The sequence below is a fragment of the uncultured Rothia sp. genome (assembly GCF_963544205.1).
Taxonomy (GTDB): Bacteria; Actinomycetota; Actinomycetes; order Actinomycetales; family Micrococcaceae; genus Rothia.
Genome location: NZ_CAUUDY010000004.1, coordinates 57,672 through 150,319, shown reverse-complemented (window position 1 = coordinate 150,319; position 92,648 = coordinate 57,672). Strand labels below are relative to the sequence as shown.

General features: G+C 60.2%; 75 protein-coding genes and 1 tRNA gene (1 of these 76 only partly in view). 24 read left to right on the top strand and 52 right to left on the bottom strand.

Annotation, left to right across the window (positions count from 1 at the left end; all coding sequences use genetic code 11):
- Positions 1–230: 230 nt before the first annotated feature.
- Complete coding sequence (locus tag RWZ58_RS04025; protein WP_005506080.1) at positions 231–458, bottom strand: hypothetical protein; 228 nt, start codon at positions 456–458, stop codon at positions 231–233.
- Between the two features lie 286 nt (positions 459–744).
- On the opposite strand from RWZ58_RS04025, the gene RWZ58_RS04020 reads away from it, so the two are divergent.
- From RWZ58_RS04020 to RWZ58_RS03995, 6 genes are all read left to right on the top strand, one after another.
- Positions 745–1,461: a beta-ketoacyl-ACP reductase gene (locus tag RWZ58_RS04020; protein ID WP_005509097.1), complete on the top strand. Its 717-nt coding sequence runs from the start codon at positions 745–747 to the stop codon at positions 1,459–1,461.
- Positions 1,462–1,533: 72 nt separating this feature from the next.
- Positions 1,534–2,277: an SDR family oxidoreductase gene (locus tag RWZ58_RS04015; RefSeq protein WP_303972357.1), complete on the top strand. Its 744-nt coding sequence runs from the start codon at positions 1,534–1,536 to the stop codon at positions 2,275–2,277.
- Positions 2,278–2,468: 191 nt separating this feature from the next.
- Positions 2,469–3,257, top strand: coding sequence for an ABC transporter ATP-binding protein (locus tag RWZ58_RS04010; RefSeq protein ID WP_314657586.1), 789 nt, complete (start codon positions 2,469–2,471; stop codon positions 3,255–3,257).
- Complete coding sequence (locus tag RWZ58_RS04005) at positions 3,254–4,132, top strand: RNA methyltransferase (RefSeq protein ID WP_314657584.1); 879 nt, start codon at positions 3,254–3,256, stop codon at positions 4,130–4,132. The genes RWZ58_RS04010 and RWZ58_RS04005 overlap by 4 nt, the downstream gene beginning before the upstream one ends.
- A 240-nt stretch (positions 4,133–4,372) precedes the next feature.
- Complete coding sequence (locus tag RWZ58_RS04000) at positions 4,373–4,627, top strand: type B 50S ribosomal protein L31 (protein ID WP_070688056.1); 255 nt, start codon at positions 4,373–4,375, stop codon at positions 4,625–4,627.
- A gap of 326 nt (positions 4,628–4,953) precedes the next feature.
- Positions 4,954–6,159: an LCP family protein gene (locus RWZ58_RS03995; protein ID WP_314657582.1), complete on the top strand. Its 1,206-nt coding sequence runs from the start codon at positions 4,954–4,956 to the stop codon at positions 6,157–6,159.
- A gap of 233 nt (positions 6,160–6,392) precedes the next feature.
- Here the strand turns inward: RWZ58_RS03995 and RWZ58_RS03990 are convergent, their stop codons facing one another.
- Positions 6,393–7,652, bottom strand: coding sequence for a hypothetical protein (locus RWZ58_RS03990; protein WP_303936914.1), 1,260 nt, complete (start codon positions 7,650–7,652; stop codon positions 6,393–6,395).
- 392 nt (positions 7,653–8,044) lie between these two features.
- On the bottom strand, positions 8,045–10,717 hold the full coding sequence (pepN, locus tag RWZ58_RS03985) for an aminopeptidase N (RefSeq protein WP_314657578.1): 2,673 nt from the start codon (positions 10,715–10,717) through the stop codon (positions 8,045–8,047).
- 219 nt (positions 10,718–10,936) lie between these two features.
- Here pepN and RWZ58_RS03980 point away from each other — a divergent pair.
- Positions 10,937–11,022: transfer RNA gene (locus tag RWZ58_RS03980), tRNA-Leu, on the top strand.
- 168 nt (positions 11,023–11,190) lie between these two features.
- Here the strand turns inward: RWZ58_RS03980 and RWZ58_RS03975 are convergent.
- The gene (locus RWZ58_RS03975; protein ID WP_313988129.1) at positions 11,191–12,276 is read right to left on the bottom strand and encodes a 2,3-butanediol dehydrogenase; all 1,086 of its coding nucleotides are present in this window, start codon (positions 12,274–12,276) and stop codon (positions 11,191–11,193) included.
- Between the two features lie 339 nt (positions 12,277–12,615).
- On the opposite strand from RWZ58_RS03975, the gene RWZ58_RS03970 reads away from it, so the two are divergent.
- From RWZ58_RS03970 to RWZ58_RS03945, 6 genes are all read left to right on the top strand, one after another.
- Positions 12,616–14,178: an amidohydrolase gene (locus RWZ58_RS03970; RefSeq protein WP_314657576.1), complete on the top strand. Its 1,563-nt coding sequence runs from the start codon at positions 12,616–12,618 to the stop codon at positions 14,176–14,178.
- 277 nt (positions 14,179–14,455) lie between these two features.
- A complete protein-coding gene (locus tag RWZ58_RS03965) occupies positions 14,456–15,415 on the top strand; it encodes an L-lactate dehydrogenase (protein ID WP_314657574.1) in 960 nt (319 codons plus the stop codon).
- A 272-nt stretch (positions 15,416–15,687) separates the two neighbouring features.
- Complete coding sequence (locus tag RWZ58_RS03960; RefSeq protein ID WP_049354637.1) at positions 15,688–15,963, top strand: hypothetical protein; 276 nt, start codon at positions 15,688–15,690, stop codon at positions 15,961–15,963.
- Positions 15,964–16,164: 201 nt separating this feature from the next.
- Entirely contained in the window at positions 16,165–17,022 is an 858-nt protein-coding gene (gene recO, locus RWZ58_RS03955) for a DNA repair protein RecO (RefSeq protein ID WP_314657572.1), read from the top strand.
- Between the two features lie 177 nt (positions 17,023–17,199).
- A complete protein-coding gene (locus RWZ58_RS03950; protein ID WP_070691585.1) occupies positions 17,200–17,991 on the top strand; it encodes an isoprenyl transferase in 792 nt (263 codons plus the stop codon).
- 64 nt (positions 17,992–18,055) lie between these two features.
- Positions 18,056–19,144: a quinone-dependent dihydroorotate dehydrogenase gene (locus tag RWZ58_RS03945; protein WP_314657569.1), complete on the top strand. Its 1,089-nt coding sequence runs from the start codon at positions 18,056–18,058 to the stop codon at positions 19,142–19,144.
- Positions 19,145–19,379: 235 nt separating this feature from the next.
- Here RWZ58_RS03945 and RWZ58_RS03940 read toward each other — a convergent pair whose 3' ends face one another.
- The gene (locus RWZ58_RS03940; protein WP_314657568.1) at positions 19,380–21,362 is read right to left on the bottom strand and encodes a hypothetical protein; all 1,983 of its coding nucleotides are present in this window, start codon (positions 21,360–21,362) and stop codon (positions 19,380–19,382) included.
- Positions 21,363–21,632: 270 nt separating this feature from the next.
- Here RWZ58_RS03940 and RWZ58_RS03935 point away from each other — a divergent pair, with 270 nt between their 5' ends.
- On the top strand, positions 21,633–22,286 hold the full coding sequence (locus tag RWZ58_RS03935; RefSeq protein ID WP_314657566.1) for a DUF6318 family protein: 654 nt from the start codon (positions 21,633–21,635) through the stop codon (positions 22,284–22,286).
- A 235-nt stretch (positions 22,287–22,521) separates the two neighbouring features.
- On the opposite strand, the gene RWZ58_RS03930 is transcribed toward RWZ58_RS03935, so the two are convergent.
- Positions 22,522–23,151 (bottom strand): DUF3043 domain-containing protein, encoded by a 630-nt coding sequence (locus RWZ58_RS03930; protein WP_294644656.1) that lies wholly within the window; start codon positions 23,149–23,151, stop codon positions 22,522–22,524.
- A gap of 115 nt (positions 23,152–23,266) precedes the next feature.
- Between RWZ58_RS03930 and RWZ58_RS03925 the strand changes: the two genes are divergently transcribed.
- The 6 genes from RWZ58_RS03925 to RWZ58_RS03900 all read left to right on the top strand — a co-directional run bounded on the left by RWZ58_RS03925 (position 23,267) and on the right by RWZ58_RS03900 (position 29,094).
- A complete protein-coding gene (locus RWZ58_RS03925; protein WP_314657564.1) occupies positions 23,267–24,661 on the top strand; it encodes a M20/M25/M40 family metallo-hydrolase in 1,395 nt (464 codons plus the stop codon).
- Positions 24,662–24,964: 303 nt separating this feature from the next.
- Entirely contained in the window at positions 24,965–25,318 is a 354-nt protein-coding gene (locus RWZ58_RS03920; RefSeq protein WP_070738423.1) for an iron-sulfur cluster assembly accessory protein, read from the top strand.
- Between the two features lie 114 nt (positions 25,319–25,432).
- Positions 25,433–26,506, top strand: coding sequence for an anthranilate phosphoribosyltransferase (gene trpD / locus RWZ58_RS03915; protein WP_314657563.1), 1,074 nt, complete (start codon positions 25,433–25,435; stop codon positions 26,504–26,506).
- Between the two features lie 534 nt (positions 26,507–27,040).
- On the top strand, positions 27,041–27,490 hold the full coding sequence (locus tag RWZ58_RS03910) for an NfeD family protein (RefSeq protein ID WP_314657561.1): 450 nt from the start codon (positions 27,041–27,043) through the stop codon (positions 27,488–27,490).
- An 80-nt stretch (positions 27,491–27,570) separates the two neighbouring features.
- Positions 27,571–28,566 (top strand): SPFH domain-containing protein, encoded by a 996-nt coding sequence (locus RWZ58_RS03905; protein ID WP_314657558.1) that lies wholly within the window; start codon positions 27,571–27,573, stop codon positions 28,564–28,566.
- 189 nt (positions 28,567–28,755) lie between these two features.
- Entirely contained in the window at positions 28,756–29,094 is a 339-nt protein-coding gene (locus tag RWZ58_RS03900; protein ID WP_005506034.1) for an RNA polymerase-binding protein RbpA, read from the top strand.
- Positions 29,095–29,283: 189 nt separating this feature from the next.
- Here RWZ58_RS03900 and RWZ58_RS03895 read toward each other — a convergent pair whose 3' ends face one another.
- From RWZ58_RS03895 to dnaJ, 24 genes are all read right to left on the bottom strand, one after another.
- The gene (locus tag RWZ58_RS03895) at positions 29,284–30,018 is read right to left on the bottom strand and encodes a polyprenol monophosphomannose synthase (protein WP_314657556.1); all 735 of its coding nucleotides are present in this window, start codon (positions 30,016–30,018) and stop codon (positions 29,284–29,286) included.
- A gap of 134 nt (positions 30,019–30,152) precedes the next feature.
- Positions 30,153–31,331, bottom strand: a complete 1,179-nt coding sequence (locus RWZ58_RS03890; RefSeq protein WP_314657554.1) for an amidohydrolase — start codon at positions 31,329–31,331, stop codon at positions 30,153–30,155.
- Positions 31,332–31,541: 210 nt separating this feature from the next.
- Positions 31,542–34,580 carry a DEAD/DEAH box helicase gene (locus RWZ58_RS03885; RefSeq protein WP_314657552.1) on the bottom strand — a complete coding sequence of 1,013 codons (3,039 nt, stop codon included), beginning with the start codon at positions 34,578–34,580 and terminating at the stop codon, positions 31,542–31,544.
- Positions 34,581–34,832: 252 nt separating this feature from the next.
- Positions 34,833–35,714 (bottom strand): twin-arginine translocase subunit TatC, encoded by an 882-nt coding sequence (gene tatC, locus RWZ58_RS03880; RefSeq protein WP_314657550.1) that lies wholly within the window; start codon positions 35,712–35,714, stop codon positions 34,833–34,835.
- A gap of 133 nt (positions 35,715–35,847) precedes the next feature.
- A complete protein-coding gene (gene tatA, locus RWZ58_RS03875; protein WP_005506024.1) occupies positions 35,848–36,093 on the bottom strand; it encodes a Sec-independent protein translocase subunit TatA in 246 nt (81 codons plus the stop codon).
- 437 nt (positions 36,094–36,530) lie between these two features.
- Positions 36,531–38,846 (bottom strand): WYL domain-containing protein, encoded by a 2,316-nt coding sequence (locus RWZ58_RS03870; protein WP_314657548.1) that lies wholly within the window; start codon positions 38,844–38,846, stop codon positions 36,531–36,533.
- Between the two features lie 199 nt (positions 38,847–39,045).
- Positions 39,046–39,441 (bottom strand): FKBP-type peptidyl-prolyl cis-trans isomerase, encoded by a 396-nt coding sequence (locus RWZ58_RS03865; protein WP_005508667.1) that lies wholly within the window; start codon positions 39,439–39,441, stop codon positions 39,046–39,048.
- Between the two features lie 114 nt (positions 39,442–39,555).
- Positions 39,556–40,617, bottom strand: a complete 1,062-nt coding sequence (locus RWZ58_RS03860; protein WP_314657545.1) for an FKBP-type peptidyl-prolyl cis-trans isomerase — start codon at positions 40,615–40,617, stop codon at positions 39,556–39,558.
- 160 nt (positions 40,618–40,777) lie between these two features.
- The gene (pafA, locus tag RWZ58_RS03855) at positions 40,778–42,250 is read right to left on the bottom strand and encodes a Pup--protein ligase (RefSeq protein WP_314657543.1); all 1,473 of its coding nucleotides are present in this window, start codon (positions 42,248–42,250) and stop codon (positions 40,778–40,780) included.
- A 27-nt stretch (positions 42,251–42,277) separates the two neighbouring features.
- A complete protein-coding gene (locus RWZ58_RS03850) occupies positions 42,278–42,472 on the bottom strand; it encodes a ubiquitin-like protein Pup (RefSeq protein WP_005506016.1) in 195 nt (64 codons plus the stop codon).
- Positions 42,473–42,766: 294 nt separating this feature from the next.
- Positions 42,767–44,593 carry a depupylase/deamidase Dop gene (dop, locus tag RWZ58_RS03845; RefSeq protein WP_314657541.1) on the bottom strand — a complete coding sequence of 609 codons (1,827 nt, stop codon included), beginning with the start codon at positions 44,591–44,593 and terminating at the stop codon, positions 42,767–42,769.
- A 77-nt stretch (positions 44,594–44,670) separates the two neighbouring features.
- Positions 44,671–46,497: a proteasome ATPase gene (gene arc, locus RWZ58_RS03840; protein WP_314657539.1), complete on the bottom strand. Its 1,827-nt coding sequence runs from the start codon at positions 46,495–46,497 to the stop codon at positions 44,671–44,673.
- 134 nt (positions 46,498–46,631) lie between these two features.
- Entirely contained in the window at positions 46,632–47,705 is a 1,074-nt protein-coding gene (locus RWZ58_RS03835) for a tRNA (adenine-N1)-methyltransferase (RefSeq protein ID WP_314657537.1), read from the bottom strand.
- A 273-nt stretch (positions 47,706–47,978) separates the two neighbouring features.
- Complete coding sequence (gene mshC / locus RWZ58_RS03830; RefSeq protein ID WP_314657535.1) at positions 47,979–49,295, bottom strand: cysteine--1-D-myo-inosityl 2-amino-2-deoxy-alpha-D-glucopyranoside ligase; 1,317 nt, start codon at positions 49,293–49,295, stop codon at positions 47,979–47,981.
- A gap of 158 nt (positions 49,296–49,453) precedes the next feature.
- The gene (locus tag RWZ58_RS03825) at positions 49,454–50,302 is read right to left on the bottom strand and encodes an undecaprenyl-diphosphate phosphatase (protein WP_314657533.1); all 849 of its coding nucleotides are present in this window, start codon (positions 50,300–50,302) and stop codon (positions 49,454–49,456) included.
- A 176-nt stretch (positions 50,303–50,478) separates the two neighbouring features.
- Complete coding sequence (locus tag RWZ58_RS03820; protein WP_303986498.1) at positions 50,479–51,381, bottom strand: hypothetical protein; 903 nt, start codon at positions 51,379–51,381, stop codon at positions 50,479–50,481.
- A 201-nt stretch (positions 51,382–51,582) separates the two neighbouring features.
- Complete coding sequence (gene leuA / locus RWZ58_RS03815) at positions 51,583–53,331, bottom strand: 2-isopropylmalate synthase (protein ID WP_314657589.1); 1,749 nt, start codon at positions 53,329–53,331, stop codon at positions 51,583–51,585.
- A gap of 446 nt (positions 53,332–53,777) precedes the next feature.
- Positions 53,778–55,217 (bottom strand): LCP family protein, encoded by a 1,440-nt coding sequence (locus tag RWZ58_RS03810; RefSeq protein ID WP_314657530.1) that lies wholly within the window; start codon positions 55,215–55,217, stop codon positions 53,778–53,780.
- 187 nt (positions 55,218–55,404) lie between these two features.
- Positions 55,405–56,550: a GTPase Era gene (locus RWZ58_RS03805; RefSeq protein WP_314657528.1), complete on the bottom strand. Its 1,146-nt coding sequence runs from the start codon at positions 56,548–56,550 to the stop codon at positions 55,405–55,407.
- A gap of 126 nt (positions 56,551–56,676) precedes the next feature.
- Entirely contained in the window at positions 56,677–58,131 is a 1,455-nt protein-coding gene (locus tag RWZ58_RS03800) for a hemolysin family protein (RefSeq protein WP_314657526.1), read from the bottom strand.
- Between the two features lie 9 nt (positions 58,132–58,140).
- Positions 58,141–58,662, bottom strand: coding sequence for an rRNA maturation RNase YbeY (gene ybeY / locus RWZ58_RS03795; protein ID WP_314657524.1), 522 nt, complete (start codon positions 58,660–58,662; stop codon positions 58,141–58,143).
- A gap of 3 nt (positions 58,663–58,665) precedes the next feature.
- A complete protein-coding gene (locus RWZ58_RS03790; protein ID WP_314657522.1) occupies positions 58,666–59,802 on the bottom strand; it encodes a PhoH family protein in 1,137 nt (378 codons plus the stop codon).
- Positions 59,803–59,928: 126 nt separating this feature from the next.
- A complete protein-coding gene (locus RWZ58_RS03785) occupies positions 59,929–60,702 on the bottom strand; it encodes a 16S rRNA (uracil(1498)-N(3))-methyltransferase (protein ID WP_314657520.1) in 774 nt (257 codons plus the stop codon).
- 171 nt (positions 60,703–60,873) lie between these two features.
- Positions 60,874–62,010 carry a molecular chaperone DnaJ gene (dnaJ, locus tag RWZ58_RS03780; protein ID WP_314657518.1) on the bottom strand — a complete coding sequence of 379 codons (1,137 nt, stop codon included), beginning with the start codon at positions 62,008–62,010 and terminating at the stop codon, positions 60,874–60,876.
- Between the two features lie 229 nt (positions 62,011–62,239).
- Here dnaJ and RWZ58_RS03775 point away from each other — a divergent pair, with 229 nt between their 5' ends.
- Positions 62,240–63,109, top strand: coding sequence for a DUF3097 domain-containing protein (locus tag RWZ58_RS03775; protein WP_314657516.1), 870 nt, complete (start codon positions 62,240–62,242; stop codon positions 63,107–63,109).
- Positions 63,110–63,371: 262 nt separating this feature from the next.
- Positions 63,372–63,791 (top strand): DUF4870 domain-containing protein, encoded by a 420-nt coding sequence (locus tag RWZ58_RS03770; protein WP_005508694.1) that lies wholly within the window; start codon positions 63,372–63,374, stop codon positions 63,789–63,791.
- Between the two features lie 642 nt (positions 63,792–64,433).
- Here RWZ58_RS03770 and hemW read toward each other — a convergent pair.
- The 3 genes from hemW to RWZ58_RS03755 form a co-directional block, all read right to left on the bottom strand.
- The gene (gene hemW, locus RWZ58_RS03765) at positions 64,434–65,720 is read right to left on the bottom strand and encodes a radical SAM family heme chaperone HemW (protein ID WP_314657514.1); all 1,287 of its coding nucleotides are present in this window, start codon (positions 65,718–65,720) and stop codon (positions 64,434–64,436) included.
- A gap of 210 nt (positions 65,721–65,930) precedes the next feature.
- Entirely contained in the window at positions 65,931–67,772 is a 1,842-nt protein-coding gene (lepA, locus tag RWZ58_RS03760; RefSeq protein ID WP_399549459.1) for a translation elongation factor 4, read from the bottom strand.
- A gap of 96 nt (positions 67,773–67,868) precedes the next feature.
- A complete protein-coding gene (locus RWZ58_RS03755) occupies positions 67,869–68,894 on the bottom strand; it encodes a PAC2 family protein (RefSeq protein WP_314657510.1) in 1,026 nt (341 codons plus the stop codon).
- Positions 68,895–69,205: 311 nt separating this feature from the next.
- Here RWZ58_RS03755 and RWZ58_RS03750 point away from each other — a divergent pair, with 311 nt between their 5' ends.
- Both RWZ58_RS03750 and RWZ58_RS03745 read left to right on the top strand, forming a co-directional pair.
- Positions 69,206–69,811, top strand: a complete 606-nt coding sequence (locus RWZ58_RS03750; protein WP_314657508.1) for a hypothetical protein — start codon at positions 69,206–69,208, stop codon at positions 69,809–69,811.
- A gap of 356 nt (positions 69,812–70,167) precedes the next feature.
- The gene (locus RWZ58_RS03745) at positions 70,168–70,722 is read left to right on the top strand and encodes a hypothetical protein (protein WP_314657507.1); all 555 of its coding nucleotides are present in this window, start codon (positions 70,168–70,170) and stop codon (positions 70,720–70,722) included.
- Between the two features lie 298 nt (positions 70,723–71,020).
- Here the strand turns inward: RWZ58_RS03745 and RWZ58_RS03740 are convergent, their stop codons facing one another.
- From RWZ58_RS03740 to RWZ58_RS03650, 19 genes are all read right to left on the bottom strand, one after another.
- Positions 71,021–71,356 carry a hypothetical protein gene (locus RWZ58_RS03740; protein ID WP_314657504.1) on the bottom strand — a complete coding sequence of 112 codons (336 nt, stop codon included), beginning with the start codon at positions 71,354–71,356 and terminating at the stop codon, positions 71,021–71,023.
- 297 nt (positions 71,357–71,653) lie between these two features.
- The gene (gene rpsT, locus RWZ58_RS03735) at positions 71,654–71,917 is read right to left on the bottom strand and encodes a 30S ribosomal protein S20 (protein ID WP_294651538.1); all 264 of its coding nucleotides are present in this window, start codon (positions 71,915–71,917) and stop codon (positions 71,654–71,656) included.
- 261 nt (positions 71,918–72,178) lie between these two features.
- Positions 72,179–72,826 (bottom strand): type II toxin-antitoxin system PemK/MazF family toxin, encoded by a 648-nt coding sequence (locus RWZ58_RS03730; RefSeq protein WP_314657502.1) that lies wholly within the window; start codon positions 72,824–72,826, stop codon positions 72,179–72,181.
- Between the two features lie 15 nt (positions 72,827–72,841).
- Positions 72,842–73,876 carry a DNA polymerase III subunit delta gene (holA, locus tag RWZ58_RS03725; RefSeq protein ID WP_314657500.1) on the bottom strand — a complete coding sequence of 345 codons (1,035 nt, stop codon included), beginning with the start codon at positions 73,874–73,876 and terminating at the stop codon, positions 72,842–72,844.
- A 183-nt stretch (positions 73,877–74,059) separates the two neighbouring features.
- Positions 74,060–76,183, bottom strand: coding sequence for a ComEC/Rec2 family competence protein (locus RWZ58_RS03720; protein ID WP_314657498.1), 2,124 nt, complete (start codon positions 76,181–76,183; stop codon positions 74,060–74,062).
- Positions 76,183–77,436 carry a ComEA family DNA-binding protein gene (locus RWZ58_RS03715; RefSeq protein WP_314657496.1) on the bottom strand — a complete coding sequence of 418 codons (1,254 nt, stop codon included), beginning with the start codon at positions 77,434–77,436 and terminating at the stop codon, positions 76,183–76,185. The genes RWZ58_RS03720 and RWZ58_RS03715 overlap by 1 nt, the downstream gene beginning before the upstream one ends.
- A gap of 221 nt (positions 77,437–77,657) precedes the next feature.
- Positions 77,658–78,623, bottom strand: a complete 966-nt coding sequence (gene whiA / locus RWZ58_RS03710) for a DNA-binding protein WhiA (protein ID WP_005505961.1) — start codon at positions 78,621–78,623, stop codon at positions 77,658–77,660.
- A gap of 146 nt (positions 78,624–78,769) precedes the next feature.
- On the bottom strand, positions 78,770–79,822 hold the full coding sequence (gene yvcK / locus RWZ58_RS03705) for a uridine diphosphate-N-acetylglucosamine-binding protein YvcK (RefSeq protein ID WP_070690807.1): 1,053 nt from the start codon (positions 79,820–79,822) through the stop codon (positions 78,770–78,772).
- Positions 79,823–79,931: 109 nt separating this feature from the next.
- On the bottom strand, positions 79,932–80,846 hold the full coding sequence (rapZ, locus tag RWZ58_RS03700; protein ID WP_049362661.1) for an RNase adapter RapZ: 915 nt from the start codon (positions 80,844–80,846) through the stop codon (positions 79,932–79,934).
- Positions 80,847–81,257: 411 nt separating this feature from the next.
- Positions 81,258–82,682, bottom strand: coding sequence for a phosphopantothenate--cysteine ligase family flavoprotein (locus RWZ58_RS03695; protein WP_297605084.1), 1,425 nt, complete (start codon positions 82,680–82,682; stop codon positions 81,258–81,260).
- Between the two features lie 31 nt (positions 82,683–82,713).
- Positions 82,714–83,172, bottom strand: coding sequence for a DNA-directed RNA polymerase subunit omega (rpoZ, locus tag RWZ58_RS03690; RefSeq protein ID WP_005505953.1), 459 nt, complete (start codon positions 83,170–83,172; stop codon positions 82,714–82,716).
- Between the two features lie 278 nt (positions 83,173–83,450).
- Complete coding sequence (gene gmk, locus RWZ58_RS03685) at positions 83,451–84,008, bottom strand: guanylate kinase (protein WP_012903499.1); 558 nt, start codon at positions 84,006–84,008, stop codon at positions 83,451–83,453.
- A 41-nt stretch (positions 84,009–84,049) separates the two neighbouring features.
- Complete coding sequence (gene mihF / locus RWZ58_RS03680) at positions 84,050–84,430, bottom strand: integration host factor, actinobacterial type (RefSeq protein ID WP_303975523.1); 381 nt, start codon at positions 84,428–84,430, stop codon at positions 84,050–84,052.
- Positions 84,431–84,885: 455 nt separating this feature from the next.
- Complete coding sequence (gene pyrF, locus RWZ58_RS03675; RefSeq protein ID WP_311468109.1) at positions 84,886–85,743, bottom strand: orotidine-5'-phosphate decarboxylase; 858 nt, start codon at positions 85,741–85,743, stop codon at positions 84,886–84,888.
- Complete coding sequence (gene carB, locus RWZ58_RS03670) at positions 85,743–89,063, bottom strand: carbamoyl-phosphate synthase large subunit (protein WP_314657493.1); 3,321 nt, start codon at positions 89,061–89,063, stop codon at positions 85,743–85,745. The genes pyrF and carB overlap by 1 nt, the downstream gene beginning before the upstream one ends.
- The gene (gene carA / locus RWZ58_RS03665; protein ID WP_049358368.1) at positions 89,064–90,251 is read right to left on the bottom strand and encodes a glutamine-hydrolyzing carbamoyl-phosphate synthase small subunit; all 1,188 of its coding nucleotides are present in this window, start codon (positions 90,249–90,251) and stop codon (positions 89,064–89,066) included.
- A gap of 170 nt (positions 90,252–90,421) precedes the next feature.
- Positions 90,422–90,961: a hypothetical protein gene (locus RWZ58_RS03660; protein WP_005508722.1), complete on the bottom strand. Its 540-nt coding sequence runs from the start codon at positions 90,959–90,961 to the stop codon at positions 90,422–90,424.
- A 218-nt stretch (positions 90,962–91,179) separates the two neighbouring features.
- On the bottom strand, positions 91,180–92,481 hold the full coding sequence (locus tag RWZ58_RS03655; protein WP_314657490.1) for a dihydroorotase: 1,302 nt from the start codon (positions 92,479–92,481) through the stop codon (positions 91,180–91,182).
- A 30-nt stretch (positions 92,482–92,511) separates the two neighbouring features.
- On the bottom strand, positions 92,512–92,648 hold the 3' end of the coding sequence (locus tag RWZ58_RS03650; RefSeq protein WP_314657488.1) for an aspartate carbamoyltransferase catalytic subunit. The gene runs 865 nt beyond the window's last position; only the last 137 of its 1,002 coding nucleotides appear in the window; its start codon lies beyond the right edge, outside the window; it ends in the stop codon at positions 92,512–92,514.

Sequence of the window (92,648 nt, the reverse complement as noted above, 5' to 3'; positions counted from 1 at the left end):
AGCCAGCCAGCTGCGGCGCTGACGGTGTGCGAATAGCCCATCATGGGGAGGTGCCTCCTTGAATGCGATTGCTCAGCGAGTGTGATTGCCCTGCGAGTGTGGTTGCCTGGGTGCCGGGATGTTCACTCGAACTAATTAGAATAAATATAGCATATATCGAAATTACTTTCGATAGGCTGGGTTATCCCTCAAGCGGCACCACCTCAAGCGGCGTCACCTCTCAAGTGGCACTATCCCTCAAACGGCAGAGTCTGCTTCCAGAACTCGCGCTCACGCAGGTAGTTCTCCAGCCATCCCACGTGCTCGGAGCATGCCAGCCAAATCTTGCGGCGCTCGGGGGTGTGAACCTTCGGGTTGTTCCAGAGCAGCTGAAATTCTGCCGCCTGCTGGCAGCCCTTGCGGGAGCACTTGGCGTACTCGGGCTGTGCATCCTGTGAGAGTGAACCGAGCAGATCCATATCTTCTAATCCTTACTATTGCGCCTCGACGTGCGGTGTTATTCCGTGCCCGCGCAACCCCGCAGAAAAGGGGTGCGGGCAGTTCCGCTTCAGCTAGTGTACGCGCCCGATGAGGCATGTAAAAGAAGGGGAGCAGGTGCTCAGCGTTCAAGAGTGGAGTGTAGCCTGCGGCACCTTCGCCCTAAAACGCGGTAAAATAAGGTTCGACTGTCCATCCGTCCACACCCCGACCGCGGAGCCGCTGCATCGGCTCCGATTGCGAGGGGTCGACTCATCAAGGAAGCTCATGAGCGAGAACACTCCCAAGACCGTGCTGGTCACCGGCGGCAACCGAGGCATCGGCTACGAAATTGCCAAGGAATTCCAGGCAGCAGGCCACAACGTCTGCATCACCTACCGCAGCGGTGAAGCCCCCGAAGAATTTTTCGCCGTCAAGGCAGATGTACGCGATGCCGACAGCATTAACGAAGCTTTCAAGGAAATTGAAGCAGAATTCGGCCCCGTGGAGGTGCTGGTCGCCAACGCAGGTATCACCCGCGACATGCTGCTGATGCGCATGAAGGAATCCGACTTCACCGACGTTGTCGACACCAACCTCACCGGTTCGTTCCGCGTGGTTCAGCGCGCTATCAAGGGCATGCTGAAGCTCAAGCGCGGCCGCATTATCCTCGTTTCCTCCGTGGTGGGTCTGTACGGTTCCCCCGGCCAGGTCAACTACTCCGCATCTAAGGCGGCATTGGTTGGTATGGCACGCTCCATCACCCGCGAGCTGGGTGGCCGCAACATCACCGCGAACGTGGTGGCACCGGGCTTCATTAACACCGCAATGACTGAGGTTCTGCCCGAGGAAACCAAGAAGAACTACCTCGCATCCATCCCGGCTGGCCGTTTCGCGGAGGCTGAAGAGGTTGCTCGCGTGATTCGCTGGCTCGCATCCGATGAGGCTAGCTACATTTCTGGCGCTGTCATCCCCGTTGATGGCGGCCTGGGCATGGGTCACTAACCCCACCCCGTACGGACTGCATGAAGCGCCCGAGCGTGGGCGCACCCTTTCTAAACCTAAGGACATAAAACTATGGCACAGCTGACCGGCAAGACCATTATCATCACCGGCTCCTCCCGCGGCGTTGGCGCAGACACCGCACAGATTCTCGCCGCTGAGGGCGCGAACATCGTGGTGAACTACCGCTCCAAGGCACCGCGTGCGAACAAGATCGTCAAGGCTATTGAAGAGGCTGGCGGCAAGGCAATTGCGGTGCAGGCTGACGTGACCAACAGCGATGACCTGCAGAACCTCGTCAACACCGCTGTTGAGACTTTCGGCTCCCTGGACTACCTGATCCTGAACGCTTCGGGCGGCATGGAGACCGGCATGGGCGAGGACTACGCAATGCGCCTGAACCGTGACGCACAGCTGAACCTGGCACGCCTGGCTGCAGAGAAGATGCCCGAGGGCGCACGCATCGTGTTCGTGACCAGCCACCAGGCACACTTCATCCGCGAAGTTGAGACCATGGACGAGTACAAGCCCGTCGCAGAGTCCAAGCGCGCTGGCGAAGACGCACTGATCGCCGAGATTCCCGCACTCTCCGAGAAGGGCATCTCCCTGGTCGTGGTCTCCGCTGACATGATTGAAGGCACCGTCACCGCAACCCTGCTGAACCGCCTGCACCCCGGCGCTATCGAGCAGCGCCGCGAGACCGCCGGCAAGCTCTACACCGTCAACGAGTTCGCGCAGGAAATCGCGAAGATGGTCACCGCAGACGTTGAGACCGGCCACGTTGAGCTGGTCGGTGGCGCACGCGGCTTCATCGACTAATAACTCTGTTGCTTCAGGTGCCGTTACGGATGCGCTCACGCCTTCCGTGGCGGCACCTGTAGCCCCTCTATTCTTTGCGTGAGGAACCCAATGTGGGGTACCCGCGCACTATGCGCCAACCGCTCCGATAACCCGGCACGGGTTGCGGGGTGGGGCGCATCCCATCCATCTAACTCACTGGAAGAAGAACCATGAGCACCGTACTCAACCTTCAGAATGTCTCCGTGATTCGCGGCGGCCGCAAGATTCTCAACGACGTTTCCTGGACTGTGAACGAAGGTGAACGCTGGGTTGTTCTGGGCCCGAACGGCGCCGGTAAGTCCACTCTGCTGTCGATTGCGGCAGCTCGCCTGCACCCGACCAGCGGCGAGGTTGAAATCCTTGACGAGACCCTCGGCGCTGTTGATGTCTTTGACCTGCGCCCGCGCATTGGTCTGTCCTCCGGTGCTTCGGCAAACCAGATTCCCGCCACCGAGAAGGTTTCCGACGTTGTCGTGACCGCAGCGTACGCTGTGTCCGGCCGTTGGAAGGAAGAATACGACGTTATGGACGACGAGCGTGCCACCGAACTGCTGGCTGACTGGGGCGTTGACACCCTCGCCGACCGCACCTTCGGCTCCCTCTCCGACGGCGAGCGCAAGCGTGCACTGATTGCCCGCGCACTGATGACCGACCCCGAGCTGCTGCTGCTGGACGAGCCCGGCGCAGGTATGGACATTTCCGGTCGTGAGGACCTGGTCGAGCGCCTGACCGCGCTTGCCGCTGACCCCTACGCACCGGCTACCGTGCTCATCACCCACCACCTCGAGGAAATCCCGGCTGGCTTCACCCACGCCCTGCTGGTCCGTGACGGTGGCGTGGTTGCTGCAGGCCCGATTCTGTCCACCATTACCGAGGCTAACCTCGCCGCAACCTACGACATGGACCTGGCTCTGACTGCCACCCCCGCGGGTCGTTACTCCGCATTCAAGCGCGCATGAGCCGACGCCCGAAGCAGCTGAGCGCCGAACAGATTGCTGAGCGCGCCGAGCGGGTCTACGCTATCGAGTCGGTCACGGCTCTGGAGCAAGCACCCGAGCAGGCTCTGCGCTACTACACGCAGCTGACCGATGTGAAGCTCCGTAGCGCCGTGGAACCGCAGTGGGGTATCTACATTGCGGAGTCCTCGAAGGTGATTCGTCGTGCGCTCGCTGCCGGTCATCAGCCCGTTTCTTTCCTGATGAGTGAGAAATGGGCTGATGATTTGGCGGATGTTCTGTGCGCCCATCCTGCCACTCCCGCGTATGTGGGTAGTGAGGAACAGCTGGAGCAGGTGACCGGTTTTCATCTGCATCGTGGCGCGTTGGCGGCGATGGCTCGCCCGGCGCCGCAACCCCTGGAGCAGTTGTTGCAGGGGGCGTCTCGCGTGGCGATTTTGGAAGATATTGTGGACCACACGAATGTGGGCGCTATTTTCCGTTCGGCTGCCGCGCTGGACGTGGATGCTGTGCTGGTGACTCCGCGATGCGCCGATCCGCTGTATCGCCGTTCGATTCGCGTGTCGATGGGTACTGTTTTTCAGGTGCCGTGGGCTCGTCTGGAGTCGTGGCCTGCTGACCTGCAGACTCTGCATGAGCTGGGCTTTAAGAGCGCAGCGCTTGCACTGGAAGAGGACTCTCTGACTCTGGAGGAGCTGTCTGCTCGTCGGGATGAGAAGCTGGCGCTGATTCTGGGTACGGAGGGGCACGGACTGTCGCCCCGGACCCTGGCTGCGTGTGACGATACGGTGATGATTCCGATGTCGCACGGCGTGGATTCTTTGAATGTTGCGGCGGCGAGCGCCGTGGCGTTCTGGGAGACTCGTCCGCGTTCTTAACCCGATTCTTACCCCGCGTGAGCGTCTTCTTCGAGTGCTCTTGCGGCAGCTAGGTTGGTGCCTGTGAGGGAACGTACTGGGATTTAATCCGTGAAGGTGGTACCCTTAATGGGTTGTGTGCGCCCTATGCGTGCACAATGGTGATGCGCTCTGAGATTTTCTCGATAGCTGCACATCGAAAAACCTACTCCATCTATATAAGGGCTACTGGCAAAATCCAGTAGCAGAAGAAGGTAATCAATGAAGGCAGAAATCCACCCGGACTACAACCTGGTTCTGTTCCGCGACCTCGCATCCGGCAAGGTCTTCCTGACCCGTTCCACCATGACCTCGGACAAGACCGAGAAGTGGGAAGACGGCAACGAGTACCCGATCGTCGAGGTTGAAATCTCGTCCGAGTCGCACCCGTTCTACACCGGTAAGCAGCGCATCATGGACTCCGCAGGTCGCGTCGAGCGCTTCAACGCACGCTTCGCAAACTTCGGCAAGAAGTAAATCTTCTTTCCAGGTTTTGCTTTATAGCGAAATCAATGCCCCGTTCTCCTTGGTTTTCAAGGAGGCGGGGCATTGTGCGTTCTATGGCGTGTAGCTGATTGGTTCGCGCGAACGTGAGGAAAGTTGTAGTGTAAAACCTTTTGTTCGCCAGTGCGTAGACCAGCTGACGGCGTTACAATGGGAAAGTATTTTGCGAGCTGTGCATTTTCTGTGCCTTCCAGCCCTGCCCCATATCGGCGGGTTATTTTCCGGCTCTCTGTATTCTAGAGACTTCGCTGGATGCGCTACGCACCTCGCGTATCACCACCTCAAACAAAGGACATCCTATGAGCGACGCTCACTCTGAACCGTCGCAGAAGAAGAAATGGGTCAAGCGTATTCTGCTGATCCTGCTGATTCTTCTGCTGGTTATTACCCTCGGTATTGGTTTCTTCATCTGGCGTGCTGGCCACACCTGGGATAGCAAGACCGAGAAGTTCGACTCCATCACTAAGGTGGACGAAGATCAAGCCAAAATTAAGGAGCAGCTTGGCGAGGCTAAGAAGCTCAACGTGACGGAGCTGAAGGCTCCGATCGTGACTAACTCGGATACTGGTAAGAACGGCACTAACGGTAGCAATGGTTCCGCAGATGGCGGTTCGGATGCTGCGGCGGCTCTTGCGGCGAACGCCAGCGAGCACGATAAGGACGGCGACGGCATCCTGGATGACGGTTACAGCTACGATGTCGTGAAGGGCCCCGGTAAGAACATTCTGCTGCTCGGTAGTGACACCCGTTCCGGTTCTGAAGCTGCTCAGGTGAGCGGCTCCCGTGCGGACAGCATCATGCTCATGCACATCCCGGCTGACGGCAAGGGCGTGTACCTGGTCTCGATTATGCGTGATACCTGGGTGAACATCCCCGGTTACGGTTCGGCAAAGATTAACGCGGCGCTGAACTACGGTGGTATTTCTCTGCAGGTGGCAACCGTTGAGAACCTGCTGGGCATCAAGATTGATCACGTGGCTGAGATTGAGTTCGAGGGCTTCAAGGCTCTGGTGAACTCCGTTGGTGGCGTGGACGTTCAGGTCCCCTTCAACTTTGATATCAACATTTGGTCCTTCAAGCAGGGTATGCAGCACATGGATGGTGGCGCGGCACTTGCGTTCGTGCGTGCTCGTTACCAGTTCGCTGATGGTGACTACCAGCGTGTTCGTAACCAGCGTGCGTTCCTGCGCGGCCTGTACAACACGATGAAGGCGAAGGGCGCGTTGAGCAACGTGGGTTCGTTCCAGTCTGCTGTTGAGTCTATTGCAGGTTACATGCGTGTGGACTCCGGTCTGGATGCGGCGCAGATCGCTCAGATTGCGGCTCCGGTGCTGACCAGTGGTGACACCACGATGCGTATGACCACCCTGCCGAACGCGGGTCCGGGTTGGTCTTACGACGGCCAATCGATTGTTATCGTGAACCAGGCTGCGAACGCTAACCTGTCCTATGCTTTGCAGCATGACAGCATGGATCAGTTCATGGCGACTTACGGTCAGGACTAAGGTCTGACTCCTTGCGGGGGTGAAAGCTGATGAGGCTTTCACCCCCGCTGGTTTTTAACCGATTCCGGAAAGTCCCGGAATGTGGGCCACCCGGAGGGGCTTTCGTTAGCGTGTAGGAACCGTTTATGAGAGCCGCTGGACGCACAAAAGGGGCGGCTACCTCACCGTGATGGTAAGGTAGCCGCCCCTTTTGTATCTTTGCGTTGTATCTTTACGCTCTGTCGTGGAGGAGTTTATGCCTTCGAATCTGCTTCTTCTTCAGACTCGTCGGTCTCTTCGTAGTCTTCTTCGTACTCGTCGTAGGCTTCGTAGTCACCGTAGTAGGGCTGACGACCAAAGTAGAAGGCAACTGCCGCGACAGCGCCACCCAGAATCGCGATGAGGATGCCGAGCATCGGGGTCCATAGCATCGAAATCAGGCCGGCGACCAGAACTGCGAGGCCTGCACCCTTGACCAGGTTCAGAAGACGTTCGCGCTCGGAGGGTTCGTAGTATTCCTCTTCCTCAATGCTGTACTCGATAATCGGCTTCTCCGCGGCAGGTTCGCTGCGGGTCGGCTCGGGCGCGGAGGAGCCACCGGTCAGGGAGCTCATGAAACCGCGACGCTTCTTCGGAGCCTGCTGTGCAGAGGACTCCAGGTAATGGCGTTCACCTTCGGTGGGTACGAATGCCGGGGACACCTCGTAGTCTTCACCAACGGGCAGTAGAGCCGGAACGTTGTTGGGCAGAGTCTCGTACCATTCCTGCGGAATATCTGCTGGGCGTGCAGCCTGAACGGTCAGCGAAAGTTCGAGGGTGTTACCGCGAATGGTGCCCCACGCGCTGGTGAGGCGGTCGTTCTCGAACGCGTAACGAATCACGGGGGTGAGCTGCTCAGACATTTGGGTGCTCAGGCGACCGACGAGCTTACGGTCGTGGCGCACCTCCACACTGTCAACCACGCGGCCGTCGGAGGTCTTCAGCTGGTTTGCTTCCAGGGTCAGGATCACGCGGCCTTCACCGCTGGGCGGCAGGATGCTGTGCAGGTATTCGGAGTGCTCTTTCTCGTCGAGCACCTTCATAGAGGGGCCCTGGGGCAGTAGGGTCGCGCGGGTCGGTGCATCGTTGAGGGGGAAGAGAGAGCTAGGCGCGGACAGGGAGAGCACACCGGTGCTCTTCACTCGCATTCCACCGCTTTCAGCACGCACAGCAACAGCAGAAAGCTGCAGATGCGCGATGGGCTCGTAGCCGGAGGCAACCACGCGGGTAATGGATTCCCAGTACGCAGCAGAGTCCTCCACACTCATACGGCCTACCTTGAACTCGTCAATGTAGACGGCAATGCTGTTGGGCTCGTAAGGGTTATCCGGTTCGGGAACAAGACGAGCTTCACCGTACCAGATCCGTTCACGGTCGATGTGCAGTTCCTCAAAGATTTGGAGGGTTTCTGCTTCGTAGTAATCATCGGTGACAATGTCAACGCTACCGCGGTCACCGAGTGCGTAATCGACCACTGAAAACTCCTTCTGATATGTATGTCTAAGCGAGCGGATACCTAGTCTATTCTCTCATGCTTTCAGTGTGGACAGCTCACAAAAACGGGTGACATTTATCTGTCTTTTAGCACCGGGTGCATATAGTTTTGTGCCCTGGTGAAACTGCCCGGGTAATGAGTGCCCACGTCAGTGTGTGAACCGCCGCATGAGGGAAATATTTGGACGGCATACCGCCGCTGTGAATTCTATAGATGAGTCAGAAAAAGACCACCGCCCGGCACGTCCCGGTGCGTTACCGGGAGCGTGCCGAACGGCAGTCTCTCACAGCGGATTGAGAACCTAGCGGGGGAGAGCGGAACCTAGTCTAGATGCTGGCTCACATCCCGCCACAAGCCCTTAAACCATGCAGTTTAGTCCTGCAGGGAAGCGTTGAACTTCTGAGCCACGATCGAACGGTGGCCGTGATCCTGAGCCTCCAGAACCAGACGACGCAGAGCCGAAGGAGCGTCGGGGTTCGCCTCCAGCCACTTCTGAGCCAGCGCCACGGAGGGGTTACCCTCAACACCCAGACCCTCGGTGGAGCCGGTGTTGTACGGAGCCTTCGGGTACAGGCCACGCACAATGCGGGTCGCCATACCAATCGAACGGGACGCCCAGAGGGGCAGCAGAGCCTCGAAGTAGGAGTCGTAGTAGGACTCACGCAGCTCAACCGGACCGCGAGCAAAACCGTTAATGGTCGAAGCCAGAGCGTCGTTCGACAGCGACTCGTCTTCCATGATGGTCTTGTACGCGGCAGCCTTACGCTTAGCAGAGGGCAGAGCAGCAATCGCGTACGCGTAACCATTCGAAGAAATCGAGGAGGGGCTGTACTTAGCCGCACGGTCCAGATCCTCAACAGTCACCAGGTTACGGCTTGCGAGCGCACCCAGTGCACTCCAACCCAGGTTCTGGTCGTAAGGAATACCGGTTGCGTCAGCAATATCGCCGGTAGTGTCCTCGAACGCACCGCGGGCAATATCGCGGCAGAGCTCTTCACCCTTGGTCGCGTTGGTGGAGACCGAAATCAGACCGCGCAGCAGAATCAGCTGCTCGTCGGAGCCGGGCTTAGCCTGTGCCAGTGCGGCTGCGAATGCGTCGTAGAGAGCGTCGTAGAGGCGCTCGCGGCCGGTGGGTGCGGAGAAGGTTGCGATAGCGACCTGTGCGTTGTTGACCATGGTGCCCAGCAGGGATGCGCTCGGCTCCTTGGAGACATTGCGGACCACTGCGTCGACGTAGGTGGTGACGGGCAGGCGTGCATCGCGCACGTTCTCCCAGAGGGAGCCCCAGATGAGGCCGCGGGAGAGTGCGGACTCGAGGGTGGAGACACCTTCGATAGCTGCCTGCAGGCCGTCTTCGTCGGTCAGGGCAACCTTGGCGTAGGTGTGGTCTTCTGCGTTGAGCATGAGCAGGTCAGCTTCGCCAACGAGCTTCTTCTGCTCGTCGGTGAGCTCTACGCGGTGCTCGGAGACGGGCTCTGCCGGGTACTCGAGGGAGAGCAGGCCGGTGGAGACGAGCTTGCCGTCGGTCAGTGCGAAGGTTTCCAGCTTTGCCACGTGGGGGCGGCCCAGACCTGCGGGCTGCTGTGCGGGCAGTTCCTGGGTGAGGATCAGATCGGTGAGCTGACCGTCTTCGCCGTAGACGCGCTTGGTGCCCAGTGCGGACACGCCGGAGGTCTGCAGCCATGCGTTAGCCCATGCCTGCATGTCGCGGCCGGAGACCTCGTTGAGTACCTGCAGGAAGTCGTTCAGGGAGGTGTTGCCCCACTCGAAGCGCTTGAAGTACACGCGTGCTGCTTCGATGAAGGTGTCGAAGCCGACGTAGGCGACCAGCTGCTTGAGCACAGATGCGCCCTTTGCGTAGGTGATACCGTCGAAGTTCTGCGATGCTGCTTCCAGGTGGGGGATGTCAGCGACGATGGGGTGGGTGGTGGGCAGCTGGTCCTGCATGTATGCCCATGCCTTGCGGTTGTTCGCGAAGGTGACCCATGCGTCGTTGAAGTTGTTGGCTTCCTTAGCGCCGAGGGTGCCCATGAAGTCTGCGAAGGATTCCTTGAGCCACAGGTCGTCCCACCACTTCATGGTGACGAGGTCGCCGAACCACATGTGTGCCATTTCGTGGCAGATGGTGTTGGTGCGGCCTTCGAGGTCGTCCTCGGTTGCGCCGGAGACGAAGATGTAGTCTTCGGTGAAGGTGACCAGGCCGGGGTTCTCCATTGCGCCGATGTTGTATTCGGGCACGAATGCCTGCTCGTACTTGGGGTACGGGTAGGGGTAGTCGAAGAGGTCCTGGAAGAAGTCCAGGCCGTTTTCGGTGACCTTGAAGATGTGGTCGTAGTCGAAGTGCGGCTTGAGAGACTGGCGGCAGTAGACGACCAGGGGAATGTCACCGCTGTTGACCTTGCTCTTGGGCTTGTAGGTGGTGGTTGCGGTGAAGTATTCGCCGGCAACGATTGCGGTGATGTAGGTGGAGATCTTTGCGGTGGGGGAGAAGACGCGCTTGGTGATGGAGTCGTCGGTGGGGTCTACGACCTGGGATTCGAGTACGCCGTTGGAGCTGACAACCCAGTCCTTGGGTGCGGTGATGCGGAAGTTGAAGACTGCCTTCAGGTCAGGCTGCTCGAAGTTCGGGAAGACTCGGCGGCAGTCGGAGGGCTCGTACTGGGTGTACAGGTAGACGCGACCGTCGGAGGGGTCGAAGTAGCGGTGCAGGCCTTCGCCGGAGCGGGAGTAGTAGGAGCGACCGTGGATGGTGAGCACGTTTTCTGCCTGCAGGTTGGGCAGGGTGATGCGTGCGCCGTTGACGACATCTGCCAGGTTCAGTTCGGTGCCGTTGAGCTTAACGGAGTCGACGCTGTGGTGGATGTAGTCGATGAAGGTTTCTGCGCCGGGGGTGTTGCAGGAGAATCGGACGGTGGTGACGGTGGGGTAGGACTTGAATTCGGGGTCCTTGGCGTTAGTCAGGTCGACATGCACGTCGTAGGTGTCGACACTGATGAGAGCCGAACGTTCTGCGGCTTCTTCGCGGGAGAGGTTCTCATTATTCATGCTTTTTATTCTAGTCGGTGTGACCGGAAATCTGACAGTTGAACGGGCGTGCCCGTCATATTAGTTGGGGCGTGAGGGGCTGCGACGCGGTTTGAGATAAACGATACTCAATATGTGACACAGAACATACTCTTTCGATTTGCGGAGTATCCAGAAAGCCCGTATAGTATTACGTGTTGCTTCGAACGGCACCGAAAGGAAAACGTTCGAAAGTCACCTGCGCGGGTGGCGGAATAGGCAGACGCGCTAGCTTGAGGTGCTAGTCCTCGTATTAGAGGGTGGGGGTTCAAGTCCCCCCTCGCGCACAGATAATCCCCGGTTCTTCGGAACCGGGGATTTTTGTATGCCCGGTTTTGTATGCCCAGTAAAAAGCACACAAAAAAGTAGTGGGGTGAGGCTCCTTGAAAGGAACCTCACCCCACACTAGCTACGCTAAGGAAGCTAGAAGAGCAGTTGCATCAGCTGAAACTGAATTACTCAGCCAGACGCTCCGGGTCGGTGGTGACCAGAATCTTCACAGCGGTCTCGTTGTGGTGAATCAGGGTGTCGAAGCCCTTGTCAATCAGGTCTTCCACAGCAATCTTGCCGGTGATGAAGGGCTTGAGGTCAATCTTGCCGGACTCAACCAGCTTGATGGTCTCCGGGTGGGAGTTCACGTATGCGATGGTGCCGCGGATATCGAGCTCCTTGAGCACAACCTTCTGAACGTCCAGCGAAGCGGGCTTGCCCCAAATGGAGACGATGACGACCTTACCGGTGGGCTTGAGGGCATCCAGAATCAGGTCCAGTGCGGGCTGAACGGAGGTGCACTCGAACGCGATGTCAGCGCCACGGCCGTCGGTCAGCTTGTGAATCTCAGCCAGAACGTCAGTCTCTGCGGGGGAGAAAGCGTAGTCAGCAACGCCGGAGTCCAGAGCCTTCTGGCGGCGCAGCGGGGACAGCTCGGAGATGATGACCTTAGCGCCCTTAGCCTTCAGAACTGCGGAGGTCAGCAGACCGATGGGGCCAGCACCGGTAACCAGTGCGAATGCGCCCTCTTCGAACTCGCCTGCACGCTCAACAGCGTGGTAGCCAACGCTCAGGGGCTCAATCAGTGCAGCCTCGTCCAGGGGAATGGTGTTGGGGATCTTGTGAACCCAGCGGCGCTTGACGGCAACCTTCTCGGACAGACCGCCACCGCGACCTGCCAGGCCGATGAAGTTCATGTCCTTGGACAGGTGGTAGTCCTTGGAGTCGGGGCCGGTGTAGACGTCATCACGAATGATGTAGGGCTCAACAACAACGTGGTCGCCAACCTGCAGGTCGTCTACGCCTTCGCCCAGTGCCTCAACAACACCGGAGAATTCGTGACCGAGGGTGACGGGGGAGTCCTCACCAGAAATGGGGTGGGGGTGACCGTGCTGGGGGCAGAAGATGGGGCCGTCGAGGTATTCGTGCAGGTCGGTACCGCAAATACCGCACCAGGCGACCTTGACCAGAACCTCGCCCGCAGCGGCTTCGGGTGCGGGGATGTCTTCAATGCGGATGTCGTTACGGTCGTAGAAGCGTGCTGCCTTCATGGGATGGAGCTCCTTAGCGTGGTTGTGGCGCTCACTGCGGTGTGTGCTTGCCGGTACGGTTCGCATCCATGGGTCTGTCACGGTGTTGGCAGAGGCCCAAACGACATGGTCTGGACCGGTTGTGAACTGTCCTGCCGGCATTCGCATCGCTAGCGCCGGATGGTGATGGGTGCGGCTGGATTGTCGCTCCCATGTGCTTAACGCTACTCCAATGAATCAAAGATTCCTAGGATATATACAAAATTTCTTTTATGTGACACAAATTTCTTTTTGGGTGTTTTCGGCTCCATCACGCCCGACCCTCTAGCGCCCGGCGAGCACAGACGGTAGCTTAGAAGCATGACTGACGCGAACGCACAGGGCACCGCCGCCCTCACCCAGCCCACTTCTGACGATTCCGCTCGAACGGTACCGAACCGACCCGCCGCAACAACCCGCCGATACGAGGCGCCCGATGCCGATTGCGTGCGCGGTAGCGAGTATTCCGAGATTCTTGCCCTTGAAACTGAACAGCGTAAGCGTGCCGCTGAGCACCGCCGCAAGCGCGGGCATGCGCATCCCGAGCAGGAACGTAGTCACGGCGAGCGCCACGGTCATGGAGAACACCACGAGCACGGAAAGCATCACGGGCACCGCCTTGATGATGACAGCGGACTGGCACATATTCGCCGCGACCTCGCCGAATCCATCGCCACGCGCGCGGACTCTCTGACCGAAATTCTCAAGGCTATTCACGCGCATCCCGAGACTGCCTACGAAGAGTATTTCGCCTCCCGCACGCTCGTTGATGCCGTCCGCGAAGCCCACCCGAACCTTAGCGTCGAGTACCCCGCCTTCGGTCTAGATACCGCCTTTAAGGTGGAGCTCACCAGCGCCGACTACGACCCCGCCAAACACCGCACCATCGCGATTCTCTCCGAATACGACGCGCTGCCGGGCATCGGTCACGGCTGCGGCCACAACGTCATTGCGGTATCCGGTCTGGGTGCTTTCCTCGCCCTAGCGGATGCGCTCGCCACCGGCCCCGAGGCGTTCAGCGGCAGGGTCCTCTACTACGGCACGCCCGCCGAAGAATCCGATGCCGGTAAGGAGCTGATGGCGCGCGCCGGCGCGTTCGAGCAGGTGGATGCCGCCATTATGGTGCACCCCTACTTTATGGATGTGGCTGATCAGGCGTGGTTGGGTCGCCGCGAATGCCGCGTGACCTATACGGGCGTGAGCGCGCACGCTTCCTCGCACCCGTTTATGGGTCGTAACGCCCTGGATGCGGCAAACCTGGCGTATCAGGGCCTGGGTTTGTTGCGTCAGCATATTCCCGGTTCTGATCGTATTCACGCGATTATCGACCACGGCGGGGACGCCCCGAACCTGATCCCTGCCTCCGCGAGCCTGCACATTAATATCCGTTCCAAGCACGCGCCGACTCTGCGTGCGCTCTCGCGACGGGTTGAGGAGGTGCTGCGCGGTGCGGCGCTCATGGCTGGCGTGAGCGCGGAGGTGACCTGGGATTCTTCGCCGATGACCATGCCGGTGCGCACGAACCGCCCGCTGCTCAAGCGTTGGGTTTCGGCTCAGCATTCGGTGGGGCGCCACCCGTACCCGCCCGGCACGGTCAGTGACACGCTGGCGGCTTCGACCGATTTCGGTAATGTAAGCCTGCGTGTGCCCGGTATTCACCCGCTCATTCAGATCGCGCCGGAGGGTACCGGTATGCACACGGTGGAGTTCGCGCACTGTGCGGACACTCCGGCGGCGGTTGATGCTGCCCTGGATGCGGCATTCGGGTTGGCTTCTGTGGCTTTGGACTTCCTGGTTGATGACGAATTGGCTCAGGCGGCCCGTGCCGATTTTGAGGCTTCCGGAGGCGCGGTAGATGTGGAGGGCTACTTTAGCGACATGTGACCTTGCTCAAAAGGTCAGAACGTCATTATTTGGTTTTATGAGCGAAAAACACCCCCTATAGCCCATAAAGTCACCAGCACCCATCGAAAAAAGCAAAATAATCCAACACAAAACGCAGAATCTGCGGCATAATAGAAAGTAACGAAGCAAACCCACCGGGGGAGAGCATCCACACCTAGGAAATTCACCCCCGAGGCACACACCCGCTTCCTAATAAACCCCGCGAGAATCCTCTCGCACCACACGGATAACTCTCACGAAAAGAGGGCATACAGCAATGAACGGTGTCAACAACCCCACCAAGCTCGGCGTCATCGGTGCAGGCGGCGTCGGTAGCGCAACCGCATACGCAGCTATGGTCCGCGGCTCCGCAGACGAAATCGTCCTGTACGACATCGACGGCAAGCGCGCACACGCTGAAGCACTGGACATCGCACACGGCGCAATGTTCGCACACGAAGCAACCGTCACCGGTGGCGACGACATCGAACTGCTGCGCGACTGCGACATGGTCATCATCACCGCAGGTGCTCGCCAGAAGCCGGGTCAGCCCCGCCTCGAACTGGCAGGCGCAAACGTCGCAATCCTCGAGAAGCTGCTGCCGAACGTCCTCTCCGTAGCACCCAACGCAATCATCATGCTCGTCACCAACCCCTGTGACGTTCTCACCGTTGTGGCTCAGAAGATCACCGGCCTGCCCGCAAACCGCGTGCTGTCCTCCGGTACCGTTCTGGACTCCTCCCGCCTGCGTTGGCTGATTGCTAACAAGGCTGGCGTCTCCATCAAGAGCGTTCACGCAAACGTTGTTGGCGAGCACGGCGACTCCGAGTTCCCCGTCTGGTCCGCAGCAAACATCGGTATGGTTCCCCTGACCGAGTGGGAGCAGGACGGCAAGCAGCTGTTCACCGACGAGGTCCGTGCAGAGCTCGCAAACGAAGCTATGCGCGCAGCATACAAGGTCATCGAGGGTAAGGGTTCCACCAACTACGCAATCGGTATCTCCGGTGCACGTATCGCTGAGGCATTCCTCGGCGGTCAGAACGCAGTGCTGCCCGTCTCCACCACCATTGCAGGCGAGCTGTACGGCTTCAAGGACGTTGCACTGTCCCTGCCCACCATCGTGAACCGTGAGGGTATCCAGCGCGTGCTCGAGGTCCCCATGAACGAGGCTGAGCTGGCACAGCTGAAGGCATCCGCTGAGGCAATCCGCGCATCCGCAGCTTCCCTGGGCTTCTAAAAATCCGGCTTCTCATTCTCTCGGGCTCATAACCCGTAAGGAGCAACCATTCAGTAGGCGCAGCGTCAAGCTGAGCTAACCGACAGAAGAACCCGCCGCACCCGGCACCCACTCCTTGAGGAGTAGGGAAGCTGGGGACGGCGGGTTCGCTGTGTCTGGGGTGATGTTTTTATGCGGCACTTTATACACCCGCCCGTTCATAGTTCTGCGTTTAAACCGCCGTATGACCGCCCGGCGCACACCATAGGCGCGTAGGTAGTAGAATAAATGGCATGAGCATTGATCCTCGCACTGAACTCACCCGCCTCCTTGACGCGCTGGAGGCGCACCTGACCGCCGTTGTTAACCGAAGCGGCGAGCACGACCCTGCCGTCGATGAGGCATACGTAGAAATCGCCAACGCCTTCGAAGCCTACGAAGATGCCCTCTTCGAGGCTCACAACGAGGTCACCCCCCTGAGCGTCTACGGCGATGAAGACGAGGATGACCTTGAAGAAATCCTCGACGATGAAGACGACATCGACGACGATATTGAGTACGAGGACTAAATAGCGCCTCGCCCATACGTTACGGACCGACCCCTGACCGGTACCCCTATGTGGGGTAATACGGCAGGGGTCGAACCGTACCCGCAACACCCCGCGTAGCTCTTGCCCTCAGCGTCTACCGGGCGCCTGCCAAACATCTACTGAGAACTACTGAGCATCCACCACACACCTACCGAGCATGTACCGAGAACGGAGACACCCGTGAGCGAACCCCGCACCTGGCGAGACCACGCCCTCATCCTCCGCACCCAAAAACTCGGCGAAACTGACCGCATCATCATCATGCTCACCCGCGACGGCGGAATCACCCACGCCGTCGCCAAGGCTGTACGCAAACCCACCTCCAAATTCGGTGGGCGACTCGAACCGTTCATGCACACCGACCTGTCTTTCAGCCGCGGTCGTACTAATCTGCACACTATTACCCAGGCGGCGACCCTGCACGCCTACACCGCGCCGATTATGGCGAACTACGATGCGTACACCTGCGCCTCCACCATCGCCGAACTGGCGGAAGTACTCACCAAAGACACCGACAACACCGCCGATATTTACACCCTGACTCACGGGGCGCTTGCCGCGCTCGCGCACGGGCAGCATGTGCCGCAGAGGATTCTGACCCGCTACCTGGCGCGTAGCATGAACGCCGCCGGTTGGCCGCTCATCGGCGAGAACTGCACCCGATGTGGTAACCCGCTTATCAGTGCAGATAACCAGGGCGCGGACGGCGCAGAAAATACCGGCGCCGAAAGCGCCAACACTAGCGCGAGCGGAAGGTACATTGCCTTCCACACCGCCCACACCTACGGGCACCACACCGTGCTCTGCCCCCAATGCGCACCCGCCGTCGACACGCCCCTGACCGGCCTGCGTGCCGAAGAGCTCGGCTATGCGCTCGCTACCGCATCGGCGGATCCGCGCGCCTGGGCGACTATTGACGCAGCACCGGTGCCGGTCGCGTCCAAAATTCTGGGTCTCTACCTGAAAACCACCCAGAACCTGCTCGAACACCCCCTGAAAACGGCGAGCGCCCTTGAAGCAGAGATTCCTGCATCGTAAAAGATGCACGCCGGCGCGTCAAACATGGGCCAACCAGGACGCAAAATAACCCCCGAAGCACCCGCCCATGCGCGCTATATCACGGTAAAATAGCTAACAGCACGCCAGCGTTTATTTCTGGCGCATATCTAGGCAAACGACCCCGGGGGAGAACCCCGCCAGGGAAGAAAGGCACACATGGCACGCACCCAGCCCGTACCCCCGCCCGCGCACCCCACCGGGGCAACCCCTCCGCCGATTCCGAAGAAGTTCATTCCGCAGCACGTCGCCGTCGTCATGGACGGTAACGGGCGTTGGGCGAACGAACGCGGCCTGCCCCGCACCGAGGGTCACCGCGCCGGCGAGGCGGCACTGCTGGACGTTGTTGCGGGCGCTATCGAAATGGGCATCCCGTACGTGACCGCCTACGCGTTCTCCACCGAAAACTGGAAGCGCTCACCCAGCGAAGTTGCGTTCATTATGCGTTTCTCCACCGAGGTGCTGCAGCGTCAGCTGGAAACCCTCAAGACCTGGGGCGTGCGCATCCGCTGGGCTGGCCGCCGACCCAAGCTGTGGAAGAACGTCATCGAAGAGCTCGAACACTGCGAGCGCGAAACCATCAATAACACGGTCTGCACCCTCACCATGTGCGTGAACTACGGCGGCCGCGCAGAAATCGCTGACGCGGCGGCAGCTATCGCAGCGGACGCTGTGGCGGGCAAGCTCAAGCCCGGCAACATTACCGAAAAGACCATCCAGAAGTACCTGGACGAGCCCGACCTGCCGGACGTTGACCTGTTCCTGCGTTCATCCGGTGAGCAGCGCATCTCGAACTTCCTGCTCTGGCAGAGCGCCTACGCCGAGATGATTTTCATGAACGTGCTCTGGCCCGACGTTGACCGCCGCACCCTCTGGGAGGCTGTCGAAGAGTACGCGCGCCGCGACCGCCGCTACGGTGGTGCAGTCGACGCTGTTGCCAACGACAAGTAGCCCCTGGTACACCCGGCTCATAGCCCCACAAACCACCCACACCCTCCAACCTTAGGGAGAACAAATGCGCATCTACCCGACCTTCTTCAACATCTTCTTCAAGGGCATGGACCCCGAGAAGGCACACCACGTCGGCTTCTGGGGCGTTCAGACCCTGCGCAACGTCGGCATCACCCGCGCGCTGCGCAAGTACTTCCAGCCCGCACCGGAACTGGCAACCACCGTCATGGGTATTACTTTCCCCTCGCCGTTCGGCCTGGCTGCAGGCTTCGATAAGGGCGGTAAGGGTATTGCCGCGCTGGCTGGTATCGGCTTCGGCCACGTCGAGATCGGTACTATTACCGGTCAGGCGCAGCCCGGTAACCCGCAGCCGCGTCTCTTCCGCCTCGTGGAAGATAAGGCGGTTATCAACCGCATGGGCTTTAACAATGACGGCGCCGCAGCGGCAGGCCCGCGCGTTGCCGCCGCCCGCGCAGACCTCGAAACCGAATACCGCGGCGCTGTACGCCCGGTCATCGGCGTGAACATCGGCAAGACCAAGGTCGTCGAGCTTGAGAACGCTATCGAGGACTACCTGATTTCTACCCGCACCCTGGCACCGCAGGCAGACTACCTGGTCGTCAACGTTTCTTCCCCGAACACTCCGGGTCTGCGCACCCTGCAGGCTATCGAGTCGCTGCGCCCGCTGCTTGCCGCAGTGCGTGAAGAGGCAGACCGCGTATGCCCCAACCGCCACGTGCCCCTGACCGTGAAGATCGCGCCGGATCTGGTCGATGAGGACGTCATCGAGGTGGCAGCCCTGGCTAAGGAGCTGAAGCTGGACGGCATCATCGCCACCAACACCACCATCGCCCGCGAGGGCCTGGGCCTGACCAGCGACATGACCAAGGTCAAGGAAATCGGTGCCGGTGGCCTTTCCGGCGCGCCGCTGAAGCCCCGCTCCCTGGAGGTGCTGCGCCTGCTCAAGCGCGAAATCGGCGACGAGCTCGCGATTATCTCCGTTGGCGGCGTGACCACCGCTGAGGATGTGCAGGAACGCCTGGACGCTGGTGCCGACCTGGTGCAGGGCTACACCGCGTTCCTGTATGAGGGTCCGCTCTGGGCGGCACACATTAACCGCGGCCTGGTGAAGCTGCGCCGCGCTCGCCGCTAAAGGTTTGCAGGCGGGAGCTGTATGCTCCCTGGCGCGCTGACTTGGCGTGTTGACTCTGCGTGTTGAAAGGGGGCACCGTTCTCTACCCGTTGGGGTAGAGGCGGTGCCCCTTTTTGTATGTATAACCTATCTGATTGTTGATGTGTATTATCAGAAATTTATGTTGCTAAAGAATATTTATATCTACCGCGTATACATATATGTCTGAAAATATTTCAACTCCTAGTTATTTATTTTAAGGGTATGAAATTTTTGCTTTGTTTTTAATTTCTTCTATCTCTTGATCATTCAGATAATCGATATCAAGTTCTTCGCACTCAATACTGCATAATTTTAAGTTCTTAATCAGTCCTATATCTATATTTTTAATGCGGAGAATTTTTGTCTTTATATCTTCGAGAGTTAGATTCCTTATACCCCTAGAACCGTCTATTATTATTTCTGAAGCCCTATAATTCCTGAAGAGTGTTTCTTTATAAATGTTTTTCAAAACTATTTCCTGAATACCTTTGGAGCTCGAAGATATTTTTAATCTATTCACTGATACATCTTTTAATGAGACTTGTGTATTAGAAACAATTTCTATGTCCTTGAATGAAGACTCTGAGATATTGATATCATGCTGATAATGATGAGGCCATTTGGGATTACCAAACTTCACTTGCCCTTTAAAATGCGATTTTTTAACTTCAATATTTGCTGATTCACAATTTCCCTTAATCGTGCAGAATTTTCTTACAAGTGAATCTTCAATTATGACCTTGGGGGCCTTTGCACTGTTTCCTGAGTCTTTGATTTCCTCAATAGATAAACCGTTGACTACATTGGAAAGCAATTTGATTTTTTTGAAACTTGTGTCTTTGAATGACAACCCTGAGAGGAAATAGTTATTATTAAATAATCCGTTATTTACGGTGCAATCCGTAAATCTGACAGAGGGGTAGAATAATGACCCATTGATGCAAATACTTTCTTCTATTGCCAGAAAATGAGTTTTTTGAAATGCAAGGATGGTGTGCTGTATTTTGTTTATAAATACGCAATCTATGATTTTAACTGATTTATTAAATTCTGTTTCATTGAATAAGGGTAAATTCGAGATTGATAAAAACTTGGTTAAGCGAAACTCTACAAGTTCCTTAAATTTTGCCCTCAAAAAACTATTATTAATCATATATGAATCATAATTCTTGTAAAGAATTGGCTTAATAGTGAAATCTTTGTGGAATTCAGTTGAAGAAAAATCCACACCTTGAAAACCTGAGAAATCCATTGGGGCGTTTATTTGTGATCCACTGAAATCAAAGTTGTATATATCGGTATCAAAATTATATGTCTGTATATATATTGAATTAATTAGGAATCTGCTGGTAACTCTTTTAGGCACAAGCCAGCTGGCAGGTTTTTCAAGAAAAGAGAATTTCTCATATTCTTTTTCCTGGGAATAGAGGCGTATGTTTATTATTTTCCATAAAATTCCGGATACTCTCCGGGAGATGGCATCCAGTTCTGTTGGGCTATAGTAACCTCGCAATTTGTTTGCAGTTACTAATGCATTGATTGCAAGAAGAGAGGGGCTAGGGTTTTTAGTCCTTGTGTCTTTGCGGAAAACATCAGATATTTCAATTGCAATATTGTTTAATTCATTATTTTTATCAAATGTGCTAATCGTCTTATCTTCTGACCACTCAATTGCCAAAGAATTTAACTGACGTAGTCCCGCCAGGGTTTTAACTTTTCCTCCATCGGCTATTTTTTCAATGGCTTCTGAATATCTATCTCTTCGACTTGATATATTTTCCCTTAGATATTCTTTGTGTCGCTCATAGGATTCTCTTCTGTTCTTTTGGTCATTTTGGACAAAAAGAGCAAGAGCGGTAATTCCCGCTATGGTTGGAGTAATTGTCTTAAATATCGTAAACCCCAAATCATCTAGTGCAACAGATAAGCAGAATGCTATGAGGGTTGTGTTAAGAACGATATACAATACTGGTCGATGGTTGGTGTCATATAACTTCATGCGGAGGAGGCGATAAAGTGATATTATTATAGATATAATACATACAAAAATTACAGCATATGACCATTGATATACAATTTCGAATGCATACTTTAATGGTCCATCCGGTAGTTTAAGTGGATTGCTATAGGTTCTGTTAAGTTGAAATATATCTCTAAGTATATTAATTGCATTTTGCCAAATTTCACCAATATCCAATTCTTTTCCCCTTTCAGGTAAGTTGTTCCGTGAATGCTTGCATTGTTTGATGTTTTGTGTTAACTACTATATTTTATTATATATATTCAAATTCTATAGGAGTGACTGGTACTTTACTTGGTTTGAGGATGCGAGATTTATATTGAGTTTGACGGTAGTCCACGTAGCTGTGTGAATGAGGGTAGGAGCAAAGACAGGTTCCCAGCGCGCGCTCGCGCATAATGGAGATAAGCGGGAGACCATGCACTACAACGATGTGGAGGACCAACCATGAACCCCAACACGCTGAACCGCCGCTCAATGCTGACCGGAGGCACACTCATCAGCCTCAGCACCCTACTCGCCGCCTGCGTGCCGCACGACATCACAACTGCAGGAGACGAATCCACCGCCTCCGGCGCAGCCACCAACAGCAGCTCAAGCAGTAGCGCCAGCAACAACGCTAATAGCGGCGAATACCGCAAGGCAGACGCCAAAGGCCCCGCCCAAAACGTCCCCAAACCCAACGCTCCCGAAGACGGCTACCGCGCAAAGACCCCCGACGGCCTCCTCAAAACCATGGACGCCTGGAACCAGTGGATCAACTACGGCGTCCAAACCGGCGACTACAGCAAAGCCCGCGAATTCCTCTCCTCAACAAACGACGGAGAACTCAAAATCTACAAGGAAGTAGAAGCACTCTACCAGCGCGGCGGATGGGTCATCGACGGCATCGAATACTTCAAACCCGCCGGCATACCCAGGACTGACGACCATCAAACCTACTACCTGGGAACCCTCCACGAATGGGACAAACACACCGAGGTGGAACCCGACGGCCGCCAAGAAACCTGGAGCAGCGACAAGGAAGAAGAAATCTACACGTTCGCCCTCGAACACCGCGACGGTAAATGGCAGATTCTATACTCTCGAATCGAAGCCTAGTCGTACCGGTATCCAGCCGCGACATATACGTCCAAAAGCCACATGTGTTTCGAAAAGCTACTAAAGAAGTAGCTTCTCGAAACACATGTGGCTTCTCGCGTAAGAGGGTAAGAATTAGCGGGCATAAAAATAGGGGAGAGGCCTGAACCTTCAAGACCTCTCCCCACACCCAACAAGCGCAACCCCCACAGAGCCACAGAGCAACTAGGGAGCCACACCGCAGGGCACAAACGACTTAGTGCGGGTACTCGCCGTACTTCACCATCGGAACCGGGCGGCGCATACGACGAATCATCATCACACGGTTAAACGCATACATGCCAGAACCACGCTGAACCTCGTCGAACTTCGCAATCAGCTTCTTCTTCAGGCCACGCCACAGAATGAAGTAGTCAACAACCCACAGAATCATCAGCGCATACATTGCGTACACGGAACCGTAATAAATCGTTGCACCAACGCTAGACGTACCAGCCACGCCCTGAGCAATCCAGCCACCAATGAGCAGAACCAGCAGAATAGCCAGCATGAAATCGCCAAGGTTACGACGCGCATCCACATAATCACGGATATAACGGCGCTGCGAACCACGATCCACGGCGGGCAGGTAACGCTGATCGCCACCCATCAACGCATCATTCTGACGCTCACGCGCCTTCGCCATCGCCTCACGTTCACGAGCCTTCGCCTCCTTACGGTCATTAACAACCAGAGGCTGACGACGAGCCGCCTGCTGCTCCTTACGCGAAGGAGTAGGACGGCCCTTCTTCGGGGTGAACTTCGGATTAACCGGAGCCTGAGGCTCCTCTACAACCTGCGGCTGAACAGCTTCCGCTTCAGCCTTCTCTTTCTTACGACCAAACACCCTCCCATCATACCCGAACGGCACACACCAAACCCGCCCCCACAAGCGCACACCAGCAACTGAAACAACCCCAACCACCCGGCGGCAGCGGGTAAGGTGGGGGTAAGGTAGAAACATGACTACTGAATTCACCCACCACAGCGCCCTCCGCGACGCCGTCACCAAAAACTTCGAAGCAACCCTGCAAACCCTCACCGAGCTCGTCGCCATTCCCTCCATCGCCTGGGAATCGCACGACCTCACCCAGGTAGACCGCAGCGCCGAGGCAGTCGCCGCGCTCGCAACCAAGGCAGGGTTCGACAACGTACGCATCGAACGCGCCACCTACACCACCGCAGACGGCACCGAAAAGCAGGGCATGCCCGCCGTCATCGCCCAGCGACCCGCCGCAGAAGGCTACCCGACCATCCTGCTCTACGCCCACCACGACGTACAGCCCGCCGGCGACCTCGACCTGTGGGACACTGAACCCTTCGTCGCAACCCGCAAGGGTGACCGCCTCTACGGCCGAGGCGCAGCAGACGACAAGGCAGGCATCCTCGTGCACCTCGCCGCGCTCGCAGCCCTCAACGAGACTCTCGGCGAGGACTTCAAGCTCGGCGTGAAGCTCTTCATTGAGGGTGAAGAAGAGGCAGGCTCGCCCTCCTTCGTCTCCTTCCTCAACACCTACCGTGAGGAACTGTCCGCCGACTACATCGTCGTGGCAGACTCCGCCAACTGGCGCGCAGGCGTACCCGCCCTGACCACCAGCCTGCGCGGCGTCGCATCCGGCGACATCGAGGTGCGCGTCGGCAGCCACGCCATCCACTCCGGCATGTTCGGCGGCCCCATGCTCGATGCCCACACCCTCATGGCGCAGCTCCTCGCAACCCTGCACGACGTCACCGGCGCCGTAGCCGTCGAAGGCCTACACCGAGCCCCCGAACCCGAACTCGAATACGCCGAAGCAGACTTCCGCAGCGACTCTGGCATCCTCGACTCCGTACCACTGGCAGGCACCGGATCCGTTGCCTCCCGCCTGTGGACCCAGCCGGCAATTTCCGTCATCGGCATGGACATCCCCAGCATCGCAACCTCCTCCAACACCCTCGCCGTCGTATCCCGCGCACGCATCAGCACCCGCCTCGCACCCGGCGACAACCCCGAAAACGCACACCGCGCACTCGCCGAACACGTCAAGGCACACGCACCGCACGGTGCCGAGGTCAGCTACACCGCCGTCGACTCCGGCATGCCCTTCGCCACCGAAGTCGACGCAGACGGCGCACAGACCGCCCTCGACGCAATGCGCACCGCCTGGGACGTAGAACCCGTACAGACCGGCATGGGCGGCTCCATCCCGTTCATCTCCGACCTCAAGGACCTCTTCCCGCAGGCACAGATCCTCGTCACCGGCGTAGAAGACCCCGACACCCGCGCACACAGCGCCAACGAGTCCCTCTACATCCCGGACTTCAAGAACGCAATCCTCGCGGAGGCGCTACTGCTGAGCGCACTCGGCGCTCGCTAGTCGTTCGCTAGAGACGCTAGAGATACCCGCGCTCACCAGGGGACAGCCGCGCAGAACGCGCTCGCTAAACCAACCCGCAAAAAGTGGGGGAGAAGGGCCACCAAACCCCAACCCCCACTTTTTCGGTATCCTAGAAGCAGAATTACTTACAAAGCCCACACGCAAACACTCACGCCCCCGGCGAACTATGCACACCCTAGGTTGTGCTCAACTCTCCCCGGCGCGTATCGTGAAGGCTAAAACGCCCACACGCACCCACACGCGGCGCACACGGGCAACCAACAAAACAAAAGGACAACACTCATGAGTGAAACCACCACCGAACTGCCGACCCACGGCGTCAACCTCACCGAAGTAGCACAGACCAAGGTCCGCGCCCTCCTCGAACAGGAAGGCCGCACCGACCTGCGCCTGCGCATCGCCGTCCAGCCCGGCGGCTGCTCCGGCCTCATCTACCAGCTCTACTTCGACGAGCGCGTCCTCGACGGCGACGCAGTCCGCAACTTCGACGGCGTAGAAGTCATCGTCGACAAGATGAGCGCACCCTACCTCGACGGCTCCACCATCGACTTCGAAGACACCATCGAAAAGCAGGGCTTCTCCATCGACAACCCCAACGCAGCAGGCTCCTGCGCATGCGGTGACTCCTTCCACTAAACCGAAGACACCCCGGCGCTAAGCACCTCCAAGGTGCAACACGCCTAGTAAACCCCCGTCTCGCATACTGCACCCAACCGTGCAGATACGAGACGGGGGTTTTACACTTAACACATGACTACGCACGAAATTACCTGGAAATACATCCTCAACCAGCTCGTCAAGCACCAAAACCTCACCGACACCGAAGTTGCCTGGGCAATGGACCAAATCATGACCGGCCAAACCGAACAGCCGATCCTCGCATCCTTCCTCACCGCCCTCCACTCCAAAGGCGAAACCCCCGAAGAACTCGGCGCACTCGCAGCCGGCATGATCGCCAAAGCCGAAACCGTAGACATCGACCCCCACGCCGTAGACATCGTCGGCACCGGCGGAGACCAGCAAAACACCGTCAACATCTCCACCATGGCAGCTCTCGTCATCGCAGGCACCGGCGCAACCGTCGTCAAACACGGCAACCGCGCCTCCACCTCCAAATCCGGCTCCGCAGACGTCCTCGAAGCCCTCGGAATCCGCCTCGACATGCCCATTCCCGCAGTCGCCGAATGCGCTCGCGAGACCGGCATCACGTTCCTGTTTGCGATGACTTTCCACCCGGCAATGCGCCACGTGGGCCCGACCCGCCGCCTGCTGGGCATTCCGACCGCGTTCAACTACCTGGGCCCCATGACGAACCCGGCTCGCGTGAAGTCCTCGGCTATCGGCGTTGCTAACCCGGTCATGGCTGAGAAGATGGCTCACGTCTTCGCTGAACGCGGCGACCACGCCCTGATTTTCCGCGGTGATGACGGGCTGGACGAGCTGACCATCGCCACCACGAGCCGCCTGTGGGAGGCTGTGGACGGCAAGCTGACCGAGTACCGTTTTGACCCGACCGAGTACGGTCTGCAGAACGCACCGCTGGAGCAGCTGCGAGGCGGCGACGCAGAGTACAACGCCGGCGTTTTCCGTGCAATTTTGGCGGGGGAGGGCGAGGCCCCGAAGAGCCCGCTGCGCGCTATTCACGACGCTGTGCTCATCAACGCGGCCGCAGGTCTGGTGGCATACCGCCCGGTCAACGGCGAAAGCTTTGAGACCCGCTTCACTCAGGCACTGGCTGATGCACGCGAATCCATTGCATCCGGTGCAGCAGAGCGAGTGCTCAACGCATGGGTAGAGTTCAGCGAAAAGCACGCAGAAGCGTAAAGCTCCAGAAATTGATAACAGGCACCCGAGACGAACAGTACACACCGAAAGGTGTGGAGCTGGAGTCTCGGGTGTTTGTCGTTTAACGAGAGGCGCTGAGGGACATACTGAGGAGCCCGAAGGTTCGGGGCATGTGAGCGTGCGGCTGAGCACCGAGGAAGACGCAAGGCGCGCGGAGCTCAGAACCGCAGATGGAACAGTGTAGTCGCAGTGCGAGGAGCGCGCAGGTTTGATCCGTGCCAGCCTGAGCGTAGAAAGCACCGGTGAGCGTCCGGTGGGGTAGTGAAAAATAGGTCTACTTTACATAATGTATATTATCGGCTTTTTAGGGAGGTCTAGAGTGAACCCAAGATTCCCCGTATCTAAATAAAGTCTTAACAGTTCATGTATTAACCTCACTCGGTCATCAGAACTATCGTTTGTATTCAATCCACCTGAAATAATGGATATACCCCGCATCACGAAGGCGTCGTCGCCTCGTATACAGATTCAACGTCAACCACGCCGGTTGGTGTACATCAAAGGAGAAAACTCGTGGATTGGCTCTTTGAGACACCCTGGACACTCTGGGTTGCTCTCGCCCTCGTTTTCGCCGTCATAGAAATGCTCAGCCTCGACCTGTTCTTTCTCATGTTGGCGATCAGCGCAGGCATTACCGCAGCAATATCGCCCTTCGTGGACAATATGCTGATTCGAACCGTTATTTTCGTGGCGATCTGCCTGATTCTGGTTCTTGGCCTGCGCCCGCCACTGCTGAAAAAGCTCAATAAATCAGCCACCGGTGCTATTACTAATGCTGAAGCACTCATTGGTGCTGAGGTGCGCGTCACCCAAGATGTGACTAGTGAAACCGGTTTGGTGGTACTAGCTGGCGATACCTGGACGGCGCGCACCGCCTCCGGAACGCTCCCTGCAGGATCACACGCGAGGGTACGAGCCATTGAGGGCGCTACCGCAATCGTAGAGCCTCTCCCCCACACCTAAGACCCATCTGAATACCGGCTCCAAAAGCAGGTTCAGATACCCAAAAAACACACCATATAACTCACCGATAAGGAGAAACAATGCCTATCAGCCTTATTCTGACGGTCCTACTCATCCTCTTCGTGCTGACGATGCTCGCAAAGACCGTGCGCGTCATCCCGCAGGGACGAGCCGGCATCGTCGAACGACTGGGCAAGTTCCACGCCGTTCTCAACCCCGGCCTGCACATCGTCATCCCCGTAGTTGACCGCGTGCTGCCCCTCATCGACCTGCGCGAACAGGTTGTTTCCTTCCCCTCGCAGTCCGTGATTACCGAAGATAACCTCGTGGTCGGTATCGACACCGTTGTGTACTTCCAGGTCACCGACCCGCGCTCGGCAACCTACGAAATCACCAACTACATTCGCGCCGTGGACGAGCTGACCAGCGCAACCCTGCGTAACGTCGTCGGTGGCCTGAACCTGGAGCAAACCCTCACCTCCCGCGACCAGATCAACGCGGAGCTGCGAGGCGTACTCGACTCCACCACCGGCCGCTGGGGCCTGCGTGTCTCCCGCGTGGACATCAAGGAAATCCAGCCCCCGGTGTCCATCCAGGACTCCATGGAGAAGCAGATGCGTGCAGAGCGTGACCGCCGCGCCGCAATCCTCACCGCAGAAGGCCAGAAGCAGTCTGACATTCTGACCGCAGAAGGTGAATCCCGCGCAGCCATCCTGCGTGCAGAAGGTGAAAAGCAGGCACAGATCCTTCGTGCAGAAGGTGACGCACAGTCCGCAATCCTGCGCGCAAACGGTGAAGCCGAAGCCGTGCAGAAGGTCTTCGCAGCAATCCACGAATCCAACCCCAGCCAGCAGCTGCTCACCTACCAGTACCTGCAGACCCTGCCCAAGCTCGCCGAAGGCGACGCCAACAAGCTCTGGTTTATCCCGACTGAACTCGGCGATGCACTGCGCGGCCTGGGCAACGCATTCGGCACCCTGCCCGCATCCGACCTTGCAGGCGCGCCCAAGAAGCCCGCAGCAGAGGCTCCCAAGAGCACACCGCAGGCACCCGGAAGCTACGGCATCAACGGCTAAACGCGAAAACTAACGCATAAAAAGGCGCGAATCACCAAAAATCACGCCGAATAAACACCACCACGCTGGGCGGGTGGAGACTATTACCGATATAATGGATGTTTTGTAAACGTTCGAGGGAATAGCTCTCCCCCGCCCAACGTTATGCCTAAAGCGCCACAAGGCGCACCCGACGACACTGGAGGAAAAATGAGCGATCGTAGCCTGCGCGGTATGCGCCTGGGTTCCCAGTCGATGGAAACCGAATCGAACGTACAGCCCGCGCCCCGCCAGCGCGTCGAATACCGTACCGCCGACGGTGACCGCGTTTTCGTGACCTTCGCGGCAGAAGCAGAAATCCCCTCGGTCTGGACCGCAAAGTCCGGCAAGGAAGCATACCTCGTCAACGGCGACTCCACCGCAGACGCCGAAGAAGAGAAGCCCGCACGTACCCACTGGGACATGCTCATGGAACGCCGCAGCATCGAAGAGCTGGAAAAGACTCTGGAAGACCGCCTGGAATACTACCGCAAGCACTACGCGCTCTAAAAGCACCGTAGACCTGCCGTAGAAAGGCTGTAGAAGCCCGCTAAGAGCCACTTGCGCTCTGAGCGGGCTTCTTTGTTGGTGGTGGCTTCGCGTCGGTACGTGAGCCAGGAAAGAGCGCCAGAGAAAACAGAAAAAGACCGGGGCAGATACGTTATGTATCCGCCCCGGTCTTTTAAGTCTCAGAACGAGTTACTTGCCCAGAGCCTTCTTCAGCTTCTGAACACGGTTGGTCAGACCCCAGCGAGTCACCTTAGACATCGAGTCAAAGATGATGTTGCCGTCCATCTTCGACGCGCCAATCTCACGCTCAACGAAAGTAATCGGAACCTCAACAATCTTCAGGCCAGCCTGCTCGGAACGCCACGCCAGATCAACCTGGAACACGTAGCCCTTCGAGTCAATACCATCCAGGTTCAGGCGCTGCAGAGCGTCACGGCGGTACGCGCGGAAACCAGCGGTAATGTCCTTGATGGAGGTGCCCAGAATCAGGCGGGTGTACAGGTTAGCGCCGCGAGAGAGAATCTGGCGGTGGGCCGGCCAGTTCTTGGTCTTGCCGCCGGGAACGTAACGCGAACCAATAGCCAGGTCAGCGCCCGCCTCCACGGCACGAACCAGAGAAGGAAGCTGCTCAGGCTGGTGCGAGCAGTCAGCGTCCATCTCAATCAGAACGTCGTAGCCTGCCTCAAGGCCCCAGTCGAAGCCGGCGAGGTACGCGCCACCCAGGCCGTCCTTAACGGTGCGGTGCAGAACGTGAATCTGGGGGTCCTTAGCCGACAGCTCATCTGCAATCTGGCCGGTGCCGTCGGGGCTGTTATCATCCACCACGAGAATGTCCACCTCGGGAGCTGCCTTGCGAAGACGCTCTACCACGATGGGCAGGTTCTCCTTCTCGTTATACGTCGGGATGACAGTTAGAACGCGCATATTACTCCCTCACAGGTACATATAAAACAGGCAGTGTAGATATCCAGTATACCGGGTAAACATGTGGGCAACTGAACCGGCAGGGGCCTCTACTGCCCCTAAACCGCCTAAAAAGGTGTTGACAAGCTAAAAAATTAGTTACTTTCAGTGTAAATAGATTCCAGGATGGGCAGAGGCGAATCCTCCTCCAACACCGGAAGCAACGGAATGCGAGCGCGAGGGTCCGTGCTCCAGGATGCGACGCGGGAATCGGGTGCTTGGACCATGAGGGCTTCGACGCGCCATTGTGCGACGTATGCGGGGGTGTCGGGGGTGAGCTGGCCGGTGAAGGGGTTTTCTTCGTGGGCGAGGCGGTATACGCCGCGGGTGAGGGCGGCGAAGGCGCTGCGTGCGGAGATGCCGTTCTCGTCGTTGACGAGTTCGCGGATGAGGGACCAGGCGCCGGGTGCGTACAGCTGAGCATCAGAACCCAGCGCGATGGAGGTGCCTGCTGCGTTTGCGCGACGGGCCACGGAGGCTACGGTTTCGCGTGCTTCTCCCCCGGCGTGTGCGAGGAGTGCCTGGACGGTGTCGTTGGTTGCTTCGTCTTCTTCGGGTTCGCAGACGCTGAGGCCGAGGTTGATGCGTGCTTCTGCCAGCTGGGTGAGGTATTCGTCAGTGATGGGGTCTTGGGGGGTGCTGATTGCGGCGTCGAGGCGGATGGAGAGCCAGGGGCGGGTTTCGCGTACGGCGAGCGCGGCGTCGGCTGCGGTGGTGAATCCGGTGGATGCGTCGATGGAGAGCAGGAGTGCGGCGTCTTCGGCTACCTGTGCTGCTGCGGGTGCCTCGTCGGGTGCGACAGAGATACCGACCAGCTGCAGGCCCTTGACGGCGCGTTCGCCTTCGGTGAGGGGGCGTAGTGCCTTGATGGCGCTGATGAGTTCGTCGGTTTCAATGCCGGTGGCGTTGAGGATGAGGCGGATGTCGGGGGTGCCGTGTTCGGCGCTGTAGTAGCTGAGTGCGGAGACGAGGTCGGGTACGTCTTCCATGCCGGCGAGTACGGTGTGGGTGTGGTAGCCGGCTGCGCGGTATGCCTGCAGGTAGTCGAGGATTTCGGGTGCTTCTTTGCCTGCGACCGGTGCGAGGGCGCGCGCAAAGGCGGGGGTCAGCAGGGCGCCGTCAAGTTCGGTGATGGTGGCGGACTCGTCGGCAATGGAACGTGCCCCGGAGTCGGAACCAACCCAGCGGACGAAGCCGTCCTCAACCAGCATTGCGGTTGCGTACGGGTCGACGGGGCTGTACACGCTACCATCTACAAAAATTCGGGTAGACATTAGAATCCTTTCACCTTTGAGGCGCGCCGAGGCGCACACGGGGCGGGCACTTCAATTGTGCTCGTGTAGCTCAGCTGAGCGTCTCTTTCGAGTATAGAAGCACCCCCGCTGCCTGCGGTAGTTCGTTCGTCCTTAGATGACGTAGAACGACACACAGGTGCGGGGGTGGTAGCCCGAGTCGGTTGGGCGTGATGTAGCGCTAGGTGCGGGTTAGACGTCCAGTGCGACCACGCCGCGGCGTACCGCCTCGATGGCCTCTTCACAGCGGGCGCGAATGACCGGGTCCAGGGAGCGGATGTGCGCGATCTGGTCCAGTGCGTCCAGTACCTGCTTGGCCCAGCGCACGAAGTCGCCGGCGGCAAGGCCGGTGTCCTCGATTGCCTTGGCGAGGTGCGCACCGTTCGCCCAGGCGTACATGGGTTCGACCAGGCCGAAGTCGCAGGCGGGGGTCAGGTTGACCTTGAACTGTTCCTCGGCTGCGTTCAGGTCGGCGAGGCGCTGCGTAATCGTAGCAATGGGCGCACGCAGGGACGGGTGCGGGTAGTGCGCCAGGTACTCCACCGCGTCGCGCTTACCCTGGTAGGTCAGCGCGGCAACGGTTGCAGCGATCGCGGCGGGTTCCAGGCCGTCGAGGAAGTGCGCGTCTAGGCACAGGGCGGTCAGCAGATCGCGCTCGCCGTAGATGCGGCGCAGAGCCTGACCGCCGGTGGTCAGCGACAGTTCGCCGTCCTCGGTGCGTTCGACGTAGCCGTAGCTCTCCAGAAGGCGCGAAATGCGGTTGAAGACCTGCGCAATCGTGTTGGTGCGGCGCGCAATCTGACGGCGCAACCCTTCCGTCTCAGAGTTGAGCTTCTGCCAGCGCTCAGCCCAACGCATGTGGTTCGCGCGGTCCGAGCAGCCGTGGCACGGGTGGTTACGCAGCTGAGCCTGCAGAGCCTCCAGCTGCGCGTCAATGCTGTTCTGACGAGCCGGAATGTTCTGCTGCGCGAGCGCACGCGGGGCGCGGCCATCGTAGAGCGCCTGGCGCATGCGGCTTGCGGTGTCGCGGCGTTCCTTGGGGGTCTTCAGGCTCAGTCGCTTGGGGATTTTGATGCGTGAGACCGGTTCGACGGCGCCTTCGAAGTCGCGGGTTGAGGCGGTGCGCTGGTGCGCGTCCTCGGTGACGATGCCGATGCGCGGGTCGGCGTGCGAATCGGAGCGGGTCACTACGACCGCGTAGCCGCGGGAGCGGCCGTGCGGAATGTAGATAATGTCGCCGGGTAGTAGCTGTTGGATGCTGTGGTGCGCCTGCGCGCGGGCGTGGCGTTCGTTGCTCTTGGATGCCTTCTTCTCCAGCTCGGCGATTTGGCGGCTGAGCTGTACGTATTCGGTGAAGTCGCCCAGGTGGCATGCCATGGCTTCGCGGTAGCCTTCCAGGGCGTTTTCGTTTTTGCGTACGCGGGAGGCGACGCCCACGACCGACTTATCCGCCTGGAACTGTGCGAAGGAGGATTCCAGGATTTTGCGGGTGCGTTCGGCGCCGTAGGAGGCGATGAGGTTCGCCGCCATGTTGTAGGTGGGGCGGAATGAGGAGTTCAGCGGGTAGGTGCGGGTTGAGGCGAGGGTTGCCACGTGCTCCGGGGACAGGCCTGGGCGCCACATGACGACCGCGTGGCCTTCGATGTCGATGCCGCGGCGGCCTGCGCGTCCGGTCAGCTGGGTGTATTCGCCGGGGGTGATGTCCACGTGGGATTCGCCGTTGTACTTGGTGAGCTTCTCCAGGATGACGGTGCGTGCGGGCATGTTGATGCCCAGCGCGAGGGTTTCGGTGGCGAAGACCAGCTTGATCAGGCCCTGCGCGAAGAGGGTTTCTACAACCTCCTTGAAGAGGGGCAGCAGGCCGGCGTGGTGCGCGGCGATACCGCGAATGAGGCCGTCACGCCACTCGTAGTAGCCGAGGGTGTTCAGGTCGCGGGTGTCCAGGTGAGCGGTCGCCTCCGCAATATAGGCGCGGATGGTCTGCTGCTGCTCGGGGGTGGTCAGCGTAATATCGGCGGATACGCAGTGGCTGACCGCGCCGTCACAACCGGCACGCGAGAAGATAAAGCAGATAGCGGGCAGCAGGCCCTGCTTATCCAGAGCGCGCACCATCTCCGGGCGGGTAATACGCTGCGGACGCAGAGGCTTCTGCTCACCGCGCGCATCAAACTCCCGGTCGTTACTGAAACGATCGTTGAAACGGTCACGACGGTTCGAGCCGCCGCGCTCGCCGCTGCTGAACGTCTCATCCAGCCAGCCCTCACGGCGGTGACGGAAACGCTCACGCTTACCGCCGTAACGGCCACGACCCGGGCTCGAACGGAAGCCAGGACGCAGCGCCTTCAGCTGCGGGTTCAGGCGCAGACCGGCAAGCAGCGGGTTAGCGCCCGCCTCGACGGATGCGCCGCGTTGCTTGGCCTTCTGTGCCTTCTTCGCCTGCTTGCGGGAGAGCTTCTCCTCCGGCTCCTGCTTCTTGCCCTTCTCAGAGTTGTCTTCGGGTACGAACAGGTCCACCACACGGTGACCGACCATCATGTGCTGCCACAGCGGCACCGGGCGGTGCTCAGAAACAATAATGTCCGTGCCGCCGCGCACCGTATCCAGCCATGCGCCGAACTCCTCAACGTTCGACACCGTCGCCGACAGGGAAATAACGTTCACATGCTCGGGAAGGTGAATAATCGCCTCTTCCCACACCGCGCCACGGAAACGGTCCGCCAGGTAGTGCACCTCATCCATCACCACATAGCCCAGGCCGGTCAGCGTGGTCGAGTTAGCGTAGAGCATGTTGCGCAGCACCTCGGTGGTCATCACGACCACGGGTGCTTCCGTGTTAATGCTCGTATCGCCGGTCAGCAGGCCCACGTAATCCTCACCGTACGCGCGCACGAAGTCGTGGTACTTCTGGTTGCTCAGCGCCTTAATGGGGGTCGTGTAGAACGCCTTCATGCCGCGGCGCAGCGCCAGGTAAATACCGAACTCGCCCACAATGGTCTTACCCGCACCCGTAGGCGCGGCAACCAGGACGGAGCGGTCCGCCTCCACGGCGGCACACGCCTGACGCTGAAAATCATCCAGCGGGAAATCAAGGGACGCCTCAAAAGCCCCCAGGGCGGTCTTCGCGTAGGCGGCGCGCTCTCGGGATGCGGCGTATGCGGCAGCGTAGTCGGTGCCGGAGGAATCGTCAGGGGTGTGCGCGTCAGAAGTGTGCTGTGCGTGGTGCTTGCTCATAGTATGTCCAGTGTAACCGCTCGCCCGCCGCGCACCGTCCGAAAGCATCCCGGACGGGCACTAATCCGGTATGGGCGAACAGCGAGCGCATCCGGCGCCGGTATAACGCTCGCTATGGAGCTCGCTACGGAGGGGCAGCGCGAGCCGGCATGCGAATCTGGGCATACGACTAATCCGGGTACGCGAAAGGGGCGGGGCACAGAATCTCTGTACCCCGCCCCTCGGCGATGTTGCTCAAAGCGAGCTATTCAATTAGGAAGTCTTCTCTTCCTCGAAGTAACCCATCTTCGCCAAATCTTCGGCGCTGGTTGCGGTGTTCAGGCTTGCTTCGTCCGAACCCTGCGCCAGCTTGGCGAGCTTACGGTCGCGGCGCTTGTCATTAATCATGCAGATGCCGATTGCTGCGAAGAAGAAAATCAGCAGCGGCGCCATGAGCACGAACATCATCATGATGTCGCTACCGGGTGCGGTCAGCGCTGCGATAACCGCAACGAGCACGACCACCCAACGCCAAGCCTTCATAATCGTGGTGCCGCGAATCAGGCCCAGCATGTTAATGCCAACCAGAATCACGGGGATGATGAAGGCACAGGAGAAGGTGACGACGAACTTCAGAATGAAGGAGATGTACACGCCCGCGTCAATGTAGTTACTGTCGTTGAGGGGGGTGAACTTCAGCAGTGCGTAAACCACGCCGGGGAGAGTGAAGTAAGAAATCGCCACGCCGCAGCCGAACGCGAAAATAGATGCGGTGAGGAAGCCGAAGAGATACTTCTTCTCCTTGGTGTGCAGCGCCGGCAACAGGAATCGCAGTGCCTGGTAGAGCCAGACGGGAGAGGCGATCACCAAGCCGATGTACATACCGACCTTCAGCAGCTGGTCGAAAGGAGATGCGACGCTACCGTAGTTCAGGTTTGCGTTGCGGCCGGTTTCTGCGTTGATCTGCTGCAGGGGCGCAGAGATCATTTCGATGAAAGGCTGGTAGAGGAAGACCGTACCGATGATGGCTGCGATGATGGTTGCGATAGCCGCTTTGATGAGGCGGTCGCGGAATTCGCGCAGGTGTTCCTTGAGTTCCATGCGTGCTTCAGGATTGATTTTGCGGTTGCGCACGTCCTGGTCAGGTGTTGCCACGTGGTGTCCTCTGGGTGTCGGTGCCGTGTGTGATTCGGCTGAGGGGGTCTGGTGGGGTGTTTATGGGGTGGTGCCGCAAAACCCGTGCCGGCCGGTGGGCTGGCACGGGTTTGGTGCGTCGGTGGCGGGACCGTTACTTGGTTTCGGTCTTGCCGTCCTTGCCGTTGTCTACAACCTCAGCGGTGACGACCTCTTCGCCGTCCTTCTCGCGGGGGTCCTTCTTGGAGTCGTTCTTCAGGCCCTCAACTTCGGTCTTGAAGATGCGCATGGACTGGCCGAGGCTGCGTGCCATGCCGGGCAGCTTGGGTGCGCCGAAGAGGAGGACGATGAGGAGGATAACGACGATGATGGTCGCGGGGTGGCTGAAAATCTGGCCCATGGTGGTGTGCCTTTCTGTTAGAGCAGGTCTCCGATGTTTTGAGGTTGGCCGAGTCGATCTCGTCGGGAGACCCGTCGCTTGATCCGCTCAGACCTGCGTGTCTGCTTACCTTGTTCGTAGTTATTGTATGCCTCGGTGATGGGTGTGAATACCCCGAGGGTGGTGTCTCGCGGGAGTTTTCGGCTTGCGTTCGCTTGCGCTGCGTCGAATTGTCCCTCGATTGACTCGACCCAGGTTACGGTTTCGTCAAGGAGTGTGAAACCGCGAGTGAGTGCTTTGTAGGTGAACCATGCCAAATAGAGGAGCGAGCAGATGATGAGCGCGCCCCATAGCAAAATCCAGAACCACCAAGACATGAGCACCATTATACAAGTTTTAGGTTAATGTTTTGGCCCCTTGGACGGGTTTTTAGGGCGTTTTTGCTTGTGGGTGAAGTGCTATTTTTCTGCGGGCGCACCCCTGCGGCTACTCGCGTTGAGGATGCGCAGCTGCTCAAGCAGCGCCGCACGCAGGTGCGCCGGGCCGACGAGTTCCAGGGCGCCTCGGTGCGCAATGACGGTATCGAGGATGTTCTTATCGCCGGCACCGGCGATGTTGTTGTAGTGCACGCGGACGTGGGTGGTTTTGGTGCCTTTTCGGGCGTGCTCGGCGCTGCGGCGCTTGTAGGTTGCGGTGAGGTTTTCGAGGGTTTCGCCGCCTGGGGTGTGGTCGGTGGGGTGGATGCGCAGCTCGACACTGGGGTTGGTGGTGGTTTTGTGCTGCTTGGCGTGCCAGTCGTTGACGGTGCTGTCGTGGTTGGGGCCGATGTAGTGGGCTTGTGCTTCGCCTGCGGGTGCGTAGCTGCTGATGCGGGTGAGGCGGAAGTTGCGCCAGAAGACGGGTTCGACGGGGGTGAGCTCAGCGCCGGCGGAAGCGGCCTTCTCCCCCGCCGCGCTCGCGGGCTTCACGTTCTCAGCGGCAGGGCTCTCAGACAGCGTGGCGAGGTGGCGTGCCTCGCTGGCGCGGCACCACGCGTGCAGGTAGAGGCGGTCGCGGTGCAGGGTGAGCGCCACCGGGTCGACGACGCGTTCCGCATCGCGGGTGCTGTTGCCGTAGGTGATGGTGAGGGCGCGTCCGCTGGCGAGGGCGGCGCGCGCATCCTGCAACAGGGGATCCTCGGGCGCGAAGAGCAGGTGCTTCGCGTAGTCGGCGGTACGCGGGTAGGCCTCCGCGAGCGCGGCGAGAATCGCGGCCGGTCGCGGGTCGCCGGGGTACATGAGGTCGGCTGCGGAGAGCGTGAAGACGAGGATGGCCAGCTCGGTATCGGTGAGGCGGGCGTAGTTGAGCAGGGTGAGGGACGCGGCGCCGTCGCCGAATTCGGGGAGCAGGTTGGTGCGGGCGGGGGTAGGCGCGTCGGGGTTCTTAGCCTCGGAGTAGAAGGGCACCTCGTCGAAGTCTTCGTAGATGGCGTTGATGATTTTGTCGAGCTTGGCTGCGTTGTCGTTGTCGACGCGGTAGAGGGGGTTGAGCTTGTTGAGGGGCATGGGCGCCTCGTCGTGGACGTCGGCCCAGCGGTCGGCGCGGTGCAACGCGAGGATGAGGTCGTCGAGGTCGTCGAGGGCATCGTTGCGGGAACGCTGGGTTGTGGGGAACCACTTGGTGGGGGTTTCGGGTTCGCCGGTGTGCAGGGCGATGAGGTCGCGCAAAAGTTTCTGCTGGGCGGCGTGGCTGTCCTGCTGGCGGCCGGTCACGGACGCACCGGATACGGAGTTGCCGGTGTTGTGGCGCGGCTGGATGAGCCATCCGGCGCAGGTGGCGTCGATGGCGCTGTCTACGGCGCCGTAGGAGGGCACGGTGAAGGGTGCAGCGGGGTCCCCGGTGCCGGGGTTGGGGTCGAGTACGGCGAGAGTCTCTTCGTAGCCGCTGATTTTCTTGAGGCGGGTGCGGGCCTCGTAGGCGGGGTTGATGGGTGCGGGGTCGGTGCTTGAGAACACGTCGAGGCTTCGGATGCGGTCGGTGCGGTAGGTGTAGGTCTTGCGCTCTTCGGGGGTTTTGTTGCCGAGGGGGAAGTGCGCGACGAGGTACCAAGACCCGTAGCTGTAGATGAGGCCGGCGACGCTGACCTTCTCGTAGGTTTTGATGTCTCCATCGCTGCCCTGATAGGTGAAATTGAGGGTCTTGCGCTGGGCGTAGGCGGTGAAGAGTTCGTAGAGGTGCGGGTCGTCGCTGAAGTGCAGGCGCTGGATGTGTTCGCGGTAGGCGTGCAGGTCGCGGGCGCGCTGTTTGACGGTTTTGATGAGGGGCGGCTGGTTGTCCCGTTTGATCTCTTCGATTCGGGTGACGTTAGCCGCGGTGAGCGCCTCGTCGGTGAGGTGCTCGCTGGTCAGCGCAATCTTGCGCAGGATGCGGTATGCCTCGTCCTGCAGTTCGGTGCCTTCCCAGCCGCGCAGCTCGGCGTTGAGGAGGCGGAATTCTTCGGCGGTGGGGTTCCACGCGGTCAGCGAGTCGGGGGCTTCTGCGTTGAGGCGGTAGCGTCCGGAGGTGTCGGTGGTGAAGTGGGTGATGCGCGCGCCGGCATCGCGCAGGGTCTGCTTGGCTCGTTCAAAGGCGCGTTCCTGAGACTCGTTGAGGGAGCCGTTCGCACGGGTCTTGACACCGAGCAGGGTCAGTAGCTCGGTGCGGCTGATGCCCTGGGTTCGGGTTGCGGTATCGCGCGCCTCGGCGACGGTGGCGAGGCGGTTCAGGGTCATGAAAAGCTGAGCTGCGGTGGACATGATTCCATCATACCGTGTGTGTTCCGCGGCACTTGCTTCGGGTCTGGGGCGGCGGCGGGAAGAATGCCCGGGTATAAAATTTCGCGGACGCGCCGATAGCCCAGTACAAAAAAGCCCGGCGCCCCTCCCAGAATCGGGAGAAAGCACCGGGCTACGTATCTCTTACGCGAGAAACGCGGAAACCGTACCGGCTAAATCCTTAGCGGACGTCCAGCAGGTCCACCACGAAAATCAGGGACTCACCGGGCTTAATGACCGAGCCAGCGCCGCGGTCACCGTACGCCATGTCGGCGGGAATCTCCAGGCGACGACGGCCGCCAACCTTCATGCCGAGCAGGCCCTCATCCCAACCGCGGATAACCTGGCCAACGCCCACCTGGAACGGCAGCGGCTCGCCGCGGTTCCAAGAAGCGTCGAACTCTTCACCGGTGGAGAAAGCCACACCAACGTAGTGGGTGAGCACGCGGGAGCCGGGAACAACCTCAGCGCCTGCGCCCTCAATCAGGTCGGTGATGACCAGCTCAGTGGGGGCGTCGCCCTCGGGGAAATCGATTTCAGGCTTTTCGCGGTCGAGGTTACGCTGACCGAAAGACATGGGTGTCTCCTTTGATTGGTTCGAAATGAATCGAAATAGTGGGTGCGCTCGCCGCCCATACAGGATAAGCGGCGAGCGCTGTATAAAACACTATATAAAAACGTGGGTGCCGGACTACTGTGCAGTAGCCGAAGCAGTAGCCGCCGGGGTCGCGGTCGCAGAAGCATCAGTGGTTGCCGAAGCGGACGCCTCCGCAGCAGCCGCACTAGAAGCAGCCTGAGCACGCTGCAGAGTCTGCGGGTTCTCCTCCGCGCCCAGAATATCAACCACGAACACGAGGGGACCCGAAGGCTTGGAGCCGCCGGTGTCGTTACCGTACGCCAGGTCCGCCGGGATGACCAGCTCAACGCGGGAGCCGACCTTCTTGCCCTTCAGACCCTGAGTCCAGCCCTTGATAACGCCCTGCAGGGAGATGCCCATCGGGGTGGCGGCGTCATAGTTGCCGTCGACGACCTTACCGTCGGAGTACTGCACACCAATGTAACGCACGTACACGGTATCGGTTTCCTTGACCTCGGCGCCCTCGCCCTCAATGAGGGTCTTAGCGGTCAGCTCGGTGACCTCCGGCTTATTATCGGGCAGCTTGATTTCAGCCTTGCCGGTGGACTCATCCAGAGTGAAGGACGGCAGCGACGGGTCAGCCTCAACAGCCTTACCGGTTGCGTACTTGGGCAGCTTCGTCTTCACGGTGTACACCTCAACGTTGGTTGCGGCGCCGGGCGAAGCGGTCGTGGTGGTCACGCCCGCAGTGCTGCGCTGCTGCAGAACGTTGGTGGTGTACGAGAAGGAGCCGCCAACCTTAATCTTCTTCAGGGTTTCGTACACCTGCGGTGCAGCCTGCTTCAGCTGATCGTTAATCGGCAGCAGAATCGGCTCGCTGGAGTAAGTGGAACCGTTAAGCTTGCCGTCGGTGCCGTTGAACACGGCAGCCTCAACGAGCACGTAGTCACCATCATTGATGGAGTCGCCGTTGCCTTCCTCAATCACGTACGCGGAGGGGCTAGAAGCGGCGAAGGGAGTCGCGAAGGACGCCTCAGGCTCAGCGGTTGCGTTCTTCAAGGTGTACTGCACCTTGGACAAATCGCCATTGCTGGACTGTGCGCCACATGCGGACAGTGCGAGCGCAAGAGCTGCCGCGCTGGCACCGAAAATAGTGAGCTTAGAGCGTTTGGTCATAGTGTTATCCTCTGGGGTTTTCTGTGAGAGTGGGGCGTGTGAGTGCCCGTGTGCCACAGAACAGTTTACAGGTATAGGTTTAGCTGTTTTATGCTACGGCATGTAGCTGTGTTCAGGCTGTGCCGCGGCGCGGGGTGCGCTGGGATTTTAGCAATGCTGTTTAGCAGGGCGGCGGGAATGCCGCCTCCTGATGCTGACGCGCCTTGCCCTCCAGCAGGTTCAGCACTTCCTCCAGCTCCTCGCTGCCGGTAGCGAACGGGTCCTTGCACACCAGCGTGTGTTGCGGGTAGGCGTTGAGCTTCAAGTGCACCCAATCCACGGTGAACTGCTCCCCCGCCGCAACCGCCGCATTAATGAAACGCGAACGCTGCAGAGCGCGAGTGTTCGGCGGCTGAGTCTTCGCCGCCTCCGCAGCACCCTCAGGCAGGATGCGCTTAACCGCACCGCGACGAACCAGCGCATGGAAGACGCTACGCTCCGGGTCGATATCGTGGTACGCCAAATCCAGCTGACGGATGCGGGCGCTCGCATAATCGGCAGGCTGACCGGCCGCGCGGGCGCGGGCAATATACGCATCCAGAAGCTTCTTCTTAATCGCCCAGTCAATCTCAGTGTCAATGCTGCTGTAGTCGCCGGACTCGATAGCGTCCAGGGTGCGCTGCCACAGGTCCAGGGCGTATTCCACATGGCGGTGGTGCGCGCCGTACTGCTGCACGTACTGTCGTGCCGCATCCAGGTAGTGACGCTGAACGCTCAACGCCGTGTAGTGCTTACCGTCCGTGGTTTCGAAGGTTGCGGTGCCGGTCAGGTCGTGGCTGATAGCGCGCAGAGCCGCCGGAACAGACACAATATCCAGGCTCGTGACCGGGAAACGGTCCTCCAGCATGCGCAGCACCAGGTCGGTGCTGGCAATCTTCAGCAGGGTCGTCGGCTCCGCCATGTTCGAGTCGCCATTGATGACGTGCATGCGGCGGAACTTCGACGCGTCCGCGTGCGGCTCATCGCGCGTGTTAATGAGCGGGCGAGCGCGCGAGGTCGAGGTGGATGCCGCCTCCCAAATATGGTCGGCACGCTGCGAGAACGAATACGAGGGCACACCCGTGCTGGATGCCGGGTCGGTCGAACCGGGCACCGGGCCGCCCTTAGGGTGGGTCTTACCGGCACCGACCAGGATCTGGCGGGTCACCAGGAACGGCACGAGCTGGGCAATCAGGTCGTTGAACTGCAGTTTGCGGCTGATCAGGTAGTTCTCGTGGCTGCCGTAGGAGTTGCCCGCCGAATCCACGTTGTTCTTGAACAGGTACAATTCACCGTCGAGGGGGCGGCCCTCGGAACCGGCGAGCAGGCGCTTGCGGGCGGTACGCGCCAAGTCAGCAAACAGCAGCTCACCGGCACGTTCCTGCGCGAGCAGCTCGTCAATGCTGCCGCACTCGGCGGAGGCGTACTCGGGGTGCGAACCCACGTCAAGGTAGAGCCTACCGCCGTTGGGCAGGAAGACGTTCGTTGAACGCCACTGATCCAGGACGGGCTTGAAAAGGGCGGCGGCGGACTCTTCGATGCTCAGCCGACCGAGCCCGTGCGGGACGTAGCTGAGCCCGAATTCGCTTTCAATGCCGAAAATACGGTGTTCCATGATGCTGACCCGGCGCGGGTGTGCCGGTTACTCGCCGCCCTTCTGGACGAAGCCGGTGACGAAGTCTTCAGCGTTCTCAGCGAGCAGGCCGTCAATTTCGTCGAGCAGGTCGTCGACCTCGCTCACGTCAGAGACAACGTGGGAGGCGGCGAGGGTCAGTTCCTGCTCCTGCTCGGCTGCGGTGGTTTCGGTCTGCTGTGCGCTGATGCGTTCGCGGCTCATAGTTCTCTCCTTCAAATGGGTTGTTCAGACCGGTACCGGTCTTAACGTCAAGTTATGGGGTCAGATGGGGTGCTTAGAGGTACTGCTGGAGGCGGTGCCAAATGCAATGCCGAGGCGATACCGGGGGTGGTACGCACCGACTGCCGTGAGCTGTGCACTGCACCCTACCTGTGGGTTATGTGGTTTTTACTCTTCCGAATGGGGGTATTGGCCTCGGGGCGGAATGTGAGTTTATGTGGGTTTGGGGGCTGAAACGCCCCGCGGCGGTCCCAAACCTCGACAGCACCCCGTGCCCTAGCGCAGGCGGTTCAGCAGCTCATCCGAATGGTTCACCTCATCCAGCAGCGGCTCCACCTCAGCGGCACCGTACCGGGTCGGCTCCATCATCGTAAAACGAGTCAGATCCTTCGAATACCTGCCACGGCAAGACACCGTATCCCAGTTAATACCCAGAATCTCCTCCGGCCAACGCGCCATCAACGTGCCACGCAAAAACGCGCGCGTCTCACGCGGCGGCTCAGTCGTCGCACGCTCCACCTGCTCCGCAGAGAACAGCGTGCGCATACGGCCACGCGCCACCAGACGGTGGTACAGGCTTTTCGACGGGTCAATATCAGCGTACTGCAAATCCAACGCCTTCAACTTCGGATTCGCATAATCTACGCCCTGAGCGACATAGCCGCGCACCAGCGCATACTTCGCCACCCAATCCAGACGGTCCGCCAGCGAGAGCGGGTTGGTTTCCAGGGCGTCCAGAACCTCGCCCCACAGGTCGAGAATCTGCGCGGTAGCCAAATCCACACCCGCCGGGTTTGACTCCTCGTGCGCGCGGGAGGCCTCATAGTAGGCGCGCTGAATCTGCAGGGCGCTCGCCGAACCGCTCGTCGACACCGGGTTCGGCAGGGTCGCCGACGAAGGAGCCAACGGCAGCTGCGCCGACAGCGACAGGTCGTGGCTGACCGCGTGCATCGCCGCCACAGGATCAGACAGACGCACGCCCGGCAGCACCGGGTGCTGCTCACTGTGCGACTCAATCAGGTTCATGACCAGCGCCGCCGTGCCGAACTTCAACAGGTTCGAATAGTGCGAGAGGTTCGCATCCGCCGGAATTACGTGCAGGCGGCGGTACTTCGACTCATCCGCATGCGGCTCATCGCGCGTATTCACAATCGGGCGGCGAATCGTGGTCTCCAGACCAATCGTGCGCTCAAAGAAATCAGCACGCGAACTAATCTGGAAGCCCGGAACCTCACCGTGCGTGCCGATACCCACGCGGCCCGCACCCGTGAAAATCGCGCGCGTGGCGAAGAACGGCAGGAGCGCATCCGCAACCTGCTCAAACGGAACATCACGGCTGATCAGGTAGTTTTCGTGGGCGCCGTACGACTGGCCCTTTGAGTCGGTGTTGTTCTTGTACAGCTTCACCTGCGGCAGGTCCTCGGCGTGCTTGCCCAGCTCCACCAGCGACTCGTACGCCAGCGTGTCACCGGCAGCGTCGTAGAGCACCGCGTCGGCCGGGGTCAGAACCTCCGGCGAGGAATACTCCGGATGCGCGTGATCCACATACAGGCGCGCACCATTGGGCAGAATCGCATTCATGGTCACGCGGTCCCAATCCAGACGCTCCGGGAAGCCACCGCGACCGTGCACACCGGCGAGCGCATCCAGGGCGCTACGCGGCTCGGCGGGCTCACCCGGCGCCTGCACGCCCGCCTCACGCATAATCTCCAGGGCGATGTCCTGGCTGGTCAGCTCGGTGCGGGTGTGCGTCATCTGGCTCGAGTGCGCGGTGGAGGCGTCCTGCACCCGGCCGAAGGCGTCGCGCAGGGGCGACTCGGACTCCCCCAGCCACTGGCCCTCGGGTGCAGCAGGGGCGCTGGGTTCGGTCGAGTAGTTCTCGGCCTGGCGGGCCTCCTCGGCGACGAGCTCGGCGGCCAGGGCGCGGCGCTGCAGCTGCTCGCGGAAGGCCTCGCCGCGGCGGAAGGCGAGCTTGGCGTAGGTGTTGACCACCAGCGCCGACAGCACGGTCGGGTTGGTGCCCGGCGCGGAGGGGGCGATGACGCCGTACTCGGTTTCGGCGCCCATGATGCGGTGCACGCCGTAGCTGGGGGTGGAGTTCATGGGGTTCTCCTGAAGGGTTCCTATATAAATTCTGGACCTGTGGTAATGCTGGTTGTATTGCTGGGTAAGCGCGCGGTTTAGCGCGGCGGCTCCACCGACACCAGGCGGCCACGCACACCGGCAACGGTGAGTGCATCCTCAATATCGGGCAGCGGCGGCAGGTCCACCTGGTCCTCGAACTCAGCGCGTACCGCCTCCAGCAGGTGGCGGGTACCAATACCAACGCTCGAAGCGTCCGCACCGGCGGTCAGCGCCTGTAGCTGCTCCTTAATCGCGGCCTTCTTCGCACGGTCCACAATATTGCGAATCACCGCACCCGAGGCGAAATCGCCGCGGTACAGCGTGTGTGTGGAGAGGTTCGCGCTCGCACCAGAAGCAACCGTCATGGAAGAATCCACGGTCGCCACAACGTACGCGGTGGAGGGGGTGCGTGCGTACAGCTGGCCTGCCGCCGCCGCAATCATCGAGGTCAGGGCGGCCTGCACGGATCCGGCGGCAGTCACCTCCGCAGCGTCCAGGGGCAGGTCCTCGGTCAGGTACAGACCGAAAATCTCTGCCGCACCGGCGGCATCCGGGCGGTTAATGCGAATCTTCAGATCGAGTCGGCCCGGGCGCATCACAGCAGCGTCAATGAGGTCTTCACGGTTGGTCGCACCAATGACGATGACGTTCTGCAGGGACTCCACGCCGTCAATTTCGGCAAGTAGCTGCGGCACGATGGTCGTCTCAATATCGGAGGAACGGCCCGAACCGCGCATGCGGAACAGCGATTCCATCTCGTCGAAGAACACGACGACCGGGTGACCGGCCTCGGCCTTCTCGCGGGCGGCAACGAAAATATCGCGAATCTGGCGCTCCGTCTCACCGACGAACTTATCGAGCAACTCGGGGCCTTTAATGTTCAGGAAGTAGCCGCGGGTATTCGAACCCGGGTTCAGCGCCGCCGCACGAGCCGCCAGGGAGTTCGCCACAGCCTTAGCAATCATGGTCTTACCGTTGCCGGGAGGACCGTACAGCAGAATACCCTTGGGCGGTGCCAGGTGGTAGCGCTCGAAAATCTCGGGGTGCAGGTACGGTAGCTCCACGGCGTCGCGGATCTGCTCGATCTGCGCACCCAGGCCACCAATCTGCTCGTAGGTGACATCCGGAATCTCCTCAAGCACGAGCTCCTGTGAGCGGGATGCGGGCACCTGCGAAGTAATCATGCGGGTGCGGGTGTCGAGGGTAACCGCGTCGCCGGTGCGCAGCTGCTCAATATCGAGGGAACCGGCCACGCGCGCCACCTGCTGAGCACCCGAAGAGGTATCAACCAGCACGCGCTGCTCATCCAGTACCTCGCGCACGGTCACCACGTCACCGAAGGGTTCGGTGTCCAGGGCAACGACCGCCTCGGTCTTGTCGTTGAGGAGCACGGTCATGCCGGGGGTCAGCGTTGACAGGTCAATGAGCGGGGACACGGGAATACGCATCATGCGGCCGCTCACCTGAACATCCAGGTAGGTGTCAATTTCGGCGGGGGTCTTATCGTCCGCGACCTGCTCGTAGGTCATGGTCTGGCCCTCATGCACCGCCAACACAATTGCCGAATTCAGCGGCGGCATGACGTTCTGCGACAGGGAGGCGCGCAGGCGCTCCACCTGGTAGCGCATGCTGGTGATTGCCTCAACGAGCTTGCGGTTCTTCTCCCCCGCACCACGAATCTGTCGGCTCATATTGTCGCGGGTTGCCTCCGCCGCGGAGAGTCGACGCAGCACGGCGTCATACTCCTGCGCGCTGACGGGCTGACTGCCGGGCAGGGAGGTCGACCCGAAAGCAGCCGAGTAGTGCGGTGCCGCGCTGGCTGCACTGTGGGCGGTGCCGTACTGGGGGGTTCCTGCCTGATCTGCAGATTCGTGGGTGGACACGGTAGCTCCTTTAGCTGTTCGTCCTTGTCGACGGCTACTCGGTGCGGGGTATTGGGCGGGGCGAGTAGCCTGGTGGGTGCACTGCGGGGGCTCCAGGCAACGCCCGTGCCCCCGCAGGTCAAAGGTGGTTCAAATTATTCGGCGGACTCAGTCGCTTCAGCATCTGCGCCGTTTTGCGCAGTACCGTTCTGTTCAAGCGCAATCTCATTCGCACGTGCGGCGTGAGCGGCAAGGTTCTTCGCATCGCGGGCTGCGCGGCGAATCTTCTTATCGGTCACCTCACGCTCGCCCACGTTCATGGGAATCCACGCGTTCATATCCTCTTCAGAGAAGTCAGTCTTGGACGCGCGACGCTTCGGTGCCAGGCGCACCGCACCGTCAGCCAGGCGACGGGCAACCACCAGGAACGCGGTGTGCGCAACCATGCGGTGGTCGGGGCGAACCGCCAGGCCCTCCACGTGCCAGCCGCGAACAATGGTTTCGTCGCATTCGGGTTCGGTGAAGCGGCCGTCCAGGCGCATGCCTTCAACCAGGCGGGACATCTGGGTCACGGTCGCAATGTAGCAGATGAGTACGCCGCCGGGTGCGAGCGCCTCCGCCACAGCGTCCAGGCACTCCCAGGGTGCGAGCATGTCGAGGACGACGCGGTCCACGCTGCCGGGCTCTTCAACCTGCGGCAGGGTGTCCTGCAGGTCGCCGATGCTCAGCTTCCACGCCGGGTGGGGGCCACCGAACATGGTCTCGATGTTGCCGCGGGCGACGTCTGCGAACTCTTCACGACGTTCGAAGGAGTGCACGCAACCGTAGTCGCCAACCGCACGCAACAGGGCGATGGACAGCGCACCGGAACCGACGCCTGCCTCGACGACGCGCGCGCCGGGGAAGATGTCAGCCTTGACGATAATCTGGGCGGCGTCCTTGGGGTAGACGACGGCTGCGCCGCGCGGCATGGAGAGCACGAAGTCCTTGTAGAGGGGGCGCAGCGCCTGGTAGAGGATGCCGTGAGTGTTGGCGATGACGGTGCCTTCGGGTGCGCCGATGAGGTCGTCATGCTTGAGGAAGCCCTTGTGGGAGTGGTATTCTCCGCCTTCTGCGAGGGTGATGGTGGTGATGCGGCCGCGTTCGTCAGTGATCTGGACGCGCTCGCCGGGGCGGAAGGGGCCGCGGCGGTTGATTGCGCCGGTGGGGGTGGGGGTGCCGCTGCTCACGGGGTGATTCTCCTCGGGTTTGGGTCAGTCTGTGTTGTTCGCCGTCGCGGCGAACTATGGACGGAAAAAGTCCTTTTCTATTTTAGCGGAGTCTGCAAATCGGCTGTGGCGCATTACCCCGCAAGCGTGATAATGCGGCGGCTCCCCCGCCCGGTTTTATTATGCCGCGGTAGAGAGCTGGCGCATCCATTGGAGGCGCAGAAAAGCGCAGGGCGGCAGCCACGGCTTTCACACCGTAGCGCCGCTCCTGCGCTTTAACGTTTCTTGAGTTCCTTAGAGGACCACGCCCAGGCGTGCCGCCAGGATGTCACGTACCAGCGCGCCACCACCGACGGTGGTGTCCGCCAGAGCCTTCACAGCCCACGCATCCACAGCCGCCAGTGCCGCCGGTGCGTTCAGGTCCTCACCGAGTGCCTCACGCACAGCACCCAGCAGCTCAACAGCCGCCTCATCGGTGACACCTTCAGAGCCCTCACGGCCCTCAGCCATCGACACCGCGTGACGGTAAGTGTCCAGGCGAGCCTTCGCGTGCTCCAGCAGCTCATTAGTCCAGAACCAATCCGAACGGTAATGCTGACCCATAATCGCCAGACGCACCGCGTTCGCATCCTCACCGGCGGCACGCAGACGCGAAACCAGCACCAGGTTGCCGCGGGACTTGCTCATCTTGTGGCCGTCCAAACCGACCATGCCGGTGTGCGCGTAATGCTTAGCGTGCGGGCGTGCAGACACAGCCCACGAATGGCCAGCACCCAGGTCGTGGTGCGGGAAGGTCAGGTCGTTACCACCAGCCTGAACGGTCAGCGAACCATCCACGAACTGGCGGGCAATCATCGTGCACTCGATGTGCCAGCCGGGGCGGCCCGCGCCCAGCTCGCCGGCGTCCCAGCTCGGCTCGCCCTCACGCTTCACACGCCACAGCAGCGGATCCAGTGCGTCACGCTTACCGGCACGGTTCGGGTCGCCGCCGCGCTCAGCGAAAATCTCCAGCATCTCATCACGGGTCAAGTGGCAGACCTCGCCCGGCGCCCACGAGTAGCCCTCAGCGTTAGCGGGCAGCTCGCGCACAGCCTTCAAGTCCAGGTACACGTCACCGTCAGGCTGCTCAACGCCCTGCTCGTCGGTGAAACCGGGCACGCGGTACGCCAGGCCGCGGCGCAGCAAATCCTCAATCAGCGGGAACAGCCACTCAATGGACTCCACCACACCCACATAGTGCGCCGGCGGAATCACGTTCAGCGCCTTCATGTCGGTGCGGAACAGCTCCGTCTGATCCTCAGCCAGCTCACGCCAATCAACGTTCGTGGCGGTCGCACGCTCCAGCAGCGGGTCGTCCACATCGGTCACGTTCTGCACATAGGTGACCGGCACGCCCGCATCCAGCCAGGCGCGGTGCAGCAGGTCAAAAGCAACATAGGTGGAGGCGTGACCCATATGCGTCGCGTCGTACGGGGTGATACCGCAAACGTACAGGCTCGCCGCCTTATCCTCCTGAACCTGAACAATCTCACCAGCCGCAGTATCAAAAATACGCGGCAGCGCAGCCTTACCAGGCAAAGTCACAGAGGCCGGGGCATCCCAAGCTCGCATGGGTTTCCTTTCCGTAAAAACGCCCACACCCGGTGGACGCGCCACACCCGCCGCCCAACCTACGGGCATGCGGGTGCCAAAAAATCTACTTAAACAAGAATACCCGCCCGTGAGAAACTCACGGACGGGTATGTCATATCACGCTGAGGGCTAAAGCCTTAGAACGCCGAAGAAGTAGCGTTCAGAACGCCAGTGCCCAGACCAACGAAAATCAGGATACCGAGCGCAATGCGGTACCAAATGAAAATGCCGTAGGACTTCGAAGACACGTACTTCAGGAACCAGCCAATCATCAGGTAGCCCACCACGAACGCGACGATGGTCGCCACGATAGTCGACGGGATACCGTAGTAGCCGGTCGCCTCCTCGCCAGTGACCACCTTAAAGGTCTTGTACAGGCCGGACATGAACACGGCGGGCATCGCCAAAAGGAACGAGTAACGTGCCGCAGCCTCACGGGTGTAACCCATGAACAGACCCGCGGTAATGGTACCGCCCGAACGAGAAACACCCGGAATCAGCGCCAGCGCCTGCGCGCAACCGTACAGCAGACCGTGACGGAAAGTCAGGTCCTTCAGCTCACGCTGCTCACGACCGAAACGGTCCGCAAGACCCAGGAACACTGCGAAGACAATCAGCATGGTCGCCACAATCCACAGGCTACGGAACTGGGTGTCAATGTAGTCTTCCAACAGCAGACCCAGAACACCGATAGGCAGGGAGCCAATAATAATCAGCCAACCCATGCGGGCATCCGGGTCGTTACGCGGCACGCGGCCGGCAAGAGCACCAAACCACGCCTTCAGGATGCGAACAATATCGCGCCAGAAGAAAATCAGAACCGCAGTCTCAGTACCCAGCTGGGTGATTGCGGTAAACGCGGCGCCCGGGTCAGCCTTCTCCGGCAGGATCTGGCCAACAATGTTCAGATGCGCCGATGAAGAAATCGGCAGAAATTCGGTGAGGCCCTGAACGAAGCCCAAAATAATTGCTTGAATCCATTCCACGCATTCAAGGATACAGGAGGCACGCCCGCCCGGAGCAGTTCGCCGAAGGTGATGTGGAACTTCCGCAAACCTGCCCGTCCACACTGTGAAACGCTCGGGGTGCCGTTTCGGGCGGTACACCGCGGTGCATCCACAGCTCAGCTGCGTGTCAAAAGTGCGTCAAATGTGTGAGCGTACTAGCCGCACGACCAGTCAAAAACACCGGTCTCAAAATCAAAAACAGCGCTACCGCACCCAAAATTCAGCACATCAAACTCGTCGAACTCAATATAACGAGCCGTCAGACCCTCCGGCAGAGCCTGCGCATAAAAATGAGTGCCACCCAGGTGAGTATTCACTGCAATCAGCGGCTCCGCCCACTCAAACCACGCCGAATCCTCCGCATCCCAATCGAAAGGACTCAGATAACCGGTCTGCGGGTCAACATTCTCAAACACATCACTGGGGACCTTACCGGCATTCGGGTCATCCGTCGGAACCCACCCCAGCAGAGCAGGCTTACGATCCAGCGGCTGCTGACGATCCGCCAAAGCCCAGGCGCTGAAGCTCTCCTCCTCACCACGATGCTCACCGGGCCGGCGCACATCCTGCGGCGGCTCCGTACGGGAAGAGAACTCCTCCTCATTCAGGTACAGCACCGCAAACTCGGCATCCAAAATATCGCGCAACAACAACTGATACGGATGCACCCGCGCCTGCGCATACTGCACCTCAAACGGGTCATCACTTGCAGCATTAGCAACACCCTCAGTCGCCTCATCCTCAGCGAACTGACCATCACCGGCAAAGAACGAAAACGCCACCACGCCCGGATACTTCTGCGCATCCGGCAGGTACTCCCCCGGCAGCCTCACCGTAAAAATGTGTTGCATCGGCAAACCAGTAAACGTACTGCGCGGCCACTGATCCTGCTCAATACCGGGACCGGTCGAACCTACCCAGCCAGCCTCCCACACCTCGGGGGAACCGGCAGGCAGAGCAGTATCATCACCACCGCTCATCTCATAATTCCATGCACGAGCAGAAGAATCGGTGCCCGCCGCATCAACGGGGCTAAACACCATCGCGTAGCTTTTCATGAGAGTTCCTTCTCTGCAGACTATTCGCCTAATCCGTCCCGCAGTCCGCCGATGCGCAACACCAGCACGCATTAACGCGTAAGGGCGGGATACATACTCCCAGTATGCATCCCGCCCCCGCATCATGCACGGTCAACGGTCACCAGCCAGCCGGTCACCCACAAACCTGCACGACACAAAGCTAGCGGCTAACTAATCCGCTTATGCCTGACGCTCATCACGCAGCGCACGGTTCACAGCCGAAATCATCGCCTTCAAAGCCGCACGAGTAGTCGAGTTGTCCACGCCAATACCCCACAGCACGCGAGAACCAACAGCAGCCTCAACGTAGCAAGCCGCGTTAGCAGTCGACGAAGACGACATGGTGTGCTCCGAGTAATCCATCACGCGAATATCCACGCCCTCGCCCGACAGGATGTTCTGCAGAGCATCCACCGGACCGGTACCCGAAGCGGAACGGGTGTAGGTGTGACCATCAATGTTCAGAGCAACACGCAGAGTGGTCGCACCGGTATCAGCCGAATCAATGTTAATCGACTCAATACGGTACTTACCCCAACGCTTCCCCGGGTCGGTTGCCGGCAGGTACTCATCCGCGAAGATGTTCCACAGCTTCTCACTGGTCATCTCGCCGCCCTCAGCGTCGGTACGAGCCTGAACAATCTTCGAGAACTCAACCTGCGCACGACGCGGCAGATCCAGACCGTGATCCTGCTTCAGCAGGTACGCCATACCGCCCTTACCGGACTGCGAGTTCACACGAATAATCGCCTCATAGGTACGGCCCAGGTCGCGAGGATCAATCGGCAGGTACGGAACCTCCCAGTACACCTCATCCACAGTCTTACCCGCCTCAGCAGCAGTACGCTCCAGAGCCTCAAAGCCCTTCTTAATAGCGTCCTGGTGAGAACCAGAGAACGCGGTGAACACCAGGTCACCACCGTACGGCGAACGCTCGTGAACCTTCAGCTGGTTGCAGTACTCAACAGTCTTACGGATACCGTCAATATCAGAGAAATCAATCTGCGGATCCACACCCTGGGTGTACATGTTCAGACCCAGGGTCACCAGGTCAACGTTACCGGTGCGCTCGCCATTACCGAAGAGGCAACCCTCAATACGGTCAGCGCCCGCCAGGTAACCCAGCTCAGCAGCAGCCACGCCGGTACCACGGTCGTTGTGCGGGTGCAGCGACAGCACGATGTGGTCGCGGTGGTTCAGGTGGCGGTCTATCCACTCGACCGAGTCGGCGTACACGTTCGGGGTAGCCATCTCAACGGTAGCGGGCAGGTTCACAATCAGCTCGCGACCGTTCTGGCCAATCTCCAGCTCCTCAGCCACAGCGTTCACCACGCGAGCCGCATACTCCAGCTCGGTGCCGGTGAAAGACTCGGGCGAGTACTCATAGATGACCTTAGTATCAGAAATCATCTGCTCTTCGTACTTGCGGCACAGGCGCGCACCCTGCAGGGCGATGTCCAGCACGCCCTCCTGGTCCTGCTGGAACACCACGCGGCGCTGCAACACGGAAGTCGAGTTGTAGAAGTGCACAATCGCCTGCGGTGCGCCCTCAATCGCCTCAAAAGTACGGGCAATCAGGTGCTCACGCGCCTGCACCAGAACCTGAATGGTCACATCCGAAGGAATGTGGCCGTCCTCAATCAGAGTGCGCACAAAATCAAAGTCAGTTTGGGACGCCGAGGGGAAACCCACCTCAATTTCCTTGTAACCCATCTTCACCAGTAGCTTGAACATCGCAAGCTTACGGTCGGTGTCCATGGGGTCAATCAGCGCCTGGTTGCCGTCACGCAGATCCACTGCGCACCAGCGCGGAGCCTTCTCAATGACCTTATCCGGCCAGGTGCGGTCCGGCAGGTCAACAACAATCTGTTCGTGGAAAGGGCGGTACTTGTGTACCGGCATGGGGCTGGGCTTCTGGTGGTTTTTCATCATGAATTCCTGTGGGTTGGTCCGTCTCGCTCTACCCCAGTTCCGGGGCTCGTACCTGCCGGGATATCGGTCCCCCGGCTGCCGTGTTCAAGGCGGTGCATCGCGAAAGATGCGAAGGTGAGATGCCGCGTCAAAAAGCCGGAACGGTTGCGGCAGATTCTAGCGTGCCCCGTTCCGGCGAATAAGCAGCAGGTTCACTGCGGGGCGGTGCGCGCCGCGCATGCTCTCACCGTAAGTGGTCATGCCTCCACGCTATCACAGCCCGCAAAAGATTACCGCCGAGCCCGCCGGGCCCGTCCATCATCTGGAAGAAAACGAGGTCGACGGCTGCACCCGGCCACGCGCGCGGTCATGCACCCGGGCATACGAAAGGGGGGCGCACCCACCGCAATGGCGGATGCGCCCCCCTTTCACTCACCGGAGACAGCTCCGTAGGGTACGAACCCCTAGAAGGCGAAGGCGGTCTGGCACTTGTTCTGGTCGGCGGTCTGGCCGCTCGCGTTACCCGCGATGGCCGCCTCCTGCTTCTCCATGGCCTCGCCTGAGGGGAAGTCGGTACCGATCGTCACCGACACGCCCTGAACCTCTTCGGTCGCCACCACGCGGGTGACGTTCAGCTTGCCGGCAATCTCCTGAGCCTCAGCCTCGTAACCGGTCGAGTAGAACACCGTGGTGAAGTTCGTCGGGTTAGCAGAAGTACCCGGAGTAACATTCGTGTAGCCCAGGCCCTCAATCACCGAAGCGATCGTAGCCGAGCGGCCATCCAGACCGGTCGCGTTGTACACGTTCACCGGAACCGTACGATCCAGCTGAACCGGAGCGGCAGAAGTAGCCGGAGCCTCCGGAGCCTTCTCCTCCTTCAGCGACTTATCGTCACGCAGACGCTGGAACACATTCGCAGCATCCGCAGAAACCTGCAGGCGGTTCTCATCCTGGCTCCACGGCTCAGTCGGCACCGTCGCAAACACAACATTCGACAGGTCCACGCCGCCGAGAGCCGCACCAACACCCACCAGAGTGCTGATATTGCCCAGGTTCTTATCCACCGTCACGTTCTGAGTAATCGCCTCAGCAATGTTAATCAGACGGCCCGGATTCGACAGAGTACCCTCGCTCTTCACCTTACGCAACAGCGAAGACAAGAAGCCCTGCTGAGCCTGAATACGACCAATATCGGAACCATCCGAGAAGCCGTGGCGGCTACGCAAGAACGCAAGAGCCTGCTCACCCTCAACAGTGGAAGTACCCGCAGGAAGCTTCAGGCCACTGTACTCGTCATCAATCGGAGCGTCCACACAAACCTGAACGCCGCCAACAACCTTCGACAGCTCCTTCACAGCGTTAAAGTCCACCAGCATAAAGTGGTCAATATTCACGCCGGTCAGCTTGCTAATGGTCGCCACAGTACAACCGGCACCGCCGCGAGACAGAGACTCGTTAATCTGAACGTTCTCCTCAGCCGGGTACACGGTACCGCTCTCAGGATCAGTACACTGCGGCACATCAACCATCAAGTCACGCGGGAACGACAGAACGCTCACGTTCTTGCGGTCCTTGCTGATCTGCAGAAGCATCATCACGTCCGCGCGAGCCTCAGAATTGCGGTCATCCTCATTACCGTACGCGCCGTTATTGCCCTTACGGGTATCGGAACCAATCACGAGAATGTCCAAGGCGCCGTTCTCCAGGCCATCCTTGTAATTGCTGATGTTCAGCTCCTGAGTATGCAAATTATTGCGCATACGCAGAGCCAACACGCCACCAAAGCCAACAACAATGACGAGCATGCACGCGGTAAGCAGAGCAATCCACTTATTGCGGTTTGAAGTCAGCACCGTCGTGCGCATATGACGACCGGTGCTTCGTAAACGAGGTGCCTGGGGCATACCTTTTCTCTTTCTGCCGGTGAGCAAGTGCTTTCTCAGAGTAACACTCTTCCCTATGAGCGCCGAATGAGAGTGAAAAGTTTCACCCGGAGGCATGCACATATTTCTGCAAGCCACCGGGCGAAAACTAGGGATGCGCGACCGCCCCCAAGGGCAACCTCTCAGGGCGGTGCGCTCAGGAAAGCTACTAGAATCCCAGGCGGTTCAACGCACGAGCGTCAGACTGCCACTCCTTCGCAACCTTCACATGAATATTCAGGTAAATGCGGGTACCCAGCATCGCCTCAATCTGCTCACGAGCCTTCGTACCAATCTTGCGCAGATTCGAGCCACCCTTACCGATAATGATGTACTTCTGCGACTCACGCTCCACAAACAGGTTCACGTGCACATCCAGCAGCGGGTTATCCGCCGGGCGGCCCTCACGGAACTCCATCTCCTCAACCGTCACAGCAATCGAGTGGGGCAGCTCCTCGCGCGCACCCTCCAGAGCCGCCTCACGCACCAGCTCCGCAATGAGGGTTGCCTCCGGCTCATCGGTCAGCTCACCCTCCGGGTACAGCGGCGGCGACAGCGGAGTGTACTGCGCCAACAGGTCAGCAACCGCATCCACCTGGAAATGCTTCACAGCAGACACCGGGATAATCGCAGCCCAGCCGCCCTTACCATCAACCGGCATCGGCTCAGACACCTCACCCGCACGGCGCTTAGCCGCAGGACCCGAACCCTTCGCGAAAGGCACAGCATCATTCTTACCGCCCTTACCCCCCTTCTTCTGGGCGCGGTGGGCCGCACGCTTTGCGCGCTGGGCACGCTCGGCGCTCATGACCTCCTCGCCGAGGGCCTCGACGGCCAGCAGCTGTTCGCGCAGCTCGTCGGAGTTCACGGTATCGGCCTTGGTCACGATTGCGACGACCGGCTTGTTGCTCGAAGCTACCAGCTGCGAGGCGATGTAGCGGTCACCCGGGCCGATCTTCTCGTTTGCCGGAATGCAGAAGCCCAGCACATCCACCTGCGAGAGGGTGCCGGCCACCAGGTCGTTCAGGCGCTCACCCAGCAGGGTGCGGGGGCGGTGAATACCCGGGGTGTCCACCAGAATCAGCTGGTACTCGTCCTTGTGCACAATACCGCGAATCGTGTGGCGGGTCGTCTGCGGACGGTTCGAGGTGATAGCCACCTTCTGGCCAACCATAGCGTTCGTCAGAGTGGACTTACCCGCATTCGGACGGCCCACCAGCGACGCGAAACCCGAACGGAAATCCTTCGGGTAGGTCGGCAGCGGGGCGTTCAGGTCAAGAGAGCTCAAATCGAGCGGGGTGTACTCCTGGTCCATTGTGTTTCTCCTTATCAAACCCCGTGCGGGGTGTGTGGGGTGTCAGCCTCATCTGCCTGCGCCTTCGGGGCAGCGGCGGGCTGGCTCAAAGTGTGTATGGGATGATGCGGTGTCTACGTTCGATATTTAGCGGTTGCCGTGCTTGTCGGTGGCAGGTTCAGCCTCTGCGGTATCTCCCGGAAGGTCCGGATGCGCATGCGGCTCAACCACAGCGGGCGGCTCGGTATCCACGGTGAGAAGGTCAGCAACCTCAGCAGAATGAGCCTCTGAGGAACCCTCAGCGTTCTCCTGCTCATCACGAGGCGGCTCGTACCAGGCCTGCAGCATATCCACCTGGTGGCGGCGGCCCGACGAACCAATCGCACGAATATGAATACCGTCAATCTCAATCTCAGAACCAACAATCGGTACCATACCCAGGTGCTTGGCGAGCAGGCCGCCAACCGTGTCGACGTCCTCATCCTCCAGGTCGATACCGAAAATCTCGCCGAGCTCATCAACACCCAGACGAGCCGACAAACGGAACGTGCCGTCATCGTTCAGCGTGTACTCGGGGCGCTCGTGGTCGTACTCGTCAGAGATATCGCCGACCAGCTCCTCGATGAGGTCCTCCAGGGTAATCAGGCCGGCGGTTCCGCCGTACTCATCAACCACAATCGCCACGTGCGTGGACTCGCGCTGCATATCGCGCAGCAGGTCCATGGCTCGCTTCGTCTCGGGCTCGAATCGGGCCGGGCGCATGATCTCCACCAGGGTTGGCATGGGGGTACCCTCGGGGGCCTCGGAGTGCAGAATGTAGGCGCGCATCGAATCCTTGAGGTAGAGAATACCCAGGATCTCGTCGCTCGAATCGCCAATCACCGGCATGCGGGAGTAGCCCGAACGCAGGAACAGGCTCAGCGCCTCGCGCAGCGGCACGTCGCGACCCACGGTGAGCATATCGGTGCGGGGCACCATGAGCGAGCGGATGCGCAGGTCGTCCATCTCGAACACGGACTGCACCATCTGCGCCTCGTCGTCCTCGATGGTCTCGGCGTCGGAGGCGCGCTCCAGGAACTCGCGCAGCTCCTCCTCTTCGAACACGCCGGCGGGGGCCTCCGCCTCGCGGGCCGGGGCGATGCGCGTCGAGAGCTGATCGAGCAGACCGGTAGCGGGGCTCAGCAGAACCGACAGGTAGTGCACCGGTCGCGCCAGCACACGAATCGACGCGACCGGGCGGTTACGACCCAGGGTACGAGCCAGCACATGCAGAATCGGGTAACCTACCAGCGCAACGATTACGAGGGTCAGCACGGCGGCGAGCGCGTGCACCTCGACCAGGTTCAGCAGGAAGGTCATGGTGGCGAGCACCGCGGTGGCTGCCGCAATGAGGCGGGTCAGGCGCAGCGGGTGCGTGTACGCCTCAGAGTCACCGTCGAGAGTGCGCTGCAGGACGCGCGCACCGAGAGTGTCAGGGTGCGCCTCCACGGCCTCCTCAGCCTCGTTGTGCGGCAGGTAGGTGAACGCGGTTTCGGCAATTGCGGCCACCACCGTGAAGCCGAGCGCTACGGCGGCCAGCAGAATCGAGATGAAAATACCCATGCCGCTCCCCTAGTGTCGGGTCTCGACCGGTGCCGGGCGGCCCAGGAACTCTTCGAGAATGGAACGCTGAATACCGAACATTTCGGCTTCCTCTTCTGCGGTTCCGTGGTCGTAGCCCAGACAGTGCAGAATACCGTGGGTGGTGAGCAGGCACAGCTCGTCCAGGGTGCTGTGGCCCGCATCCGCGCCCTGACGTGCGGCGACGGGCGGGCAGAGAACGATGTCGCCGAGCATACCGCTGGAGGGGTTTTCGGGGGTGCCCGGTTCCAGCTCGTCCATGGGGAAGCTCATCACGTCGGTGGGGCCGGGCAGGTCCATCCACTCGATGTGCACGCGCTCCATCTCGTCTTCGTTCACGATGGCGATGGACAGGTAGGTGTCATCGGCAAGGTGCATGCGCTTGAAGGCGTGCTCGACGAGGCGGGTGAGCACCTCGGTGTCTACCGCCTCGAAGGATTCGCGGACAAACGCGTCGGTCACCTCGCCTGCACCGGTTGCGGGTTCTTCGCAGTCGAATTCGATCTCTGCCACCGTTTAGTGTCCTTCCGGGGTGGTCTGTGCGTTATCGGCGTTGGCCTGGCCCTTCTCGGCGTTCTTTTCGGAGCCACCGTTGATGCCGGCGCGGTCCAGAAGCTTCTCGGCCGCGGCCTCGATAGTGGCGCGCTTGACCTTGCGGTTGCGCTTGCGTTCCATAGCCTTCTGGTCCTCGCCCCACTGGTCGTAGGCGGAGACGATATTCGAGACCAGGGTGTGGCGCACTACGTCGGAGGACTCCAGGATGCTGAAGTGAATGTCCTCCACGCCCTGCAGAATGTTGCGCACCTGCTTCAGGCCGGATGCGGCGCCACCGGGCAGGTCAACCTGCGTAATATCGCCGGTAATGACCATCTTCGACCCGAAGCCCAGGCGGGTCAGGAACATCTTCATCTGCTCGGCGGTGGTGTTCTGCGCCTCGTCGAGGATGATGAACGCGTCGTTGAGGGTGCGGCCGCGCATGTAGGCCAGCGGTGCGACCTCGATGGTGCCCGCCTCCATGAGCTTGGGGATGGTTTCGGGCTCGAGCATGTCGTGCAGCGCGTCGTAGAGCGGGCGCAGGTACGGGTCAATCTTCTCGTTGAGGGTGCCGGGCAGGAAGCCCAGACGCTCGCCGGCCTCCACGGCGGGGCGGGTGAGGATAATGCGGTTCACTTCGTGGGTCTGTAGCGCCTGCACTGCCTTCGCCATGGCCAGGTAGGTCTTACCGGTACCCGCCGGGCCGATACCGAAGATCACGGTGTTCGAGTCGATGGCGTCCACGTACTTCTTCTGGTTAATGGTCTTGGGACGAATCGTGGTGCCGCGGGTGGACAGGATGCTCGTGGACAGCGAGTGCGCCGGGTTGCTCAGCTCCTCGCCGAGCATGCCCATGAGGCGGTGAATGACCTGCACGGTAATCTGCGTGTCGTGGCTGGAGAGCACGCGCAGCTCGTTCAGCAGCTTTGCGGCGGTGTTGACGGCCTCGGAGGGGCCGGTGATGAGCACGTCCAGGTCCTTGGGGCGCAGGCTAATCTGCTCGAAGTAGTCCTCGATAATCGCCAGGTGCGCATCCTGCGGGCCGAGCACGGCGATCATTTCTGCGGCGCTTTTGAAGGATACGGTGCGCGCGGTCGAGAGAGGTCGGGAGGTAGTCATATGGGCTCCTTGGCTAGTGATGTATTTACAAGTATAGATGCGCGTGATGCACCACGCACCGGCTAGGTTCTGTCAGCTGGGTTCTAGCAGAGGGGTGCTACCAGAGGGAATCCAGTAGCGGGCGCTCTACCAGCGGCCCAGCACCACGTTCAGGGTGCACATGGCGGCAGAGCCGGCGGTGGAGGAACGCAGCACCTCGTCACCGAGTAGTGCCAGCTGCGCGCCGGCGTCGGTGAAGAGCTGCACTTCGCGGTCGCTGATGCCGCCTTCGGGGCCGACGAGCAGGTAGATCTCTTCGGGCAGGTTCTCTGCCTCTACAAGCTTGCGTGCCAGGGCGCTGAGGCGTTCGGTCGCCTGCTCATGCAGGATGAACACGGCGGCGGACTGTTCAGAGCCGGCAACTTCTTCGATGAGCTCCACCAGGTCGGTGGTGCTGTACAGGTCGTACACCTCGGGAATGAGCGCGCGGCGGGACTGCTTCGCGGCGGCGGTCACCGTATTCTGCCACTTGGTGTGCGCCTTGGCGGCGCGTTCTCCCTTCCAGCGCACAATCGAACGGTCCGCGCTCCACGGCAGCACTCCGTACACGCCCAGCTCGGTCGCCGTCTCAATGGCGAGCAGATCGCGACCGTCCTTCGCAAGCGCCTGCACCAGGTAGATGGAAGGCACGTTACGTTCCTCGCTCAGCTCCTGCACCTGCACGCTCACGCCGTCCGCGTTGATGGAAGCGACCGTACCGAGTGCGCGGCGGCCGGTGCCGTCACCCAGGTCGATGCGTTCGCCGAGCTCTAGGCGCTTGACGAGGGCGTGCTTGCCTTCGGAGCCGCCGAGCGCGTGGACGGCGCCGGGGGTGAGTGCGTCGTATTCTTCCGTGCTGATGTAGAAGATGGGGGCGCTCATGGTTCTCCTTGAGGGGCGGCTTACAGATGCCGGTAGTGTGCGGGTGGCGTGTGAAATCGGTGCGAAGTTAAGCGCGGGTAGCGCGGTGCTGGCAGGAAAGGTACTGACAGGAAAGCGGCGGGTGCGGGTTGAGTACCGCACCCGCCGCATCCTGAGCTTGGTGTAGGAATCCTACTTGAACTGGTCCTTCAGGCGGGAGAAGAGACCGCCGCGCTGCTTAACCTGCGCGCCTTCGTTCAGCGGCTCGTTGCGCAGTGCCGCGAACTGGCGCAGCAGCTCGCGCTGCTCTTCGGTCAGGTCGGTCGGGGTGACCACCTGAACGCGTACGAGCAGGTCGCCGCGTCGCTCGGTGCCGAGCACGGTTGCGCCCAGACCGTTGAGGGTAATCACGTCGCCGCTCTGAGTGCCTGCGGGGATCGCAACTTCCTGGTCGCCGTCGAAGGTCTTCAGCGGGATGGTGGTGCCCAGTGCCGCCGCAGCCATGGGGATGTTGACGGTGGTGACCAGGTTGTCGCCCTCGCGGCTGAAGTACTTGTCGCGCTTGACGTTCAGGTCAATGTACAGGTCGCCGTTGGGGCCACCGTACAGGCCTGCCTCGCCCTTGCCGCGCAGGCGGATACGCGCCTGGTCGTGCACGCCGGCGGGAACGTTGAAGGTCAGCGGAACGTCCTCACGTACGCGGCCCTGGCCGTGGCATTCGGCGCAGGGAGTCTTGATGACGGTGCCGTAGCCGTGGCAGTCGGGGCATTCGACCTGCTGCATGACGGTACCGAGGATGGACTGCACACGACGCTGCATGAAGCCGTGGCCGGAGCAGGTGGTGCAGGTTTCGGGCTGGGTGCCCTCTGCGGTGCCTTCACCGTTACAGGACTTACAGGTCACGGCGGAGCGACGCTCAATGGTCTTCTCAACACCGAAGACGGCTTCTTCCAGGGTGATGGAGACGGTAATCAGGTCGTCCTGGCCCTGGCGGGTGCGGGATGCGGGGCCGCGGGCACCTGCCGCGCCGCCGGTGAACATGTTCAGCAGGTCCTCGAAACCGCCGAAGCCGCTGAATCCGCCGCCCGGGTAGCCGCCGCCTCCGGGGTAGCCTGCGCGGCCCTGTTCGTCGCCGGTGGTGTCGTAGTTGCGGCGCTTTTCGGGGTCGGAGAGCACCTCGTAGGCGAGGGTGACGCGCTTGAACTCTTCGGCTGCGTCCTCGGAGGGGTTCACGTCGGGGTGCAGCTGGCGTGCCTTCTTTCGGTACGCCTTCTTGATCTCTTCGGGGCTGGCGTCTTTCGATACGCCGAGAGTATCGTAGTGGCTCATGCGTTTCCTTCCTCTCGAGACGATGGCGGTGCTCGATGAGTGCACCGCCAACAATGGTCGTATCAATTCTAGGGGATACTACCCCCGACCCGATACAATGGCTAGGCTGAATGGGGGTCGCTCCCGCTATCCGCTTAATCTGCGGTGCGTGCACCCCTGAAATCGGCTCCGTAGTCCTACCGTATCTGTGCCCCTACCGCCTGCGAAAATTGCCCCGAAGGAGAATACGTTGAGTACCCACCACTCCCCCTACGGCTGGGGTGCCCAGGATCTAAACGCCGCCCGCATGAGCCGCCAGGCGCCGTCTCCGCGTAAGGTGCCGCTGCAGCGCGGCCTGCTCATTGAGGATATTAACGGCTGGGTGGGTGAGGTCGTGAAGGCTGAACGCATCGGTGGTGCACTCTTCTTTGGGCTCGAGGACGCGAAGGGCCGCGTGAAGAACTTCCCGCTGGGTCCGGGCTACCTGATTGAGGGTGAGCCCGTTGAGATTGTCGCCCCGGTGGCGGCGAAGGAGCCCAAGCGCACGATTTCTCGTTCCGGTTCTATTGCGGTGAAGAACGCCCCGGCTCGGGTGGCGCGCGCCTCCCGCATCTGGGTTGAGGGTCTGCACGACGCCGAGCTCGTCGAGAAGGTCTGGGGCCACGACCTGCGCGTTGAGGGCATTGTCGTGGAGCCGCTGCACGGTGTGGATGACCTTGCCGGTGCCATTCGTGAGTTCGCGCCGGGCCCTGGCCGCCGCCTGGGCATTCTGGTCGACCACCTGATTGAGGGCACGAAGGAGCAGCGCATCGTTGCGGAGGCGCTTGCCGTGCCGGGTGCCGCCGGGCACGTGAAGATTGTGGGCCACCCGTTCATTGATATTTGGCAGGCGGTCAAGCCGTCGGTGCTGGGTTTGAAGGCGTGGCCGCAGGTACCGCGCGGTGAGGACTTCAAGAAGGGCACGCTACGTCGTCTGGGTCAGCCGCACGAAACGCAGGCGGATGTGGCGCAGGCGTGGAAGCATATTCTCTCCCGCGTTGATTCCTACGCAGACCTGGACCCGACCCTGCTCGGCCCGGTCGAATCGCTCATCGATTTTCTCACCGAGCCGGGTGCCTAACCGCACCCGAAATCCGCTATTGCGCCCCCGTCTGCGGGCGCAGGTGTGAATTTGCTCAGAACCTTTCCCTCGAGGGCATTATCCTGTGGGTTTTACCCGCTAAAGCGGTACAATAGTTGAGCATGTGGCATTGACCCTGTGGGTTTATGTTGCACCATCACTACACTCCGGTCACCACCGCTCAAACGATTTGCCTCTTCGGAGGGTATTTCCACCGGCTTAGGTGATCACCACAAGAAACTTCTATCGAACCAGGATTTTCGTGACTAACGATGTTCGCCCGGCAACCGGGCCTCAGAAAACCCGTAAGATTAGCGTGATTCAGGACCGCAACCGTGCGACTTTCGCGCATTTCGGCGGCATTCTCGGCATCATCCCTTCCGCTGCGGTTTTCTACGTCAGCCGCAATAACGCGCCTTTCGCTGAGCAGGAGGCTCGCGAGGCAATGAACTTCACCCTCCTACCCTCCATTGCTCTGGTGGCGCTGTGGGTCGTGTCGTTCCTGCCCGGCATGGGCAACATTGCCATGGTTCTAGGTGCGCTCGTGTGGCTGTTCATGGCTATTGCGTCGCTGCGCGCTGGCATTGAGGTGAACCGCGGTGAGCCGTACAGCTACCGTATGAACCCGCGCCTGCTGGACCGCTTCTACTCCACCGAGAACGCAGAGTCTGCAGAGTCCTAAACCGCGCTGTCTCAGAACCGCGCTGATAGCTTTTACGTTTGAACGCCCCGCACACAACGTGCGGGGCGTTCTACGTTTAAGTGGGGCTTCTTTACCCTGTGCGCGTGAATTACTGCAAACTCTACCGAATGGTGCTGTAGATAATCGTTGTTAAACGATCGTGGGCCCCTGTTACCAGGAGCCCACAACCGTATTCACTCAACTTCAGCAAAGACGAGAACACGCTGTTAGACATATACCGTCCTGCCATGACCTATTATGGCACAGCGTAACCTTCAACCACAACTTGAAATTGGGTGTTTTGGAAAATTTTTTCTCGGGAAAGTAATCGAAAAATACGCACTCTAAAAGTGGCATGAAGGAGTGGAAAATTCTTTCGGCTAGTCCAGCACAAATGCGAACAATTAGCACACCGGTGTAAGGTGTGATGCTCCCCCAAAGTCCCTCCAAATAGCCCCAAAAAATTTTTTTAAAAGTTTTTTGAGACCCGCAAAAACACCCCGAAATCACCGAAATATTACGGCAATACCGGGGCGCACGCCATTCGCAGGCTGTGTTAGAGAAAAGCATCAAGTGGAGCTACGACAGACCAGAACCGGAACGCCGCCCCGATTGAAAAGCCCCTTGTCAGACCAATGCTTCTTAGTGTTCCTCGTGCTCTTCCGAGACCTCCGGGAGAAGCTCACGGGTGACCGCATCGCCCAGCAGGCGACCCTTGAGGGTTAGTCGCACGTGGGCTTCAGGGTCAGGTTCAGCTTGAGAATTCAAAGCATCAGGCTCAATCAGAGCTTGAGAAACCAGCCAGCGCAGGGAGGCGCCCAGCTGCGCCTCATCGTGCACGGCGAGTAGCTCGCGCATCGCCAAACCCTCACGCACACGGATCATGAGCATAATCGTCTCAAAAGCACGGGTGGCGGTGTCCAGCACCTCACGTGCCGCCGCCGGGGACTCCCCCGCACGCACCTTCTGCGCATAGGGCACCGGGTGCTTCACGTTCCACCAGCGGGTACCGTTCACGTGCGAGTGCGCGCCGGGGCCGATGCCCCACCAGTCCTGGTTGCGCCAATAGGCGAGGTTGTGGTCGCTGCGGGTGTCCTCGCTGCGCGAGTAGTTGGACACCTCGTACCAGTTGTAGTCGGCTTCGGTGAGTAGCTCCTCGGCGAGCAGGTACATGTCCGCCATGAGGTCCTCATCGGGCATGGTGTATTCGCCGCGGCGGATCTGCGCGGCAAGCTTGGTGCCGTCCTCCACGATCAGAGAGTACGCGGAAATATGGTCCGGCTCGTAGGAAATTGCGGCGCGAACACTTTGCTCCCACTGCTGCTGGCTCTCCCCCGGCGAACCGTAAATCAGGTCCACGGACACCTGCAGGCCGACCTCCTTGGCCCAGGCGACGACCTTCGGCACGTTGGAGGGTATGTGGGTGCGGTCGAGTACCTGTAGCACCTCGGGGACGACGGATTGCATGCCGAAGGAGACGCGGGTGAAGCCGCCGTCCTTGAGGGTCTGCAGGTCTTCGCGGGTCACGGAGTCGGGGTTCGCTTCGGTGGTGACTTCTGCACCTTCGACGAGACCGAATACGTCGATGGCTGCCTGCAGGATGCGCACGAGGTCGCGGGCGGGCAGTTTGGTGGGGGTGCCGCCTCCGAAGAAGACGGTGTGCATGGGGCGTTTTGCGACGCCGGATGCCTCGAGGGTGCGGGCGGCGAAGAGGATTTCTGCGATGGCGTCGTCGGCGTAGGTGCCGAGGCCGATGCCGTCGCCGAAGTCTTCGGTGGCGTAGGTGTTGAAGTCGCAGTAGCCGCAGCGTACGGAGCAGAAGGGGATGTGTACGTAGAGGCTGAAGTCGCGGTTTTCGCATCCTGCGGCGCTGGTGGCGGGGATGCGCCCGTCGCGGGGTGCGGGGTCGCCGGTGGGCTGGGCGGGCATTCTGCCTCCTGGAACTAGATGTAGAGGTCGGGGGATCAAATGTGGGCACCGCGCGTGCGGTTACGCGGGTAGTATCAGCGGGCGGGTGGCATCAAGGCGGGGCGCATCAACAGACAGCGTGCAGAGAACCCGGCGGTACACGAGGCACCAGCCGGGTTCTCCACAATCAACAGGTCAGCACACAGCCGGAAAAGCTACAGCGGCGAAAGGCTACTTCTTCTTTTCCTTCTCCTCGCTCGAAGACAGTGCCGCAATAAAGGCCTCCTGCGGGACCTCCACACGACCGACCATCTTCATGCGCTTCTTGCCTTCCTTCTGCTTCTCCAGCAGCTTACGCTTACGCGAAATATCGCCACCGTAACACTTCGAAAGAACGTCCTTACGCATCGCGCGGATGTTCTCGCGGGCAATAATACGCGAACCGATAGCCGCCTGAATCGGCACCTCAAACTGCTGGCGAGGAATCAGCTCACGCAGCTTAGAAGTCATCATCAGGCCGTACGAGTACGCCTTATCGCGGTGAGTAATGGCGCTGAACGCATCCACCTTCTCACCCTGCAGCAGGATGTCGACCTTCACCAGGTCGGCCTCTTCCTCGCCGTCGAACTTCCAGTCCAGCGACGCGTAACCGCGGGTACGGGACTTCAACTGATCGAAGAAGTCGAACACAATCTCCGCCAGGGGCAGGCGGTAACGCATCTCCACACGATCCTCGGACAGGTAATCCATGCCGCCGATCTGGCCGCGGCGAGCCTGGCACAGCTCCATAATCGCGCCAATGTACTCGCTCGGGGCAATAATCGTACACGCCACCATGGGCTCGCGAATCGTCGCGACCTTACCCTCGGGGAATTCGCTCGGGTTGGTCACGCGCTTAGCGTTGCCAGCCTCATCCACCACGTCGTAAATAACGTTCGGTGCGGTCGAAATCAGGTCCAGGTTGAACTCGCGTTCCAGGCGCTCACGCACAATCTCCAGGTGCAGCAGACCCAGGAAGCCACAGCGGAAACCGAAGCCCAGAGCGGCAGAAGTCTCCGGCTCGTAAATCAGCGCGGCGTCGTTGAGCTTCAGCTTATCCAGTGCGTCACGCAGCGCCGGGTAGTCCGAACCATCAATCGGGAACAGGCCCGAGAACACCATCGGCTTGGGGTCCTCGTAACCGCCCAGGGACTCCTGCGCAGGCTTCGCGGCGGAGGTGACGGTATCACCCACACGGGACTGACGGACGTCCTTCACACCGGTAATGAGGTAACCCACCTCGCCCACACCCAGGCCCTTCGACGGCACAGGCTCCGGGGAAATCACGCCGATTTCAAGCAGGTCATGCTCAGCGCCGGTGGACATCATCTTAATCTTCTGATGCGGCTGCAGGCTACCGTCCACAACACGCACATAGGTGACCACGCCGCGGTACGAGTCGTACACCGAGTCAAAAATCATGGCACGCGCCGGGGCGGATGCGTCACCCTGCGGGGCGGGAATCGCCTCCACAATACGGTCCAGCAGAGCCTCAACACCCTCACCGGTCTTACCCGATACGCGCAGAACCTCGTCCGGCTCGCAACCAATCAGGTTCGCCAGCTCCTCAGCATACTTATCGGGCTGAGCCGCAGGAAGGTCAATCTTGTTCAGCACCGGGATGATGGTCAGGTCGTTCTCCATCGCCAGGTACAGGTTCGCCAGGGTCTGAGCCTCAATACCCTGGGCGGCGTCCACGAGCAGAAGCGCACCCTCACACGCAGCCAGGGAGCGGGACACCTCATAGGTGAAGTCCACGTGGCCGGGGGTGTCAATCATGTTCAGCGCGTAGGAGGTGCCGTCAACGTCCCAGGGCATGCGCACAGCCTGAGACTTAATGGTGATACCGCGTTCACGCTCAATGTCCATGCGGTCCAGGTACTGCGCCTTCATATCGCGCGGGGCAACCACGCCGGTAGCCTGCAGCATACGGTCTGCGAGGGTGGACTTACCGTGGTCAATGTGGGCGATAATGCAGAAGTTGCGAATAATCGCGGGGTCGGTCGCCGCCGGAACGGGCGGGTTCTTCGACATGGGTGCCAATCACATCATCCTTTCGAGATGCTGGCTGCGGGTATGGGCATAGTTACCTATCATTTTCCCATACCCGCGCCATATGTGCGAACGGACCTAGCGTTCCGAAGAATCCTCCGCAGAATCCGCACCATCATCGGCAGGATTTACGCCCTCGGAGGCGCCGCTGAGGGAATCCAGGTAGCCCTCAATATCCTCGGCAATCACCTCGCCGGAGACAGTGCGCAGAGTCGAATCCATCTTCTGCTCAATCTCACGCACCAGCTCGACCTTCTCGTAGTCCTTCGCCATTTCTTCGGCGAGCTCCGCCTCCCACTCATCAGCGTGGGTACGCAGGCGGTCGTACTCCTCAGACTCGACCTTGATACCGAGGATGACTTCCAGCGCCTCGATCAGGCTCACGACCGCGCGCGGGTTCTGCTGGTCAAAGCTCAGATACCACGGGATACTCATACGCAGCATGACCGAGGAACGCAGGCTGTGCTCGGCGGCGAGCGCAGACATTGCCATCGTCACCGAGGTAGAACCGGTGAAATACTCGTGCAGAATACCGGGGATCGCCGCCAGCTTCTCGTCGTGAGTGGTCAGCGTGTACGGGTACGGGCGGGTGTGCGCCACCTGATCCTCAAAGGTTTCAACGAAGATCGCGTGGTCCACGTGGAGTTTCTTCACGTACTTGAAGAAACGGGTCATGAACCGCTGCATGCACAGGCTGGGGGCGGGGCCGGTCACCACGAGCAGGCGCAGGCGGCGCTCCGGGATGGTGACCATGTTGTAGAACATCTTGGGCCACACCAGAACCGTGGATTCGGAGTCGTCGCTGTTCTGCAGCTGCGGGGCGACGGAAGCATAGTCGTAGAAGTCGTCCATGTCGAAGCCGGGGCTCTCATCGCACGGGTCGAACGCGCGGTGAATCACGTCAAGGGCGTCCTCACCGTTGCCCGGGGGTTCCTTTGCGGAGTTGAAGCCGACCAGCATGACGGTCGTGTAGTTGTCTTCCTCGGAGGATTCGCTCAGGCGCAGCTTGCCGAGCAGTCCCTTCTTCGCGGGCTGTTCTGTGGAGGCGGGCTTGGCGAAAACGTCAAAGAGGCGGGCGGGCGGGAAGTTCGGCTGGCTCATCATTGTCCTTAGCTCGTGGTCGGTGGTTGTGTGGTGTGTATCGGCGGTGCTCTCGCGTTTTATCCGGCGCTATGTACAACGCCGCTTAGGGCGCTCATGATAGGCGCGGGCGGTGTGCGGTACCGCCGACAGTTCCCACTATACGGGCTCTTCCACGACCCGCAAGCGGTTTCGTCACCGGGCGGGCGCCTCCCCATAATCCTGCTAAAAAATTCAGTACCGAATCATCAAGTACGAATACATCATTCACCCGCAGTTGCGTTTAGTCTTTCACATGTTGCAGTGTGTCCTGTCATGGTGAGGTGTGACTGGTTATGATGGCTGGTATGGACTCACAATTTATAGCAAATCTTATTTCTGGCATATCGGCAGCCGCTGCCATTGCTTCGGCGATTTTTGCAGGACGTCAAGCTATTAGTTCTAAGGAAGCAAAGGCGAAGGCAGAGGAGTCACACAAGGCAGCTCTAGATATGCGTGATGCGGCTCAGCGTTCTGCAAAGGCTGCAGAAGAACAGGCTAACCAGGCTGAACTGGCGCGTAAAGCTGCAGAGGAACGAGTCCGACAGGCTGAGAAGTCACTCGAGCAGATGCAGCAGCTTGTTGCTGAACAACAGAGCCAATCCCAGTCGCAGTCTAAGATTGCGGCTAACCTATGGCGCCCTAAATTTCAGCTAACTCATGTCCGAGAAATGCGGTACAAACTACAAAACATCAGCGAGCATTCTTTAGATGTGCTTAGAGTTGTAAACCAGGATGAATTTGTTTGGTGCGATGATATTCACCAACGATTCAATCCAGGTGAATCACTCGACATTCATTTAGGAGGCGTAGCACAGATTCCCTTACCGTCAAATTTAATTCTTCAGATTGCGGACCAAAATGAACCTATCTACGTTCAGATTCCAGCTAAATCTGGCTAAAGCAAGTATTCGTGCTGGTATATGCCCTACCGACGGGGAGACCCGCTGAGTCCTAATAGATGCCCTCGTACCGATACAGGTACGAGGCCATCTATTTGCCTTATTCTGTGGCAGAGGTGTCTAGGAAAATTACCGTGACAGGGGTACATTCATCATATTTGCAACACAGATTACGAGAATTATTTTGCCTATAAGTCTGATTTTCAGGAGGCGATTTGGGGAAGGTAGGGTACCTATAGGGCGTTCCGTGTACGCAATCAATATGGCCAGCTACCTGCTATGTAATTATGCTCTACCCAAGGCCATCGTCATGATTGGACTCATCTTGTAAGTGTGATAAATGTAAAATGATTGGCATGAGTAATATTCCTACCTGGGTATCTGCGGGTGCGGCGACCGCCTCTTTTATTTTCACAGTGGTGTCATGGTACTTCTCCAACAAATCGAAAGAAGCGAAGGCGAAGGCAGACGAAGTGCACAAAGCAGCTCTAGATATGCGTGATGCGGCTCAGCGTTCTGTAACGGTTGCAGAAGAACAGGCCAACCAGGCTAAGCGTTCTGCAGAGGCAGCAGAGAAACGAGCTCAGCAAGCGGAGGAATTGCTCAAGCAGATGTCAGATATTGCGTCCAGTCTGCGCGGACCTGTCTTGGAACTGACTAAAGCACCTGGATACCCCTACTACATATTACGTAATAAGACTGAAAGCTCTATCAAGATTCTTAAAGTGCTGAACCACGAATACTTCTATTACTCCGATTACTCCGATGAGCTTCCTAGAATTCCAGAGGAGGTGCACCCCGGTAAGCCGATTAATCTGTGCCTACCTCATAAAGCATTCGTTACGAGTCTGGACCTCCAAATCGAAGTCAGTGGGAAGGAAGAAACTCTCTATGTTGAGATTCCTGAATAGTTCGAGCTTTCAATATCGAGAACCGGCGGCCCTTTTGTAAGTTTGATGATATTGAGGCAGGTAGCTACAGCATTAACTACCTGGACATACATGTAGCAACAACAGCTGACTGCATTTGCTGAAGCGCAGGAGCATATCTAGCAAGCAACTCGGTCTCCATTTACTCCCTACTTTGAGCTGCTATTCATTACAGCAGGTAAGCAGATAAAAGAGACCCCCTGCGTTCCCCTTAGAGGAGGAGGAACACAGGGGGGTCTCTGCCCTTAAACCAGAGAGGTACTCACGTACCCCGCAAGTTTTAGAAAGGCAGAAGCGCCAAATCGTATGGAGTGCCAGCATAAACATCCGGCAACTCACCATTAGCTACCTTCTCACGATACAAAAGGGTTACTTCGCTATCGTCGAATGGGAATTCCTGCGCTTCATACCTACGCTTAATCTCTGCCAGACCCCACTCATATTCGGCACCGGGGCGTGCCGCCGGAGCATTAAAATAACGCCCATTCAACTCAGCTCGCATCCACCCCTCCGGAGTATTTACATCAAACGTGGGCTTCGTAAAATCGAACGGAGCACGCCAATATTCAGGGTCTTCACGATAATCGTAAGCTTCTTCTGCAATCTCGCTACTCATGGGGAACCTCCTGATAATATGCAAAAATGTGTGCCCACACCGGCGCTATGTGCAACGCCGCTTAGGGCGCTCATGATAGGCGGGCGGTGTGCGGTGCCGCTGATAGTTCCCACTATACGGGCTCCCACGCGACCCGCAAGCGGTTTCGTCACCGGGCGGGTGCCTCCCCCGAATCTGGGCAGGGAATCCGTGCCAAGAATGGGGCATAAAGAAACCCCCTGCGTTCCCCTTAGAGGAGGGGGAACACAGGGGGTCTCTGCCCTTAAACCAGAGAGGTACTTAGGTACCCCGCAAGTTTTAGAAAGCCTTGTTTACCAGCGTAGCAAGACCGGACTTCTTGTTTGCAGCGGTCTTCTTGTGCAGAACACCCTTGGAAACAGCCTTGTCCAGCTTGCGGTTCACAAAACGCAGAGCCTCAACAGCTGCTTCCTTGTTCTGTGCCTCAACAGCAGCCTTGACCTTGCGGGTCGCGGTCTTCAGCTCGGACTTTACAGCGTTGTTACGCAGGCGAGCCTTCTCGTTGGTGAGGATACGCTTCTTCTGAGACTTAATGTTAGCCACAATTAAACTTTCTGTTTTGTCTTATTGGTCGGTGAGGGCGACGCTGGCCGATCATCGACTGAGCGGCGTGGGGATGCCTATGGCAACCGGCCAGCAGTGCCCGATGACCATCGGACACTCAACCACACATAATACCAGATGAACAGCCTCCACGACAGACCCCCGCGGAGAGAAAAATACTGTGAAAACCGCTACACGCAGCCCCCACATACGGCGCAGATAATCGGCACCGGTCGCCGGTGAAATTACCGGCACAGGGTATTAGCCGTTATGGCGAGTCCACGCACGCTCAATCAAGCGGAACGTATCCTCCGGCATAATCGCGCCCTCACGGCGCATCGCATCCGGGCGAACACGAATCACACGGTTCAGCTTCACCTCAGAAGCGCGGCCCTGCGGATCCCACGGACCCGAACCAATATCAAGGTAGTTCGGGTCAGCGTGCTCACGGTTATTGTGGTCCTTGCTGGTCATCATCAGCGCCAGCAGGTACTCACCGTCACGACCCACCAGAAGCACCGGGCGGTCCTTACCCTGCGAGTGGTCCTCCTCGAAAGGAACCCACGTCCACACGATTTCACCCGGGTCAGCGTCGCCGTCCAGGGAGGGCGAGTACTCAAAGTTGATCATGTCGCGGTAATCGCCGGGGTAGTCCGAACCGTCGGATGCGACGGTCGAAGCCGACGCGGAAGGCTTAGGTGCCGAGGAAGACTTCGGGGCGCTCGGCTTAGGCGCCGAAGAGCCGGAGGTACGAGCCTCACCCTGACGAGATTCATCCTTGCGGGACTCACTCTTCTGGGAGGACTCGGAGCCGCCCTTAGACGCAGTAGCGTCGTTGAGGGCATCCTCTGCCGCCTTCTGCAGGAAGGGCAGCAGGGCAAAGAAAATTTTCTTCAGAATTTCGAGCATGGGCTCTATTATGCACTACAGGCGCGGAGGTAGAGCAATCGCCAAAACAGCCTGCTCCACCGCATACACCGCGTCCTGCGACTCGCCCTTCAGCTGGGCGTCCGCATCAGCCAGAAGCTGCACAATATGCGCCAGCTGGGCGCCGGTAAAACGGCGGCCGTCACGCTGAGCCTGCTCAACCTGCCACGGTGACATGCCCACCTCACGCGCCAGTTCGTTAGCGCTCAAACGCACGTGGTGTACCCGCGCAATATTGCGGATGCGCATGGCGAGCGCACCGAGCATCGGAATCGGCTCTGTGCCGGTGGCAAGGGAGTGGCGGAGCAGGCGCAGTGCCTCCGGGGCGTTGCCGGAAATCGCGGCGTCACTCACACGGAACGCGGTGACCTCGGTGCGGCCGCCGTAGTAGCGGTTCACCGCCTCTTCGGTGATGTCGCCGGGCACGTCAGAGAGCAGCTGCTGGCAGGCGGCGGCAAGCTCCGCAGTATCGGAGGCCGCAGCGGTCAGCAGCGCCAGGGCACCGCCGGTAATGGGGCGCTGGGCGGCGGCGAACTCCCCCGCCAAAAACTCGCTCTTCTCACGGTCGGTCTTGAGCGCTTTGCAATTGATGAGCACGAACTGGGAGCGCACCAGGTCGATGAGCTTCTTGCCGCGGTTACCGCCCGAGTGGTTCAGAATCAGCATGATGTCCGGCTCGGGGGCGTTCAGGTAGGCGAGCGTATCGGTCAAAAACTCGTCGCTCATGGAGGCGACGTTCTCAACCTCAATGATCTTCGCCGAACCGAACAGGGAGGGCGAAGCGTGCAGGGTCAGCTCCCCCGCCGTGTAGGTGGCGGCGTTAATCTGAACTCGATCTACCTCGGGGTGCGCCTCGCGGAACAGCTCACGCAGGCGCGCCGCAGCGCGGGAGGCGAAGTACTCCTCCGGGCCGTAGAGCATGACGGCGGGTGCCGGGGTGACGGTACGCCACGCGGTGTCGAGGGCGGGGCCGCCTCGGCGGGCGTAGCCTCGGGAACCACCACGCTGGGTTGAACGCTTACGCTCGGACACGCTTATCACTCGCCTTTATCTGCAGGGTACGGGCTGAACTCGGCCCCACTGCGCACGGGGGTGCGGCGTGGGTAGAGTCTCGAGTATCCATCATAGCGTTTTCTTCTCATATGCCTCCTAGCGGTGGTTAGCGGTAGTCGGTCAGAGGTTGATGCCCACGGTTAGATGCCCGCAGTTAGTCGGTTAGGAACGGGCGGGCTGATTGGAGCGCGCGGTGCGCGGTACCACCCGCAGATACTGCCGGTGCGTGACCGCACGGTAGCGGCGCGCATCCACCCACCATAGGGCAATGCTCAACGCCAACACGCAGAGGGCGCTACACACCACCGCCGGCACGCTCGAACCGGGCTCCCACGGGTTGCCCGGCGCATGCGCGGCAGTGTGCGCCGCCCACTCGATGCCCTGCGCGGCAAGCCCACCGGCACGAAGGCACGCTTCCGCCAGCGTGGGCAGATTCAGGAGCATGAATCCGAGCGCCGCCAGCCCTGCAAGCATACTCAGTGGCGCCAAAGGAGCGGCAAGCAGATTCGCCGGAACCGAGTAGAGCGGCACCGTACCGCTCATCGCCAAAATCAGCGGAGTGCACCACAGGGACGCCACAATCGGCGCGGCGAGCATCTCCGCGCAGAACACCGGCATGATGCGCATGAGCAGACGAATCAGAGGCGGGCCCAGCAGAATCAGCGCGGAGGTTGCCGTCACCGACAGGGCAAACCCCATGTCCACGGCGAGGTGCGGAGCGGCAAGCAGACACATCAGCACCGTAGTCTGCAGAGCCGCTAGGGACTGGCGGCCCGAACCGCGCAGCATCGCGTACGCACCGAGCAGACCCATAGCGAGGGAACGAATCACCGACCCCTCAGAATCCAGCAGCATGGCGTAGGCGAGCACCGCCGCAACCCCGCACAGCACCATGACGCGGTGCGGAATAGCGAGGGTGCTGAGCCGATGCACGAGCGGCGGCAGGGTGTGGGTGTTTGGCGGGGTAGGCTGCTGGGACTGGATAGAGTGTTCGGGCTGGGCGGGATTCCGGGGGTACGCGGGGCGGCGAGAATGAGCTGCGACTCTCCCCCGCAGCCGCTGCCTCCACGAGCGGAACAGCAGGTACGCGCTGGCGAAACGGTACGGGCGAATCGCCAACGCCAGCCGGTACGCACCCAGGAACACGATGGCAATATTCGCCCCGGACACCGCCGTAATATGGCTGAGCCCGCTGAGCTTATAGTCCTCCCGCGCGGTGGAACTCATCAGCGAGTCGTCCCCGTAGGCGGTACCCAAAACCAGCGCCGCCGACTCCGTGCCGAGGGTGTCCAGGGCGCGGGTTCGGAGCTGTTCCTTGAGCGTGGACAGGTACGGCTCCTCCGCGGTACTGGCGGCGACCGAGGCGTTCGACCCGGCGCCGTAGGCGGGTGCGGGCATCGGGAAAATGGTGGCGCCGCTCAGCTTTGCCGTGGAACCGTTGAACTCCACCGTTCCGAGGGCGGTCACCTTCATCCCCGGATAAATCGCCCGCGAGCGCTTGGTGCCGCTCCCCTGATGCTTAGCCGCAGAAACACTAGCCGCAGAGCTTGCCTCCGAACGTGCCTCCAGACGCTGCGCAGTGCTCTTTGCGGAACCGTCACGCCGGTACACGCGTACCCGCTCATTCACCAGCGCCCGCACGCTCCGCCCCTGAATTTCCTCCAGCTTAATGACCACCAGAGTAGTGCGCGGATCCACGCGGCGAACCTGCTCCACCGTGCCATTCAGACGAAGCGAGGCACCCTGTGCCTGCTGCAGCGTGGCGCGGGACGCATCCACCCCCGTAGCGCACAAAAGCACCGCCTGAACCGTCACAATACACGCCAGAAAAACCAGCTGACCGGTCGTGCGAAAGAGCAGGCTGTAGGGCATCACCGCGCGCGGCGGGAAGAACAGCAGAATCGCCAGGCACCCGAGCAGGGCAATGAGCACGCACGCCAGCGGATGCACCACCCGCCACGTGCCCACAGTCAGCGCCGCCGCGGTAAACACCCACAGCATCAGCACCGTGAACGTCAAGCGAAGGTCCAGGTGAATGAGGCTTCCCTGGGCGCGCAGCTCCTGCTCATCACGGCGGGTGCGCCACCGTTCAGCACCGATGCTCCAGCGGTAGCGGGCACTGCGATACGCCGTAGTCGCGGACCGGGTGAGGCGCGAGGAGCCGGGAAAGAGCTTCCGCTCCCCTGTCTGCCCCGCGCGTTTGCGCGGTGCGCTGGGTTTTTGCAGTGCGCTGAGTTTGTGCGGTGCGGCGGGCTTGTGCGGCTCCCGGCGGTTGCGCGAGAACATTAGACCGTCACCAGCGGGCGCAGATTCTCCAGCATCGACGGACCAATGCCGGGCACCGCATCCAGCTCATCCACGCTACGGAAGCCGCCGTGCGCCTCACGCCAGGCAATAATGCGCTGAGCCATCGCAGGACCAATACGCGGCAGGCTCTGCAGCTCCTCAGCGGTGGCGGTGTTAATGTTCACCGGGGTTGAGCCCTTCTGCGCGTTCCCCGAAGCGGTCAGCGTGCGCGCAGGCTGAGGCTGGCTGCCGCTCTGCACCGCACCGTTCTGTGCAGTGCCGTTTTGGGAGGCACCATTCGCCGCGGTACCCTGACCCGCATTTGCCGTGCCGCCATTGGGCTGAATCTGCACCGGAGCAGCCGTCTCACCGCGATGCGGCACATAAATCTGCACCCCGTCACTCAGCGCACCGGCAAGGTTCACACGGTCCAGGTCAGCATCCGCAGCGGCACCGGAGGCGGCGGCAATCGCATCCACGGCACGACCCTGCGCGGGCAGAGTGTACACGCCGGGGTTGTTCACGGCACCCGCCACGTGCACCCGCACGGTAGCCTCACCGGAGGCGCCACCCTGCGCGGATTTACTCGGGTTAGCGCTCGGCTGGGCAGTACCCTGGGCGCCGGGGCTCTGCTGGGCACCCACCGCCTGCACTGACTCGGCGGAAGCGCTCGGGGAGGCAAGCTGCTCGGCACGCGGCGCCGCCGAAAACTGGGTCACGCCCCACACCACGGCAACCAGCGCCAACACCGCCACGAGAAGCAGCACGCGCGGCGACAAGCCCCAACGGGTACTGCGGGTGGTGCCGGGCTGATCGGCCTGCTCCCATTCCGCCCAGTCGTCCACTTCGTTCCAGTCGGGCTGCTGGTCCCAGTCAGCCCAGCCGTTCGACTCCGGGCGGGATGCCTCGGGCTGGCTAGTGCCGGACTGGCTGGTAGGTGCGGGCTGGTTAGTCTTGGGCTGAGAGGTTTCACCCTGCGACGCCTCGGTATATGTCTCCACCGAAGCTACCTCACCGGAAGGCACCTCCACCGGCGTTACCTCAGCGGCAATAGCCAGCGGCACGGTGTCCTCGGCATCCGGCGCACCGTTCTTGCGGGCACGCGGGCTGCAGTAGAGGCTGTTCATCAGGGAGCGGGCGCTACGCTGCGCGCCGCCCTGCTGGGATACGTTGTCTTGCACAGCACCGTTGTCCTGTTCAGGGCTCGGGCTCTGCAGGTGGTTCTGCTCGTGGTTGGGGGTCATGCTCGTCATACCCCTACCCTAGGCTCACGCGCGCGAACGCACGAGCGCGAACAAAGAACCTGTGGATAACTCCGCTCTCGCAACGAGAAAGGAGCCATCCACAGGCTCATTTTTGAAAAATATGCGGTTTTTGTTTAAAAACGGCGGGTTCGGGTTTGTCATAAAACCGTCACAAACACCTCAGCCACACGCGCAGCCCGCGCCGCACAAGACCAGAATCTAGTCTTTGCTTAGTCCTCACGCGGCAGCTCAGTACCCGGAACACCCAGCTCCGAAGCACGCTTATCGGCCATCACCAGCAGGCGGCGAATACGGCCCGCAATAGCGTCCTTCGTCATCGGCGGGTCAGCCAGACGACCCAGCTCATCCAGCGACGCGTGCTTATGCAACACACGCAGCTCACCGGCATAGCGCAGGTGATCCGGCGCCTCATGACCCAGAATCTGCAGGGCACGCTCCACGCGGGCGCTCGCCGCAACAGCCGCCTGGGCGCTACGGCGCAGGTTCGCGTCATCAAAGTTCGCCAGACGGTTCGCGGTTGCACGAACCTCCTTACGGGTGCGCGCCTCACGCCACGTGGTCAGGGTGCCGGTCGCGCCCATACGCTCCAGCAGCTGCGAAATCGTCTCGCCGTCACGGACCACCACGCGGTCGGTGCCGCGCACCTCGCGTGCCTTCGCGATAATGTCCAGGCGACGAGCCGCACCCACCAGCGCGAGCGCCGCCTCCGGGCCGGGGCAGGTAATCTCCAGGGAGGAAGAACGACCCGGCTCAGTCAGCGAACCGTGCGCCAGGAACGCACCGCGCATGACCGCCTCCGCGTCCTGCAGGGAGCCGTTCACCACGGCCGGCGGCAGGCCACGCACCGGGCGGCCACGCAAATCCAGCAGACCGGTCTGGCGAGCCAGCGCCTCACCGCCGTGATCCACGCGCACAATGTACCTGCCACCTCGACGCAGACCACCACCGCTGACGCTGGTCAGCTCGGAGTCATGGCCGTAAATCTCGGCGATGGTGCGGCGCATGCGGTGGGCGGTTGCCTCGTGGTCGACTTCAGACTCCACCACGATTCGCCCCGAGACAATGTGCAGGCCTCCGGTAAAACGCAGAATCGTAGAGATTTCTGCCTTACGAGCAGAGACTTTCGTTGCCTCGTAGTTGGCAAGTTCGTCCTTGACGAGCGTGGTTAATGCCATGAACAGGTCCTTCTGGGCGTAGTGTCTAAGAGTCTATAAATTCGGGGAAATGCGGGAGAGGCGCGCGCAACAACCGGACTCACACCGCACACGCGCGGTGAAGCAAACCGGTGAGGATTGAGCGTTAGGATGTGCCTGCCAAAGCGCTAGGCGCTCAGCTCAAACGCTTCGTTATACGCAGCCGCAAGCTTCAGCGGGTCGTGCACATTCGGCTGAGCGGACGAACGCAGATGCGCCCACACAACCTTCGCACCCATCGCAGAGGCCTCACGCTCCAGCTCGGAACGGTGATCAGCCTGCATGTCGGCGTCAGCAATCACCGCGTCAAGGTGAAGCTTCGGGGCGTACTGGCGCAACAAATCCAGGTGAGTTGCCGGGGTGAAGCCGACCGTCTCCTTATCGTCGGAGAGGTTCATGACCACGCAGCGGCGCGCCTCCGTGCGAATAATCGCCTCACGCTGAGCGTCCAGCAGCAGATGCGGCAGAACCGAAGTACGCCACGAACCCGGTCCCAAAACAATCCAGTCAGATTCCTCAATAGCGGAGAGCGCCTCCGGGCAGGGGCGAGCATTCTCGGGGGTCAGACCAATATCGTGAACCCGCTCCTCCTTAGAGAGGTTCACCTGGCCGACCACCTTCACGCGCTCAATACCGCCACCGTTATGCTCACGCAGCACGGTGCCGTAAATGACCATCGGATCCAGCGCCATCGGCAGCACGCGGCCGCGCGCATTCAGCAGGGCACCCGCCCAGTCCAGACCGGCAACCGGGTCATCCAGCAGCTGCCAGAGAGTCGCAATCAGCAGGTTACCGAGAGCATGGTAATCCAGCGGGAACTCACCCTCGTACCCCTCGGGCGCGCTAAAACGATGCTGCATCACATCACGCCACGTGCGACCCCAATCGGTGTCATCACACAGCGCAGAAAGCGCCATACGCAAATCTCCCGGAGGGAGAATACCCATCTCCTCACGCAAACGACCCGACGAACCGCCATCGTCAGCAACCGTCACAACAGCCGTCAAATCAGGCGTGACATGGCGCAACGCAGACAGGGAACCGTACAGCCCGTGGCCGCCGCCCATCGCCGTAACCTTCGGCGAACGGTGCGTGGTCTTCAACAAGCGCAACGCCTGAGTCGGCAGAGCCGGCAGGCGCGGAATACCCTGAGTGTCATAACTGGTCGAATGGGTGGACATAGTAATACCTCACATACCCGGAAGGAATGGTATGCCGGCCCCACGGTGTGCGGGGCCGGACGGCGGCTAATGAAACACGACGCGGTGGTTGGGACGCGCCGGGCGGAACTTACTCGCGGCCCTTGTCACGGTGCTGAACATTCACGTTCAGCTCACCGAAAGCAGAGAGACGACGAGCCAGTTCCTCCGTCACAGCCACGGAACGATGCTTACCACCGGTGCAGCCAATTGCGATGGTGGCGTAGTACTTGCCCTCACGGCGGTAGCCCTCAAGCACGGGGCGAAGAGCCGCAAGGTAGTTGCTGATGAACTCCTCGGTGCCGGCGTGCTCCAGCACGTAGTCGCGCACCGGGGCGTCCTGACCGGTCAGGGGGCGCAGCTCCGGAACCCAGTGCGGGTTCGGGATGAAACGCATATCAGCCATGTAGTTAGCGTCCGAAGGCGCACCGTACTTGAAGCCGAAGCTCATCACGGTCAGGTTCAGCTTCTTATCCGCACCCTCAGCGAACATTTCACGCACGGTACGAGCCAGCTCGTGAACGTTCATGCCGGTGGTGTCAATGGTGCGGTCAGAAGCGAGGCGCAGGCCCTCAAAGAGAGTGCGCTCAGCGCGGATGCCGTCGAGGACGCGACCCTCGCCCTGCAGCGGGTGCGGGCGGCGCTGAGCCTCGTAGCGGGCAATAATGGTCTCGTCCTTGGCATCAAGGAAGAGCATGGAGAAGTCAATATCGGACTTGCGCAGAGTCTCAATCGCTGCGGGCAGATCGGAGAACAGCGCGCGGGCGCGAACGTCAATACCGAGCGCCACCTTCGGCACTCGTGCACCGTCGCGGGTCACCAGTTCAGCCAGGGAACCGAGCATCTGCGGCGGGATGTTGTCGATAACGTACCAGCCCTCATCCTCCAGCACATTTGCGACAGTGCTGCGGCCTGCACCGGAAATACCGGTAATGACCAGAATCTGAGGACGCTCCTCGCTCTGGGCGGGCTGTACCGTGGCGGGCTTGCTCTGATTCTCGGGCATGGTGCTTCTTCCCCTTCGACGCGAAATACTCTCTATGCCATGATACTAGACCTTTATCTGACGGTTCAGGGGTACGGTCAGAAATTTCACCACTATGACAGAAATATGAGACGCTCCCCCGGCGGAACCCCAGAAGGAACCCCAGGAGAAAGAAACCCGCATCACACGTGCTTGCGCATAATGCTCTATACGGGCTTCTACAGAAGGAGGCGGGCGGCAGAGCCACGCAGGTTTCAGCCCCCCAGCTAAGAACTCTGCTAAGAACCTCGCGCGGTAATACTGCTGTGGGGTACAGCAAAGCCCGCACGATACCTCTCACAGGAGGTACCGCACGGGCTCTGAAGAGATGTAAGCGAGCGCGCACTAGCTGAGTAGCTACGCGGACGCGCCGGGATTCTCGCGCCAGGACTCTTAGGCAGAAAGCTCCGGCAGGAACGCCGCCACATGCTCCAGCAGACGCACCGACAGCTCCTTCTTCGAACCGGAGAACACCGGCGCCTCATCATTCAGAGTCGACAGCAGCGTAATCGTGTTATCGTCCGTGCCGAAACCACGATTCACACCCACCGTATTGACCGCCAAGAAATCCGTGCCCTTACGCTGCAGCTTCTCACGGCCCAGCTCCAACGGGGTCTTCTCCGCCGAGCCGGTCTCCGCCGCAAAACCAACAATGAGCTTCGGACCGAGAGTGCTCTCCCCCGCCTCACGAGCCTGCTGGCGGCGAACCACAACCTCACGCAGAATATCCGGGTTACGCACCAGCTGAATTACTGGCGCGTCCTCAGAATCGGCGCTCTTCTTGATCTTGAACTCGGCAAACTCAGCGGGCCTAAAATCAGCCACCGCCGCGGACATAATCAGCACATCCGCCGCCGCGCTCGCCTCCAGGGTCGCCTCACGCAGCTCCAGGGCGCTCACCACGCGGGTCACCTGCACGCCCTCCGGCGCCGGAACCTCAAGGTTCGCACCAATCAGGTGCACGGTCGCGCCCAGGTCGCGTGCCGCCTCCGCGAGCGCCACGCCCTGCTTGCCGGTGGAACGGTTGCCGAGGAAGCGGACCGGGTCCAGCGCCTCACGGGTACCGCCGGCGGTAATGACCACGAGGCGGCCAGACAGCGGACCGGACGCAGCCGCCGGGCACGCGGCCTCGGAGTTCTGAGCGTCCTGGATGGGTTCAACCTGACCAAGCAGCGCCGAGGTCAGCGTCGCCTGACGCGCCGCCGCCATACGCTCCTGCTCCGTACCCGTGTACAGGGGCTCAGTCGGCGCGTAACCGGGCGTGTACACCGGGTGCACCTGACCCTTCGGGAAGCGCGCAATCACATCCAGAGCCACCGCGAAAATGTCCTCCGGCTCAGGCATGCGACCCGGGCCAGAATCCGGGCCCGTCAAACGCCCAATCGCAGGCTCAATCACGTGATAACCCCACGAACGCAGAGTCTGCACATTCGCCTGAGTCGCCGGATGCTCCCACATCTGGGTGTGCATCGCAGGCGCCAAAATCACCGGGGCATGCGTGGTCAACACCGTAGAGGACAGCAAATCATCGGCACGACCAGCCGCCAAACGAGCCAGCAGGTCAGCAGTCGCCGGGGCAATCACCACAGCGTCAGCCTGCTCTGCCTGACGCACGTGGTTCACCTCCGGCACGCGGTCAAACACATCCGTCGAAACCGGGTTGCCGCTCAGCGCCTCCAGAGTGGGAACACCCACGAACTTCGTCGCGTTCGGGGTGGGCATGGCGATCACCTCGTCGCCATTCTTCGCAAAAAGACGAAGGAGCATCGCCGCCTTATACGCGGCAATGCCCCCTCCAATACCAACGATAATGCGCATGGTACGTCAAAGAATCCTTGTAAAAAGCAGATTACTCAGCGGACTCGTCGAGGATAACCTCTTCGATAGCAATAACCTCTTCGCTACCTGCGGGGATGTACTCCTCCTCGATAGCGCCGGGGAACTCAGCCGCGCTGAAATCAATCACAGCGGACAGATCCTCGGGAATCGGGTAGCCGTCCTCGTCGAACTTTGCGTCCGGGCGGTGCTCCGCCACAACACGGTCAGCAATGATTTCACGCATTGCCACCGACAGGGACTTCTCATTCGACTCAGCGTCAACCAGCGGGCCAACGTGCGCAGCAGTATTGTCCTGCAGGTTAGCGTAGTACGCGTTAATCTGGCGTGCACGGCGGGCACCGAAAATCACCAGGCCGTACTTGGACTCAGCCTTCTCAATCAGCGCGTCAGCGCTGGGGCTCACGATGCCCTCGGGAGCGACACCGTCAACGAAGTTGTAGTCCTCGTGTTCCTTGATTTCGTTTGCCACTAAAAACTCCAAATAGCTTGATGGAATGTACGTACCGAACACCCCCGCACACCGTTCGCGCAATGGCGCAAACCGGGCAGACTGAGGGCACGGTCAAAACTAAAGAACTATTCTACCCTCTCAACGGCTAAAACGCACGTACCAGCCCAGACAAAAGGCAGACAAAAAGGTGGGGGCCCAAAGAAAACTCTTCGGAGCCCCCACCCTTCACAACGCCTCACGGCAGAACCACAGGTCGGAAGAAACTCTAGCCCCACCGCGAACGCAAAGCATGCAGATTAGGCGGCGCCAATCAGCTCAGCAATCTCCTTCGCTGCACGCTCAACAGTGTCGTTGACGACCGTGACGTCAAATTCCTTCTCAGCAGCCAGCTCAACCTTCGCGGTTTCAAGGCGACGAGCCTGCTCCTGCTCACTCTCGGTACCTCGACCCACCAGACGCGACACCAGCTCATCCCAGCTCGGAGGAGCCAAGAAAATCAGGCGAGCATCAGGCATGGTCTCGCGAATCTGGCGAGCACCCTGCAGGTCAATCTCAAGAATCACCGGGCGGCCAGCATCCAGAGCCTCCTGGACCTTAGCGCGCGGAGTACCGTACTTGTTCTTACCGTGCACCACAGCGTACTCAAGCATCTGACCGTCAGCAATCATCTGGTCAAACTCTTCCATCGAAACGAAATAGTAGTGAGTACCGTCAACCTCACCGGGGCGAGGATCACGAGTAGTAGCGGAAACAGAGAACCACACATTCGGGTAGTTCTCACGAATGTACTGGCACACCGTACCCTTGCCAACAGCAGTGGGGCCAGCCAGTACGGTGAGAGTCGGCTGAGACATAGCTTCCTTACTGTGCCTTCATCGGCTGAAGGCACGATGTGTTAGGACTGAGAAGACTCGGAAGACTGACCAGCAGTCTTACGACGTGCACGGTTCAAATACCGCGAATTACGGTTGAAGTACTCCACCATCTTGCGACGCTGGTGTACACCCAGGCCGCCGAGGCGGCGAGTCGGTGCAATATGAAGTTCTTCAATGATGCGTTCAGCGCGAACGGCACCAATGCCCGGAAGTGCGCGCAGCATCTGCCCCACCGGCATTTTAGCCAGTGCAGGGTCGGTATCGACCATATCAAGCACCTGACGCACGGAAAGTTCACGTTCACTCAGTGCACGCTTAATTTCCTGGCGGTGTGCTCGGGCAAGTACTGCCTTCTCGCGGGCGGAGGCGCGCGCATCCTCAGTTAGCGGAGTCAGCGGCATGGTTGGGTCCCCCATTTCTGCGAGTTATAGAATTTTACTTATCAACTAATGTAACACGGATAGCGCGAGAACCCTCGTTCCACCCGCGGCACTCACCCTCGCACCAACAATGCGTCTACGCACGTCAGCACGTAAATATCGGGGAGTACCCCTATAGCATAGCGGAGTATTCGCCCTATCAAAAGCGGAACCGCGGGTACGAGTCTTGATGGATGCCCACTCCCCCGCTACAGAGGTGAGCAAACTCCCACCGGTGCGAGTGCGCGGCGACAAAATATGCATCAAAATGTACCCGAAAATGGGGGCAAAAACGGCCAAAACAGCGACGCTACCGGGGCAGAAATCGGGTACCGGAAACTGGATACCGAAAACCGGGTACGCAAAAGGGGCGCGCACCCCGAGCAGACTCTCAACAGAATCCACCCGGAGCACACGCCCCTCACGCAACACGCGAACTATGCGCCGCGAGCCGCCAACAGGTCATCACGAGCCGCCTGCGCAGCCTTCGCCAGACCCTCAACCGAGGGACCGGCAGCCAGCACGCCACGGCTGGAATTCACCAGCACCTGCGACTCAACGCCCGCAAACACGCGGTACAGGTCAGCCGCCGAAGCGCCCTGCGCACCGTAACCGGGCGACAGAATCGGGCCGTTGAACACGCTCAGGTCAATACCCAAATCAACCAGCGCCTGACCAACGGTCGCGCCAACCACCAGACCGCACGGGCCCATCTGCTCCCACTGACGGGAAGCATTCTCGGCGGTAGCCGCAGCGATAATGCGCTTAGCCACAGCGCCCTCGGATTCCGAGGCGCCCACGTGCTGAACGCTCTTACCCTCGGGGTTCGAGGTCAGCGCCAGCACGAAAGTGCCGCGGTCATTCTGATCAGCCAAATCCAGCGCCGGACGCAGCGACTCAAAACCCAGGTACGGGCTCAGGGTCACCGAATCGGTACCCAGCGGCGAGGAGGAGCCGAGCCACGCATCCGCGTACGCCTTCATGGTCGAGCCGATGTCGCCGCGCTTCGCGTCAGCAACAATCAGCACACCATCAGCGGCAGCGCGGGCGAACAGCGCCTCCAGCACGGCAAGACCGGCAGAGCCGTGACGCTCAAACAGCGCCACCTGAGGCTTCAACGCCGCCGCAAACGGGGCGCAACCCTCGTACACTGCCTCGGTGAAGGCAGCCAGACCCTCAGCGGAATCCTCAAGACCCCACTGCTCCAGCAGGTTCGGGTGCGGGTCAATACCCACGCACAGCGGGCCGCGCTCCGCCATCGCCTTCGCCAGACGATCACCAAAAGCAGCGGACATTACGCCTCGCCACCCTCAGAACGAGCATCCACAGCGGCAGCCAGCTGAACGTCATGCTCCTGCAGGCTCATAATGTCCCAGCTGTGCTCGCGCAGAGCATTAATCGCCTGAACAGCCGCAGCGAACTCAGAAATGGTGGTCATGACCGGGCAGCCCACCGAAACCGCAGCGGCACGAATCTCGTAACCATCGCTACGAGCAGCACCACCGGCAGGGGTGTTCAGAATCAGGTCAATGTCACCGTTGCGGACCATGTCCACAATCGAGTGGTCGCCATTCGCCTCAGCGAACTTCGACGCCACAATCACCGAGTTCAGGCCGTTACGGCGCAGAATCTCAGCGGTACCACCGGTCGAAACAATCTCGAAGCCCAGGGACTCCAGCATCTTCGCGTAAATAATGACGTTACGCTTATCGTGGTTAGCCACCGAAATGAACACCTTACCGGAGGTCGGCAGCGGCGAACCAGCGCCAGCCTGAGCCTTCGCAAACGCGGTGTCGAAGTGCTTGTCCAGACCCATAACCTCACCGGTCGAACGCATCTCCGGGCTCAGCAGCGAATCCACCACAACACCCTCCGGGGTGCGGAAACGAGCGAACGGCAGAACCGCAGCCTTCACAGCAATCGCAGTCTCCTGCGGCAGGGACGCACCATCCATCTTCGACGGCAGGTAACCCTCAGCCTTCAACTCAGCAATGGTCTTACCCAGACCAATCAGCACAGCAGCCTTAGCCATCTGCACGCCGGTAGCCTTCGACACGAACGGAACAGTACGGGACGCACGCGGGTTAGCCTCAATCACGTACAGGTTCTCCGACACGTACGCGAACTGAATGTTAATCAGGCCGCGCACGCCGGTGCCGCGAGCAATCTTCTCGGTAGCCTCCTTCACCTTCGCGATGATGTCCGGGCCGAGAGTAATCGGAGGCAGAGTACAGGAAGAGTCACCCGAGTGAATACCGGCTTCCTCAATGTGCTCCATGACGCCGCCCAGGTACAGCTCCTCGCCGTCGAACAGGGCGTCAACGTCAATCTCGATAGCGTCCTCAAGGAACTTATCAATCAGAGCCGGCTGCGAGGGCGAAACCTCGGTAGCGTTCTCCAGGTAGCGAGCCAGGTTAGCCTCGTCGTAGACAATCTCCATGCCGCGGCCGCCCAGCACGTACGAGGGGCGAACCAGAACCGGGTAACCAATCTCGTCAGCGATGCGCTTAGCACCCTCGAAAGTGAACGCGGTACCGTTCTTGGGCGAAATCAGGCCGCCCTCCTCCAGCACGCGAGCGAACTCGCCGCGGTCCTCAGCCAGGTCAATAGCCTCGGGGGTGGTGCCCAGAATCGGCACGCCCGCATCCTTCAGGGCACGAGCCAGCTTCAGCGGAGTCTGGCCGCCCAGCTGCACGAACACGCCCATGAGGCCGCCGGTACGACGCTCCGACTCAACAATCTCCAGCACATCCTCAAGGGTCAGCGGCTCGAAGTACAGGCGAGTCGAAATATCGTAGTCAGTCGAAACGGTCTCGGGGTTGCAGTTGACCATGACGGTCTCGTAACCCAGCGAACGCAGCACCAGCGAAGCGTGCACACACGAGTAGTCAAACTCAATACCCTGACCGATACGGTTCGGGCCCGAACCCAGAATCATGATCGAGGGCTTCTCGTGGTGCGCAACCTCATCCTCCAGGTCGTAGGAGGAGTAGTGGTACGGAGTGAACGCCTCAAACTCAGCAGCGCAGGTGTCAACAGTCTTGAAGACCGGGCGGATACCCAGAGCGTGGCGAACACCGCGCACAACGTCCTCGGAGGAGCCGATAATCTCGGCAATCTGAGCATCAGAGAAACCGTGACGCTTAGCCAGCTTCAGGGTCTCCGGGTCAAGGTGGTCACGCTTAGCGTGAACCACGCCGGCCACCTCATTCAGCAGCACCAGCTGATCCAGGAACCACGGGTCAATCTTGGTAGCCTCGTGCAGCTGCTCCACGGTAGCACCAGCCAGCAGAGCCTGCTGAACCTGGTAGATACGCTGAGTGGTCGGAACCTTAGTCTTCTCAATCAGCTCAGCTAGCTCAGCCTCAGACAGGGACAGCGGCTTGAACGAGAAGGACGCACCCTTCTGCTCCAGCGAACGCATCGCCTTCTGCAGAGCCTCAGTGAAGTTACGGCCCAGAGCCATAGCCTCGCCAACACTCTTCATGGTGGTGGTCAGAGTCGGGTCAGCAGCCGGGAACTTCTCAAACGCAAAGCGAGGAACCTTCACGACCACGTAGTCCAGGGTCGGCTCGAAGGACGCCGGGGTCTTCTGGGTGATATCGTTCGGAATCTCATCCAGGGTGTAACCCAGCGACAGCTTGGTCGCAATCTTCGCAATCGGGAAGCCGGTAGCCTTCGACGCGAGCGCCGAAGAACGGGACACGCGCGGGTTCATCTCAATGACGATGATGCGGCCGGTCTTCGGGTCAATCGCGAACTGGATGTTACAACCACCGGTGTCCACGCCAACCTCACGAATCACGTTAATCGCGATGTCGCGCAGCTTCTGGAACTCACGGTCAGTCAGGGTCAGCGCGGGTGCCACGGTGATAGAGTCACCGGTGTGCACGCCCACGGGGTCGAAGTTCTCGATGGAGCAGACAACCACGACATTGTCGTTGGTGTCACGCATCATCTCCAGCTCGTATTCCTTCCAGCCGAGGATGGACTCCTCCAGCAGGACCTCGCTGGTCGGCGAGTACTGAATACCGGCGCCGGCAATACGGTAGAGGTCTTCCTCGTTGTACGCCATACCCGAGCCGAGACCACCCATGGTGAAGGAGGGGCGGACCACCATCGGGTAGCCCAGCTCCTTAGCGGCTTCCAGTGCCTCCGGCATGGAGTGAACAATCACCGAGCGTGCAGACTCGCCGCCGGCGCGCTCTACCACGCCCTTGAATGCTTCACGGTCCTCACCGAGGTTAATCGCCTCAATGTTCGCGCCAATGAGCTCAACATTGTACTTGGCGAGCACGCCGCGCTCATCCAGGGAGATGGCCGCGTTCAGTGCGGTCTGACCACCCAGGGTCGGCAGGATTGCGTCCGGCTTTTCCTTCTCGATGATCTTCTCAATCACCTCGGGGGTGATGGGCTCAATGTAGGTGGCGTCCGCGAACTCGGGGTCGGTCATGATAGTTGCCGGGTTCGAGTTCACGAGGATGACGCGCACGCCCTCCTCCTTCAGCACGCGCAGCGCCTGAGTACCGGAGTAGTCAAATTCCGCAGCCTGACCGATGACGATGGGGCCGGAACCGATGACGAGGACGCTATTAAGGTCAGTACGACGAGGCATTTATGCTTCCTTTGCAGTCTTGGTTGCGACCATCAGGTCGATGAAACGGTCAAAGAGGTAGGCGGAATCGTGCGGGCCCGCAGCAGCCTCGGGGTGGTACTGCACGGAGAACGCGGGGATGTCCTTACAGGTCAGGCCCTCAACCACGTTGTCATTCAGACCCACGTGGGAGACCATAACCTGACCGAACTCGGCGTTCGGTGCGGTCACGTAGTCACCAATCGGCGCGTCCACAGCGAAGCCGTGGTTCTGCGCGGTGATCTCAACCTTACCGGTGGTCTTGTCCATGACCGGCTGGTTGATGCCGCGGTGACCGAAGGGCAGCTTGTAGGTGCCGAAGCCCAGGGCGCGGCCGAGCAGCTGGTTACCGAAGCAGATGCCGAAGAACGGGGTGCCCTTACGCAGCACACCCTGCAGCAGCTCAACCTGCTCGTCAGCGGTTGCCGGGTCACCGGGGCCGTTGGAGAAGAACACGCCGTCGGGGTTGTGGGAGTAGATGTCCTCGAGGGTTGCGCTTGCGGGCAGCACGTGCACACGCACGCCACGCTCAGCGAAACGCTGCGGGGTCATCGACTTAATGCCCAGGTCCAGGGCGACAATGGTCGCGACCGGGGGTGCGAACCAGTTGAACTGGTGCGGCTCAACAGTGTAGGCGGTGTCAACCGAAACGGAGTCAGCGAGCTTACGGCCAGCCATCGGCTCGGAGGCGCGCACCTCCTCCAGCAGCTCAGCCTCGGGGCGTTCTGCGTGCTCACCGGAGAACACGCCCGCACGCATCGAACCGCTCGAACGCAGGCGGCGGGTCAGGGCGCGAGTGTCAATGCCCTGAATACCGATGATGCCCTGCTCGATGAGCTCTTCGTCGAGGGTGCGCTCAGAACGCCAGTTAGATGCCACGCGTGCAGCGTCGCGAACCACGTAGCCGGCAACCCAAATCTTGCGGGACTCAGCGTCGGTCTTGTTCACGCCGGTGTTGCCAATATGCGGAGCGGTCTGAACCACAATCTGACCCGCGTAGGAGGGGTCGGTCAGGGTTTCCTGGTAGCCGGTCATGCCGGTCGAGAAAACCGCCTCGCCCAGGGACGCGCCGGTTGCGCCGTAGCCGTAGCCGCGGTAGACGGTGCCGTCCTCCAGGACGAGCAGCGCGCGGTCCGTACGCAGGGCGCCGGATCGTGTCATGTCAGTCATGCTCTTCTTCCTTTTCTCTGGTGTTCTCCCCCGCTTCCTGTACGGCCTCTACCGTGCAGGTTCCGGGGTAGTCTACGATGCCTTCGGCGGGTTGTTCGCCTGCCGTGGGACTAAATCTATGGGTGTGCGGGTGCGCCGGGGATGTTGGTCCGGGCTGTGCCCGATACCGGTTAGGCTTCCGGTTCTGCCGCCCACTTTTCGGGTGCATCCACCGCATTCGGGGCGATGCGGCGCAGCTCTCGCAGTACCGCCTGCTTGTCCTCGGCGTAGCGGGTGCGGAAGCCGGTCTGCACGCGGTGACCGTCCAGGGTCCAACCAATCACGACCAGGCCGTTCTTCTCCACAACCTTGCCCGCCATACCGCGGTCAGTGGTGATGACCGCAAGCTTCTTCGCCGGAATCCACAGGTCCTTCGCGCCGTTACGGGTGAAGATGATGCTGTCCGGGTAAATCAGCAGGGTGGACTTGCTCTTGAAGCCGAGCGAATCGAAACCCACGCGGTCCAGCCAGTTACCGAAAATGGTGGTGCTGACGTACTCGCCTTCGAAAGCGGCGTCAGCGGTCATGCCCTCGTAGCGTTCGGGAACTTCCTTGAGGGAGCCGAACATGTTCGCCTGGCGTGCCAGGCGTGAGCGCCATCCGTGCCACATGCCGTAGATGCACAGGGCGACCAGGGCGATGCAGATGACGGCGGTCAGGAACTTTCCCACGAAGGTTCTCTCTTTCGGTTGGGGTCTCGGTCGATTCTCTCGGCCTGGGTTGATGGGGTTGGAGGGCGGTGCTCCCGGCGCGGTTGAACCTCCCGGCGAGGCGGTGGCAGGCGCAAAACCCACCACCGCCAGGCACGGTCACTACGCGGTTCGCCTCGCGGGCCAGTCGCGCAAACTCAGCGGTGCGAACTAAACCTGCGCGAACTTACGTGCTCGGGTTACTTGCGCGGGGTTGCCAGCTCGCCGTTCAGCACGGTCGGGTGGCCAGCGTAGAAGGTTGCACGAATCGAGCCGGGCACCTCCATGTCGCGGTAGGGGTTGTTCTTACCCTTGGTTGCCTGCTCCTCCGGCTTGATGACGCGGGTTGCCTTCGGGTCGACCAGCACAATGTTTGCCGGTTCGCCTTCGGCAAGCGGGCGACCCTGCTCGTGGTCCAGGCGACCAATCTTCGCGGGCTGCTCGGAGAGGATACGAGCCACATCGCGCCAGGTAATCATGCCGGTGTCAACCAGGGTCATCTGGATGATGGACAGTGCCTGCTCCAGGCCGGTCATGCCGTTCGCGGCGCACGCCCACTCGCATTCCTTGGTCTCTGCCGGGTGCGGTGCGTGGTCGGTACCGATTACGTCGATGATGCCGTCGGCGACTGCCTGGCGTAGCGCCATGACGTCCTCTTCGGTGCGCAGCGGCGGGTTCACCTTGAACACCGGGTCGTAGGTGCGTGCGGTCTCGTCGGTAAGCAGCAGGTGGTGCGGGGTTGCCTCCGCGGTCACCTTCACGCCGCGGGACTTAGCCCAGCGCACAACCTCAATGGAGCCCTTAGTGGACAGGTGGCAGATGTGCAGCTTGGAGTCCAGGTGCTCAGCCAGCAACACGTCGCGGGCGATAATTGCCTCTTCAGCGACGGCGGGCCAGCCGGCAAGACCCAGGTCAGCGGACACCTTACCCTCGTTCATCTGGGCGCCCTCGGTCAGGCGCGGCTCCTGCGCGTGCTGCGCAATAACGCCGTCGAAGGTCTTGACATATTCGAGAGCGCGGCGCATCACGGCGGGGTCGTACACGCACATGCCGTCGTCGGAGAACACGCGCACGTTCGCGGTGGAGTTCGCCATGCCGCCGATGTCGGAGAGGCGCTCGCCCTTCAGACCCACGGTCACAGCGCCGATGGGCTGCACGCGGCACCATGCGGATTCCTTGCCGAGGCGGTCAACCTGCTCAACCACTGCGGCGGTGTCTGCCACGGGCAGGGAGTTTGCCATGGCGAACACTGCGGTGTAGCCGCCCAGGGCTGCCGCGCGGGTGCCGGTCTCAACGGTTTCGGATGCCTCATAGCCGGGCTGACGCAGGTGGGTGTGGATGTCGACCAGGCCGGGCAGTGCCACCTGGCCTGCCGCCTCGACGACCTGTGCGTCTGCGGCGTCAATGTTCTCTGCGATGCGGCTAATCACGCCGTCCTCGATGAGGATGTCGGCGACCTTTTCGCCGTAGAGGCTTGCGCCCTTGATCAGGTACTTGCTCATGGTGTTGGTTCCTCTCGTTAGGAAGGTCGTTTAGGATTCGTCGCCGGCGTAGAGCTTGGCGCTGGAGCCGTCAGTCAGAAGCAGGTAGAGCACCGCCATGCGCAGCGCCACGCCGTTGCTGACCTGGCGCAGGACCCAGGAGTTGGTGGCGTCGGCGGCTTCGGTGC

Bases quoted from the DNA above. Each gene is read 5' to 3' on its own strand.
- RWZ58_RS03960 (WP_049354637.1), top strand. From the start codon at position 15,688: ATGAGCATTGATCCTCGCACTGAACTCACCCGCCTCCTTGACGCGCTG.
- lepA (WP_399549459.1), bottom strand. From the start codon at position 67,772: ATGTCGAAGAACCCGCCCGTTCCGGCGGCGACCGACCCCGCGATTATT.
- RWZ58_RS03730 (WP_314657502.1), bottom strand. From the start codon at position 72,826: ATGCTCGAAATTCTGAAGAAAATTTTCTTTGCCCTGCTGCCCTTCCTG.
- tatA (WP_005506024.1), bottom strand. From the start codon at position 36,093: ATGGGCCAGATTTTCAGCCACCCCGCGACCATCATCGTCGTTATCCTC.
- RWZ58_RS03800 (WP_314657526.1), bottom strand. From the start codon at position 58,131: ATGGGTATTTTCATCTCGATTCTGCTGGCCGCCGTAGCGCTCGGCTTC.
- pyrF (WP_311468109.1), bottom strand. From the start codon at position 85,743: ATGTCCGCTGCTTTTGGTGATCGTCTGGCGAAGGCGATGGCGGAGCGC.
- RWZ58_RS04025 (WP_005506080.1), bottom strand. From the start codon at position 458: ATGGATCTGCTCGGTTCACTCTCACAGGATGCACAGCCCGAGTACGCC.
- RWZ58_RS04015 (WP_303972357.1), top strand. From the start codon at position 1,534: ATGGCACAGCTGACCGGCAAGACCATTATCATCACCGGCTCCTCCCGC.
- RWZ58_RS03755 (WP_314657510.1), bottom strand. From the start codon at position 68,894: ATGATGAGCCAGCCGAACTTCCCGCCCGCCCGCCTCTTTGACGTTTTC.
- RWZ58_RS03935 (WP_314657566.1), top strand. From the start codon at position 21,633: ATGAACCCCAACACGCTGAACCGCCGCTCAATGCTGACCGGAGGCACA.
- RWZ58_RS03905 (WP_314657558.1), top strand. From the start codon at position 27,571: ATGCCTATCAGCCTTATTCTGACGGTCCTACTCATCCTCTTCGTGCTG.
- gmk (WP_012903499.1), bottom strand. From the start codon at position 84,008: ATGTCTCAGCCGACTCTCACCGTACTGGCTGGCCCCACTGCTGTTGGC.
- RWZ58_RS04000 (WP_070688056.1), top strand. From the start codon at position 4,373: ATGAAGGCAGAAATCCACCCGGACTACAACCTGGTTCTGTTCCGCGAC.
- RWZ58_RS03720 (WP_314657498.1), bottom strand. From the start codon at position 76,183: ATGTTCTCGCGCAACCGCCGGGAGCCGCACAAGCCCGCCGCACCGCAC.
- pafA (WP_314657543.1), bottom strand. From the start codon at position 42,250: ATGGAACACCGTATTTTCGGCATTGAAAGCGAATTCGGGCTCAGCTAC.
- RWZ58_RS03820 (WP_303986498.1), bottom strand. From the start codon at position 51,381: ATGAAAAGCTACGCGATGGTGTTTAGCCCCGTTGATGCGGCGGGCACC.
- RWZ58_RS03870 (WP_314657548.1), bottom strand. From the start codon at position 38,846: ATGTCCACCGCAGCTCAGCTTTTCATGACCCTGAACCGCCTCGCCACC.
- RWZ58_RS03895 (WP_314657556.1), bottom strand. From the start codon at position 30,018: ATGCGCGTTCTAACTGTCATCCCGACGTATAACGAGAAGGAGAACCTG.
- RWZ58_RS03965 (WP_314657574.1), top strand. From the start codon at position 14,456: ATGAACGGTGTCAACAACCCCACCAAGCTCGGCGTCATCGGTGCAGGC.
- RWZ58_RS03945 (WP_314657569.1), top strand. From the start codon at position 18,056: ATGCGCATCTACCCGACCTTCTTCAACATCTTCTTCAAGGGCATGGAC.
- carA (WP_049358368.1), bottom strand. From the start codon at position 90,251: ATGACTGACATGACACGATCCGGCGCCCTGCGTACGGACCGCGCGCTG.
- carB (WP_314657493.1), bottom strand. From the start codon at position 89,063: ATGCCTCGTCGTACTGACCTTAATAGCGTCCTCGTCATCGGTTCCGGC.
- RWZ58_RS03790 (WP_314657522.1), bottom strand. From the start codon at position 59,802: ATGACTACCTCCCGACCTCTCTCGACCGCGCGCACCGTATCCTTCAAA.
- trpD (WP_314657563.1), top strand. From the start codon at position 25,433: ATGACTACGCACGAAATTACCTGGAAATACATCCTCAACCAGCTCGTC.
- dop (WP_314657541.1), bottom strand. From the start codon at position 44,593: ATGAACTCCACCCCCAGCTACGGCGTGCACCGCATCATGGGCGCCGAA.
- pepN (WP_314657578.1), bottom strand. From the start codon at position 10,717: ATGAATAATGAGAACCTCTCCCGCGAAGAAGCCGCAGAACGTTCGGCT.
- RWZ58_RS03885 (WP_314657552.1), bottom strand. From the start codon at position 34,580: ATGAGCAAGCACCACGCACAGCACACTTCTGACGCGCACACCCCTGAC.
- RWZ58_RS03785 (WP_314657520.1), bottom strand. From the start codon at position 60,702: ATGAGCGCCCCCATCTTCTACATCAGCACGGAAGAATACGACGCACTC.
- dnaJ (WP_314657518.1), bottom strand. From the start codon at position 62,010: ATGAGCCACTACGATACTCTCGGCGTATCGAAAGACGCCAGCCCCGAA.
- RWZ58_RS03805 (WP_314657528.1), bottom strand. From the start codon at position 56,550: ATGGACCAGGAGTACACCCCGCTCGATTTGAGCTCTCTTGACCTGAAC.
- RWZ58_RS03740 (WP_314657504.1), bottom strand. From the start codon at position 71,356: ATGAGTAGCGAGATTGCAGAAGAAGCTTACGATTATCGTGAAGACCCT.
- yvcK (WP_070690807.1), bottom strand. From the start codon at position 79,822: ATGTCCACCCATTCGACCAGTTATGACACTCAGGGTATTCCGCGCCTG.
- RWZ58_RS04020 (WP_005509097.1), top strand. From the start codon at position 745: ATGAGCGAGAACACTCCCAAGACCGTGCTGGTCACCGGCGGCAACCGA.
- RWZ58_RS03865 (WP_005508667.1), bottom strand. From the start codon at position 39,441: ATGTCTTTCGGTCAGCGTAACCTCGACCGCGAAAAGCCTGAAATCGAT.
- rapZ (WP_049362661.1), bottom strand. From the start codon at position 80,846: ATGCCCGAGAATCAGAGCAAGCCCGCCACGGTACAGCCCGCCCAGAGC.
- RWZ58_RS04005 (WP_314657584.1), top strand. From the start codon at position 3,254: ATGAGCCGACGCCCGAAGCAGCTGAGCGCCGAACAGATTGCTGAGCGC.
- RWZ58_RS03900 (WP_005506034.1), top strand. From the start codon at position 28,756: ATGAGCGATCGTAGCCTGCGCGGTATGCGCCTGGGTTCCCAGTCGATG.
- RWZ58_RS03750 (WP_314657508.1), top strand. From the start codon at position 69,206: ATGATGGCTGGTATGGACTCACAATTTATAGCAAATCTTATTTCTGGC.
- hemW (WP_314657514.1), bottom strand. From the start codon at position 65,720: ATGCCCGCCCAGCCCACCGGCGACCCCGCACCCCGCGACGGGCGCATC.
- leuA (WP_314657589.1), bottom strand. From the start codon at position 53,331: ATGAAAAACCACCAGAAGCCCAGCCCCATGCCGGTACACAAGTACCGC.
- whiA (WP_005505961.1), bottom strand. From the start codon at position 78,623: ATGGCATTAACCACGCTCGTCAAGGACGAACTTGCCAACTACGAGGCA.
- RWZ58_RS03920 (WP_070738423.1), top strand. From the start codon at position 24,965: ATGAGTGAAACCACCACCGAACTGCCGACCCACGGCGTCAACCTCACC.
- RWZ58_RS03810 (WP_314657530.1), bottom strand. From the start codon at position 55,217: ATGCCCCAGGCACCTCGTTTACGAAGCACCGGTCGTCATATGCGCACG.
- RWZ58_RS03890 (WP_314657554.1), bottom strand. From the start codon at position 31,331: ATGTCTACCCGAATTTTTGTAGATGGTAGCGTGTACAGCCCCGTCGAC.
- RWZ58_RS03655 (WP_314657490.1), bottom strand. From the start codon at position 92,481: ATGAGCAAGTACCTGATCAAGGGCGCAAGCCTCTACGGCGAAAAGGTC.
- RWZ58_RS03850 (WP_005506016.1), bottom strand. From the start codon at position 42,472: ATGAGCCGCGAACGCATCAGCGCACAGCAGACCGAAACCACCGCAGCC.
- RWZ58_RS03745 (WP_314657507.1), top strand. From the start codon at position 70,168: ATGAGTAATATTCCTACCTGGGTATCTGCGGGTGCGGCGACCGCCTCT.
- mshC (WP_314657535.1), bottom strand. From the start codon at position 49,295: ATGCGAGCTTGGGATGCCCCGGCCTCTGTGACTTTGCCTGGTAAGGCT.
- RWZ58_RS03995 (WP_314657582.1), top strand. From the start codon at position 4,954: ATGAGCGACGCTCACTCTGAACCGTCGCAGAAGAAGAAATGGGTCAAG.
- RWZ58_RS03715 (WP_314657496.1), bottom strand. From the start codon at position 77,436: ATGACGAGCATGACCCCCAACCACGAGCAGAACCACCTGCAGAGCCCG.
- RWZ58_RS03970 (WP_314657576.1), top strand. From the start codon at position 12,616: ATGACTGACGCGAACGCACAGGGCACCGCCGCCCTCACCCAGCCCACT.
- RWZ58_RS03950 (WP_070691585.1), top strand. From the start codon at position 17,200: ATGGCACGCACCCAGCCCGTACCCCCGCCCGCGCACCCCACCGGGGCA.
- RWZ58_RS03695 (WP_297605084.1), bottom strand. From the start codon at position 82,682: ATGCGCATTATCGTTGGTATTGGAGGGGGCATTGCCGCGTATAAGGCG.
- RWZ58_RS04010 (WP_314657586.1), top strand. From the start codon at position 2,469: ATGAGCACCGTACTCAACCTTCAGAATGTCTCCGTGATTCGCGGCGGC.
- RWZ58_RS03975 (WP_313988129.1), bottom strand. From the start codon at position 12,276: ATGAAGGCAGCACGCTTCTACGACCGTAACGACATCCGCATTGAAGAC.
- RWZ58_RS03925 (WP_314657564.1), top strand. From the start codon at position 23,267: ATGACTACTGAATTCACCCACCACAGCGCCCTCCGCGACGCCGTCACC.
- mihF (WP_303975523.1), bottom strand. From the start codon at position 84,430: ATGCCGCTGACTCCGCTAACTGAGGATGCGCGCGCCTCCGCCCGCGAG.
- RWZ58_RS03860 (WP_314657545.1), bottom strand. From the start codon at position 40,617: ATGACCAAACGCTCTAAGCTCACTATTTTCGGTGCCAGCGCGGCAGCT.